The sequence below is a fragment of the Ruminococcus sp. AM43-6 genome (genome assembly GCF_003461785.1).
Lineage (GTDB): Bacteria > Bacillota > Clostridia > Oscillospirales > Ruminococcaceae > Hominimerdicola > Hominimerdicola aceti.
On record NZ_QTXU01000010.1, the window covers coordinates 1 to 88,815 of the forward strand.

The window sequence follows — 88,815 nt, forward strand, 5'->3', positions numbered from 1 at the left end:
GTTTTCGCCTATCGAATTTCTTAATAATAGTGTCCAATATGATTGACAAACCTACAATTTGTACCAGAACAAGCCATGCACTTGACAAATTCATCAACAGGGTGTATAATCAACAGTGTTGACAATCAACCGCCTTGACATTTGGAGGAATAACAATGAACGATAAAACAGCCCAGCGTTTTGGAGAAGTTTTCAGACGATTTTTTGAAACAGGATATATGGACGACCTTGCAGAGCTTTTTCAGGGCGAAAGCAAAGTGATAGTCTATCTTAGCACAGCCGAGGGCATAGTCTACCCCTCAGACATAAGCCGTGACCTTATGATATCACGCCAGCGTGTGACCTCTGTTCTCAGCACAATGGAGAAAAAAGGCTTTGTCAGCCTTGTGCGTGACCCTGAGGATAAACGCCGTGTGCAGGTGAAACTGCTTCCAAATGGGGAAAAAACTATAGAGGAAAAGCGACAGCGTCTTGAAAAATATTTCAGCGTGTTCGTTGACGCATTGGGTGAGGAAAATCTCAAAAACCTCCTTGACAGCTCCGAAAAAGCTGTTGCGGCACTTGAACATACAATGAAAGGCAGCTCTCAGAAAGTCTGAGGTGCGGAAAGGAAACTGCTATGAACATTTATAACGAATTTAGAAAAACGGCAATAAACCGCTATAGCAAGACCGCTCTCGTGATGATGAACGACGAGGGTGAAACAAAGGAATATACATTCGGACAAACTTTGCAGCAGGCTGATGTTTTTTGCAGCCGTCTTAAAGCCATGGGTGTTGTGGCAGGGGATAGGGTCTGTATCGCCTCTGAGGGCAGACCTGAGTGGAATATCGCATTTCTCGCCTGTGCAAAGCTAAATGCCACAGCCGTCCTTCTGGATTATTCACTTCCTGCGGCAGAGCTTGTCGCACTGGTGAAAAAGTCACAGCCCGTGTGCGTTGTCGCTTCTCAAAAGGCGGCAAAGAAGCTTACAAGCGTGAAAAATATCCCCGTTCTCGATATCCAAAACCAGCTTGACAGACTTGACGGTTCAGGGGAAAATATACTCCGCCAAGGTGAAGTAGGCGACCCTGATATCGCAGTGATAATCTTTTCAAGCGGTACGACAAGGACAGCCTCAGGCATCATGCACACCCACGATTCTCAGATAAATTCCTGCAAAATGGTCTGCCAGTGCAACGGCATAACCGATAACGAACGCTATCTCGGAATCCTGCCAAACAGCCATATCTACGGACTTTTCGCACAGGTCTTAGCCCCTCTCCTCACAGGTGGAACAGTGTGCTTTATAGAGTCTCTCTCCGCAAAGGGTCTTTCCGCAGGCTTCCAAAACTTCAAGCCTACAGTTTTCCCGGGCGTGCCAAAGGTCTATGAGCTTTTGAAAACTCAGATAATGCAGCAGATCAACGGGGGCAAGGTATCTTCAGCACTTTTCAAGAAAATGTTTCCTGTTGCACTTCATCAGCGTAAGATCTACGGCATAAACAGCGGCAAAAAGATCTTCGCAAAGATACACAAAGCCTTGGGCGGCGAACTTAGATTTCTCTGCTCCGCAGGCTCGCCAATGTCAAAGGATACATTTGATTTCTTCTATGGCACAGGCTTTAATATTGTGAACAACTACGGCGCGACTGAAACGAGCATACCAACTATCGGCACATATGGCAAGCACGTCTATGCTGACACCTGCGGCAAGGCGTACCCCGATATAAAAGTGAAGATAGACCGCAGCGGCGAACTTCTTATAAAGTCACCTTACATGATGATAGGCTACTATGGTGACAAAAAGTCCACTGATGAAGCTTTCACTTCTGACGGCTGGTTCAAGTCAGGCGACCTTGCAAAGTTCGATAAGCATAAAAATATCGTTATTCTCGGCAGATGTAAAGAAAATATCGTACTATCCACAGGCAAAAAAGCCGCCCCTGACGATATCGAGCAGGTTTATAGGGGCATCGAGAGCGTTGACGAGCTTGTAGTCTGCGGAGTGCCTGCGAAAGAGGGAAGCTATGACGAGGTGCACGCCTTTGTGGTCTGTGCTGAGGATAAGCGTGAGCAGACGGAAGAAAAGCTAAAAGAGATAAGCTCCTCCGCAGGGCAGGCAATGAAACTCAGCGGCATACATTTTGTGGATTCTATACCAAGAACGGCTATCGGCAAGCCAAAGCGTTATCTGCTGAAGAAAATGGTCATGGAGGATAACCTTGACAGCCTTAATAAGCAGGCAGAAAAGAGTATCGACCCGTCGGATATCCCGTCAATGGTGAGAAACGCCGTGGCAAAAATAGCACACGTTCAGCCGAATGAAGTCAAGCTCAGTACAAAATTTTTGCAGGAGTTCACCATAGACTCCCTCTCAGCTATCGAGCTTGCATTGGAGATAGAGGAGTTCAGTGGTGTGCGTGTTGACGGCTGTATGGATAAGAACATGACAGTGGGCAAGCTTATCTCCCTCGTTCAAAACCCAAACCGTATAAAGCCGCAAACAGTGAAATCAATGCTCTATCCACTGGATAAGAAAAAGATAGACTATCGTATTTACCGCTTTTACAGAAATCTTGTGACAGCCTTCTACGAAGTCAAGGTCGCAAACGAGGAAAATCTACCTGATAAGGACGGTTATATAATCTGTGCAAATCACGTTTCAAACTTCGATTTTATCTTCCTCACCCTGAATTTCAGATACGAGCGTTTTGCAAAATTCTGCTGTATGGCGAAAAAAGAGCTTTTCAACGGCAGTTTAGCCAGCCGACTTATTGTAAGAGTAGGCGGTATGGTGCCTGTTGACAGAGGCGGAAGAGTGGACGAAACAATGGCGGCTCTGCGTAAAAAGCTTGGTCAGAAATGGGGTGTGCTGGTTCACCCGGAGGGTACAAGAAGCAAAACCGGTGAAATGGGCAAGTTCAAAAGCGGTGCAGCCGTCCTTGCTATCGAAGCCAATGTACCTATAGTACCAGCCTACATCAAAGGCGGACACGAGATATTCCCGCCAGACAGAAAGCTCCCAAGGCTTTTCAACTGGAAAAGGCTGAGCAAATATAAAGTAAAAGTCGTTTACGGTGAGCCTATTTATCCTAATGGCGAAACCCCTGAAGAGCTTATGGCGAAAGTCCGTGATTCTGTGCTTGCCTTGAAAAACAAAGAGAACTGATTTAAAGTGAGGAGTGAGGAATGACAAATGAGGAATGAGGAATGAGGAATTAGCATAGCTGTAGTTTGAGATACTCCAAGAGGTAAGTTAATAAGAATGTTGGTGAGTTAATTGTGCGAACGCAGTTCGCAATAAAAAAATCATCGCCGCAGGCGATACCTTCATTCCTCATTCCTCACTCCTCACTCCTCACTCTTTCCGTTTGACAAGTCGCAAAATATGTAGTATAATGTATTAATACGCTGATACGGTGACGTGTTATCGTAATATTTTGTTAAGGAATGAATATTTATGACTTTTGAGGAAGTAAAAAAGGTCACGGAGATCCTGCTGGAGTTCCTGCCTAATACCCTAAAGCTTTTCGCATGGACCATCGTGCTATCCATACCTGTGGGAGTGCTTGTGACAATGCTGAAAAAATGCCGCTTCAAGCCTATCTCGTGGCTGACAAATCTATATATACTTGTCATGCGTGGCACACCGCTCATGCTTCAGATAATCGCTATCTACTATGCAGTGCCGCTTATTATCGCAAGTGCTGCAAAGCAGGGCAAAACAGGCGGTGTATATGACGTGCTTACCAATATAAAAAACAACGAGAACTATATGTTTATCGCCCTTGTTACGGCATTTGTCCTTAACTATGCGGCGTATTTCGCAGAGATATTCAGAGGCGGTATCGAGGCTATCCCAAAGGGACAGTATGAAGCGGCTTCAATGCTCGGCATGACGAAAATGCAGACATTTTTTAGAATAATCCTGCCCCAGGTCACAAAGCGTGTTATCCCTGCCACATCGAATGAGGTCATCGTCCTTGTAAAGGATACCTCTCTTGCAAACGTCATCGCATTTGCCGAGATAACAATGAAAGCCAAACAGCAGATGAACCTGTATAGCTCAATAACACCGCTTTTTATCGCAGGCGCATTCTATTTTGTACTCAACGCTATCGTGACGGTGGCATTTGCCGTTATAGAAAAGAAATTCGACTATTATAAATAAGGAGAACTCATATGGCTATTCTTGAAGTGAAAAATATTTCTAAAAGCTTTGACAGCCTTAGGGTGCTCAAAGATATTTCTTTTAATGTTGAGGTGGGCGAGGTAGTCGCAATAATAGGTCCGTCAGGAAGCGGTAAATCAACGCTTCTGCGCTGTATAAACCAGCTTGAAAAAGCAGACGGCGGAGAGATAAACGTTGACGGTGTGAATATGTTCCATACAGAAAATGGCAAGGCGGTGTATGCGCCCTCTAAGACCCTCAGGGATATCCGCCTGAAAATAGGTCTTGTGTTCCAGAATTTTAATCTGTTTCCTCACTTTTCTGTAAATCAGAATATAATGGAAGCCCCTCTCCATGTCCTTAAACAGCCAAAAGCCGAGGCAAAAGCCAACTGTGAGGAGCTTCTGAAAAAAATGGGACTTGAGACTAAAGGCAAGTCTTATCCCTGCGAGCTTTCAGGCGGTCAGCAGCAGCGTGTATCTATTGCAAGAGCATTGGCTTTGAAACCGCAGATACTTTTCTTTGACGAGCCGACCTCCGCACTTGACCCTGAACTTACAGGAGAGATATTAAAGGTAATAAAAGAGCTTGCAAAAGAGAAAATGACCATGGTCATCGTCACCCATGAAATGGCATTCGCCCGTGATGTGGCAAACCATGTTATTTTTATGGACGATGGTTATATCGTGGAGGAGGGTACTCCGGAGGAAGTTTTCGGTCAGACCCAGAACGAAAGAACAAAGCAGTTCTTGCAGAGATTCAATGACAGATAGGACTGACAATTGTTGTAAAAAGCAAAAAATGATAACGTTTTCTGTGATTAATGCACAAAAGAAGTGTGACAATATTGTTAGAAATTTCAACACTTTTTGGAATAAAAAACGTGAAAACCCCTTGATTTTAGGGAGAAAGTCTGCTATAATAAGACTAGAATTGAATGACAATTCATAAAACTATATTCATATGGAGGAGATTAACGATGAAAATTTCTAAGATTCTCGCTGGTATGTCAGCAGCAGCTATCGTAGCTTCTATGGCAATGATCCCAGCATCAGCAGCAGGCACAAAGCTCAACGTAAGCGATGACCTTCTTGCAATCGGCAGACAGTCACAGGATGACCTTTTTGCAATTTTCTTCAGAGGCGATGAGTCTGAGGGCAACGTAGTTAAGGACGGTATCACTGATATCACAGCTGTTTACGGTGCATCTTTCACTATCAAGGTTGACAACAACGACTGGAACACGATCGGCGGCGGCGGATCCATCAACTTCAACGACACAAAGAACGGCTGGAACGCTAAGGATTGGGCTGGCGGCTCTTGGGTTGAAGATGATAAGCCAAAGGACACACTCTGCTACACAACAGACGAGGAAGGTACATACGTTCTTGAATACAAGGGCGATACACCTCTCTTTGACGCAGCTGACGATGAGGAAAAGGGTTATGCAGCAGTTGGTATCAACAACTGGGCAGCTGACCTCAAGGGCATCGACGTTGTAGGCGTTAAGGTTCTTGGCGCTGACGGCAATGCTATCTACGAGGCTGGTTCTAACAAGGACAAGAAGGAAGTTCAGAAGAAGCCAGTAGCTGAGGAGTCAAGCTCTAAAACTGATTCAACAGCTTCAGGCACAGATTCTAAGACTGACTCCAAGAAGGACGATTCTAAGACATCTTCTGCAGCAGCTACTTCAACAGCAGCTACATCTTCAAAGGCTGGCACAACAAGCACAGCAGCTACTTCTTCAGCAGCAGCTTCTGACAACGTAGCAGCTACAGGCGCAACAGCTGGTCTTGCACTCGCTGGCGTAGCACTTGCTGGTGCAGCTATCGTTATCTCTAAGAGAAAGTAATCTCTCACAGATAACACACTTGAATAAGTGAATTTATACAGAGCTTTCTGTCATTCGGGAAGCTCTGTTTTTTTGTTCGTTTGTGTAACCTGCACTAATTTGTAAACGATTTCTGTGCAAAACATATGAAATCATGCGCTTAAATTGTGCAAATAGTATATTGAAAATATGTGACAATTGTGTTATAATACAAAAGTAAATATAGGTCAGGCTATGTGTATAGCATGACGATTAAACGGAGGTTATTAAAATGAAAAAGTTTTTAGCTTGCGCTCTTGCACTTACACTTACAAGTGCTATGTTCGCTTCTTGCGGCAGCTCTGATGATTCTTCATCAAAGGCTGAGGCAAAAACTACTACAACAACTACAGCTGCTACAACAACAGAGGCTACTACAACAACAGCCGCTCCTGAGTCAACAGCTGATTCAACAGCCGCTTCCGGCACAGAGTCTGAGGGTGAGGCTGCAAAGGATATTTCCGAAATGCCAGCTACTCTGAAGAACTATGAGGAGGCTTCTGTATATTTCAAGAAGGATATGGACGTTGCTTCTATCGTTGAACCTTTCGCTGAGAAGGATTACGAGAACGATGAGTCTCATGTAAATCTCTCTATTGAGGAACTTGCAGGTGTTCCAATGCTCAAGGTCGAGGTTCTCGATCAGGATAATGGCAACTACAAGATCCCTAAGATCAAGTTCCACATGGAGAAGTTCTTTGAGGGTCACGAGGCTGATCTTGAGAAGATCTTCACAATTAAGGCTGACGTAGTTACAAAGGCAGTTGGCGAGTTCACTGGTGACGATGGAGTTTCTTCACTTGTTCCTGGTAACTTCATGGGCGCATTCGTTACACAGCCTACAACAGGTGAAGGCGAAAACAGCTGGAACGACCTCTATGACTTCGGCGAGGCTGAGTGGACATCTGAGTGGGGTTCCTATGAGCTTACAATGAGACCTGGTATCAAGGACGGTGCTACATTTGTAAACTCAACTGAACCACAGTATGTTTCACTTATGAGATGGGGCATTCCAAACCAGGCTGATTTCTACATTGCTGACCTCAGATTTGAGGACGAAGACGGTAACGTTATCGCTTGCGCAAACTTTGGTAAATAATTCATTTCCATACATAAGAAAGGTGCAGATTTTCTCTGCACCTTTTTTTATGTGAATTTTACGCTTACCTCCCCTGATATCTCCAAGCTTTTTACCTTTCCGCCATTGATTTTAGCCGAAAAATCCTGCCCTTTTATCTGACCCGTGGCGGTGATTTCTCCCTTGTCATTTTTGAGATACGTCACGCCTTTCTGCGAAATAAGCTTGTCAAGCACAGCGGCAGTCATTGTGACAGCGGAGCTTTCGGGTATGTTCCCTCGGTCAGTTTCGTAGGTCAAACCCTTGTATTCAAGCCGTGCGCTTTCTCCTGAGCAGGTTATCACCATACCGCTGACAGTTTCTGGCGCAGTTATCTCACACTCCCACATATCTGCGCCCCCACGGGTGAAGCTTGCGACGTATTCCGTGCCGTCAATGGTGAACTCAGCCGGGGTCTTGTAATCCTCTGCCAGCTTTACGGGTTTGACTTCGCTGCTTTCACCACATGAGCATAAGCCCATTACCGCCAAAATCGTTAGAAAAAATGCCTTTGTTCTTTTCATTTTGCCCTCCATTAAAAAAGACCCTCTTCATAAGAAGAAGGTCTTTGTTTTTAGTACAGCCTAGTCGGCATTTTCAAGGTCATACAAAAATCGTGGCAAAGCGTCAATAACATCTCTTGCAATGATTCCACGCTCAGATTTTTTGTATCCTGCAAGTAGTGCCGTCGAGCCAAGTGTGAACGACCCAAGTGCCGCCGCATCGAGAGCGTTGCACCCCTGAGCTACATAGGATGAAACAATGCCTGCAAGCATATCCCCTGAGCCACCCTTTGCAAGAGCAGTTGTGCCTTCGGTGCAAAGATAAACTTTTCCACAGCCCACCGCAAAGGTGTCAGCTGACTTCGCAAGCATCGTCACTCCATATTTTTCCGACAGCCTATATGCAAACCCAAGTCTGTCCGACATGACCTCGCCCACAGTCACGCCACAAAGCCTTGCAAGCTCCGCAGGGTGAGGGGTGAGGATAACTGTACTTTTCTTCTTCAACAGTACATCTATATTCGGACAAAGTGAATTTATTCCGTCAGCGTCCAAAACTATGGGTACCTCCGCTTTTTCAATAAGCTCCGCCACAAGCTTCTCTGTCTGAGCCGTATGACCAAGCCCACAGCCTATCAGCAAACAGCTTGCCTTTTCACACTTTTTCAGTATCGTCTCCGCATTTTCAGCCACCATAAAGCCGTCCTTGTCGGTTTTCATTGCCGAGTATGTACATTCATACATACCAGCCGACAGGGAGTTGACTACGCTTTTTGCAGTGCAAAGCTCAAAAAGCCCCACGCCTGTTCGCATTGCCGCCATTGCTGAAAGCCCTGCCGCACCTATATAGCTCTCCGAGCCTGCCACGCTCACCACCTTGCCGAACGTCCCCTTGTGTCCGTCAGCAGGTCTAAAAGGCAGTGCCGCCCTTGCTTTTACCACGTCAAAAGGCGTTATAACAGGGTATAAGGTATTCTCGCAACGCTCGTCAATACCAATATCTTTTACCAGAATTTCACCGCAAAAGTCCACCGCAGGCTGTAAATAAAGACCCAGCTTGCCACGATGAAAGGTCACTGTCACGTCAGCCTTGAACGACAGCTTGTCAGCCTGACCGTTTCGTGCATTGACTCCCGACGGCAGGTCGCAGGCTATCTTCATGCCTTCACATTTTTCACAAGCTCTGAACACTGGCAGGATATTTTCACGCAAACTGCCATGAAAACCCGTTCCGAAAATGCAGTCCACAAGCACGTCTGCACCCTCGATAAAATCCAGCGCATTTTCAGCTTTCAGCACCTCTACGCTCTTATCAAGCCTAGCAAACGCCGCCGAGGAGAGGTCAGTGTCAGGCTCACCGCAGCATAGGACCACTGCAGGCTTGAGGCCTTGTTCCGCAAGTAAATTTGCCGCCACAAGTCCGTCACCGCCATTGTTTCCCTTGCCAATAAGAAGCACTATCTTTGATGACGCAGACGAGTTGCTCGCAATGACCTCCGCAAGCTGTGCCGCCGCATTGTCCATGAGCTGAGCAAGGCTCACGCCATATTTTTCAGCCTCATGCTCGCAAAATGTCATTTGCTCCACTGTCAATATCCTATCCATTTTTATCCTCCTTTTCATAAGCTATCACCACTGCCGAAGCGATATCCTTGATGTGAGAAAGTGACACCGCAAAGGTCAGCCCCCTCTTTTCAGCCGCCAAAAGCGCATTCCCTGTAAGCTCCAGATAAGGACAACCAAGCTCGTCACGCAAGCATGACACCTCGTTCAAGGCGAAGCCCTCCACCCCAGTGCCTAAAGCCTTTGCGAAGCTTTCCTTAGCCGCCCAATTCGCCGCCATGGATTCGTATGGGTTTTTCTTCTGTGAAAAAAGGGTCAGCTCCTTTTCGGAGTAAACCCTTTCACAGAAACGTCGGCTCTGACAGCTTTTTTTTATGCGTTCGATCTCAATAAGATCAGTTCCGACAAATATTCTCATTTTTATTTCCTCAGTGTTCTCGGAAGCACAGGCTTTATAAGTGCCAGCATATCGTCATCAGGTGTGAAGATAACAGTTGTAAGCCCGAGATTTTTGTGGTTGAATGTTATGTAGTAGTCTGTAAGGCTATCGTCACAAGCGCAGGCAAGGACCTGTGTTGCGCCCTCTGGCACAGAGAAATTCTCGTCAGCAATGCCGAAATCTGTCGCACTGCCGCAACGGAATGTGATAAGGCGCTTTCTTGAACGCTGAGCCGTTATCTTGTCAACGTCTATTTCTCCGTTTGTGAAAATGTATTCATACTCCACATCGAGTTTTGTTGTAAGATAATAACCGCCATAAAGTGCGGCGGCGGCAAGAAAAATGCCTATTACAGAAAACTGCGTGCCGAAAGGGAAGATAAAGCACAGTGCGGCAAGTGCCACACTTGCTATCATGATGAAAATTTTCTGTATCTTATCGTTCTTTGTGGGGATCTTGCGAACTATCTGTTCCTTGAAGCTGTCCATTATTTGTCCTCCGTTTATTCAGTGCCGCTGAGAAGCTCTTTCATTACCCAGCCGCTTTTATTGTTATATTTTACATATACCCATATGTTTCCGTCACCGTCTGTTCTCTCGCCATAGCCGTTTATAGTCTTGCCGTCAGGTATCTTTTCTATCACGTCATATTTCTTTGACGGACCGTATCTGAGATTAAGATAAGAGGTGTCTGACTTTACAAGAAATGGGATAGAATCAGGGTATTTCACATCATCGCCCAAAGGGAAAAGTGCGTCCTTTTTGAACTTTGTGGTGGTGGTCTTTTTAGTCGCCTTTGTTTCAGCGGCAGTGGTTGTGGTCGTGGTGGTCGTTCTCTTTGTTGCCGTTGCGATTATGTCAGGGTCGTAGCCCTCGTCAATGCTCACGTCGGGGTTTTCAAGTGTACCTGCCGTCACAGAAGTGGTGGTGGTGTAGCCCTCGTAATCCTCATCGTCCTCATCATAATCGTCGCCCATTGTGGCGGTCTTTGTGGTCTCTATAACTCTCTGGGCGGCAGTACCCGTGGTGGTCTCCGTTTCGGAGGAGCTTTCTGGAAGCATTGCCCCACATGACGCAAGCCCGAAAACCGCAGAACAAGCCAGCACAGCCGCAAGCAGTTTTGATCTCATTTTTTATATCCTCTTTTCAGAATTTACACAATTTTATTTTAAGCCAAGAAGTCTTTCTGCGTTGCCGCCGAGAATTTTATCTTTGTTATCCTCGGAAATGTTCAAGCGCAGTATCTTTTCTTTTATAAGGTAGGAACTGTCCCAAGGGCAGTCGCTTGCAAAAAGTATCCTGTCAGCCCCATGCTTTTCAACGATAGCCTGCATAAGCTCGTCAGGACACATACTTGTGAAAGCGGTGTCAAAATAAACTTCACCGTCAACTCCTGCCAAAACGTCACGCACCTGCTCCCACATCATGTTTGCACCAAGATGTGCAAGAATGACCTTGAGCTTAGGGTGCTTTTTTATCATGTTCAGCGCCCTCTCAGGTGTGGAGTGGATAAGGTCAGGGGAAACGCAGTCATAGCCCGAATGGAAAATAACAGGCAGGTCAGCTTTCTCAATGGCGTCATATATCTTGTCCATGCGCTCATCATCTATCATAAAGCCCTGATAATCAGGGTGAAGCTTTATGCCGTGAAGTCCAAGCTCCTTTATGTGGGCTATCTCCTGCTCATAGTCCTCAGCGTCAGGGTGTATTCCACCGAAGCTTATAAATCTTCCGCCGTCCTGTTGGGCACACCAATCGTTTATAACTCTCTGCTGAGCAGGCTTTGTCGCCACTGACAGCAGCACGCCCTTGTCAATGCCCCATTCGTCAAAACGCTGTATGGTTTCCTCTGCAGTGCCTCTTGTGAAAGGGGTTATGCCGCTTTGAGCCTGAAGCTTTTCAACAGCCTTTTCCGCTACCTTTGGATTAAAGGCATGAACGTGAAAATCAATTACCATTTAAAACATCTCTTTCTGAAAATACTTTTCCATATGGTATTATACCACAAATTCAAGCCTCTTTCAACGAATATCGGCAATTTTCACAGTATTTTCATCTAGGGCTATTCCCAGCTTTTCCACACCTCGGGGCAGAAGCCTACTGTGGCTTTCTTGCCGTTTCTTACGATAGGTGCGGCAAAAAGCTCGGGATAGTCAAGAAGCTTTTCTATCTTTTCCTCGGTGCTTCCAAGATATTTTATGAGCATTGCCTGCTCTCCCTTTGCCTTTGGGTCGATAAGCTTGTCAATATCCCCAACAGCCGCAAGCACTGAGTTAAGTTCGCCCTTGCTAAGACCCTTTGTAGGCAGGTCAACAGATTGGAACTTTATTCCACGCTCTTTGAAATAACGCTCAGCCTTTTTTGTGTCAAAGGATTTTGACTTGCCGAATATCTGTATGTTCATGGGATTATCTCTCCGTTTCTGCATTCAAGAATGATAGTGAAAGGACCGTCATTGAGCAGTGAAACTTTCATGTCTGCACCGAAAACGCCCTTTTCTACCTTACCCGAAATTTTATCGTTACAGACCTTGCAGAAGTATTCATAAAGTCTGTTGGCTTCATCAGGCTTGCCTGCATAGATAAATGACGGGCGGTTGCCGTGGTGACAATCTGCATAAAGGGTGAACTGTGAAACGCAAAGAATATCTCCGCCAACATCATTTATAGAAAGATTTGTCTTGTCGTTCTCGTCAGCGAAAATGCGAAGCTTTGATATCTTGTCTGCAAGCTTGTCGCAGTCAGCCTCAGTGTCCTCCTGACCTACTCCGAAAAGTATCAGAAAGCCCTTTCCTATCTCGCCTGTGACCTTGCCCTCGACCTCAACTTTTGCACTTGTGACCCTCTGTATTACCGCTCTCATCAGCCCACCTCCACGGTGTAGCTGTAGGTGTAAACAGCTTCAGGTGCAAGCTTGATAGCGTGAGGCTTGTTTTCGATATCCTCAAAAGCGTCGTCCTCGTAAACAGGCACGCTAGTCCAAGGCTCAAGGCAGATAAACTGAGCGTCAGGGTTGCCTGTGGAAGTCCATACGGCAATGCAGTCAGAGTGTGGGAATGACAGCTTTACGAAACCGCCGTCAGACTTTTTCAGGGTGACAGCCTTTGAAGCAGGGTGGTCTTTCATGATAACGTCATAGTCGAAAAGCTCTCTTGTGAGAGTGATAGTCTTTTCACCGTCAAGGATAGTCCTCTCGCCGTTTGGGATAGGCTGAACGATATGCTCGTTTTTCTCGTACTCAACTGTGCATTTGCCACCTTGAATATCGCAGATAAAAGCAGGGTGACCGCCGAGATAGAAGTACATAGCCTTTTCATCAGTGTTTTTTACTGTGTTTGTGACGGTGACTTTTGAACCTTTTATGGAGTAGGTGACTTCAAGCTCGAAGTGATATGGGTATTGAGCAAGTGTCACGTCATTGTCTTTGAGGGTAAAGCTCAGTGAATTTTTTGTGCTGCCAGCGTATGTAAATTCGCTGTCACGGGCGAAGCCGTGGTTTGCAGCCATGTGATATTCCTGACCGCCTGCCTTGTAGGTGCGGTCTTTAGGGGAACAGATGAACGGGAAGAGAATAGGAGCGTAGCGTTTCCAAGCGTCACCACATTGCCAGAGATATTCTTTGCCGTTCATTTTGATAGAGTGAAGCTCAGCACCGAAAGTGTCGGCTGAGATAGATAGTTTATCATTTTTTATTTCATAAAGCATAGATCAGACCTCCGAGAGAAAAATTTTATACCTTATTATTATAGCACATTGTTTGGGAGATGTCAAAACCAAGTGAGCAGTGAGGTTATGAGGTCGGCTGGGGCATGGGCGAAAACGTTTGAAAAAAACTTAAAAGTCTGTTGAAAATTCTGTTCTGATATCAATATTTTAACAGTTAAATTTTATGACTTTGATACAGAATAACTAAAATATTTTCAATTGTTTGTGTAAGCTGACAAAACTTGTGATGACTATTGACTTTAATTTGGAGATAGTCTATAATAAAATGGTAAGATTATTTAATTGTGCAGTGCTTTTTGTTCACAGCTTCAGACTGCACTGAGGAGAAATGACTATGAATATTAAAGACGCAAAACAACAGATACTTAATGCAATACAAGCCTATCTCATTAAAGACGAATTTGGCGATTACCGAATCAGCATAGAACATCAGAGACCTGTGTTCCTGCTTGGCGCACCTGGTATCGGTAAGACCGCTATCATGGAGCAGATAGCTCAGGAAACTGGCGTAAACCTTGTTACCTACTCGATGTCCCACCACACAAGAGAGTCTGCCCTCGGTCTGCCTGTTATTGTACATAGAAACTACACCGGTGCTGACGTGCAGATATCCGAGTACACGATGAGTGAGATCGTGGCTACTCTTTATGACACTATCGAAGCCACTGGCATCAAAGAGGGTATTCTCTTCCTCGATGAGATAAACTGCGTTTCCGAGTCCCTTGCTCCTGCAATGCTCCAGTTCTTGCAGTATAAGGTTTTCGGACTTCATCAGGTTCCTGCAGGTTGGGTAGTTGTTACAGCAGGTAACCCGCCTGAGTTCAACAAGTCTGTTTCTGAGTTCGATATCGTTACTCTCGACCGTGTTAAGAGGGTCGAGTGTCAGCCTGATTTCGGCGTTTGGAAAGAATATGCTTACTATGCAGGCGTTCACCCTGCTATCATATCATATCTTGAGCTTCACCCTGACCATTATTATATGGTGGACGCAAGCGATAAGAACAACTACCGCTTTGTTACTGCCCGTGGCTGGGAGGACCTTTCTGAAATGATGCAGCTTTATGAGGAGAGCGGTATCCTTGTTGACCACGCTCTGGCTGCTCAGTATGTACAGAACCCAGAGTTCTCAAAGGGCTTTGCTGAATATTATGACAGATTCAACTACTATCGTGAGAAATATGACGTTGACGCTATCCTCGAGGGCGGCATAACTGCTCAGAACATTGCTGACGCAAGAGCGGCAGGCACTGAGGAAGCTGTGGCTCTTATGAATCTGCTTATGGACGGCATCACATACACAATGAGAAGCTGTATCCAAATGGAGAAGATGATAAGACTTATCCACCCAAGAATGGAAGATATTCTTGTGAAGATAAACAATGGTCTTTCATGCCGTCAGATAATCAGTGAACACATCATGGACTGCAACAAGAGCCTTGACAAGGCGGTAAGAGCAAGAAACATCTCGCCGTCTAACAAGAAGATCCAGCACTGGATACTCCACAATCTGGAAGCTTATCTTGATAAGTGTACGAACGAGGGAAGAGATAACAAAAACCGCTGTACTGTTATTTTGCAGAACTCCTTCAACAATCTGCTCCATGGCGCAAACAACGTTACACAGCAGTCTATGAATGGTCTGAAATACGCTTTTGACTTTCTTGAGAATGCTTATGGCGCTGACAGCAATGTTATGAAGAAGTTTATCGAGGAGCTGAAAATAAATTGCCACACCACAAACTTCATCAAGAAGTACGGCTCAGAGCAGTTCTACAGACTTGCAGGTGAGCCTGTTCAGCAGCCTACCTACAACAATCTCTATGAACTTAATCTTACTGATTGCCTTTTAGAGCAGGAATAAGCATAGATAAAAAATGAATATTTACGGGCGAACGCATTTTGCCATACATTGTAATAGTTGCATTGTAGGGGCGAACAGTGTTCGCCCGTTTTAGCTTTATAGGTAGTTTTCAGATACATATTTGTTAATATAAAAAGCTTGTAATTTGCGAAAAAGTGTGATATAATAACTAAGAGTGTACAAACGAGAATCAGTGAGGTTTTTACTATGGGCAAGATTTATGATTTAGGCATAGACGTAGGTTCGACCACGGTCAAGACGGTAATTCTTGACGATGGCGAGTTTATTTATAACAAATATGAAAGACATTTTTCAAAGGTAAGGGAAACGGTGGCTGAGCAGCTGCGTGCTATCAGAGAGCTTTATCCTGAGGACAAGTTCAGGATAGCCATAACAGGCTCGGCAGGTCTTGGCATCGCTGAGGCAAGCGGTATCTCTTTCGTGCAGGAGGTCTTTTCTGCTTTTATCGCTGTAAACAAGAAGTATCCAAAGGCTGACGTTGTGGTTGAGCTTGGCGGTGAGGACGCTAAGATAATCTTCCTCACAGGGGGCGTTGAACAGCGTATGAACGGCTCCTGCGCAGGTGGCACAGGTGCTTTTATCGACCAGATGGCAGGACTTTTAGGCGTTACCCCTGACGAGATGAACGACCTTGCTCTTAAGGCTGAAAAGACTTATCCTATCGCTTCAAGATGTGGTGTTTTCGCAAAGTCTGATATTCAGCCGCTTCTTAATCAGGGCGCGAGAAAAGAGGACATATCTGCGTCTATCTTTCAGGCTGTTGTTGACCAGACAGTTTCGGGTCTGGCACAGGGCAGAAAGATCGGCGGTCAGGTGCTTTTCCTTGGCGGTCCGCTTACATATCTCAGTGCACTGAGAAAGGCTTTCAGGACTACTCTGAACCTTGACGAGGAACACGCTATACTTCCTGAAAATTCTTCATGCTATATGGCTTTCGGTGCGGCACTTCATGCTGACACGCTGGCGGAGGAAATGACTATAGATGAGGCTATCGACAAGATAGTGAACGCAAAGGCTACTGACAATATCGTGGTAGGCAAGCCACTGTTTGCAAGCCGTGAGGAATATAATGCTTTCGTGGAAAGACACAAGAAGTCTGATCTTAAATATGAAGACATCAGAACTTACAGGGGCGACGCTTATCTTGGCATAGACGCAGGCTCGACAACCACAAAGCTTGTGCTTATCACACCTGACGGAAAGCTTCTTTATCAGCACTACTGCTCAAACAAGGGTCAGCCGCTGGATATAATCGCTTCAAAGCTTGAGGAGATCTACAGCCTTGCTACCCCTGAGCTTAACATAAAAGCTTCTGCGGTAACAGGCTACGGTGAGGATCTTATAAAGGCAGGTCTGGGCGTTGACTATGGTATAGTTGAAACTGTTGCGCACTATAAGGCGGCGGCTTATTTCTGTCCCGACGTTGATTTTATCATCGACATCGGCGGACAGGATATAAAGTGCTTTAAGATAAAAAACAACGCTATCGACAGCATTATGCTCAACGAGGCTTGTTCATCAGGCTGTGGCTCGTTCATTCAGACTTTTGCAGGTGCAATGGGATATGACATTGCGGAGTTTGCAAGGCTCGGTCTGTTTGCAAAAGCACCTGTGGAGCTTGGTTCGAGATGTACAGTGTTCATGAACTCATCTGTAAAGCAGGCGCAAAAGGACGGAGCTTCCGTTGAGGATATCTCTGCAGGACTTTCTTCGTCTATCATCAAGAACGCAGTTTACAAGGTAATAAGAGCAAAGTCTATTGACGAGCTTGGCAAGAATATAGTCGTTCAGGGCGGAACGTTCCTTAACGACGCTGTGCTCAGGTCATTTGAAATGGAGCTTGGCAGAAACGTTATAAGACCTGCCATTGCGGGACTTATGGGTGCGTTCGGCTGTGCGCTTTTCGCAAAAGAAAAATCTCAGGGCAGGGACGGCAAGTCAGGCGTTCTTACAAAGGCACAGCTTGAAGAATTTGCTTACAATTCAAGAGCCGTTCAGTGCGGTGGCTGTGGTGCACACTGTAACCTTACTATAATAAGATTTAATGACGGCAGAAGATTTACTTCCGGAAACCGCTGTGAAAAGGGTGCAGGCATAAAGATAACCGACAGAACGGAAAACATGATAGAGTATAAGTATAACAAGATACTCTCTTATGCTGACAACAAGCCTGCAAAGCCTATTGCAAAGGTAGGTCTGCCACTTGCGCTGTCTTATTATGACCTTATGCCGTTTTTCTCAACACTGCTCACAAGCCTTGGCTTTGAGGTGGTGCTGTCTGAGGAGTCAACGAGAGATACATATTATAAGGGTCAGCAGACTATCCCGTCTGATACGGTATGTTATCCTGCAAAGCTTTGTCACGGACATATAGAGAGCCTGCTTGAAAAGGGCGTGGACTTTATATTCTATCCTTGCATGAGCTACAATGCTGACGAGGGTCAGTCGGACAATCACTATAACTGTCCTGTTGTTGCTTATTATCCTGAGCTTCTAAAGGCTAACAATGACAAGCTGAATGATGATAATTTCATCATGCCTTATCTTGATATAAACATCAAAAAGCACGTTGCAAAGGCAATGGCAAGAGCGCTTTCAAAGTATAACATCACTGCAAAGCAGGTGCTTGGAGTGCTTAACAAGGCTTATTCTGAGCAGGTGAGATACCATAGGGATATCGAGGCTAAGGCGCAGGAGATAATCGCTGAGGCAAGGGCAAAGGGTCAGAAAATAATCGTTCTGGCAGGCAGACCTTACCACATCGACCCTGAGATAAACCACGGAATACATAAACTTATCGCTTCTCTTGGCTTTGCTGTTATTACCGAGGACAGCGTGGCGATGAAAGTGGATACACCCGCACTTGACGTACTCAATCAGTGGACTTATCATTCAAGGCTTTACAGAGCGGCAGAGTATGTATGCGAGAATGATGATATGCAGCTCGTTCAGCTTGTATCCTTCGGCTGTGGTATCGACGCTGTTACAACAGACGAGGTAAGAGCTATACTTGAAGAAAAGGGCAAGCTTTACACTCAGCTAAAGATAGACGAGATAACGAATCTCGGTGCGGCTAAGATAAGACTCAGGTCTTTGGCGGCGGCACTGGAGGAAAAAGAAGCCAGCGCAAATGCTGAGAAGAAAATGGACAAGGAGGCAATGTAATGGCTGAAAAGGAGATAAAACACGCAGGCTCGGACAGAGTAAAAAGGTCTTATTTTGACAAGTCAAGACGTGAGGAATACACTATACTTATACCTGATATGCTTCCTATACACTTCAAGCTTATCATGGCGATATACAAAAAATACGGCTATAACATGGAGCTTTTGCAAAACTGCTCACGAAACGTTATAGACGAGGGACTTAAAAACACACATAATGACGCTTGCTATCCTGCACTTCTTGTTATCGGACAGTTTATGGACGCACTCAAAAGCGGCAAGTACGACCTTGAACACACGGCTCTGCTTATGTCACAGACGGGCGGCGGCTGTCGTGCTTCAAACTATATCCACCTTATAAGAAAGGCGCTGTCAACGCAGTTCCCTGAAGTGCCTGTTCTGTCGCTGAATTTCAGCGGACTTGAAAAGGACGCCTCCATAGATATCACCCCTGCAATTGCAATGAAGCTTATTTATGCTGTGCTTTACGGCGATATGCTCATGCTTTTGTACAATCAGTGCAAGCCTTACGAGATAGAGAAAAATTCTACGGACGAGCTTTTGGCAAGGTGGCAGCACAGACTTGGGAAGCTGTTTGCTACCCCGAGCAGATATATGCACACAAAGAGCATTTACAACGCTATGCTGAAAGATTTTGCGGCGCTTCCAAGGACAAAGGAGAAGAAGCCTAAGGTGGGTATCGTGGGAGAGATATACGTTAAGTATTCACCTCTTGCGAACAATCACCTTAACGACTTCCTGCTGTCTGAGGGCTGTGAGCCTAACGTGCCAGGACTGTTGGACTTCGTGCTTTACTGTGCGTCGGACGCTATCAATGACGAGAAGCTTTATGACAAGAAAACCAGCCGCACTCTTATGTACGGCATTGGTTATGATGTGCTTTACAAGTTCCAGAAGCAGCAGATAAAGGTCATCAACGAGCAGGGCATTTTCCAGCCGCCTCATGATTTTGAGCACCTTAGAAAGTGTGCTGACAAGTACATCAGTCAGGGCGTAAAAATGGGCGAGGGCTGGCTCATCACTGCCGAAATGGCGGCTCTTGCAGAAACAGGCACAAAGAACATAATCTGCACTCAGCCATTCGGCTGTCTGCCTAACCATATTGTTGCAAAGGGTATGTCAAGAACTATCAAGCAGGCTTATCCGGACGCTAATATAGTTGCAATCGACTATGACCCGGGTGCGACAAAGGTCAATCAGGAGAACCGTATCAAGCTTATGCTTGCTAATGCGGTCATGGATTAATAGAAAAGTTTACCCCCTCGGAGCTTGGCTCGGAGGGGGTTGTTTTGTGCAAAAAGCAGGCTTAATAATTGTAGCTTTTCTGTCCATGTATCTGTTCGGGTGCGATAAAGCTCAGGGCTTTAAGTTTCTCGGTGACTTTATCCGCCTCGGCTTTTGATACGTTGAAATCAAAGTCGATATAGTCGATATCATCGTTGTTATATATATCGTCTGTATCGTAAGTCCTTATTATTATGCTTACTATATTTACTTGGTTCTGTGTTCTTTTAAAGTGGTGTATATAGTCGCTGATACTCTTTTTGCGGCTGTCAAAGGCGCTGTTGTAGATATCTATTATCTGCATGGTCTCGTCTTTTGTGAGGGTGTTTTTGTCCTGCGGATTTTGGTGGCTTGAAATATAGGAAGCTGTTATGTCATCTGTTGTTGTGTTCAACGCCCACACATGATTGTATTCAGTAAGCTTTGCTCCATCTATCTTGCCTGTAAAGCCATTGCAGAAGTATGCCAGAATGTTCACTCCGAAAATGATTACCATATACACTGCGAAAATGCCTACCCATTTCACAAAGTGGATTATTGTAAGCTTGCTGTTTGATGATAGTATTCTCACAAGGAGATAGCCCAAGAGAAGTGCTGGAATAAGTATCAGGTTGCTTGTGTCGGAGAGGACGTAGGTCGTTACAGTGACTACGGCTAGGATAAGGATAATTTCACGATAGGCACTGAATACGAACGGCTTGCCCGTATCCTTGCCGTCACGCTTTTTGTAGAGGAAATACAAAGGCGTGATAAGCAGTGCCGAGAAAATTGTGCTTCCAATGAGAAGAAGCAGAACTTTTGTGGAGTATCCAAATTCCATAAGGTGGGCAGGGAATGCGCTCCATGCAGGACAATAGGTAACGAAATTTTCAATATCGTATGGGTACTGTACTGTAAATGGACTAATTGTGGAATAGTATATGCAAGCAGGGAGAGCCGCTTCGCAGGCTATTATTATCACGGCTGTGTATATCATCTCCGCCAATCTGCCACAGCATATCATGCACAAAAGCACTGCAAGTATCACAAATAGGCTTGTGGAAAGCTGTGTGAACATCAGCACTGCGGAATATCTTGCTACCATGTACAAGGTGATATCCGTTGTGAGGAATATGGCAATAAACTGAATGATGTTCCAGAATATGACCGGCAGGATATGCAGTTTCAGCAGGGTGAGGAGCTTTGAGAAGAAGCGTTCTTTTGCACTGGCTGGGAGAGAATACGCAAGGTCTGCGTGGGGCTTGCTGTAAAGCTCATGGAAAAGGGTAAAAACTGTGAACACTGCACACAACGCTATCGCCACAGAGCCTGCCTGGGCAAGACCATAGCCTGTGTAACTGTTCGTCACGCTTTCGCTATAGTAGGTGATGAACTTTCGCATCGACATCTGCATGATGAAGTTTATGAACAGCACAAGGTTTGTGATGACAAAAAGCAGCTTGTTTACCTTGAAATCACGGCTTGATGCGGCAATTATCCTATTCTTCGCTGTTTGCATATCCATGCACCTCCATTTCGTATATGAAGATCTCCTCGAGGGTGAGGGGGACAAGCTCCAGAACGGCAGGTGAGAGAGCAGAAAGCTTTGCGGTGATATCCGCTTTTTCGCCCTTTGCCACCACGGTGGAAACTCTTCCGAGGTTTCTGAAACTGAGCACTTCGACGCCTGCGTTTTCTATGGCGGAGCGGTCAAGCTCGCCCTCAGGCAAGGCTATCTGCACCTTTTCAAAGCCCTCTCTTACATCATCGATATCCTTGGCAAAAATGACTTCGCCTTTGTGCAGGAGCATTGCTTTGTCGCAAAGCTCGCCTATCTCGGTGATATTGTGGGAGGACACCACAAGGGTCGCACCACGGTCGAAAATATCGTCAACTATCATTGTGCGGATAAGCTTTCGCATGGCAGGGTCAAGGCCGTCAAAAGCCTCGTCAAGGAGGATATACTTTGTTCGGCAGGCAAGTGCAGCCGCAACGATAGCCTGTCTTTTCATGCCCTTTGAAAACTGGGACAGCGGTTTCTTCCGTGGCAGGTCAAGTTTTGAGATAAGGTCATCGAACACCTTGTCGTCAAAGGTCGGGTAGCTGCTTTGGTAAAAGCTTTTCAGGTCATTCACTGTCAGTCTTGAAAACTGCACCGTTTCGTCGCTCACAAAGAAGATGTTCTCTTTAGCCTGCGGCCGGTCATAGACCTCTGTTTTGTTAATGGTGACGCTGCCGCTGTCGGGGCGGTAGATCCCGCTTATAACACGCAGCAGGGTGGATTTGCCTGCTCCGTTCGAGCCTACAAAGCCGTATATGCAGCCCTCGGGGATATCCAGGGTGACGGCTTTCAGTGCCTCGTGATCTTCGTCTGCGTTTTTGAATGTAAGTGACAGGTCTTTTATTTCTATCATTCTTTGTCACTCCTTTCTTTCTGTTCCTCCGCCAGTTCTTCAAGGACGGAGGTAAGCGATCCAAGGCTTATGCCTGCCTGCATTGCGGCGGCGGCATGGAGCTTAAATTCCTCCAGTAATTTTTTCTCTATAGAGCCTTTCTGCTTTGCCACAAAGCAGCCTTTTCCTGCCACGGAATAGATTATTTCGTCATGCTCAAGTCTGCTATAGGCTTTGGCGACTGTGTTTGGATTCAGACCCAGTTCCTTTGCCAACATTCTTGAGCTTGGCAGCTTATCGTTTTCTTTCAGCACGCCTTTTGATATAAGGCTTGAGAACTGGCTGCATATCTGTTCGTAGATAGGTGCTCTTCCTGTAAGATCAAGCGTTATCACCTTGAATACCTCCTTTCGATTTTGTTGTTTCGTTTCATTTGTTCTGCTGTACTAACTGTATTATCTGTTGTAGTACACTTAGAGTATACAACTATAAGTCTGATTTGTCAAGGAGCGTGGATATTTTTCAGTACTTATCACAATACTGCGTCGTTTTGATAGTTGGAAATGTACAAAAGTTCAGGCTTTGGGGAGAGAAATATTATTAAAATGTAAAAAATGTGTTTAAAGGGCTTTGGGACTATTGACAGGGATGAAAAATAGTGCTATACTTTAATACATAAAAGCTTAAAAGCATAAAATCTTTAAAGCGATGAACTTATACAGACATGGTAAGGGTCTGCTTTTGGAAAGGAAGTAATCACAATGGCAAATCAGGCAAAGACAATAAATCAGAAAGGTGACCTTATGTCATATCGTCCTGATATAAAGCTTCTGGACGCAACTATCCGTGACGGAGGACTTGTAAATAATTTTGGATTTTCAGACGAGTTTGTAAAAGAACTCTATAAAACTAACATAAAATCAGGCGTTGAATACATGGAGTTCGGTTACAAGGCTTCCGAGGAGCTTTTTGACGTCAAGGGGTTTGGCAAGTGGAAGTTCTGCGACGAGGAGGATATCAGAGCTATCGTTGGCGAGAATGACAGCCCGCTGAAGCTTTCTGTTATGGCTGATGTTGGCAGATGTGACTTCAAGAAGGATATCCTGCCAAAGAGCGAGAGCGTTATCGACATGATAAGGATCGCAACGTATACTCATCAGATGCCTGGTGCGCTGGAGATGATAAACTACTGCCACGATATGGGCTATGAAACTACTATCAACATCATGGCTGTTTCTGCGAGCCGTGAGGACGATATCGCACAGGCTCTTGACCTTGTGGCAAAAAGCCCTGTTGACGTTATCTATCTTGTTGACAGCTACGGCTCACTTTTCCCTGAGCAGGTGAGAAGACTTACTGCGCAGTATTGCGAGGTGGCTGAGGCTAGTGGCAAAAAGGTGGGCGTTCATATGCACAACAACCAACAGCTCGCTTTTGCAAACACTATCGAGAGCATTTCTCACGGCGCAAGCTTTGCGGACGCTACAATGAGCGGAATGGGCAGAGGTGCAGGAAACTGCTTCATGGAGCAGATGCTCAGCTTCCTGAGAAACCCTAACTACAAGCTTACTCCTACACTGAAATTTGTTGAAAAGTACGTTGCTGAGGAGAGGGCAAAGGGTTCACAGTGGGGCTATGACGTGCCTTATATGCTCACAGGTGCGCTCAACCGCCACCCTCGTGCGGCTATCGCTTTCCTGAAAGACAACAGAACAGACTACAACGAATTGTACATGGATCTTCTTAACGAGTTGTCATAAAATCATTCTTCATATAAACGGCGTTTCCATAGTGATGTGGGACGTCGTTTTTGTGTTGCAAAATTTTTTATCTTATGTTATAATTATTTTGCGTTTTCATAAAACCTTTCGGCGGATATCTCGTCATTATAGGTGAAAGGACTTTCAATGAAGTATATTGTATAGGGGGGCGGAAAATGGAGGACAGCAAGATAATCGAGCTTTATGAAAACAGAGATCAGCAGGCTATCTCACAATCGGATATAAAATACGGCGGATACTGTTATTCTGTGGGCTACAATATTCTTGGAGTCAGGGAGGACACGGAGGAGTGCGTGAACGAAACTTGGCTCAGGGCATGGAACTCCATTCCGCCACAGAAACCCAGAATGCTGTCGGCATTTTTTGGGCGGATAACAAGAAATATCGCATTTGACAGATATCGTGCGTCAAAGGCCGCAAAGCGTGGAAAAGGTGAGATAGCGGCGGTCCTGGAGGAGCTTGACGAGTGCATACCTGACAATGACACCACCGAGAGTCTTTGCGACGGCAGACATCTTGAGGGGCTTATAAACGAATTTCTTGGCGAGTTGCAGGAGAGAGACAGAAATATATTTCTCCAGCGATATTGGTTTGCAACGCCTATAAAAGAGATATCAAAAAAGTATGCTATGAACCTGAACACAGTTAAGGCGAGCCTTTTCAGAAGCAGAAATAAGTTAAAGGCTTTGCTTGAAAAGGAGGGAGTTCTTTTATGAAAACAACAGGAGAGGATATTTTCAAGGCTTTGGAAAATGCTGACGAGCATTACATTGAAGAATGCAGACAGAGCGGCAGCGGCATAAAGATAAAAACCATATGGACAAAGTGGGCGGCAGTTGCAGCCTGCGGTGTTTTCGCTGCAGCGACGGGTGTTATGATGTTTGCAGGCAGGTCGGACAGAGAGATAAAAGTAAGTTCGGCATCGGGAAATGAGCAGGCACAGGACTATGCCGATGATGATGGAACTGATCTTGCAACAACGGAGATCGGGTTGGTGACGCCGTGGGAGTATCTGTCTATGGGTGCAAAGTATGATTTTGTGGAATATAACGGCGTGAAGTACAGCTCAATGGGCGTTATAGATGAAAGCTATCTTGATGAAAAGCTTACAGCCCAGACCCTTGAAACAACAAATTATGAAACAAACAAAAAGGAAACAACAAAAGCGGATATTTATTCAATAAAAGATTTGTCATCAAGTTTTTATCTGGCAGTAAAATTTGATGACGGCACTTTGGCGTGGTATGGGGTGTTCAACGATACGCCGTCTGATTTTGACGCTATAGTGAAGAATATGAACCTTTGCAAGACCGCAAAGATCAGGACAGTATATAATGATATTGGACTGGGCAAGCTGAGAACATATTCTGATGTTGACATTGCAGGACTTCTTGACCTGCTCAAGGACGAAAACGGCGTTTTCACTGCCGAGCCTGTTGATGACGGATCGGAAACCTCTGAGGGGGAAACACCAATTGATTTTTCCACCACTGAAGATGATGAGTGGTATGTTTCAAACGGCATAACAGCGTATTTCAATATTGATATGCTTGGCACAGAAGGTCAGATATACTTCACTCACGATGGCAGGATGTATTTTGATGCAAATCTAGGATATACAGAAAAATACAATATTAGCAGTGAAAAGGTCACAGAGATAGAAAAATGGCTCAATGAGAACTGCGAATACACTGACGAAAAGAAAAACGCTGAGGTCGCTGGCGATGTTGATCCTAGTGAGAAAGCTGTGACTTCTGTCGCCAAGGACGATCCTGATATGGCTGACAAAGTTGATATTGGATATATCGACTATTTTGAGGACGTTGGGGACAATACCTTTACAACAAAGGACGGCAGGCTCACGGCGAAATACTCCTATGAGGTAAGCGGAGGCGAGTTCATAAGCCATATTACCTACACAAACAACTGGGACAAGGACATGGCGCTTGACTTCACGACTGACCAGTATATCACCACAGAGGACAGTAAGGGCAATTCCACGAGCTATGGCGAAAATGGCGACAGAAACACCATGAACACTTTGCTCAAAGCCGGAGAGAGCTACACGTATGACTACAAGACGGATATTGGTGCCGACTATGTGAAAGGCACAGCAAAGATAACGCTTATCGCAAACACTGCAAGCGATAAAAACTGCAATGGAGTAAACTATGTGACGCTAAAAGATATAGAGATAGATTTTCAGTAATGAAATAGTTTAATGTGTAGTGGAGAACTGAGTTTTTTCGATAAAAAGATAAAAGCCTGTCGTATCGGACTGATACGGCAGGCTTGATTTTATTTGTGCTTGTAGACCACACGCTCTCTTACGTCTATCTGTTTGTAGGATATTTTGAAGCCTATCCATGTGGCAAATGGATAGAGTAGAGGGAATATGGCGGTCATGATGAAAACAAATGGGGACATATCTTTCACGTCGGCAGAGTGAGCAGCCCAATCTATAAGAGGATAGAAGCAGGCGTCAAGAAGCTTGTAGGCAGGCATGAAATTGAACGAACCGCTGAATTTTGATATCATCAGCAGTATCATTGTGATATAGCATGGTATGCTTGCAATAAGACCAAGTGTGAAGCCATAGTTAGGGCAATCCTTTTCACCGTGGAATGTGACCTTATTTCTGGCTTCCTCTCCCTGTTTCAGACCAAAGTCAGCCATAAGGCAGACCACTGTGAGAAGTCCTGTAAGACCGAAAATTATATTTGCCAATGCACCGAAAGGCTTTGCAACTGCGATAAAAAAAAGGAATACGAAAATTCCGAAGAACTCTGTTTCCACCCATTTCAGCAGTGCGGTGAGTGTAGCTTTTTGTTTGTTGTATTTTTCCATTTTAATACTCCCGATAAAAATAGTATAAGATGATTATACCACGTTATCGTGATATTTTCAACTGTTATGCAGATTTTTCATCTGATAATCACAAAAGCTTCGGGCAGGATAATAACATAAAAAGGAGAGTGATAGCCATGAAAAAGCGTGACAAGAGCCGTTTCCCGCAGGCTTCAGACGGCACAAAGGTATACAAGCCCCATGACGTTATCTCGGCAGGTCAGGAATATGTTGTGACGGACAACTACACTGCGCCAAACGGCAGAGTATACAATCGTCAGGAGCAGAACGCAGGCTGGGCGAGAAAATGGGTAGACGAGAACGAAAAGTAGCCGTTGAAAAACCTCCGCAGGTGTGATATAATTACAGTATATCATGATCTGCGGGGGGTATTTTTATGAAAAAGACGGCATTGGTAACAGGTGGCTCTGGTGGGATAGGCTCAGAGATATGCAGAGTGCTTGCTGAGGACGGCTGGCAGGTGGCTGTATGCTACAAGAATGGCAGAGCTGCGGCGGAAGCTTTGGTATCTGAGCTTAAAGAGCGTGGCTTATGTGCAGAGGTTTTTTACTGCGACATTGGTGACAAGGATAGTATAGATAAATGCGTGGCGGAAGTCAGGGACAGTTTTGGTATGGTGACGCTTCTTGTAAACAACGCAGGCATAGCGGATATAGAGCTTTTCACTGACATGACTGACGAGAAGCTATGGGAGATGATAAGCGTGAATCTGCTTGGCGCAATGCGTATGAGCAGGGCGGTGCTTCCTGAGATGATAAGGGAACACAGTGGAAATGTGATAAATATAACCTCCGTATGGGGCGAAAAGGGAGCTTCCTGCGAGGTTGCATACTCGGCGGCAAAGGCTGGGCTTATAGGATTTACGAAGGCGTTGGCGAGGGAAGTTGCTATAAGCGGTATAAGGGTGAACTGCGTATCCTGCGGAATGATAGACACGAAAATGAACGGCGAGCTGACGGATGAAGATGTTCGTGTGATAGTTGATGACATACCGGCAGGCAGGATAGGCAAGCCGAGAGATGTGGCGAATGTTGTGCGTTTTCTCAGTGGAAAGGGAGCAGATTACATTCACGGGCAGGTCGTCAGAGTGGACGGGTGCTGGATATAGGTCACTGGCCGTGACGGGCATTTTGTGATATGATGTAATTTTGCACCGCTTTTTGAAATGTGTAGGGGAGCGATGCTGTGCTTGCCATATCCTTGATGCCAAATTAATTTAGGGTGACATTGTGCGATATTTTTCAACAATTCAACAGGCGAGAAATATCGGGCTGTCGCATTTCGGTGAAACCGAAATTGAGCCAAGCCACTACAATGCTGAAATTATGCAAATTCTGAATACGAGCGGATATTCGGGAGAGTTTGCAATGCCGCAAAATCGCTACGCTTGGTGCTTGTGCACAACTTTGGTCAGCTATGCTAATTCCTCATTCCTCACTCCTCACTCCTCACTCCTCACTCCTCACTCCTCATTTAGCTTCGCCGTGTATACTCTCCACACACATCTGCATATACTAAGTTAAAACATTTCTCCCCATCAGGACAAGGAGGTCAGTATATGGATTATCTTATGCTTGTGGATAAATTCAATCCCATAGATATGGGATTTTGCGATCGTGTGGAGTTGACAGAGGTGAACGGCAAGTTTATGGAATCTCAGGCAGGAAACAGGCTCAGGCTTCTGCTCAAAAAGGCGGAAGCTGACGGCATAAAGCTGAAAATTATTTCCGCCTATCGCTCTTTTGAATATCAGCAGATGCTTTGGGAGCGTGAAGTATCTCACGAAATGTGGGGCGGTCTGAGTTATGAAAAGGCTGTGGAAAAGGTGGGCAGAACTCTCGCGCTCCCCGGGTCAAGCGAACACAACACCGGGCTTGCTGTGGATCTCGGCAGAGAGGGTGACAATGATGTGAGCGAGGATTTTTACAAGACGCCTGAATCACGGTGGCTTTGTGCAAATGCCGCAGATTTCGGCTTTATCCTTCGCTATCCTCGCCTTAAAGAGCAGATGACCGGCATTGATTTTGAGCCGTGGCATTATCGTTATGTGGGCGTTGAAGCCGCTCGTATCATTGCCGCAGGCGGGCTTTGCCTTGAGGAATTTCTGCACTTTTACTCGGAAAAATATATCTGAAAATCCTGTGAAAATAATTGACAGAAAGAGCATTGTGTAGTATAATTATAACAAAGCTATGAGCGATAGCCGCAAGTTTTTGTATGCTATTGCGAAAGAAAGGAAGTTTTGTTATGTCAAACTATTCAAGAAAAAAGTCGTTCTGGACTTTAATGGGTGCGATGATACTTGTTGTTGCGTCAACTGCGCTTTTTGTATACAAATATTTTGAGGATAAGGAGCACGCCGAAAAGTGGAAAGACTATGACGAGTGCGGTATACAGTAAATAACAGACAGCTTTAAAGGCACTGCTTTTTTGTGAGCAGTGCCTTTGTATATCAACACAATTCATTGATGTAAAGTTTATCAAAATCGCTGAAAAAGCGTGCTTGCACTTGAAATGCGGCTTGAAATGTGATATAATAGTCGTAATGACCTGATGACAAACTTGTTCTAGGGAGGGACGTTATAATGCAGATAAGAGAATCAGCTGAAAATTATCTCGAAACGATACTTATTCTCAGCCAGCGCAAGGGCAAAGACGAGGTAAGAAGCATAGATATAGTAAACGAACTTGAGTTTTCAAAGCCGAGCGTAAGTGTGGCAATGAAAAATCTCCGTGAGAACGGCTATATAACTGTTGACAAGGACGGTTATATTCGTTTGACAGACAAGGGTTTGGAGATAGCCGAGAAAATGTATGAACGTCATACGTTGCTTTCACAGTGGCTCATAAAGCTTGGTGTTGACGAGAAAGTTGCAGTAGAGGACGCTTGCCGTATGGAACACGTTATCAGTGCGGAGTCCTTTGCGGCTATCAAAAAGCACACAGGTATGGCTTGATAAGATGATAATTGCCGTGGGTCTTCCTGCGGCATTTTTTATTGCAAACAAAAAGGGAGAACAGCTTTGTGCCGTTCTCCTTTTTGTTATTTGAATTTGTCTTTGAGCTTGTCAAAGAATGTTTTGCGCTTTGCGTAGTTCTTTTCACCGAGGGACTTTTCGTAGTCACGGAGCTTTTCTTTTTGCTCTTTGGTCAGATTGCGTGGAACTTCAACTGTTACACGAACGTAGTGGTCGCCGTGGTCGTTTCTGTTTACCTTCTTTATGCCCTTGCCTCTCAGGCGGAACACTGTGCCTGTCTGTGTACCCTCTGGCACTGTGTATTTTACCTTGCCGTCAACTGTAGGAACTGTTATCTCGTCACCGAGAGTAGCCTGTGCATAAGTAAGCGGTATCTCTGTCCACACGTCATAGCCGTCACGCTCGAAAATAGGGTCAGGTCGAACTGTAATGTTGATGTGCAGGTCGCCGTTAGGACCTCCGTTTATACCGCAGTTGCCCTCACCGCCTACTCTAAGTGTCTGACCATCGTCGATGCCGGCAGGAACGTTTATCTCCTTTTCAGATACCTTCTTTACTCTGCCCTGACCATTGCAGGTATGGCAAGGGTTGTCGATTATCTGACCCTTACCGCCACAGCGACTGCAAGTCGTGGTCTGAGCGATGTTTCCGAAAGGCGTTCTCTGTGTTATCCTTACTGTACCAGTGCCGTGGCAGTCAGGACAGGTCTTAGGCGAAGAACCTGCGGCTGCGCCTGTGCCGTGACAGTCAGGACATTTTTCGGCTCTGTTTATGCGAATTTTCACAGTCTTGCCCTTGCAGGCTTCCATGAAGTCAAGAACAACGTTCGCTCTTATATCCTCGCCGCGTCTTGGTGCGTTAGGGTTAGCAGAACGTCCGCCACCGAAGCCTCCGCCAAATCCACCGAAAATGGAATCGAAAATATCGCCCATATCGCCAAATCCGCCGAAGCCTCCTGCACCTGCTCCACCGCCTGCACCGTAGTTCGGGTCTACGCCTGCGTGACCAAACTGGTCATATCTTGCTCTTTTATCTTTATCTGAAAGCACTTCATAAGCTTCATTTACTTCCTTGAACTTTTCCTCGCACGCTTTGTCGCCAGGGTGAAGGTCAGGGTGATACTGCTTTGCAAGCTTACGGAATGCCTTTTTTAATTCATCGTCTGTGGCAGTTTTAGAAACGCCAAGCACTTCATAGTAATCTCTTTTTTCAGCCATATAAACGCCCATGCTCTGTAAGCTGCAGATCGTGAAAGTCTTGGGGCATGGGCTTGCCTCCTTTTTGTAAGTATAGTCCTTTCACGCTTTTCACACAGCCTTTTAATACGGCAATAGCCCCTGCTCGAAAAATCGGAGCAGAGGCAGCCGTTATGATTTATTCTGCGTCAGTAAATTCAGCGTCTATAACGTCGTCGCCACCGTTGTTTGAAGCGCCGCCGTTGCTGCCGCCATTTGCTCCGCCCATGTTGTTAGGGTCAAAGCCTGCGGCACCGCCTGCTGCCTGCTGTGCCTGTGCAGCCTGCTGATATACCTTAGTTGCAACGCCCTGGAATGTTTCCTCAAGCTCCTTGTGCTTAGCCTTGATAGTCTCGATATCAGTACCCTTGAGGGCTTCCTTAAGAGCGTCTATCTTAGCCTGACAAGCTGACTTGTCAGCAGCGTCTATCTTGTCGCCGAACTCGCCCAGTGACTTTTCAGCCTGGAAGCAAAGCTGGTCAGCAGCGTTTCTTGCGTCAACGTCCTCTTTCTTCTTAGCGTCCTCTGCTGCGAATGCCTCAGCTTCCTTGACAGCCTTATCTATATCGTCCTTAGACATATTTGTTGAAGAAGTGATCGTGATGTTCTGCTCCTTGCCTGTGCCAAGATCCTTAGCGGAAACGTGTACGATACCATTAGCGTCGATATCGAATGTTACCTCGATCTGTGGAACACCTCTTGGAGCAGGAGCGATGCCGTCAAGTCTGAACATACCGAGCTGTTTGTTGTCCTTTGCGAACTCACGCTCACCCTGAAGTACGTTGATATCAACGGCTGACTGATTATCAGCGGCAGTTGAGAATATCTGTGACTTCTTTGTAGGTATAGTTGTGTTTCTCTCGATGATCTTTGTGCAGATACCGCCCATTGTTTCAAGACCAAGTGACAGTGGAGTTACATCGAGGAGGAGCAGACCGTCCTTAACGTCGCCTGCGAGAACGCCGCCCTGATATGCAGCGCCAAGTGCTACGCACTCATCTGGGTTGATGCCCTTGAACGGCTCTTTGCCAAGGAATTTCTTAACAGCTTCCTGAACGGCTGGTATTCTTGAAGAACCGCCGACCATAAGGACTTTCTGGAGGTCGTTAGCTGACAGACCAGAGTCTGAAAGTGCCTGACGAACTGGTCCCATTGTTGACTCAACAAGGTCTGCTGTCATTTCGTTGAACTTAGCCTGTGTAAGTGTCATTTCAAGATGCTTTGGACCTGTAGCGTCTGCTGTGATGAATGGGAGAGAGATAGTTGATGATGCTGTAGATGAAAGCTCTATCTTAGCCTTCTCAGCAGCTTCCTTAAGTCTCTGCATTGCCATTTTATCACCTGAAAGGTCAACACCCTCAGTCTTCTTGAACTCTGCGATCATCCAGTCGATAATTCTCTGGTCGAAGTCGTCGCCGCCCAGGTGGTTGTTACCTGCTGTAGCAAGAACTTCTGTAACGCCGTCGCCCATTTCGATGATAGATACATCGAATGTACCGCCGCCAAGGTCGTAAACCATGACCTTCTGATCCTCTTCCTTATCAATACCGTAAGAAAGTGCAGCGGCTGTTGGCTCATTGATGATTCTCTTTACTGTCAGACCTGCGATCTGACCTGCGTCCTTAGTAGCCTGTCTTTGTGCGTCTGTGAAGTAAGCAGGAACTGTGATAACAGCCTCTGTTACCTTTTCGCCCAGATAAGCCTCAGCGTCAGCCTTCAGCTTCTGAAGTATCATAGCTGAAATTTCCTGTGGAGTGTAATCCTTGCCGCCCATGTGAGCCTTGTAGTCAGAGCCCATATGTCTCTTGATAGAAATTACAGTGTTGTCATAGTTTGTAACAGCCTGTCTTTTTGCTACCTGACCGATAAGTCTGTCGCCGTTCTTTGAAACGCCAACTACTGACGGAGTTGTTCTTGCACCCTCGCTGTTAGGGATAACAACGGCTTCGCCGCCCTCCATAACTGCTACACAAGAGTTTGTTGTACCTAAATCTATACCGATGATTTTGCTCATAAGATCAAGTCCTTTCAAAATTTACTTAATTTATATCAAGACCTTAAGTCCCGATGTCTTTGTTTATGGGTTTGCTACTATTACCATTGCGTGTCTTATGACCTTGCCGCCTATGGTGTAGCCGTTTTGAAGCACCTGCGCCACAATATTTTCACCGAGGTCAGGGTCGTCAACTGTGCTTACAGCCGTTGCAACGTTCGGGTCAAATTCCTTGCCCGCAAGCTCCATTACCTCAACGTTGAGCTTTTTAAGTGCGTCGCTGAACTGATTGAATATCATTTCAACACCCTGTTTATAAACTGCGTCCTGAGTTTCTGTGCCTAACGCTCTTTCAAAGTTGTCAAACACCGGCAGGAAGCCGTTTATCACATTTCCCTTTGCTGTGTCTGTAAGCTCCAGTCTTTCTTTTGCGCTTCTTTTTCTGAAGTTATCATATTCAGCCATAAGTCTGAGATACTTGTCATTTGCTTCGGCAAGCTCTTTTTTCAGCTTTTCTGTTTCGCTCTCCTCCGCCTTCTTCTCTGTATCCTCAGTGGCATTTTCTGCGGTATCCGCCGCTTCTTTTACTTCTTCGCTTTCAGCAGAGGTGTTTTCCTCTTTTTCAAGCTCGGTGTCCTTTTCAGTTTCCTTACTCAATTTACGCCGCCTGCCTTCCTTTTTATTCATTTTCGTCGTCTTCTTTGTTTTGCTCTTGTGGCTTTTCGGATATCATTTCCGATATCTTTCCTGTGAAATACTCGAGATATGGGATAAACTTCGCATAGTCGAGCCTCATAGGACCTATAAGCCCCAGCGCACCTGCTGTCTTGCCGTCCTTTGAGAACGGAGCTGTTATAATAGAGGAGTTGTGGATAACAAATCCGTCACGCTCAGGGGAGAACATAACGTGAAGCCCTGAGAACGTTTCGTCAATAAATCCTTTAAGCTCCTTCTGATTATCGAGAAAGCTTATTATCTCATTTTGGTTGAAGTCCTTGCAGGTGAGAAGATTGCTTTGACCTTTGATAGACACGCTGCTCATTTCCTTTGTCATCTTCATGATCTCGGAAACAAGCGGTGAAAGGGTCATCATGTACGTTCCCATTGCTTCTGTGAGCTTTTCAAGATAAGCGTCCGAAAGACTGTCGATAGGCACGCCGTTGAGATTTTCCTTTACGAAGTTATCAAAAAACTCAAGCTGATCCTGACTGAGGTCGAACTCCAATCGGCAAACCTTATTCTTAATAGAGCCGTTGGACGTTATCATCAAAATAACGTACATTCTCTTTCCTGTAGGTATTACCTCTACCTTTGAGATAAGCGAGAACTTTGGCGTTGCGTTTGCGACCACCGCCGCACATTTCGTAAGATCCGCCAATGCCATTGAAGCCTTGTTCACAAGGTCTTCCTCTGTGACATATTCCTGCGGTATCATTGAATCCAGCATCTTCTTTTCATTTGCTGTAAGCTGGTTTTGCTCCATAAGCTGGTCAACATAAAGCCTGTAGCCCTTATATGTTGGTATTCTGCCTGCGGAGGTGTGTGGCTGTTCGAGATAGCCTTGCTTCTCAAGCTCTGCCATTTCATTTCTTATGGTCGCTGAGGACGCTTTGACGTGAGCCATTATCGCCTTTGAGCCTACAGGCTCGCCTGTTACGATATATTCATTGACTACCGCTGAAAGTATTTTCAGCTTGCGGTCGTCCATTTGCTCACCACCCGTTCTTCTTGTTAGCACTTATTGTATTTAAGTGTTAGCACTCTTTCTTCTCGAGTGCTAAGTATAGTTTATACCCTTTTGACGATTTTGTCAAGGGGTTTAAGACTATTTTTCTCACAAATTTCAAAAATATTTAAACTTCTTTTCCGTCATATTGCACAACGCTTTGCTGAAAATGCAAAAAAAGCGGGCAGACCGCAGTGGTCTGTCCGCCCGATGTTGGAAAAAGATCAGATAAAATTATTCTTTTGTATAAGCAGAAAGATCAGGAACAGCAAGCAGGCTGTCGTCTGCTTCGCCTATGGAATCTACAGTGAAGTAAACTGCGCTTGATTCGTCAGCACCCTCTGGGAGCAGAACTACCTGCTTAAGGTCATATGTAGCGCCGTCAAAGCCGTAAACTATCTGACCCTCAGCACCTGCAACGGCACTGTCGAGCTTATAGTATTCGTGAACGACGTTTGTTGTTTCGTCAATATATGCGTGGTCAAAATCGAGGGTCGCGCCGAAAAGAATGTCGGCTGACTTCCACTGATTTCCGTCGTCGTCCTCAATGCTGTAGGTGGTCGTGCCTTCTGAAACGTTGTAAAGCTTTCCGTCGCCAGGGCAAACTGTGTATGACTTCATGCCCTGAACTGTGAGTGCCTGATAAGCCTTGCCGTCCTTTACGCAGATAGTATACTTTGTGCCGTTGTTTGACATCTGACCTGTAAGGTTCGCAAGATAGTTGCCCTCATACTTGTCTTTCATCTGCTCGAAAGCTCTGAAATCGCCGTCAACGTCATAATCCGTTGTGCCTGCGTTTGTGGAAGTGCTGTCAGCGGAGCTTTCGTCTGCTGTGCTTTCAGCAGGAGCGGCAGACTCTGCGGCAGCCGTTGTTGTAGTAGTTGTTTCAGCCTTTGAAGAGCTTGCAGTATCGCTCTCCGAGCAGCCTGCCATTGCTGTACACATTGCCAAAGCTGCAATAATAGTTACCATTTTCTTGTTCATAATATTTTGCCTCCGAAAAATGACAAGAATTACTCGGCTGACTCAGCGCCTGACTCAACATCGAGTTCAGCGTCATAAGGGATATCGTCAGTGCTCATATCGAAAGACTGCTCTGTCCAACTGTCAAAATCGTCAGGGAGTTTGACTTCAACGTTTTCAGTTGTGAATGAGTTTACTGTAACAGTAGTCGTTGAGCCGTCAGAGATAGTTTCTATTTTAACAATATCCTTTGTGTCAGCATTGAAGTAATACTTGAATGTTGTTGTGAAAGAATGATCGTCAGAATCGCTTGTGTCGAGAGTTACGCCTGATTCAAGCTCGATGCCAGGATCTTCTGTGTTTTCAAAAGTTTCGCAGATAAGACCGTCGTCAGTTGTTTCAGAGCTTATGAACTTGTAGCTGTCGTTAATGCCGTAGCCTATTTCGCTCTTGAAGTCGTCGATAGATTCTTCCATATCAACAGTGTAATACGTTTTTGACTCGCTGTCAAGTGTGTACATAACTCCGTCGATACTATAGATATCCATATCCACGCCCATAAAGTTCATTTTCATGTGCATATTGCCGCCTGCTATCTCAACAACGGCTGATGAATTGTCATATTCGCTTGCCACTGTCATGTCGATAGCAAGGCTCTCGCCCTGTATCTTCTTTGTATACTGCGCTGTGAGAGTATCCTCGAGATCTGTGGCTGTGCCTGCTTCTGAAGCAGTTGACTCGTCAGCGGCTGCGCTTGTTTCTGCCTTTGATGTGCTGTCTGCTTTTGATGAGCTTGAAGAACTGCTGTCCGAACAGCCTGCCATTACTGCGCATGACATTATAAGTGAAACGAGAAGTGCAGTTATTTTTTTCATTATAAATACCTCTTTCTAAAATTTTAATAAATTATTATTGTTATATAACCTATACTCAAAACTATAACATATTTCACAAATAACGTCAATAGATTTTGTGAAATATTTTTCCCTTTTTGTATCGAACCACAAATCAGCAAAGCTAAGAATGCATGATTTAGGTATTTATAATCAAACATATTTGTGGTATAATGTGAATAGTAAGAATAAAAGGAGCGAATTATGAGATACGATAATATACATAAAGGCAAATTTCTATCAAGACCGAACAGGTTTATCGCCAACGTTGAGATAGACGGCAAAGCCGAGGTCTGCCATGTGAAAAATACGGGCAGATGCAAAGAGCTTTTGGTGGAGGGGTGTACTGTTTGGCTTGAACATTCAGACAGCGAATCGAGAAAGACCGCTTTTGACCTTGTGGCTGTGGAAAAAGGTGACAGACTCATAAACATGGACAGCCAAGCCCCGAACAAGGCGGTAGGGGAGTGGCTGAGAGAGAACAGACCCTTTGGCGAGGGCTTCTCGGTCTACCCCGAAAAGAAATACGGCAATTCACGCTTTGATTTTTACTTAGAGTCGCAGGATAGGAAGATTTTCATGGAGGTAAAGGGCTGTACGCTGGAGAAAGACGGCGTTGTGCTTTTCCCTGACGCTCCTACCCTCCGTGGGGTGAAGCATATAGAGGAGCTTTCCAACTGTCTTGACGAGGGGTATGAAGCTTATATAATGATACTCGTTCAGATGAGCGATGTGAAATATTTCACGCCCAATTATGACACTCACCCTGAGTTCGGAGAGGCTTTGGAGAAAGCTTCCCGAAAGGGCGTGAAGATACTATGCTATGACTGCAACGTGACCCATGACTCTATGACAGTGGGCAAGCCTGTTAAGGTGAAGCTGGGCAGGTAATATGACGGCTCGTCCTGCATATACATTATAATACTAAGATGTATATGGGAGTGACAGCATTGGATATAAAGAAAGTCTGCCTGCGTTGTGTTGCAGTTATAATTGTGGCGTTCGTTATGCCCACGGGTATATGGCTTTATGCAAGATCTGCAAGCAGGTTCGGCAGGGTGGCGGCTGTGGCGGCAGGGGTGGCTATGGGAGAATACAAGCCGTATTTTGCTATGGAAAGTGAAACGGACACGGCATCAAAGCCTGTGGTATCAAACAAGCTTGAAGCGGCGGTGGTGTCAAAGCACAGCATATGGGATATGGATATGGCACCACAGGAGAAGCAAACACCCTCAAAAAGCTCAGAAGTGCCAAGCCCTTTGCCTGCTCAGGACGTGACGGACAAGATACCATATCCTGCAAGCATGGAGGGAAATGACGGTGTTATAGAAAAATACACCTATGGCAGATATGACGGCGAGCAGTATTTCGACCTTGACGGCGGCGGTCAGGTGAGAAACTGCACTGAGCTTTCAAATGATGAGCTTTATGAGGAAAGCTCAAAGCCGTATGATTTTCAAATAGACGGAAATTCCTCTGAGCCGCAGATACTTATTTATCACACCCACGCCACGGAAAGCTTTGAGCCCACAGACAAAGACCATTATGACAGCTCCTTTTCCTGCAAGACCACCGACCCTGAAATGAATATGCTGTCGGTAGGGGACAAGATATGTGAACAGCTTGACAAAGCAGGCGTTGCGTATATCCACGATACACTTGTGCATGATTATCCCAGCTATGACGGCTCTTACGATTCAAGCCGTATGGCGGTAAAGCAGATATTGGAGGAGTACCCCTCTATAAAGGTATGCCTTGACGTTCACCGTGACGGCATAGAGCGTGAGGACGGCACAAGGCTCGCACCTGTGGCGGAGATAGAGGGCAGGGAAGCGGCTCAGCTTATGATAATATCAGGGTGTGATGACGGCATTATGGGTATGCCTGACTATATGAAGAATTTTCACTTTGCCTGTGCCTTGCAGTCGGCTTTGGAGAGCGATTGGCAGGGGCTTACAAGGCCTGTACTTTTCGACTATCGCCACTATAATCAGGATTTGACCACCGGCTCGCTTCTTATAGAGGTGGGAAGTCACGGCAATTCTATCGCTCAGGCACAGTATACAGGCGAGCTTATAGGAAAGACCTTGGGTGAGATGTTCGGGGAAGAATAGGTGCAATAACGCACAAAATATGTGTGGCGAATTGTCTTAAAATGCCGAAAATACGGCTTTTAGCGGTTGGTTTCTTGACAAGAACGGGGTTTTGCGTTATAATAAAAGGGACTACATAAACGTTACAGCGTGAAAAATATATAATACGCTTATATTTTGGAGAACTGATATTATGAAAAAAATTTACCCCATGAAAAGAATAGCCGCAGGCTGTATGGCTCTGTGCATAGCTTTTGCCGCCTTTGGTTTTTCTGACAACAGTGTGAAAGATGTCGTAATGGCGGATAACGATACATACAGCAGTCAGCTTGAAGAACTAAAAAAGCAACAGCAGGAGCTTGATAAGCAGATAGCCGACGCTGACAAAAAGCTTGCCGACGAGCAGGACAACCTTGAGGCTATAAAGAAAAAATATAAATCCATACAGAAAAAAATAGCAAATTCAGAGAAATATTCCTCTGAGCTTGAAGATCAAATGGCAGAGCTTGACGGCAAACAGCTTGACACTCAGCACAGCCTTGACTTGCAGGAAACTGCAATAAACGAGGGCAAGGACGATTTTATGGAGCGTATTCGTGCAATGTATGTTGCAGGCGGAGCAAATTCGTACACAAACGTGCTGATAAATTCATCTGATTTTTATGACGTTCTTATGAGGATAGAGCTTGTGACGAGAGTTGCAAAGCACGATAATGACGAGCTTAACGAGCTTTTGGATCAGTATAAAAAGCTTGAAAAGACCAAGGCAGAGCTTGATGAGCAGATAAAACAGCTCAAAGCAAAGGCTGAGGAATATGCCAAGGAGCAGAAAACTTTGGCGGGCGAGCAGGCGGAGCTTCTGAAAATGGAGCAGGAGTCGGGCAAGCTTATCGAGCAGATAAAGAACGATAAGAGCGACCTTGAAGATAAGTCACAGCAGGTGGACGATAAGTATTCGAAGGTGTCTTCAAAGGCGGAAACCACCACCACAACTGCGACCACCACAAAGAAAAAGACTACCACCACCAAAAAGAGTGGTAACAGCGGTGAAAAGACCACTACCACAAAGAAGCCGGCTCAAACGGAAAAGCCTGACGAAACTACGGTTCAGACCACCACAACTCCGCAGGAAACAGCTAAGCCAAAGCCTGAAACAAGCAAAAAGACCACTACCACAACAACAGCAGCCCCTGCACCTAAGCCTGATTATTCAAGCAGTTCTAAGATAGACACTGTTGTTTCATATGCCAAAAGCATGGTGGGCGGAGCGTATGTATGGGGCGGTTCACAGTTTGGTGCAACGGATTGTTCGGGTCTTGTGATGCTCTCGTTCGCACAGGTGGGAATAAATCTTCCGCACTATGCGGCTTCGCAGGCTTTATACGGCACTACAGTTTCATATAACAACATGAAGAAGGGCGACGTTATCTTCTTTGGCGGAGCGTCGATCTCGAGCATTTACCACGTTGCTATCTATATCGGCGACGGCAAAATGGTACACGCCCAGAACACTGCCACTGGCATCGTTATTTCAAATGTTGAGTATTTTTCAAGATACAACAACATCACTATTATCAAAAGACTTATATAACGCAAAAACGCAGTCTGCAAGGGCTGCGTTTTTTTTATATCTATTATAATGATACAACATAAAACGTCCCGAAAATACATACAAAATTACTTAAATGTGAACATTCATTTTCAAACCTATTGACAAAGCTAAGTATTTGTGATATAATTAAATCAAATAAAGATTGTAGGCTTTGATAACAATTGCTGTACAAAACAGCAGTAAGGCAGGGGGAAGAAAAATGGATAGTCTGAAAACGTGTTTTTTTGGCGGCTATGATAAGCTTGATACATTAAAATATATCGACACCATAACCAGCGAGATCTATATGCTGGAGTCGGCTATCGAAAAGAAAAAGAACGGTGATAACTTTGTTATCCCCGGAGAAACAGGTCAGCGAAAGCTTAAAGGCTCAGCGCTTGGTGGATTTGCAAAGCCTGATGTGGACAGCTACATCTGTGCGCTTCTTGGAAAGGCGGCTGAGCTTCGTGAAAAGCTTTGCAGCTAACGGCTAATAAAGGCAAAAAAATATCCGCAGAGGTCATTTTATATGGCTTCTGCGGTTTTTTTGTCGTATCTTGTCTTAAAAGAGCAATAAAAAATTAATACCCACTTCCATCGGCTGAAATGAGCATTAATTTTTATAGAATTATGAAAGGGATTCTTTGGTATTTGGTAAAACCTAAAGACGAGGAAATGTATCAGCGACTTGGGGAATCGCAGAGGGAAAGAAGATAAAAACCTGACTTTAAGTTTTACCAATTACCAAAGCTTTTTTTGTTTCTTCTGCTGTGATTATATAATACCAGTTCTGTGTGAACCGAATATGAATTTTCAGGGGATTTCGGAGAGTTTTTTGAAAAAAATAAATGTTAATCACCAGTTCACAATTATAAGCTATAATGTCACTATTGGGGAATTTTTTTACGAGGGAGGATATTTTATGTTTCAGATACTTGTGGTGGAGGACGACGCAAGCCTTAGAAAGCTCATGTCTGCCGCACTTAAACAGCATGGCTATGTGACTTTTCTTGCAAATGACGGCCTGGAGGCTTTGGACGTTCTTGAAAAAACGAATATAGACCTTATAATTTCAGATATAATGATGCCGAATATGGACGGCTATGAGCTTACAAGACAGCTCAGAAAGGCTGATTTCAATCTGCCTATACTAATGGTCACCGCAAAGGAGACCTTCGAGGACAAGCAGGAGGGCTTTTCTGCCGGCACAGACGATTATATGGTAAAGCCTATTGATATAAATGAGATGATACTCCGTGTGGGTGCGCTTTTAAGGCGTTCAAAAATGGCGTCGGAACATTCTCTTACTGTGGGAAACTGCGTGCTTGATTATGACGCTATGAGCGTGGCGGTTGACGGCGGAGCGGCGGAAACTATACCGCAAATGGAGTTCAAACTGCTTTTTAAACTGCTCAGCTACCCTGACAAGATATTCACACGCCGCCAGCTCCTTGACGAGCTTTGGGGCATGGATAAGGACGTTGATGAGCGTACTGTTGACGTTCACGTTAAAAGGCTGAGAGAGCGTTACGGAAGCTGTGAGTCATTCGATATTGTCACGGTTCGTGGACTTGGCTATAAGGCTGTGAAAAAGCAGTGAGGGATAAGCTTGAGGGGTGAGGGGTTTGGATAAGAAAAAGACCAAAAATAAAACAAGTTTGCAGTTCAAGCTGACTCTTATGTTTTTCTTTGTGATGCTGGTGTCGGCTTCTATATCGGTGTCAGTGCTTGTAATGGTGTGCAGTCCTGTAATGAAAAGCAATGCCGAACAGCAGTTAGTGGAGCTTTCCATGGCAATGGATCAGCTTGAAGAAAAGGGCGGTTTTACTGTGGACGAGATAGTTTCCATTGTGAACAATTCAGCCTATAGTCTATCAGTGGTGGATAAAAACGATTCAAGAGTACACGACCATTTTGCAGATATCGTGCATAAGGGATATTATGTGTCCTCAGAGGGTGTTGTGCCTAACGCAACTATAATCTCCCAGGTCTATGATAAGTTCGTTATCATAGACAGCTTTTCAAGCGACAGCGTTTACTGGGTAGTAAACCTTGTTGTCATCATAGCTTTTATGGTCTGTATCGTTATCGGTACTATTATAACAGCGTTCATGAGTCGAAGCATTATACAGCCTATACGAGATCTTAGTGCGGCGGCGGCTGAGATAGCAAAGGGCAATTTTAAGGTAAGAGTAAGAGAGCCGTCTGATCCTGAATACAGCATACTTGCACAGAACTTTAACAAAATGGCTGAGGAGCTTGCAGGTACGGAAACGCTGAGAGGCGATTTTATCTCAAACGTTTCCCACGAGTTCAAAACGCCCCTGGCTTCCATACAGGGCTTTGCAAAGCTTCTGCAATCTGACGATATAACCGAGCAGGAACGTGAGGAATACACGCAGATAATAATCGACGAAACATCACGGCTTTCAAAGCTTTCGTCAAATATTTTGAGGCTCACAAAGCTTGAAAATCAGAAAACAGTGGGCAAAAAGACAAGATTTTCTCTTGACGAGCAGATAAGAAAAATACTTCTTGTGCTTGAACCTGAGTGGTCGAAGAAAAAAATCGACCTTGATATCGACCTTGAGGATATCATGTATGTGGGCAGTGAGGAGCTTATGGCGCAGATATGGCAGAATATCATCAACAACGCTATCAAGTTCACCCCGGAGGGCGGAAAGATAAGCGTGAAGCTTTTCCGCAACGAGAAGAATATTTCGGCGGAGATATGGGACAACGGTCCGTCTATAGCCCCTGACGTAAAGGCGAAGATATTTGATAAGTTTTATCAGGGCGACCGCTCCCGTGCAACAGAGGGCAACGGTCTTGGACTTGCACTTGTAAAAAGGATAATCGAGCTTTCCGAGGGCAGCATAGAGGTAGAAAACGATATGAAAAAAGGCGGCGTTTGCTTCCGCATAAGCCTGCCTTATCTTATTGAGGATATGATGTAGTGTAGGGGCAACCCGTTATACATACGAAGATTTTTTTGCAAACAAAAAGGAGCAGTTCATTGCGAATTGCTCCTTTTATCTGTCTATCATATTTTAGAACAGACTTGCCACAAAGCCTGCTGCCACACCGAAAACATAAAGTATTCCCATTATGGCGAAATTCTCTTTCATGTTGTGCTTGTTGGTCTTGAAAAGCACCAGAAGTCCCACTCCTGCTCCTGTGCAAAGTCCTGCGATAAGCGAGCCGAAGCTCACAACGCCCTCGATATAAAGCTGAGTGAGAACAACAGAAGCCGCACAGTTCGGGATAAAGCCTATTATGCCTGCTATGAACGGCTGAACTATGCTGTCAGACATAAGCAGGGTCTTTACTGTGTCCTCTCCTGCAAACTCCATTACCGCACCGAGAATAAGGTTTACCGCAAATATAAAAAGTATTATGCTTACAGTGTGGTGAAGTGCCGAGTGCAAAATACTGTGGTGTTCACAGTCGCAGTCCTCACAAATCTCCTTGAAAGGCTCTTCGTCCTGTTTTTTGCCCATAAGCTTTAAGATAAGGTCAACAAGCACACCTGCTATTATAGCCACCGCTACCTTTATAAGAATAAGCTGCCAAAGCTTGCCGGCAAATGCAGGGTTTGCTATCATCATTGGTATTGCCTCGTCGCTTGTGGCAAGGTATACCGAAATGAGAGTTCCCATTGTGATCAGCCTGCCTGAGTAAAGGTTGGAAGCCACAACGGAAAATCCGCACTGGGGCACTGCTCCTAGTATGCTTCCTCCTATCGCACCAAAAGGTCCCATTTTTCTAAGAGCCTTTCCAAGCTTGTCGGCAGAACGATGCTCTATATACTCTATAAGCAGATAAACTCCGAACAGAAAAGGCAGGATCTTAAGGCTGTCTATTAATGCATCAAGAAAAACGTCAACTAAAGTTTCAAACATATATCTATCTCCTGTAAAATATCCATTAAAACGATCTCTGTATCAACTCGACTATTATACAATATTTATTCACCCTTGTCAATCTTATGTTTATATGATAATCTGTTCATTTGTTTACTCTTTTCAGCAACAAAAAAACGAGCGAAATTTCTTCGCCCGTTTGATGTTTTTATTCTGTTTTATACAGAACGCTTTGTAAAGCCGTCCCATGCGGTGAGCAGGAACACCACCATGTGTGCTATAAGAACGCCTACGGCAAAGGTCAGGCTGTGCTGGGCAAATATTGAGTAGCCCTTTGAGATAGAAGCAAGGTCTGTGTTTGCGAATACAAGGAATCTTGCCCAATCCTGTCCAAGCTGACCCAAAAGCTGTGTGACCGTTGAGCCTATGCACATTGTGAATACGCTGACGCCGATAGCAAGGGCTGTGCTTCTTACAAGTGACGAGATAGCAAACGCCAGTGTTGACATTACCACCATTTCAACGCTTTTCATCAGATATTGCTCTGCCGCATAAAGCAGTGTAGGCATTTCCTTTACCTCGCCGCCGCTTACATAGATATAAGGCGTTGAGAAGCCGTCAAAGCCGAGCATAAGCCCTGTAATAGGTATCATCACCACGAAAAGTATGCAAAGCATTATGTAACCCACTGTGATGACAGTGAAGTATTTTGACATGAGTATCTTCCAGCGTTTAACAGGGTTTATAAGCAGGAACTTGACAGTTCCCTGTGAAAATTCAGAGGATACAATGCCGCCTGCGATAACGATAGCAAGCAGTGCGACTACTGTCACAAGGGAAGTGCTTGTGAGAAACACTGTCCAGAATGTTATCTGCTCAGGCTCGCTTGTTTCAAACAGCGACATCTGGTTTGCCGTGTTGTCGAGCTTATCATTGTCAAGCTGATAGAGTGCAAGTTTTATATTATCCTCCAGCTTTGCTCTGCTGTTCTGTCCGTCAGACTTTGCGTCGCCCATGGTCGCAATGGTGTTTTTTGCGTTTGCAACTGTCATGATAAGATCGTTTTTCTTCTCGTTTGACTTGTCAAAGGAAATATCCTTGTCCAACCTGTATTGATATTCCCACTTTTCGCCTTCCGAGAGTATTTCATTATCCAGCCTGTATTGACAGAAGCCACGCCAATCGTTGTCGTCAAGATACTTCTTTATCCCTGACATATCACCGGTGCCGTCTGCGAATATGGCTGACAGTACATCATATCTCCAATCATCGCTGTCGATATCGTTGTCGATTAGATACTGCCACATTGCGATCTCGTTAGGGTCGCCGTTTGTGTCTTTGAGCCAATCTATGTTTTGCTGATAATCACCAGTTGCGTCATAGCTTGAATAGTTATTGCTCTCCATGTTGTGCTTTGCAAAAAGTGCAATGCCTGAAAGTCCAAGCGCACATATTATTATAAGCACGATCATTATTTTTGTGGATAACTTTTTGAAAACCTTTATGTACTCGTTTTTCACAAGTCTGAAAAATCTAGCCAATCTGTACGCCCCCTTCCTTTCCTCCTGTAAGCTCGATGAATACGTCCTCAAGCTTCTTGTTCTCTCTGCGGTGAACAGTGTAAAGTGAAACTCCGCCCTCGATAAGCGTCTTGTTCACCGAGGCTATCTTTTTCTTCTCTATCTCCACAGGGATAGAAAGAACAACTGCACTTGTTTCCTTGTCGATACGCTTGCCCTCGTCTGCGAGATTTATAAGACCCATAGCCTTTTGCGGGTCGTCAACTTCAAGTACATATTCAGCAATTGAGCTGTCAGACTGTGAGATAAGCTCCTCCATTGTGTATGAGCCTATCATTTTTCCGTTTGCGATAATGCCCACTCTGTCGCACATCATTTCCATTTCGCTCATGAGATGTGACGATACCACAACGCAAGTGCCTTCCTTGTGGGCAAGCTCTTTGAGTATGTCACGAAGTTCTTTTATACCCTGCGGGTCAAGACCGTTTGTAGGCTCGTCAAGGATAAGAAGCTTTGGTCTGTGCAGGATAGCCTGCGCAACGCCAAGACGCTGACGCATACCCAGAGAGTATTTCGACACCTTGTCATCAATGCGGTTTGAAAGCCTTACAAGCTCCACCACCTCTTTGATACGCTCCTCAGTTACTCCCTCTCTCATTCTTGCATACTGACGTAGGTTTTCAAGTCCCGAGAGATATTTATACATTTCAGGGTTCTCAACAATGCCGCCCACGTTCGCCATTGCTCCCTCAAAGTCTTTTCTTATATCCTTTCCGTCAATGGATATCTCACCCTCGTCAAGCTGTAAAAGCCCTACGGCTATCTTTATAGTCGTGGTCTTTCCTGCGCCGTTAGGACCGAGAAAGCCGTAGACCTCGCCACTGTAACACTCCATATCTATGCTGTGAAGTATCTGCTTTTTGCCAAGGGTCTTGTTAAGCCCCTTTATCTTTAGAATAGTATCACTCAACGCTGTCTGCCCCCTCGCTGTCGGTATTTTCTGCACTGCTGTCCGGAACTATCTCAGACTCAGCCTTGCTTTCATCAGCCACGCTGTCACTGTTGTTATCATCAAAGTTGTAATCCTCGCCATATCCGTAGTCGCTGGACGTTGCTATCTTCCAGCCGTCAGAGGTACGCAAAAGATAAAATTCAGCATTTTCATAACTGAAAATCGCCTTGTATGAAGATGTGCTAGGCTCATAGTTGTCGGAATTTGTGTAGTTACCGCTTGTCATGGTGCTTATGCCGTTGGTTGTGAGAAAAGTTGGGTCGCCCTTTGATACGTCATAGCACACATTGTATATCATAGTGACCTTTGCTCCGTCAGCTCCACTCTTGTTTATTGACATCTCTTTTATGTCATACTCAGCCGAGGTGATATCTCCCCCCTGCGCTGCAACTTCAGCCTGGTTTATTTCCTCCAGAAGTCCTGACTTTGACGAAGCGTACTCATTGTCAGATGTGGTGTAGTCAGCATAATGCTTATTCACAAAATCTGTCAGCTGACTTTTTAACTTATCACTGCTTCCAACGTTTGCACTTGTCAAGTCTGCGATATAATCCCTCATGGTCTGTTCTATCTCAGGCTTGGAAGTCTTGAACTGGTTGTTATCATACACTGTGTAGCATACAACGCCCAGCGCAAGCACACCGCCAAGAACCAGACCTCTGTTTATGTTTCTTAGTTTCACTGTTTCTCCTCCTTGTGTTTTACCTTTTTCAGACGTATTATTGGTGTCGTATATAAGTTTATCATAGCCCTTTCCAACTGTCAACCGCTTTAAGAAACGCTTAAGATTTTCATAAGACAACCATACAGACCATAAGATAAAATACGTTCTTTGTTTAAATATCTGTAGTGGCGAACAGTTCGCTCTCCTTATTAGCGTATTTGCAAGCAAAGCAAAAAGGTGGTGGAACACGCACGATAACGTATCCCACCGCCTGTATGAAATGAGGAAAATTATCCTTTTTATAAAAACAGCTTCAGGTCATTCTCTGCCTTTTTCGGGTCTTTAAGACTTATGCTCCTTACCGCCTTTCTCAGTGGCAGTATCCTTGACGGAACTACCGACAGCATATCCACATCAAGCTCCAGAAATATCTCTGTGAGCGTTGGGTCGCCTGCTATCTCACCGCAAATGCCTGCTTTTATGCTGTTTGCATGGGCGTTGTCGCACACCATTTTTATCATTCTCAGCAGTGCCCTGTGATTTTTCGGGGACACCCTGTCATAACATGGGTTCTGCCTGTCAAGACCGAAAGCGAACTGTTCAAGGTCGTTGGTGCCAATGTTGAAAAAATCCACCTCTTTGGCTATGATATCGCTTGTCATCACCGCCGCAGGGGTCTCTATCATTGCCCCGAGCTTAACATTGTCGGCAAATTTCTTGCCCTCTTTTATAAGCTCTGCCTTGACCTGCACGATAAGCTCTTTCACCCTCAGTATCTCGCTCACGTCTATGACCATAGGCAGAAGTATTGAAAGCTGTCCGTAAACAGACGCTCTGTATAACGCCCTTAGCTGTGTTTTGAATATGCTTTCTCTTTCAAGACAAAATCGTATGCCTCTACAGCCCATAGAGGGATTTCTCTCAGCAATCATGTCTGCACAATCAGGTATCTTGTCTGCACCAATATCATAAGTGCCTATTATGACCTCTTTACCCTCCATTGCCTCCAATGCCTTGCGGTAGGTGTAAAACTGAAAATCCTCGTCAGGGAAAGCAGGTCTGTCAAAGCACATAAACTCCGTTCTGAAAAGACCTATCCCACCTGCGTCGTTTTTTACCGCCGATTCAAGCTCCTCAGAGTTGAGTATATTCGCATATATCTTTATCTCATGTCCGTCACGAGTGATGTTTTTTCTGCCTTTGAGCCTTGTGAGAAGTTCCTTTTTCCTGCCCTCAACGGCTTCCTTGTATTCAAGTTGTCTGAGCGTATGCTCGTCAGGCTCTATGTAAAGCGTTCCGCTGTAGCCGTCAAGGACGGCTTCCTTGCCCTCGTATTCGTCAGAAAGCTCCGTTCCAACGTTCACAATGGCAGGTATGCCAAGATTTTTCGCAAGTATCGCAGTATGAGAGTTCACAGAACCGGACCTTGTGCAGAAGCCCTTTATCTTCGTCTTGTCCATGAGCAGGGTTTCTGAGGGCATAAGGTCACCGGTGCAGATAATGGCGTTCTCTCTGAGTATGGGAAGCTTGTCGGCGCAGTTTAATATGTGTCTTAAAAGTCTGTTTGAAACGTCCTTGACGTCAGCCGCTCTGCTTTGCATATATTCGCTGTCCATTTGTGCCAGCATCTCCGCAAAGCTTCTTGAAGTGCTTGCAACTGCATAATCGGCATTGAAATGCTCGTCAAGTATCTTTGTGCGAATACTGCTGTCGTATTGCTCGTCGGTGATAAGCATTTGGTGTATCACAAATATTTGAGCGTCGCTTTCCCCAACGCTTAACCTTGCACGGTCATAAAGCTCCCCAAGCTCCACAAGAGCAGCGTTTTTAGCCTTGACATATTTTTTGTATTCAAGTTCAGGGTCGGACACTTTTATCTTGTTGATGATAAATTCGTCACGATGATAAAAGGTCAGCTTTCCTCTTGCAATGCTTCCGAATACCGATCGTCCTTTTATGCTTGTCATGAGCGCTCACCCCCAAAAAACATACCTATCTGATATAATTATATCATCATTTGATTAACGATAAAAGTAAAATGCCGTCTGTTTACAAAATATTAATAATATTCGTGATTTTAGCAAACAAGACAATCAATATTTCAGCAAATTTAACAAATCAGAAACATTTTGCGACCTTATGTCAAAATCAGAATAGTACAATCCCTGAAGCACATATGATTAAAAAGCGTATGAGCGATACTTTATATAAGGAGGGACAAATATGTTTTCAGCACTGTTTGATCTGCTTACGGGAAATTTTCTATTTTTCGCACTGCATTTTGACAGCCGCAGCGTGTTTCCAAAACCGCTTTCGGCGAAGGAGGAGCGTGAGTGTTTTGAGAGAATGGCGCAGGGTGACAAGGCGGCAAAGGATAAGCTTATCGAACACAATCTCCGTCTTGTGGCACACATTATAAAAAAGTATTATTCAAATTCCACAGATCAGGAGGACCTTATCTCTATCGGCACTATCGGTCTAATAAAAGCTGTGTCAACATTTGACCACAAGAAAGGCTGCCGCTTCGCCACCTATGGGAGCAGGTGCGTGGAGAACGCAACACTAACATAAAGTCGTATTTTTATCACGATGTTGCAAAGGATAGTCCATCTGGGCGGCATTGGCGAATTTATAAGGCATTCAGCAACAACTTCTTCGTCTTTTATTCAAATGACAAAATACCCCTGTTCACTCCTGTATACATTCACACCATCTCTATTCATAACCCTTTTCCTAAGCACAAGAATGTTGACTATGTGCATAAGATGCAGAGTTCTGAAAGCCCAGAAACGGTTTCGGACAAGCTTAAATTTTACCGCTGCAAAAACGGCTATCTTCAAAGCGAAATTGCCGATTACATTAATGTTGACAGAACAACCTATATAAGATATGAGGAGAACGTATTAAGTGTATATCCTATCGATAAGATCATTTTACTTGCAAAATTATATGAGGTGGACGTTTGCGACTTGCTGGACGATTATAACAAATTCTTATATAACGATCAAGGCAAGCAAATAAAAAAGCTGCGTAAACGATTATCGCTTACGCAGCTCAAAATGGCTGAATTATTGAACGTGGGTCACTCGACCCTTAAACAATGGGAGTACAATAAAGCCAATATGACCCAAGAAAACTACCTCAAAATAAAAAGCTATTTAGACTGAGGTGACATTGGTCTGTAATGCTGAAATTACTGCCTGCAAAACATCTTCACGTTTCTTGGCTTCGGGAACATTTCTCGTTATGTAATTCTTGATGATGTGTCCGTGTAGATTTGTGACACGCTTTTGCAGCTCAAGAACTCCCGACTCGGTTTCTGGTTCGTGTACAACAATTCTCATTTAGATTACCTCTCCTATAAACATATTTATACGAAAAGCTCGTCCGATATGCATACTTCTGCCGATTTCGTACACCAGAAATATTTCATCTCAGGTTTCATCACGTTGTACACTTTTCATCTCGATTTATTATTTCATCTCAGCGTTTTTATCGGCGTTCTTAAGCTTATAGAACGATGTCTTCTTTAATCTCAGCTTTTTCATCGCCTCAACAGCTGTTATCTCACCCCGATCAAGAGCAATTATCACACTATTCCAGTTGGAAGGTTTGTTTACCTTAGGTCTGCCAAATTTTTTGCCTTGCTTTTTGGCAATGGCGATACCCTCTGCTTGTCGCTTTCTGATTTTTAGCCGCTCCTGCTCTGCCATACTGGAAAGCACCTCGATCAGCACGGCGGTTATCATATCGCCTACCCATTTATTCTCATTTTCGTATGTTATTTTAGTGGTGGGAATATCAAGTATTACTACCTTAATTTTCATTTGCTGATAGTATTCAAGCTCGGCTTTTATGTCAGACTTATTTCTCGACAGGCGATCTAACTCCTTGATTACCAGCGTATCGTCCTCACGGAGAATAGCGTTTCTCAAAATCTGATACTGTTCACGCTGGAGATTTTTCCCCGACTCCTTATCAATGTAAATGCAGCTATCGGCAACGCCGTACTCTTTCAAGGCGGCAAGCTGCCTGTCTTCGTTCTGCTGCTTAGTTGATACCCTCGCATACCCAAACACCATAAAAATTGTCCTCCTGTTCGTAAAAGTTCACTTTATATACGAACGTCCGCAAAGTCAAAAACACAGACTTTGCGGACGTTTTCTTTGTAGTTCGTAAATGTATAGTTTTTCAAACTTACTTCTTGCCAATGTTTTTGTTCTGAAGTCGGAAAATGAGATTTACCACATCTTCCTTTGTGTAGCCGCTGCCCTTGGTGGAAGTACCCGACAGGATCTCTAGCAGAAACGTGAGCTTGTCGGGATTGACCCTTGAACACTTTAGCGACATTCGCACAAGATCGTACCTTGCGAGAAACTCAAGTTCACGCAGGCATTGACTCAGGTTGTACACCTGAGTAGATGTTCTCCCGTTCTTCAGAAACATCTCCATAACCTTTTCAGGTATCCAGTTGCTGGCTGTCTCGTACCCGTAAAGATGGTAATGGAGTTTGCAGCACAGCTTGAAAAGATCATTGGAATTTCCGTTGCGGATAACAGCAATGCAGTCCTTGCCAATAATTGAATAGATCTTTCTGCTGGCATAGCTACGCAGACTTCTTACGGTGCTAGGTGAAATACTCAGCACCGTTGCCGCCTGAGAGTCAGACATTCTCGCCACATTAACGAGATCTCTCGCTCTCTTGCTCTGACACCACTTGCAGCTGCTTATATACTGCCAAAGCTTATTTGCGGCAATGACTCGCTCTTGGGTAAAGTACCCTGCTTGCCTTGTCTGCAAGGCTAACTTTTTGTCGTAATTAATGTCTTTGAGCAGGGTTAAGCACTCTGCAAAAATCGACCTTTGTTTCACAGGCATATTAATCGCCTCCCTATAAAATTTTGCCCCAGAGAATCCAGAGCGGACAGCCGTGAATTTCAGGTTATTGATTTTAAATTCAACGCATCCGTTCACTCTGGAGCTACTAATATAATCGCAGCTTAGCATCTTCAAAATTAATATCAAAATATTTTTAAAATTTCTTGATCGGAAATTTGATCTGTATTTTCATCAATCTCAGCTCTTTTATTTGCAAAAGTGGCATTTAGCGTTTATCGCAAACAGGTCTTGGCTAATGGCGAAACAGCTTGCAAATTTCCACTTGGCTTGGCTGCAAAAAGTTTTGCTTAAAACGATAAAAGATTAACTGATTTCGTTGTTGCTTGCAGACGATCTACTGTCCCAAACGGTCGCAAGATACCCCCACCCACGCCGTAAGCCGCTGAGTGCCGCCGTGTCGAGCTGCAGCAATGCCGTAGGGTAAACATACCCAAGCAGCGGAGCAAAAGCCGTGTACGCCGCCGTGTGCGGCTGTGGCGGCAAAAGGAAAAAAGCACAGCCAGACCGCAGGAAAAATGCCGTCAAGCCGTGCTCTTTTTATTTAGTAGTACCCATAGATAGTGAATTTTTTAGTTTAGATGCAATTCAAATCTCCAAAATTACGAATAAATCTCACCCGAAAATCTACCCGGATTTTGCAGGGCGGCTAATAATGCAAAATAGCTGCTGAAAACCACCCTAAAATCGGTCTGCGGCGATAAATGCACTCCCTTGATACCCCATATTGCTAAAATCCAATGGTGCAAGAGTTTTCGCCAACAGGACTTGATTTGATGCTGTTTATCTGCTAATTTTGTATCAAAGAAGAGGTGTGATACCCAAACCTAATGGTACTCGTGCCATTATTAAGTAGGTGTTGTCGAGGTCTTGAGATATGTGCTCGACTACTTCAGCACTCAACATATCAGCTCTATCTATTATAATCAATTTATCTGACAGGGAAGTTAAATCCCTCACTGAGTTTACGCCTCTTTCAAATACGACTACATCTGGGTGAGGATTTCCGTTTCTTATAAGATTGCACATATATGTCTTACCTGTTGCGGCTGCACCTCTAACTACATTTATTCTACCCCTGAACTGTATATCAAAGGTCACTACTTCTCCTGATGATACTACCAGATGCCTCGTTTTCTTATCGTAACTTATCATACTTTCAATCCTCTCTTTAAAGAAAAGAGAGCGAACTCTCTGAAAGAAATCGCTCTCGTTTTCAATATATCTAAACTGGAGTAGATATGACTAACTCAAAGGTAGACTAAATAGTGGTTATCTCGCCGTTAGGATATACAACATACCAATAATCGTATCCCCAACCAAACGGGTCGCCGTACTGTCTAGTACCTGTTCCTTCAGTATTTCCACCTGGAGTCGTGCCATCATCTATTGTGCCCCTGTGATGCCCGTCATCATCATCCCATGTCCAAACCTGACCACCACCGCCAGAACCTGAGTTGCCTCCACCATTGTTATTGGAGCTACCCCCGCCGTTGTTATTGCTTGAGCCACCACCGTTATTCTGAGAGCCACCGTTACCGTTGCCTCCGTTATTATTGGAGCTGCCTCCGCCGTTGCCGTTATTACTGCCGTTACCGCCGTTGTTATTGGAGCTACCTCCGCCATTGTTATCCAAGTTGCCATTGTTATTGTTGTCAGAGGTCTCCTCCGACTTCTCATCGTCCTTCTTCTCTTCCTCTGGCTTTTCCTTGATGATGAGCTTTGAAGTGGCGGTCACTTCGTTTCCACTGCTGTCCTTAGCCTTGTAGGTGATAGTGTATTCGCCTGCCTTGTAATCGGATTTCTTTGCCTTGCCGTCGAGCTCAGCGGTGAACTCTACACTCTCATCGTAGTTATCCTTCACCGATACCCCTTTCTTGAAATCAGGGAGCTTGTCACCCTCCGTAATTTCATACTTATCCTTGATACCCGTGAATTTAGGCTTCTCACTGTCTACTACCGTTACTGTGATGTTCCAGAGTTCCTCCTCACCTGTGGCAAGCTTGATGTTAAGTGAAATGCTCTGTACGCCCAACTTGTCAAGTGCGATCTTTTCTTCGCCGCTGGCAAATTCAGCTGTGTCGATTTTATCACTGCTCAGCTTTGCAGCAAGTTCAGCTGCGGTCATTTCGCTGCCTGCCTCAAGCTCACATTCAAACACCTTAGGCTCTTTCACCTCAGCCTCAGAGCTGCTTTCCTCAGCTGCGGAAGATACCGAACTTGTGTCCGCAAGGCTGCTTGTTGTGTCTTTCTTGCCCTCGTCATTTCCGCAAGCGGTAAGAAATACCCCTCCTGCTATCGCCAAAGCTGCTGCCGCAACAATAATGTTTCTCGCCATTTTTGATACCCCTCTTTTAATAGATTTTCCAAATAATTTTACTTCAAGTGCCTTAGGCACGTCAGTTTCATTCTCCATACCCTCAAGACCAGCTCTGAGCCAGAAGAACGGAATGATACATCTGAACTTCTTGTTCTCTTCCTTCTCAAGGCGTTCTATCTCGTCACGCATTTTCTTAGACGCTCTGCTGAGCCTGCTTTTCACAGTACCCAAAGAAACTTCAAGCGTGTCTGCTATCTCCTGCAAACTCATTTCATCGTAATACCTGAGTATCACACACATACGCTGCTCCTCAGGCAGGCTTTCAACTACCCTGCGTACACATTCGATAACGTCCTTGTTTTCAAGCAGCTCGTCAGGTATCTCGCCGTCAATGTCCTCAAGCTCGAACTCCTCGCCGTCCTCTGTCATATCTGACAGATATAAAGGTTTTTTCTTTCTAAGATAATTCTTACATCTGTTTGCTACTGTTGTTCTCAGATAAGACTTAAAGCCAGCTGCGTTCTTGATATTGTCTAACTTCTGAAATACACATATGTAGCTGTCGTGAATAATGTCCATTGCTTCCTCATCGCTTTTGACAATGCTCTTAGCAAGGAAAAACATATGCTGACAAGTTTCTGTGTACAGCACTTCTTTAGCCTGCTGATCACCTTGCTTCGCTTTCTCCACCGCTTCGGTGTAATCCACTTCTTCCTTCATTTTCTAAACTACTCCCATCTTCAATGATTTTCCTAAACAATGCCTTTTGCTGATCTTGGGTCAGCTGATACCCATCAGCAAGTTTCCCAAAGATCTTGCAGAGAACTTCTTCATTCATCTGACCACCTCTTGCCCTCTGTGTATATAGACAAATGAGATGCAGAAAAAGTTCCACATTTCTAAAAAAATTTTTCTTCTTTTCCAGTATAACATATTTCTCACTCAAAATCAACACTTTCTTAATAATTAATTTCTTATATGAGTAATATTATTTGAATTATACAACTCATATTTACATCTTCAATTATCTGTCTTATTTCTTTAAAATAATAATATAAAGCAAAGTTAAAGAAACTGACAGGAGAGATACCCAAATGATCAATGAAAACTGGATACTCGTAAAACTTCGTAAGTACCTCACTGACTACGGCTGGAGCATTTATAAGCTTGCCAAAGAGTCTGACATACCATACTCAAGTCTGAATAATATCTTCGTAAGAAATACAATGCCAACTGTGAGTACCCTAATGAAACTCTGTAATGGTCTCGGCGTATCTATGTCGGACTTCTTCAAAGACGATACCCTAGATCAGCCTGTCTCCCACGTTGTCAAGCTCTCTGATGAACAAGCTGAGATACTCACCAAGTACGATAGGCTTTCTGCTAGTGATAAGAAACTCTTAGCTGCGTACCTGTCAGGCTTGGCTAAGGAGTAGGTCTTTTCTTATACCCACCCAACCACCCCTTGATGTGATACTGGAGTTAGCTGACGGTAGAAACTTACTTTGTAAACTGCACCTCGATGGATATTAGCTGTTTAGGGTGCACTCCGTCATATTCTTTAGGGGTTCTCATATCCGTCATACTGTGTTCCTGCAAACATCATTGTACTATATTTTATCTTAGTATTGTTCTTATGCGATTTACAAAACTCGATTTGTAGAAACAGTCCTTGAACATTACTTTAGCTAAAATAAAAAATTATGGAGCCAAAGCCCATGTTTATGGGCTTTCTTACAGCTATTTAGTGATATCATAAGGCAGGTTCAGATGTCAAGCCGCCACCTGAACTAATCCTTACTTACACTTAGCTATTTACATAAATATCCTTAAATATATGGCGTTTCTCGAGCGAAAAATAGAGTATATACTAAAATCTCGCTATAAATTTAAGTCAGATTTCACGCAAAAATCCACCTCAACAAATTATTATTTGCACTAACAAATTTACATATATCACCATGAAAATATGGCTGAACTCGCAAGAAAATATAACAAATCAGGAATTATTATACATATTCACATGAAAGTATGTGTTCTTAACCATATAAGTATTACCTACAATAAATAAGTATGACCTACGAAAAAATAGTTCATACCTCAGCAAAAGGTAAGCCGAACTAATCGGTAGAATAAAATATTAGCCAAAACAAGCCACTTCTTAGGTAGTTGACTCAGATTGCAAATCAAGACAGCCAATGCCGAAAAATGAGGATGACAGTATCAATGCAGCAAACTTATAGGTTAAACTAGCATCTCTATGGTTTCCAAGCAGATATCATATTCACACTTCGGTCAACTCAAGGCTAAACACCATTGGCTTTAAGAATGTATACAAATTAGAATTAAAACAGGGGAGCTTAATATAATGGCAAAAAAGTATTCTGTAAACATCTCAGACAGGTTGCTGGCTGAGATTATAAAAATGCAAAAGGACAAGCAGGCTGACAAAAGTCAAAGCTGCAATGATAATTCTCAAGAAACTCAATTTGACAAATTTACGCCTAGCACAATGAAACACATTATAGAACATTATTTGACGTACTGCCCACACGACTTTATGCCTCGCTTTTTCTTTGATAAAAAAGGAGATACAATTTTTTCAGATCTAGCGTTAAACAATAAATATATTAACCATTTTCAACAGAAACAGAAAAAAGCATCAGGTATTGGCACAGACTTTATAGATATAAATTATTTTTTGACAAAGGGTATTCCCACTCACAAGATCACTTTCTCTGTTCCAGACTATTTGTTGGAAACTCTTTTGTATGTATGCACACCTAAGAGCGAAAATAATAAGCTGCTCACAAGCCAAGCAAAAGCTCTAACATATGCTATTGTATTTTACATTTATGACGGCTACAAACCATTTTCTCGCACACATAAGGGAATGGATATTCACTTATTAAACCTTCTGGGTACAAAGTGGAAAAAGAATATGATATCGACAAATCGCTCCTTGATGTTTGCGAATAAATACACCTATATCATTGATCTATTCGGCGGCGGTCTTGGCTTAACTATGAATGTAACTTCTCAATTCAAGCACTTGATTATTAATGACTTTGATGTTCGTAAGGCAAATTTATTTCTTTGCCTTAAAAATGATCCGATAAGACTTATATGCGAAATTTTAAGGTTTCAATATACAGAAGAAAACTTCAACATAATGAAAGATCAAAAGTATACCGTTGATAAAGATGCTATTGATAGTAATAAGTACAATATTTTTGAGGCGGTGCGATTTCTTTTTCTTAGTGCATTCAGTTATATGTCTGATTGTAAATCTTTTTATAAAAGAAAATCGGTTTTTTCAGAATTAAAACTAATAAAACGAGTTAGTTGTATCCCTATCTATAATGAACGACTGCAAAAGGCTACAATACTGAATGAAGATGCACTTACAATTCTTCACAACCTCGGCGAATATATTCCTCCAAAGAATCAAGCAAGTTCCTTGATCATAGCAGATCCACCTTATTACGAAACAGTACAATATCCAAAAGGAAATGATACTAAACCGACAACATTCAAGCTCGATTTACATAAGGAACTCATCAACCTACTTTTCAGATTTGAAGGCAAATATGTCTATTATTATAGGAATAACGATACTATAAACAAAATCTTCTTTGAAAAAGCAAAACAACTTAAGAATAACGAAATAAGACCTTGTAACAAATGTAAAGACGTATACTACATTAATGTCGATATACCAATGAGGAAAAAACCTGATAAAGACAGCAATGACGAATCCGAAAACAATGCTGAGCTTAACGCCAACGAAGTTGACCCAACTAAAACTAAACTTAATCCCAACACAGAAAGAATAATCACAAATATCGACAATCCATTAAAAGCCGATGTGCTTGGAGCTATATTTGACAAATTCCAAACCAGAGGAAAGACATCAACTCTCAGCTTAAAACCATATACTGAAAATATAAAAGATATATTTAGCGGCAACTTATTCTATGCCATCAGCAAAAAGCACAACAGCAACCTAAGTGATGAACCACTTGAAATTCTCGGCGATTTTTGTAATTTCTTAGAAAAGCAAATAAATCCAGATAAGTCTGGTGTGATTAAGCGTATTCGAAAAGAAGGAAAACAAAATGGCTTATCTGATAGTGAGATTGATAAGCAATGTGAAAATGCAATGAGTGATCTTATAGTATTCTACCATTATTTAAGGTGGATTGAAACACATTTCAAAACTATAAAAAATAAAAGAAAGCTGATTGAAAACAGCGATTGACTTACACCACTTATTGTGGTATGCTGTATGATACCCAATAAAATAAAAAAGGAGAACCTCATATGAGTACAAGCAATACTGACTGCGATAATCGGAAGTACGCCATATATGCCCGTAAATCGAAGTTTACAGCAAAAGGCGAAAGTATAAATCAGCAGATCGACCGCTGTAAACTTCATCTTAGCAGTATGAACGTCGATGAGGAAGATATTATCATATTCGAGGACGAGGGCTATTCTGGCGGCAATACCGACAGACCTCAGTTTAAAGAGATGATGGATATGTGCGAGGATAACAAAATCCAATGCGTAATATGCTATAAGCTCGATAGAATAAGCCGATCTGTGTCAGATTTTACAAATACATTCAACAACTTAGAAAAACACAATATTCGCTTTATCTCCGTCAGCGATGGTCTCAACGGAACTAACAGCCCTATGGATAAGGCAATGATACAGCTTGTAGCCGTGTTTGCCGAACTGGAGCGAAATATAATTGCTGAACGTATTATTGATAATATGACCGAGCTAGCACAGAAAGGTCGGTGGCTCGGCGGCACAACTCCAACGGGTTACAAAAGCGTTGAAACCTTCGGCAGTACTAATAAAGAGGGCAAAGTGCACTACGCCCGAAAGCTCGAGATAGTACCCGAAGAAATGGAACTTGTCAAGAGAATTTATAAGCTTTATCTCAAAACAGAATCCCTCACGGCTGTTCAGGCAATCTTACTTAATGATAACATCAAAACAAAAATGGATAATGAGTACTCACGTTTTGCAGTAAAGGTTATTCTAAGAAATCCCGTATACGCTAAGGCTGATAACGCTGTCCTTAAATTTTTCGAGAATAAAGGTTCAACAATATATGCAGATGACGATGCATTTGACGGAACTAAAGGAATGATGGTTTATAATAAAACCAAGCAAGAAAAGAATACCAGCCATAAAGTTAAACCTTACAATGAATGGATCGTAGCTATTGGCGAACATGATGGTGTTATAGATGGGGCAGACTGGGTAAGGGTTCAAAATATTCTGGATAAAAATAAGGATAAGAACTACAATCGTCCACGCAGCCATTGTGCATTGCTTTCTGGATTGCTCAGATGCAAATGCGGTTCTATAATGTACCCTCGTGTGGCAAAGACTTATAATGAACGAGGAGAAAGAAACTTTGCGTATGCGTGTAAGATGATGCTTAACTCAAATCGACAAAGATGCAATGTGAAACGCATAAACGGCAACTTTCTCGATGATCTTGTCTGGGAGCAAATCAAAGCTCTTACATCGGATAAATCTGAATTGGCAGAGCAGCTAAAAAAGGCACAGGGCAATTTTGAAAGCGACGAACAGCCTGTACTTAAAGAACTGGAGCAGATGAAAAGAAGGCTTAACGACAATAAACAAAAACAAAAGAACCTTATAAATTTTATTGCCAATAATGGAAGTAAAATGTCACCTGAAATGTCCAATGACGCTAATGAGCAATACCGAAAGCTTGAAAACAGCAACAAAGAGATCAGCTCAAAAATAATAAAGCTTGAAGAAGTTGTCGCACAAAGCGAGCAAGCATTTGCTAATTTCAAAGATCTTGCAACTCGCCTAGCTGAATTTTCAGCAGCCTTAGATACCCAAAGCACCTTTGAGGACAAACGATACGCTGTGCGGCAAGTTATAGAACACGCTGAATGGGATGGCGAAAATGTAAAATTATTCTTTGTTGGTAACAAAACAGTAGAACTTCAGGATATAAAGGACGAACTCGCAGACTATAAAAAAGCCCACAGAAAGCGGGCAAAGACAAGCTCTGATGAAAATACGACATTAGGTGAGGATAGCGAACGAGATACTAATGCACTTCCGCTCCCAGAAAAAGTCTGCCAACGATATCCACTTTGACGAGCCTGTTGACTCCGATAAGGACGGCAATCAGCTTTGCCTTATCGACATAATCGCAGACGGAGAGGACGTTGCCGACAAAATAGAGCTTTCCATTCGCAGTGAACAGCTCTACCGCTATATCGAAAGCTCTCTTGATGAGCGTGAAAGACAGATAGTCACTCTGCGCTATGGTCTTTTCGGTCAGCCGCAACTGCCGCAGCGAGAAGTCGCAAAACGCCTTGGTATCTCACGTTCCTATGTTTCAAGGATAGAAAAGAAAGCCTTGAAGCTTCTTAAAGACCGCTTCGATAAGCAGTGATAGGCGTTGACGCAGTAGGGGCGAACAGCGTTCGCCCGCTGATTATCATATCATGTCATGACGTTGTTTTAGCACTCATGAAACTAATATGCTAGCACTCGCATAGCGAGAGTGCTAAAATTCAGCTAATGTTCACAATATCTTCACACAATGAACACATAGCAGGGGTATCATAAAGACAATGAAGAAAGGAAATGATACCAATGGAAGAGCAGAATAAATTATAAAAGCTTACAAGATAAATTAAGATATAACACATCAAGGAGGAATTTATATGTTTGGACTTACACCATTTGAAAGAAAGAGCTACGACCTGTTTAACGCATTCCATGATTTTGAGAATGATTTCTTTGGAGAAAATGCACTCCAGAGCTTCAAGACCGATATCAAGGACGAGGGCGACAAATATGTAATGGAAGCAGAGCTTCCGGGCTTTGATAAGGACGATATCAAGCTTGACATCTCAGGCAACGATCTTGTTCTTACCGCTGAGCATAAGGCAGAGACAGAGGATAAGAAAGACAAGTATATCCGCCGTGAGAGGACATACGGTTCTTATCAGAGAAGCTTTGACCTTACAGGCATTGATACGGGCAATATCTCCGCAGAGTACAAGAATGGTATCCTGACCCTTGACCTGCCAAAGATGCAGGAGGTAAAGCCTGAAACCAAAAGACTTGAGATAAAGTGATTTAGGTAAAGCCAAGGCTTTGAATGAGGCGATACCAATGGGTCACGATATGATTTGCAATAGGTTTTGCTAGAATAAAATATCCGTGAGAGCGAAATGCCCCCACGGATATTTTTTGTTATCACGATTTTTTCTCACGGCTTTTGAGCCATATTTTTCGTATTAGAATGGCAAGTAAAATTCCTGCCACTGCACCGCTTGTGTCGATAAGAACATCACGCACCTGCCCTGCACGCCCCGGCACGAAAAGCTGATGTATTTCATCGCTTGAAGCGTAGATGCAAGAGAACACCGCCGCAAAAAGCCCTCTGTATACAAGCTTTTTCACCTTTGAAAGATTGATAAACGCCAGTATTCCAAGCAAGGCGTATTCGCTGAAATGCGCAAGCTTTCTTATGATGAACGTGGCGGTGTCCTTGTATTCCGCCTGCGCTGTAGCGTCAAGGCTGTCATATACAGGGTTGACAAATTCTATCACTGCGTTAAACACCGCATTTGATTGCTTGTTGGACTCGTCAGCATTGTTTGCCGAGAACATGAATATCACCACGCACCACAGCACAAGTGCCGACCCTTTAAGTATTATCTTTATCCTGCCTTTTGAAGTTGCTTTCAATGTAGCCTTTCAGCTCCTCTTTTTTGTTTTCCACCTTTTCGTCTATAACACCATTCAATGCAAGCTCCAGCCCAATGCCGATATCCTTTCCGCCAAAGCCCATTTGTAAAAGATCCTTGCCGTTTATGTCAAGGTCGCAAATGTGGATACACTCGTTGTCCTCATTTATCTCCATTGCAAGCTCTGCGATATGGTCAAGTTCTGCAAGCTTTTCCTGCCGTTTGTAGTCCGACTGGGCATATGTGTCAGCCCTGCGCACTTCCAGATAATCCATAACAAAGTCAAAGTCATGCTGAGCCATAAATCTCCGAACCGACTTTTTCGTGGCAGGTATCCTGTTGTCATGCTCCCATATAAGCTCATAAATATATTTCGCCGAAGCGTTGTCTATCCTGAGCCTTTTGAGTATCTGCTCCGCCATGTAAGCACCCTCAAACTGGTGCTTTTTAAAGTGGGAAATGCCGTTCTCGTCAACAGTGTGCATTCTCGGCTTGCCGATATCGTGAAGAAGCATAGTAAGCCTCATCTGCCACTGTGGTCTGACGTTCTCAACGCTCAGACAAATGTGACCGTAAACATCAAGAAAATGGTGGGGATTGTTCTGCCTGAAATCAAAGCTTTCCCGAAGCTCAGGTATGAACACCGCTATGACCTCACGATAGTCAAGCAATATTTTCCTTGCATCCTTTCCACAGAGAAGCTTTTTAAGCTCCGACGCAATGCGTTCGGCAGAAATGCTTTTTAAAAGCTCACGTTGTTCAAGTATAGCCTTTGAGGTCTTTTCCTCGATCTCAAACCCAAGGCATGAAGAAAATCTCAGCCCTCTTAATATCCTCAAAGCGTCCTCGTCAAAACGCTTTTCAGGCTCGCCAACGCATTTTATAATGCCTTTTTCAAGGTCGCCTTGTCCGCCGTAAAGGTCAATAAGCCCCTCTTTCGGTGAGTATGCCATAGCGTTCACCGTAAAGTCACGACGTTTTAAGTCCTCCTCCAGCGAGCTTTCAAATGTGACCTGAGCAGGCTTTCTATGCCCTATATACTCTCCGTCACTGCGATAACAGGTTATCTCCACCGGCTCGCTCTCTATCAAAACAGTGAGCGTGCCATGCTTCAGCCCAGTTTCAATAGTGCGGAAATTTGCGAAAACTTCGAGCATTTTGTCAGGGGTGCAGTTTGTGCAGACATCGTAATCATGAGGCTTTTTGCTAAGCAAACTATCTCTTACACAGCCACCGACTATATAACCCTCGTAGCCGCACTCATTCAGCCTGTCAAGAGCCGTCCTGACAAACTGCGGAATAAAGATCTCCAATTTACTGCCTCCCTTTATAGTTTTGTGAATTATGTGCGACTTTCGGGTCATAATATTTACATGAATATCTCGAAAATAATTGACCCCAAAATCTCACGGAGAGCGTTCCTCGCCCTCACGGGTATAGTGAGCGCACTTATGCAATCTATCTTGAATTTGCCGTGGCTTGCGTTTTTTATCTTTGCGCCAATGGTGCATTGCCTGTCAGTCTGCCATGAAAAAAGGGCTTTTAGGCTTGATTTTCTGTGCTTTTTTGTACCATATTATCTTTTTCAGCTCACTTTTATGCTCACCATATGGAAAATATGTCCTCTGCCGTCCTTTGCCTCTATACCTCTTGCTACTTTAGCGTGGTTAGGTCTGACCTTGTGGGAGTGTATCCTTATGTATCTTCCACTGAGCCTTTTCCTGCCCCTGCGACCGCATCTCAAACACCGTTTGTCTGAGATAGTTTTGCTCTGCCTGCTTTTGACAGCAGGGGAGTGGCTTCAAGAGAAAGTTCCGATTTTGGCGTTTCCGTGGTCTGCGGCATGGCTAGCTGTAACAAGTTCGCCACTGCTTTTGCAATCCGCAACGCTCATAAGCTGCCGTCTTACAAGCTTTATAATTTTCCTGCTCAACGGTCTGCATGGGGAGATATATACTAGCAAAAAGCGTTTTGCCTGCACCGCCTTTGCACTGCTTTTGCAGGGGGCAAATTTAAGCTACGGACTTTATTCCATAAACCTCGACAAAAAGCTTGATAACATTTACCCTCAGATAGACGTTATCTGCGCACAGGATAGTCTGGAGGGCAGGGAAAAATCACACCGCAAAGCCCTCGACTCAGCACGCTCCTATCTTTCTATAATGGAAAGCTGTTGGCGGTGGGGTACCGACCTTGTTTTGCTTCCTGAAACTGCCGTGCCGAAAGACTATGACGAACAGCTAAAAGAATTTTCCCTTATATCAGACTTTGCCGCCACCCATGGGTGTACCCTTGTGACAGGCTCGTTCTATCTTGAAAACGGCAAGGATTACAATGCCCTTTTCGCCTATGATAAAAACGGCATTGCGTCTTCGCCCTACCTGAAACAAGTGCTTGTGCCTTTCGGTGAAAAGACACCTTTTGCAGGCATTTTTCACCTTGACACTATGAGCGAATGTGCAGACGAAAGACACACCAAACCCCTCGCCTCAGACGGCATGACCATAGGCTCTGTTATCTGCATAGAGTCCATTTTTCCAAGCCTTGTGAGCCGACAGAAAGAGCAGGGCGCACAGATAATTTGCGTTTCCACCAACGATTCATGGTTTGGCAAAAGCTCCGCCCGTGAACAGCATTACCGCCACTGCATAATGCGAGCCGTTGAGAACAGAAGATATGTCCTCCGTGCAGGAAACTGCGGAATATCGGCGATAATATCTCCCACAGGCGAGCAACTGTCCGTAAAATCGGACAAATCAAAAGGCGCGGTGTGTGGAAAAGTTACCCTTATTGGCAGGTAACTTTGAGCAACACAATCTTATTAGGTGTATCAGACAACTCCGATATCCGACGGGCGAACAGTGTTCGCCCCTACCGCCCTTTGTCGGGTTTCAGGGTTTGTGCGATAAATTATAAGGCGAAACCTCGAGGAGCGGGACGTCGTATTTCTGTGAGCTTGCGAACAGAAATTGCGCCGCTCCCCTACAAGATCGTGCCAAAGCACAAATTCATATGTAGGGGCGAACATTGTTCGCCCGCATTTTTTTGCACAAACTACAGAAACCCTACCAAGCTCGTATTTTTACCACTCTATCTCAAAAAGTCTAGCCATATAAGGTTTGTCAAACTTAACGGAAACATTGCCCGTCGCCTTTGAAAACTCCACAGGGGTTTCGCTGAAATCAGGATAAATGCACTTCACCCTTGCGTCAACACCCTTGAGGAAGTCGATAGGCAGAGCGCAGGTGTCGCTCTTGCCCTCTCTCCTCCATACGGCAAGATAAGCCTTGTTGCCGTTTCTCAGACCGAGAGATACCCAGTCGTCCGAAAATTTGGACAGACCCAAGCTCCAGAACGGCACTGCTTCCTTTATGTCCGCCCTTATCTTCTTGTAAACGCTGATTGCTTCCTTTACAAGTGCCTTGCGTTCAGGGTCGATGTTGCCAAGATGACCGCTCTGATGTATTCTCAAAAGCATTGCGTTAATCATGTTGAAAACAACTTCTTCTCTGTCACCTGATGTGATAGGATAAGCCCAGATAGCCGATTGCTCAGGGCAAAGGGCAGTAGGGGAGTTCGCCGCAATGGTGCAGTATTTTTTGTAATCGTCCTGATCTGATGTGGACTGAATGGAGTATCTTGAAAGCATCGCATAGTCCATTCTGAGCCCACCGCTGGAGCAGTTTTCTATAATAAGGTCAGGGTGACGAGCAAAAACACCGTCAAGCCATTCAAGGTAAGCCTTTTCATGACCCCACAGACCCTCGCCAACGCTGTCGCAGTTCTGTTCAGTGCCTATACCTGGCTCTATGTTGTAATCCATTTTTATATAGCCTATGCCGTATTCAGAAACGAGCCTGTCTATTACCTCGTCAGCGTGGGAACGGACTTTAGGATTCCTGAAATCAAGCTGATAACGGCTTCTGTCATAGACTCTCTTGCCGTGACGTGTGAAGAACCAACTGTCATCGCAAACGCTGTCCACAAGCGGACACTTTATTCCCATGACCTCTATTTCAAGCCAAAGTCCGGGTATCATGCCCTTTTTGCGGATATAGTCGGCAACTTCCTTTACGCCGTTAGGGAAACGCTTTCTGCTCTCTTTCCATTCGCCGACCTCGTCCCACCAAAAGCCGTCAGCATACCAGCCTGCGTCAATGCAGAAATATTCACAGCCTGCCTCTGCCGCAGCGTCCACAAGGGGAAACTCCTTTTCAGCCGTAGGGTCGCCCCACAGACAGTTCATGTAGTCGTTGAATATTACCGCAAGCCTCTGATTATCCTTGTTGCGACGGCGTATTTTTCTGCGGTATTTCGTCAGCTCGCCCATAGCCTTGTCAAAGCTTCCTGTCACCGAGCCTACTGCACATTTCACGCTTTCTATGCTCTCATTAGGCACAAGGTTTTTATACCAGTGGGACTCTATCTCCGACGGGCCAGAAAGCTGTAAATAGAAGTGTCCGCCCACGTCTGAAAGCTCCCAGTGCCAAGAGCCGTTTTGCTCTATCTGCCAAAACAGCACCGAGCCTGCTTCTGTGTTTTCAAGCACACCCATTGGTATGTATTCCTTTGCCGACCAGTTTCCAACGTTTGTGCAGGCAAATACCTTTGATGAACGCTGTTCCGTAGGCTTTGCGGATGAAGCAAGCCCCACCTGTTCAAGGGTGTAGTCCTGCCACTGCAATTCACGCTGCCATGAGTTGTGGCATACCCATATCTTCATCTTGTACTCAGGCTTTTTAAGCCCCTCTTTTTCTACGCCCGTCAGCGCAAAGGAGGACATATATTCAATGGTCTGTACCTCGCTGCCCTTGTTTGTAAGGGTAGTCCAACAGCGTACAACAGACGTGCCGGTGTAAAACTGATAGTGGGACACAGCCTCAAGACCTGTGCCCTCATCAAAGGTCACAAGTTCAAGCTTTCTGCCAAGATCATTGTTCACATCACGGAAATCCTTGAACTTCATTCTCCAGCCCGGAGCGGTCACGATATATTTGTTGCCGTGACGCTCGTCAGGGCGGTCGATACCGCTCGCCTGTATCTCTACAGGTCTGAAAGTTTTCAGCCCCATGTATGAAGCCGTCTTGGCTTCATCAAAAGGCAGAGCAGAGAAGTGCAGAAGCTTTGCCTCGTTCTCGTCTGTTATCTCAAATACTATATTAATGCCGTTTTCATATATCTCAATACGTTTCATATGGCGTATTTCCCTTCGTGATCTGTTTATCTGTACATATTATCATACACTTATATCATTTTCGCAAGCTCGTCAAGTATCCTGTGAGCGGCTTGCTCTTTGGTCATAATAGGCAGCTCCACAGCACCGCCCTCAGTGATAAGGGTGATAACGTTAGTGTCCGTCTTGAAGCCTGCGCCAGCGGTCTTTAGTGAGTTTGCACATATCATATCGCAGTTTTTGTTGGTGAGCTTTTTCTCAGAGTTCTTGATAACGTCCTGCGTTTCCATGGAAAAACCGCATATGACCTGACCGTCACGTTTGTGCTGACCTAGATAGCCAAGGATATCCTTCGTGCGTTTTAGCTCTATCTTCATATCATCGTCAGACTTCTTTATCTTGTTGTCAGCCACCGCAACAGGCGTGTAGTCAGCCACAGCCGCCGCCTTTACGATAATATCCTGCTCAGGAGCAAGCTTTGTGACAGCTTCAAACATATCCGCCGCAGACTTTACGTTCACAACGTCCACGAACATAGGCGGCAAAACCTCCATGTGACCTGCCACCAACGTCACCTTTGCACCTCTTTGCATAGCCGCCTTAGCCACCGCACAGCCCATTTTTCCGCTTGAATGATTAGTGATGTACCTCACAGGGTCGATAGCCTCCATGGTCGCACCAGCCGTAACAAGCACATTTTTGCCTGCAAGATCCTTCTCAAAAGCAAGCTCCCGAAGAATGTATTCAAACAACACCTCAGGCTCAGGCATTCTGCCGTCGCCGTCATCACCGTTTGCAAGCATACCTCTGTCAGGAGCGATCATCTCGTAGCCGAAACGCTCAAGCTTCCGGATATTGTCCTGCACAATAGGATTGTGATACATATTGTGGTTCATGGCAGGGGATATCATTTTTTTGCAAGGGCAAGCCATGACAGTGGTGGTGAGCATATCGTCAGCAATGCCGTATGCTATCTTGCCGATAACATTAGCGGAAGCAGGAGCGACCATAACAAGGTCAGCCTGCTTTGCGAGAGCAACGTGTTCAACACTGTATTGAAAATTTCTGTCAAAAGTATCTATAAGGCACTTGTTGCCTGTGAGGGATTCAAAAGTGATAGGGTTTATAAATTGAGTGGCGTTCTGTGTCATGAGTACCTGAACATTGCAGCCTTGCTTTTTAAGCAGCCTTGCTAAAGTTGGGATCTTGTAAGCCGCAATACTGCCGCTGACGCCGAGAACGACCGTCTTACCTGAAAGAAGCATAGAAATGACCTCCTTAGTGGAATGTATAAGGCAACACCGCACAAAGCCCGCCTGATGGCTTTGCACGCCATCTGCCTGCGGAATTTTTATGCGATCTGACAAAAAATCTGACTACGCATCTGACGCACGATCTTTGTGCGGTATTACCTTAAATATAGTATAACACAGATCATGGTGAAATGCAATATTTCAAGTGATAAGTGAGCATGGAGAATAACAAAAGACCGCTGTTCACAGATGCCCGTGAACAGCGGTCTGAACCATATGTCAATCCTTGTATTGCGAAGTTATCCCGAAGTATTCTTCAAGAGAAAGTCCGCTGTTGGTTATGTTTTGCGCTAAAGGCGTGCCTACATATCTTATGTGCCAAGACTCATACTGATAACCGGTGTAAGCCTCTTTGCCCTTTGGATAACGAATTATAAAACCATATTTTGCACAGTTGTTTGCAAGCCACTTGGCTTCTCTTGTGCCGCTAAATGAGTCGCTGGCGTTGTTTACGTCTATTGCCATGCCCGTCTGATGGTCGCTGTAGCCGGGTCTTGCGGAGTATGTGTCTGCCGCAGCCTTGCCGTCACGGTTGCAGTACATATTATAAAGGTACCTCTGATCGTAATAAGAGCGGTAGCCTGAGCATACCCACAGGCTTATGCCGTCTTTATATGCAGCGGTCTGCATCTTTTTGAACGCCGCTGACGTTTCTTTGGTCAGACCCTTTGGGTCGTAGCTTGCAGGGAGGGAATATGTTTTGTTCGCCAAAAGCACTCCGTCAACATAGCTCATGCCGTTTATGACCTCGACAGTGTGGTCTGGGGTCTTGACGGTTATCTCCTCGGAATATGCTCCATAGTGATTTGAACCTTTATCGTCCGTCTTGCAGGCTCTTACCTTGAATCTGTATGTATTCTTTGCGTAAAGTCCGTTTATTGCGCAGGAATTTACCGTAGATGAAGCTATGTTCTTCCACTTGCCGTTTGTGTAGATAAACACCTTGTAGCTTGTGCAGCCTACAGACTTCCAGTTAAGGTCAAGGGTCGAAGCGGTGATGTCAGAAGCTTTTACTCCTGTTACCTTCCTTGGATTTGTGGCGGAATTGTAGTTTTCACAATAGTCGCTGTATATCTTAACTCCGTCTACTATCTTATATGCTCTTACCTTGAAATTCTCTCTTGTTGCCGCAGGCAGACCCTTAACAGTGTATGTCGTGCCTTTCACGTCAGCTATCTCAGGATATTTACCCTTTGAACGCATTCCAACAGAATAGCCGTCCGCACCGCTCACAGCGTTCCAGCTAAGCTTTATAGAGCTTGTGTTAGGTGTCTTAGATGTCAGACCGGTGACCTTGTTCACCATGACAGCCTGTGCCGTTATCTCCTGCGAATATTTGCCGTAGTGATTTGCACCCTTATCGTCACGCTTGCAGGCTCTTACTTTAAATTTATAGCTTCCTGCGTCAAGTCCTTTGACAGTGTAGCTGTTTGTATCCGTCTGCGCTATCTGCTTCCACTTGCCGTTTTTCAGCATAAAGACACGATAGTTTGAACAGCCTACTTTTTTCCATGAAAGGCTAACGGACGCATTGCCCGTCTGAGCTTTAAGACCGCTTATAGGGCGTGGATTTGTTGCGGAATTGTAGTTCACTGAATAGTCGCCATAGACCTTTTGACCGTTCACTATCTTATATGCTCTTACCTTGAAATTTTCCCTTGTTGCCGCAGGCAGACCTGTAACAAGATATGTAGTGTCCGTAACGTCTGCTATCTCAGGATACTGACCCTTTGAACGCATTCCAACAGAATAGCCGTCCGCACCATTCACGGCGTTCCAGCTAAGTCTTATTGAGCTTATATCAGGAGTTTTAGATGTCAGCCCTGTGACCTGAGGCAGACTTGTCTGCACCGCAGCTTCAGCCGCCTGCACAGGCATACTCACACTTAGCACGCTGTCAGGCACAGCACCTGCCGCACATATCATCATAGCGGCGCAAGCCAATGCCGCTGCATTTTTTCTGTTTATTATCTTTTTCATTTTTCAGACCTCCTTTGATGAAATTCTTTTGCACTTTAAGTATAACACATTTTTACCAGTTTGTAAACACGCAACCCCAAATTATTTTTGTTCACATTTTGTTTTTTATGTTTACTTATACTCAGTTGCAAAACCTCTCTTTTGGTTGCTGAAAGAATGTATAAAAAACAAAGACCGCAGAAAAAATCTACGGTCTTTTGTGTGCTACTGGAACAAAAAAGATGACATTAAATTCACCTGATTTTGCGGCTTATGAGATATCTTTTAAAATCACATAACCTGTCATTAAATTTATTATATCATATGCATCAAAAAATGTCAAGAGATTTTTTAATATGTACGGGGCTGTACTCGATTATACAACCCATATCTAAAAGAATTATCTCATATCTCTTGGTATAAAATTTAATAATGCTCCCGCTGCCTGTTCCAGCAAATATTCATATAATTCTTCTGAGCTCGTTATGAGGTAAATCTCAATAACACCGTTTCGCTGCGGAATGCCAAAGAATAATTCGCCGTTCTCATCGCGCTTATAAATAAAATCACGGATAATACCGTAGCGATCGAGCATAACCGTTTCAAGCATTTTCAGCAAATCATTCTGCAAATTACCGCCGTGTATGAACTCATTTGTTTCTTCTAAAGATAAATTATTAACCTCGCAGAATTGCCTGCATTTGCAAATACCGAAATCCAAAGCATTAACTATTGTCATAAAAGTCTTTTTTGTGATCATCATTTACTTCCACGTTAATTTTTATTAAACTCGTCAATCATCCTGCAATACTCTTTTTCCTCGCAGTCGATATAATCCATAGCAAACTGCTCCGCTTCTTCAAGACTGTCTTTCAGCAGTTCAAAATCAACTGCCACTGAAAAAACATCGATTTCGAGTTTTTCGGATTCATCCGCAAAAACTTCAATAGTGAAGCCCTCACAGCGAATATCATTTCCGTCCTTGTCCTCCCGATGCAGATCAGTATCGGGAGTAATCTTCACATAAAATCCTTTGTATTTCATTCAACCACTCTCCTTAAAATCTCATCTGCATATCGTCGTCAAGGTCGTAATCTTCAAATTCGTCCTCATACAACTCGTCATTTACGGAATGTTCAAGGAACAGCGAATTTTCCAAAGCTGTTTGAAGATATTTTTCATCCAGACCGTTCTCTCTGTAACCCTGTAAAATCGTATTGTAGTACTGCTGACTTGGCGGAGAAAGTTCCCCATAATTCATCAGATATGCCATGCCTAAGACTTCTTTGCCATCCAAATCAAAAGACATTTTTTCCTGTCTGTAAAGCCTCGGATAGCCCTCATAACGGTTTAGGGTAGGCAAATCTCTTTCATCAAGCTCCCAGATAAGAACAGGAACACTTGTACCCTTGCTAGGCACAATAGTCGCAACGCCTCTGAACTCCAATTCATAATCCTTGATCTCCGATGTTCCCACAACCTTTGAATGCGGACACCGATATGCCATTTGTTTAAGATTGATGTTGCTGCCATAGGCAATGTATAGCTGTTTATTTTTCATTTTTACCTCTGATCACATAGACATTTCCATGCCCATTTCTTCATCTTCTTCAAAGTCCTCACATTCGCTCTCTGACGGCTCGAAATTTTCATCGGGTACATTTTCGTTTAACTGCTGAACCTCGCTTACAGGCTCGACACGCTGCTCACGGGCGGCTTGTCGTTCTGCTTTCAGCCTTTCACGTTGTTTAACGGCATCTTCGGGATGAAGCCACGCAATATTACCCTCAAGATGTGAAAGCAAGTGCTTGCGGCAGTTTTTAAACTCCTGCCCGTTCAGACCTATTCGGATAAGCCATGTACGGAACGTATAGCGAGGATTTTCACTCTGTGTCACACGGGAACTTGCTGATTTCTGAGTCAGAGCCTGATTGCTGACTGCCAGAACCAGTGAAATATATGCCCTGAGAACTCCTGCATTCAGGCAACCGTTGAACGCTCTTACCTCGATATTGTTATCTGTAAACACTGGGTGTAAATTCAGGCAACGATACCGTGACGGATCGTAATGTGAGTGATACTCACGGTCATCGCCGTACCATAGCCTTTTTATCGTCTGCAAGTCAGTTGGTTTTCTTCGGTTAAGTTCTTCAAGAAAACGCTTGTCCACTTTTCTGCAATAATGCTGCTCACGATCCGAATTTACTTGCAAAGCCTGATAGAGCATATCCTCTTTACTTGCAAAAATGTTTACTAAATTACGAAGCTTTTGCGCGTTATATGGAGCAAAATCAATATGAATATGGATTCCTGTTGTTTCGTTGCAAACGCCTCCGCTTCGGCGAATAGAACGAACCACTTCCTGAAGCGTCGCCATATCCTCGTATTCCAGAATAGGAGTTACAAGCTCGACGGAATACAGCTTGGAAGCCGGATTCCCGTTTTTATTCGTACATCTGATACTTGCGTCGGACATGATTTTCCAACGCCTATTTTTACCGTCGTAAACATCGTATCTGTCATAACTGCCGCCGTAATGCTCGGTCAAGCCGCCTAAAACCTTTGCGACCGCTTTTGCCGCTGCCGACCTTGTTAAGCCTGTGCATTCTACTTCCACACCGAAACGCTGAGTTTTTATCCCCTCAAAATTACCTGCCAAATAACCAGCTCCCAACAAAAACAGCTTGCAGATTTTCTCCGCAAGCCGTAAATTTTAATCGTTATTCAATTTCCGTTCTGACCTCGTAACCGCCTTTGAAAATAACCAGTATTTCGGTCTTGCTCAGTATTTTTACGCACTCGATCAGCTTTCTTATCAGTACATTATCAAAGGTTTCCAACTCAAATTTCTCATGCTCTATCATATCCATAATTTTATCAAGCTTTGCCTGAGTTTCTTCTGAAGTCTTGTTCTGTGATTTCAGCATTGTAAGCCGCTCACTTAAGCCTTGTTCTTCAGCATACAGTTTTGCAAACTCGCTGTCAAGCTTGTCCTCGTCGCAGCCGCCCGAAGCTATTAAGTTGACTAAATCAGTCCTTGCTTGATCGATCTCTTTCAGCCGCTTTTCTACGGAAAGGATTTCTTCCTGTCCCTGACATTCCAAAACCGAACCGATATTTGCTTTCAAAATCCTCACAATATCGTTACGGCAGGAATAGTAATTGTTGATCGCCCTGAGTATTCCTCTATGCAGCTGTTCTTCCTTTATAGTGGGTGAATCTGGACAATATTTTTTGCCATGCTCCAATCGGCTCAGACATCTCCAAACGATTTGCTTTTTTCCTCGAGCCGCCCAAGTGGTTCTTCTGTAAGGCGTACCGCAGTGTCCGCAGATAAGAAGCTCAGACAAGGCATATTTGCTGCTGTACTTGCCTTGTTCCGTAACCGTTTTATCCGAAATCTTCCGTTTGGAATTGCGTCTTGCAAGCTCCTGCTGGACTCGGTTGTAGGTGTCTCGGTCAATTATCGGATCGTGATGGTTGGTCACAAGATACATCGGACGTTCGCCGTGATTTTTCACAACTTTGTGAGTGATACAGTCGGAGGTAAACGTTTTTTGAAGGAGCGCGTCGCCTACATACTTTTCGTTCTGTAAAATCCTCGTTATTGTATTGGTCCGCCATTCCGTGCTGCCTGTTTTGGTATGTATGCCTTTGACGTGCAATATCAATGCGATATTTTTCATCGAATGACCGTCCAGAAACATGGTGTAGATCAGTTTTACCGTTTCGGCTTCTTCGGGGATTATTTCCGGCTTGCCGTCCGCTCCTTTTTTGTAGCCAAGCAAATGCTTGTACTGAAATTGTACCTTACCCTCACGATAAGCTTTTTCTTTTCCCCAGCTTACATTTTTACTTATCGATTCACTCTCAGCCTGAGCAAAACTTCCGTACAGAGCAATCATAAATTCTGAGGTCATTGTCAGCGTGTTTATGTTCTCTTTTTCAAAAATAACTCCGATTCCCAAGTCTTTAAGCTGTCTGACATATTCAAGGCAATCCACGGTATTTCTTGCGAATCGGCTTATGGATTTTGTGATCACAAGGTCGATTTTCTTGTTTCTGCACATACGGATCATGCGGTTAAACTCGGTACGCTTTTTTGTCTGGGTGCCAGAAATTCCTTCGTCGGCAAAAATTCCTGCCAGAGTCCATTCTTTCTTTTTGTTAATAAGATCTGTGTAGTATGCAATCTGAACCTGATAGCTGTTCTGCTGTTCCTCCAGTTCGGTTGACACTCGGCAGTATGCGGCAACTCTTAATTGGTGGTATTTATCACGACTTTCCGCTGTCTGCACTTTCGCAGGAATTACTGTTACATTCGGCGCTGTGCTCATTTTCGATCTTCCTTTCCGTTATATTTTTAATTCTCACTCCGTTGATAAGCTCAACCTCTACGGTACAAAAATGGCTTATACAAATTCGTGAAACACACGCTTTGAATAAGCCAATATCCAACGTATTTAATTGTTCGTGATTTTCAAGCAGAGCCTTGATTTTATCTGTTTTCTGAGGGCTGTCATTGTAAGTGCAGCAGTCGTATTTCATCTCAGCAAGTTTATAAATCTCTGCTTTAGCTCTGTCAAAATCTACTTGGATTGAATCGGTCATACGGTTGATTTCATTTTGCTGACGGACTATATCGGCAGTAGGTGAATAAATGCTGATCTCGCCGCCGGACTCCAATAAACTTGGATTAGCTATTGCAGAATTCAGAACAGTCAGCACTGCTCCGATTATCATCTGATCAGTCAGCTGATATTCAAATTTGCAGCAATCGGGATTTCTGCAATCCCAATGTTCATATTTCGAATTGCCGCCAATTCTTGAAAGTCTGTGACCACATTCGGCACAGTATGTACGATTTCTGATTTCCTGTAAATCATCGGATATCAGATTAAACGTAGTTGCTTTCCGTATCCGCTTTTCATTTGCTCGTCTGAAAATATCCTCGGCGATCAACTGCGGATATTTGTCGGTACCGAGATACTTCTCATTTTCGATTATCCGCTTGACCATATTTTTGTTCCACTTATCTGAATCTGTATTGTAGCGAATTTTCTCACTTTCCATTAGCTTGGCAATTTGCAGTAGGCTTTTGCCTGAAAGATATTCACTGAAAATCGTCGCAACAGCGCATACCTCTTTGGGATCAGTTGTTATCACTCCGTTCTTCATGCAGTAACCAAACGGTATTACTCTGTTTTTTGCCATATTAATGTCACCTCCGCTTATAACAATACCACAAAGCCTTTGAAATAGCTATATCCAAAGGCACTAAATCTATGATAATGAATTTGTCTATTTTATCTTTTCTTTAAATTTCAATCCGCCGATCAAGTGAAATTCCAACTCATGTTGATTGATTACAACGATCCTCTCAACTATACTCTCAAATGCCGATTCTTCAAACTTGGTTATTGGCTTATCGCGCATTTCAAAAAAGTCGATTAACATTTCGATCTGATTCAGAGTTTCGTCCTCGTCATCGGAGCGTGTAAGCTTTTTCAGATCTGTTTGCAGCTTATTGATTTTTGCCGTAAGCTCCGTAGTCTGCTCAATGTATTTAGCCTCGTCCAGAAATCCTTTTGTTTTCAGCCTTGCGAGGACGTGAGTTTGTTCACGAAGCTTGGCGATTTCTTTGTGAATGTCCATCACCTGAGTTTTGCCGCTGAATTTTCTGAGCTTCAAATCCTGCAATGCTGTTTGCAGCGGTATAAGAACAGTTTTGTAATTGTACAGCAGTTTATTGCATAATCTCACAAATGCTGCATAAATTTTGATATCGGCGATTCGTCCATTGGAACAATCGCTTGCTTTGTTATTATGGGTCCGGCATGTCCAAAATACAGAGTTTTTACTGCTAACACATTTATATGTTGCACCGCATTTACTGCATAAAATTCTTTTAGATAAAAAATGATTGTTATTGATATACTCTCTGTGTCTTTTATTCAACAACTCCTGTACTGAATAAAATATATCTTTATCAATGATTGGCGTATTTACGGACTGAACATAATACTTGGGCTTTTCTCCACGATTACGTTTTTGCATGGTTGGAAGCGTCTCAGTTCTGTATTTTTTCTGAAAAAGCGCATCACCAATATATCTTTCATTAGAAAGAACATACTTTACACTTGATGCGTGCCACCGTTCAGCTGTTTGACTGCTCGGAACAGCCATGCTATTAAGCGTATCAGCAATTGCTTGCAAACCATAGCCCTCATTGTACCAGTTAAAAATTTGTTTTACAATTTTAGCCTGTTCCTCATTTACAACAAGCGTGTCATTTTGAACGGTATATCCAAATGGGGGACATGAGTTTCTATATGTTCCATTTTGCATTCTCTTTTTAATACTCCACCGCATATTCTGTGAAATCGAAGTGGATTCCTCCTGCGCCAGACCGCCCATAATGGTGATCATCATTTCATCGGTCAGATTAGCGGTATCGATATTTTCTTTCTCGAAAAATATTGTAATGCCAAGCGATTTAAGCTCTCTGACGCTTTTCAGACAATCCCTTGTATTTCGGGAAAATCGGCTGATGGACTTAGTGTAAATCCTATCGATCTTACCTCTGCGGCAATCCTTTAGCATACGCTGAAACTCGTCGCGCTTGTCCTCTCGGGTTCCGGTGATACCCTCGTCGGCATATATGTCGATCAGTTCTTCAGTTTCTGAGTTCTCAAAAACTTGGCTGTAGTACCTTGTTTGTGCCATAAAGGAATTAAGCTGATCGTTGGAATCGCTTGATACTCGGCAATAGGCGGCACAACGGATTTTTATATTTTGTTCTTCTGTTATTGTCGGCTGTATCACCGTTACTGTAGGCATTTCCTCACACTCCTTTACTTTTTACCAACAAGGATACCACAAATCTTTTTAGAATGGTATCACCAAACCCAACGAAATTATTCGTCCGAACCTGTGCAGTTTTCATGCTTATCCGCTTGTCCGGCTGCTGTGCAGAGACACATTGTGATTACTCCACCTGTACCGCCTACAAGCAAGCCAATTAAAAATCCTACTAACATCCCAATCCCTCCTACGCTGCATCCCTTGAAGACGGGAACTGACTGTATATATCTTCAGTATTCTTGTTATTGAAATTCTGTTTTTCGGCAGTTTCAAGAATTTCATCAAGCTTATCTGCAAATACTTTTGCCATAAAATCGCTGTATTCTGCCTGTCCGAATTTAGTCATCAAAATCAACTCCAATACTTATTTTCATCGCTTTTTCTACTTTTTCCATAAGTTCAAAATCAACTGAACCCATGTAACTTTTCAGTCGGTACCTGTCTATCGTCCTTATCTGTTCCGCAAGAACCACCGAGTCTTTTGGCAATGTTTTTGAACCGCAGATATGAATATGAGTGGGAAGATAGTGCTTTTTAGCCGTTGAAATCGGCAGAACTACCAGAGTAGGACTATACTTATTTCCCACATTATTCTGTACGACCAGCACAGGACGAATGCCGCCTTGCTCCGAACCGACAACGGGATTTAGGTCTGCGTAAAATATATCGCCACGTTTAATCAGCATTTTCATTCACCTTTTTCTTTGGGACTTCAAAGCCTTTCTTATTCCTCACGCAGTTATGAAGCGGACAGAACAGCACGTCTGTATCCCTGACATACCACACACAGCCGTAGCATGGATGGTATGTAGGCAGAATGCATATAGCAGGAGGGACCTTGACTCCGTAATATCCTTTTATATGCCTTGGTTTTTCTTTTATATTTTCCATTGTTTTTTCACCTCAAAAATTAGTTTAAGTATTATGTAAAACGGCGGTCTGCATTTTACGCAAACCGCCGTAATAATTCGTTTTGCCTTTGCGTGATATTTATCCCCGATACCCGTCACGCACGGAACTCTGCAAGCTGCGGTCAGCTTAACCGCATCATGGGACTCTCACCCGCTCTATCAGCCCTCACTGGGAAGTATCATTATCCTCACACGTTTCATTGCCGACTTTGAAAGCTATTCAAAGGTCTGAACGTCATAGTTATCGCTCACTCGTTTGAGGTCTTGGCGTATGGTTCATATGGCTGCCGAGATTTCATACCGACCGTGTAATTAACGTACTTGCAGAGTTGATATTCTATTGTCAAGATTCTGTCGGGCAAGTTCATCGAACTATTTGTATCGATTTTTCCCTTCACTATTTACTGGCAACGAAATCGCAAAACTACAGGGATTTATTTCTCATTTTTCATTATTTTCAGCATTTTCACTAAAATTCTATTGCATTTTTCGTTCATTGTTTGTTGTGATATGCCATACTCTCTGGCAAGTTTGCTCTGACTTTTCCTTTTCCAAAATATTTGATAGATAATTTTCTGTTCATATGGCTTAAGCTTTTCCATAGCCCTTCTGAGCTTTTCCAAATCATGTTCCAAGCTTAACTGCTCCAATACACGTTCCTCAAGCGGAACAACCGTACTGTCCTTGAGAATTTTCTGCTCGGAATTTCCGCCGTATGTATACTGCTCCAACGAGACAGGTATAACTTTCTTCCAGTTTTTATCCTTTTGCGTATACTCATCGTGATCCTTTTTGGAAAAGTGATCCGTATACTGGCTTTCCTCGCATTCCAGAACGCTGTCGCCGAAGCTGATAAACCAGCGGTTTTCATCTTCCTTGGCTTTGAGGTATTCTTCCTCTGTAAATTCGGAATATTTTTCGCTTCTGCCGTTTCTGTTGTATTCAAAATATTTTGTTTTCATTGTAAGTCCTCCGTTTTGATTTTTCTTGTTTGAATCAAAACGAAGGCTTACGGATATTTAGCGGTTATACACAGCCACTTTACTGTATAAAACATAATTGTCCTTTCTCCCGATACTTCGGTATAAGGACACAAAAAACGGAGTCTGCATTCAGCACACAGACTCCATTTTGCCTGAAAAAAGGCGCACTAAAGAAAGGGTACTGAATATGCTGCTTTGCATTTTGCAAAACGACCATATTTTGTATCCTCAGCCCTAATGCATATCAGGCGTTGAATATTGATCTAATAAAAAAAGCCGTCGACAAGACAAACTCCTTTCGGAATCTATCCTGCCGACGGCCTCTCATGTTAATTGACATTAGTCAATAGGTTTGGATAAACCAATCGGTGATCAAAGTATGTGACCCTGATAAAGGATTTACACGCAGCGCTGTTTCAGCCCGACCTTACCGTCTACACACCGTATTTTGTTTTAATATTCGCTGATATTTTCAAATATCTCGATAATATCGTGATGCCTGCCTTTTTGCTTTCTCAGCATTGTTATATGACAGCGTTTGCATTCAACTCTGGTAATATTGCTTTTGTTAGGATATCCCGCTGCTATTTCTCCGCAGTTCGGACAATGCCAGCGTTGAAGACGAGCGAATACGTTCATACCGCCCGGTTCATCTTCCCCTGCAGTTTTATATATTTTCATTCTTATCTCCATATTCTTATTAAAGATTTTTTATGACATTTACAGCGACGCCCTGAATGATACAGTTATCCACGTAGATATCATCCATTTCGCTGTTTTCGGGATGAAGACGTATTCTGTGATTTTCCGGGTAAAAACGCTTAAGCGTAGCTTCATCATCAATAAGAGCGACCACTATATCGCCGGGTTCAGCACAGTTCTGCTGTCGGATAAGCACCAGATCACCGTAATCTATCCCTGCCTCAATCATGGAATCGCCGTTGGCTCTGAGAAGAAAAAAGTCGCCTCTGCCAAACAAAGAAACCGGAAGTCTTACGTATTCTTCGATATTTTCTTCTGCGAACTTCGGAAGGCCGCAGGAGATTGAACCAAGAACAGGAATTTCTACAGTTTCGGAAAGCGTTTGCTTCCGGCGTTTTGTAACAATACTGCGATGGCCGCCATAGTCCAGTTCTCCGTTTGCTTTCATTTCCTGCATATAGCGGCAAATGGTAGCGTCAGACAGTTCTGTACCGACTGATATTTCCTTTATGCTTGGCGATGAGCCGTAATTTGCCGTATAATCGTCTATAAAAGCTATAATTCTTTTGAAATATTCGGGATTCTTGTGACGCATTTTTATATGCCTCTCTAACTGTAATATTCATTTCGTTATGCATATATTATAACTCCTATTGAATTTGATGTCAATAGATAAAAAAAGAGGTGCACAATTACTTATGCACCTTGAACACACTTTCTCCCATTTGCACAAATCGGTCAACTGCTTCTTGTGGAGATTGTATACATATTTCACCCCGATACTGAAATACCCAAGCATAAAACGTAGGACTCAGCTCGACATTTATCTTTACAGTGAAAAAATGTTTATCGCAGCTATGTGTTTCTATATCATCGCCGAACTTATCTATTATTGCTTTCATATGTTTGTTTTTACATTTCAGCGTAACGGTCTCAAGTTCTCCGCTGAACATTTTAAAGGTTTGAGCTATAAAGTCTTTCAGCACAAAATCTTTCGGACACGGTATTGCAATGCTTTCCATAATGGATATATTCGCTAATCTGTCTATTCGGAAAACCGTTATATCCTTATGCTTTTCACAATACCCCACCAAATAATACCTGTCATCATTCCACACGGCGGCATAAGGACTGACCGTATATGTATATCCGTTATGCTTTAAAACCTTTTCTCTTTTTTCGTTATATTCGTAATATTGAAACCGGATTTTCCTGCACTGTGTAATAGCTGTATTTATAGCGTCGGCATAATATATGCTTTTATTGTCCGCTTTATTTTCGTTCGGCTGCTGAATTAAACTCTTTATCTCATTCTTTTGATAAACACTTAACTGTGAAAACAGCTTGTCTATAAGCTCTGCTGATTTTTCTTCCGAAATAAACTGTGCTGCGTTTGCGGCGTCGCAGAGCATTTTTATTTCTGCGGACTCCAATCCTCTGCTTCCGATAAAATATTTATTCTGTGTACTTTTATCGCAGATAACATCATAGCCTGCGTTTCTTAACCTTTCGATATCCGCAGGAATAGTATTTCTGTGAGCTGCCACGCCTTGCTCTGCAAGTTTTTCAATAAGCTGATTTGTTGTCAACTTATGATTTTCGTCTGTTTGTTTTATGAGGATTTGGAGCAAAGCCAGAAGCTTATTCATATTTCACCTACTCAAAAGTATTCCGTAAATGTCGTCGATATTAATTCTTTTTCCGCTGACAAACACTATCGTGCGTTCATATTCGTCAATTATTCTGACCCTGTCGTTCAGAGTCACATAAGCGCCTCCGGATTTCTTTTCGTCCGAAATAAAATATTCTACCGTGATTTCGGGCTTAACGTCAATATTATCTTTTATATATTGAAGTTTTGCGTTAATATCATATATTCTATCTTCATCAAGTTCAATCTTTTCATCTGTAAGCCTTGCAGTTTCCTTGATCTCGGAATCATAGCCTGTAAGAGCCGCAAACGGGGAGAACTGGGATGCACGGTTTTCCCGAGACATTCTCGGATGTTTGCTTGAGGTATGGTGAGGAAGATTGATTATATCCGCATAGCGGCTATCTTTTTCATTATTATCATGCATATTTTTCATCTCTAAAATCAGATTTTGATGTTCTTTTTAAGCCCTTGTTTTAATAATTCATCTTGAAATTATATATGTCTTTTTGACTATCTTTTTATATCTCCTTAAATGTCCGCAAAGCCTTATTTTATAGGCTCTACGGGCATTTTGCTTTTGTGGTAAACCTCACATATCTAGGTCTATCTTCTTATATTTTCGCTATCAAGCGTGGTTAAAATCGTGGTAAATACTTCTATGCGATTAGACGCTGAACCTCTGATTTTGCGGTATCTATGGACGCATGAGCGTACCAGTTCATTGTGATACTAATGTTTGAATGTCCCATGATATACTGTAAATCTTTTGGGTTCATGTTCTTGCTTGCCAGTCTTGTGCAGAATGTATGGCGTAGCGTATGCGGTGTGATATGTGGCAAGGGATTGTCCTTGTGGTGCTTGTTATATTTCTTTACCATACGGACAAATAAGGCGTTGTAATCAATCGCAACTTTGGGCTTGCCTTTATGATTGACAAATAAGAAATTGCTCTGTCCGTCTATCACAAATGGTTCTGCCTTTGGGCGTTTCTTCATAACCCGTTGAAATGCCTGTATTGTTTCTCTACTTAATGGCACTTGTCTTATTCCGCTTTTCGTCTTAGGCGTTTCAATATAATAGCCCTGTTCCTTGCTCTTTAGTAACTGGTGGTCGATAATTACAACTTCATTCTTGAAATCAATATCAGCTACTGTCAGTCCGCACAGTTCCGAGATACGAAGTCCAGTCTTTAACAGTATCAGCACATCATCATAATGCTTGTGATACACATTGTCTGTCTTGATAAATGAGAGTAAGGCTTGTTCCTGTTCCTCTGTCAATGCGACTTTCTCTTTGGTATCATTTTCTAGGACTTCACTTAACTTAAAATCAAAAGGGTTCTTCCTTACACAATCGTCTTGTATGGCGATATAGAATGACGCTTTTAACGAGCGTTTATGGTTGTTAATGGTGTTATAGGAAAAGCCTTTATCTTTCATGCGTAACGCCCATTCCTTAGCGTCAGAGGGTTTTATCGCATCAATGCTCCTAGCACCCAACTTGTCCTCTTTCAATAACCGCATGAGTTGTTCCCGTTGTTTTTGTGTGCTTTTCTTCACATTCGCCCTCTGTAAGTTCTGTTTGGCATAGAGTTGGCAAAGCGTCATTTTCTTGCCTGTGCTGTCGATACCGTCCTCAATATCCCGTCTTATCTGCTGTTCCAGTTCACGAAGTGAGGGTTTTTCCCGTTTTTCCTTTGGTGTCGGGTCTGTGGGTGTCAATCTCCAAGCATACACATATTTTGTGTTTCCAAATGCGTCTACATATTTATATAAGTATTTCCCGTCTGTTCGTTGGCTCTCTCCAGTATGCAGGATACGTCCTTTACTATCCCGTCTTTTTTCTTTCATGGTGTCTGCTCCTTTCCTTGTTGGAAAGAGCCTTGATATGACTTGTGTTCATCATAACACATACAAGGCTCATTTGCATTAGATTGCGTCCAATTTGTCAATAACCTGTTCAAACTGTCGGCGTTTAATCTGTATGCGGTTGCCATTCATAATGAGCCAGCCAGCGTCCTTGTTTTCCTCTGCTAAGCGTCTTAACTTGTTTTCTCCGATACGGAAATACTTTGACGCTTCTTCAATGGTAAGGGTATATTTTTCCCATACGGGAATATCCTGTGCATTACTCATAAAACACCCCCTCACTTTCGATTACATCTGCTATATCCGTACACATCTGTTCTACAAGCATTTCCTGTTTTTCGGAAAGGTTGGTACATTCATCAATCATTTTCATGTAGTTTGAGCCTGTCAGCCTGTCGATTTCCTCTATCATCACGATTGACGGCATGACCTGTCTTTCCAGCCATTGCAGAGTGCGTTCCATATTGACAGGTACGGGGTTCATTTCAAAAGGTAAACTGTCATGGGAAATGAATATCTCCCACAGCGGATAATCGGGAAATTGCACAAAATCAGTAATAAGGTAAAACACCAACCCATGAGGGTTATATGTCAATAACAATTCCTCAACTGCCTGTACTGCCTTTTTATCACGCAGACGAATTTCAAAACGGTTGATAATATCCGTATGTTTCTTTTTGGTTGCCTGTTCCTTTTGTTTTTCATACAGGCAGAAATATTTTGTGCTTGCCTTTGAGCCGATATAAAGGGTACTTGCTAAATTACGGTTTTTTCCGCTTAGTTTTCCACCTTGTACATTTTCATAGTTTTTACAGCGACAATCCGCACCGCCATTTTTGTATTTTTCAGACAAAACGGGAATATCCAGCAGACCGCACATATCATTGATTGCCAAGTCAAAACGTCGGATAACACCGCCACAGTCAAGACAGCGGTTTAAAAATGAATACCAATCCCTGTTCTGTGCCTGTAAGACATATTCCATGTTGCGTGAGCCTGCCCCTTTTAATTCTAAAAATACACCCATGTGTTCATCATCAGAAGCCATGACCTTGATTTCCCCGTAGGCATAATGCTCCTTATAGCCATAATACCCATAGTCATAATGGATAAAATAGTCCGCTTTCATGCCAAGCACCTTTCGGATAACTTCTAATGCGTCAGTCGTTGGAAAACGGACAGACAGATAATCAACGAGCAGATAAAAAGGCTTATCACAGACATAGTAATTCAGACAACGCAGGATAATGTTCTGTGTTTCTTTACTTGCGTTGGCTTTTCCGTTCTCAAAGCGGTTGATACTATATCTTGATACATGGGTAAGACTTGCAAGTTCTCCTTGTGAAAGACCGCTTGCAAGACGTTTGTTCTTCATTTCAAGTGCAAATTCTAAATTGTTCATTGTATTCCTCCAATCCCACAACAGCCTTGAAATACCTGTAAACCACTATTCAAAAGAATGTGAAATTACTATCTTCTTAAAACTTCTCATTACTACTCACAGGTTTGGGGTTGTATGGTTTTTGACTTGTCTTTTGTGAAATAGTGCCCCCCTGTTAGATAACGGGGGCACAGTCAAGGCTCGCAGGCTCGCCAGCCGACAAAGCATTTCTTCCCCTTGACACAAGGTGTCATGGCGGTAAGCCTGAGAGGCTTCCGCCACCGTGTCAGAAATACTTTGTCAGCAAGTCCTGTTTTGCCTTTTCTAACAAGTTCCATTTCAACCAATATTCATATCTACGGGTTTAATCAGATGGGTATTTCTTTTTGAATGTTTTTGTATTTCATGCTATTGTGCTTATTCACTCACAATAGCATAGTAATTCTTATATGCTTATTTGTCAATATCTTTTTTTGTCTTTACAAATCATATTAAGCATGATAGACTTATAACAGTGAAGATATAACGAGATATGGAGGGTTGTGCAATGAAAATAAGCCATTTAGGAAATAATATACAGACCATAAGAAAATTTAGGGGAATGAAACAACAGGAACTTGCGGACAAAATCGGTATCAATATGCAGAGCCTTTCCAAGATTGAAAGAGGGTTGAACTATCCTGCTTATGAAACGCTGGAAAAGATAATGGAAGTGCTGGACGTAACGCCGAATGAATTATTATCGGGAGAATGGAAGTATGTCAATCAGTCTGAAAAAGAAGTCTGTCAGTTTTTAAGAACAGAAGAACGTCTAAATGCAGAACTGAAACACGGACACTATGATAACTTCTTTGACAGCGAGGAAGAATGGCTGGAATATGAGTTGGAAAAGTTACGGGAATACATTACAGACTATATCAACGGGAAAAGCATTGAAGCGTCCGACCTTTACCCAATCAAAGAATTTATCCAGCATTTGAAGTTTCAAAAATTACTAGACCGCTATGATGATTTATACAGTATGGATATGTTTGGGGAAAGCATAGAGGGACATAAATATAGGACACCTTATCAAGTCGTGAAAATGATAAATCCGAACTCAAAAGAGGATATGGAACTGTTACGGGAAGTATTAAGGAATAACCATTTTGATGATGAGGACGAGTAATCTTTTTCCTCTTGCGAGAAGATACAGCAAACAAAAAGCCCGATCAAGAGTGCAAAGCACCACCAATGGTGGCAAGCTCTTGACAGGGCTTTTTCTTTTCTGTTGTGGGTACTCAAGAGGAAAAAAGGAAAAGTGTGATGTCTCAATTTTTTTATCTTGCACGCATAAAAAGATTGAAAGAGGTGTTTGTTTCCAGTATAATGTTTTTTGTATAGAAGCAAGGATTGAATTTTTTTGAAAGAAAGGGTTGACAGTCATGTTCACACATTGTTACGCTTGCGACAGACAGACAGACAGACAGACAGACAGACAGACAGACAGACAAGTAAATTCTGCCCTTTTTTCAATTCTATCAATAATAAACAGAACGCACAGATTATCCAGTTATAAGGGGGAGTTTGTGCGTTTTTCTATGCAAAGAATTTATGAAAAATAAGGAGTGAACAAACTATGAAGAAAAAACAAGTCCTTGCAGTAAGTTCCGCATTGATGATTGGAACAACAACTGCACTTACAGGGCTTCCTACTCCTGTCATGGCACAGGAAAACACAGAAGTTGTGCAGGAAGCCGTTGTAGAAGAAAACAAGACAGAGCAAGTTCCTGTGGAACAGAAAACAGAAAACGCAGAAGTACAAGAGAATATAACAGACAAGGAACAGGAAGAAACTGCTGAAAATGCAGAAACTTTAAAAGAAGAAAGTACAAAACAGGAAACACCTGCAACACCAGAAAAAGAAGTGGTTACCGAAGATAAGACCGTTGAAGCAAGCAAAAATACAGAAGTAAAAGCTGGAAGCATTGCTATTGATGAAGCACATTTTCCAGACAAAGTATTTAGAGAACAAATCATTGCAGAATTTGATAAAGACGGCGATAGTGTGTTATCTGTTGATGAAATATCAAAAGCCCAATTCTTAAACTTGCATGATATGAAAACGATATCTTCATTAGAGGGTATTCAATATCTAACAAATTTGCAGTCTTTAGATGTTTCTACGACTTCTGTTTCAGACTTAAGTCCGGTTAAAAACTCATCTTTAAAAAGATTAGATTGTCGTTCTTCAAAAGTAAGAAGCGTTGATTTAACACGTTATCCGAATTTGGAAGCTTTCGTTTGCGATAATACATCAATTAACAGTCTTGATGTATCTAAGAATGAAAAATTGAATACGTTATTTGCAGATAGTACCTCTATTTCCAATTTAGATGTAACAAACAATCCTAACTTAGAACAACTATCTTGTAGCAATACAGGATTAATGGAACTTGATGTCACACATAATCCGCAATTAGTCACTTTAGATATAGGAGATACAAAAGTAAAAACACTTGATATAAGTAAGAACCCTAATTTGAAACAACTATCATGTTATATGACAAATATAGCTGAATTAGATGTAACAAAAAACACAAAACTGACACGCCTTTTTTGTCATGATACAACTATTAAAAAATTAGATTTAAGCAATAATTTAGAACTTGAAATGCTACGTTGCGGTGAAATTTTTGAACAAGGGATAAGAGGTCTTGATATAAGTAAAAACACAAAAATTAAAAAATTAATTTGCGATGATTTATACTGGTTAAATGTCGGAGAGAATAAAGTTCTTGAAAATAATCATGCTTTTGTAGGCAACGGTTATATTGATATTAAAGGGAATAAAATCGACTTAAAAAAAGATGTTGAACAAGGAATAGATATTTCAAAAGTAAAAGTTACTGCAAATGGAACTTTAGATAAAGATACAGGAATTATAACGGTAGATGATGTAAAAAAACCAGTTACTTATGAGTATGATTGCGGTACTTATAAAGACGGAAACGTTGTTTTAAAAGTAGAATTATCGTTAAACTCACAAGGAGAAGATAATACAGCACCAACTATTTCTGCAAATGATGTTACATTGAATGTAGGCGATACTTTCGACCCATTGGCAAATGTAACAGCAACAGATAAAGAGGACGGAACTATCACTTTGACAAAAGATAATATTGTTGCAAATGATGTAGATACTTCTAAGGCTGGTACTTACCATGTGACTTATAAAGTAACAGATAAAAACGGAGCTTCTGCTAAAAAAACGATTACTGTAACTGTGAAACAAAATACAGGCGACCTTAACTCTGCTCCAATCATTTCAGCAAATGATGTTACATTGAATGTAGGCGATACGTTCGACCCATTGGCAAATGTGACAGCAACAGATAAAGAGGACGGAACGATTATTTTAACAAAAGATAACATTATTGCAAATGATGTAGATACTTCTAAGGCTGGCACTTATCATGTAACTTTCCGTGTAGTAGATAAAAATGGTGCAATTACTGAAAAAACAATTACAGTTACCGTAAAAGAAAAAGTAACAAATAAACCTGTAAGTCCACAACAGCCACAGAAACCGAGCAAGCCAACTACTCCAACAAAGCCTAGCGGACAAAAGAACCCTGTAAAAACAGGTGATATGACAAACGTAGGATTGTTTACTTCTATGTTTGCTGGTTCAACCGGTGTATTAGCTGTTTTATTAACGACAAAAACATACCCAGGAGGACTTTTACATGACCCAAGTACATTTTACACTGA

The 88,815-nt window shown here is 43.4% G+C and carries 88 protein-coding genes; 33 read left to right on the forward strand and 55 right to left on the reverse strand.

Annotated features, from left to right (window positions below; translation table 11 throughout):
• Positions 1 to 155: 155 nt before the first annotated feature.
• The 6 genes from DW938_RS07135 to DW938_RS07160 all read left to right on the forward strand — a co-directional run bounded on the left by DW938_RS07135 (position 156) and on the right by DW938_RS07160 (position 7,122).
• A complete protein-coding gene (locus tag DW938_RS07135) occupies positions 156 to 599 on the forward strand; it encodes a MarR family transcriptional regulator (protein WP_118124338.1) in 444 nt (147 codons plus the stop codon).
• 20 nt (positions 600 to 619) lie between these two features.
• A complete protein-coding gene (locus DW938_RS07140; protein WP_118124339.1) occupies positions 620 to 3,151 on the forward strand; it encodes an AMP-binding protein in 2,532 nt (843 codons plus the stop codon).
• A gap of 291 nt (positions 3,152 to 3,442) precedes the next feature.
• Complete coding sequence (locus DW938_RS07145; protein WP_041337372.1) at positions 3,443 to 4,153, forward strand: amino acid ABC transporter permease; 711 nt, start codon at positions 3,443 to 3,445, stop codon at positions 4,151 to 4,153.
• Between the two features lie 11 nt (positions 4,154 to 4,164).
• The gene (locus DW938_RS07150) at positions 4,165 to 4,926 is read left to right on the forward strand and encodes an amino acid ABC transporter ATP-binding protein (RefSeq protein WP_046439464.1); all 762 of its coding nucleotides are present in this window, start codon (positions 4,165 to 4,167) and stop codon (positions 4,924 to 4,926) included.
• A gap of 206 nt (positions 4,927 to 5,132) precedes the next feature.
• Positions 5,133 to 6,005, forward strand: coding sequence for an NPXTG-anchored protein (locus DW938_RS07155; RefSeq protein ID WP_118124340.1), 873 nt, complete (start codon positions 5,133 to 5,135; stop codon positions 6,003 to 6,005).
• Between the two features lie 250 nt (positions 6,006 to 6,255).
• On the forward strand, positions 6,256 to 7,122 hold the full coding sequence (locus tag DW938_RS07160; RefSeq protein WP_118124341.1) for a hypothetical protein: 867 nt from the start codon (positions 6,256 to 6,258) through the stop codon (positions 7,120 to 7,122).
• 47 nt (positions 7,123 to 7,169) lie between these two features.
• On the opposite strand, the gene DW938_RS07165 is transcribed toward DW938_RS07160, so the two are convergent.
• From DW938_RS07165 to DW938_RS07205, 9 genes are all read right to left on the reverse strand, one after another.
• On the reverse strand, positions 7,170 to 7,664 hold the full coding sequence (locus DW938_RS07165; protein WP_147342366.1) for a hypothetical protein: 495 nt from the start codon (positions 7,662 to 7,664) through the stop codon (positions 7,170 to 7,172).
• A gap of 60 nt (positions 7,665 to 7,724) precedes the next feature.
• Entirely contained in the window at positions 7,725 to 9,248 is a 1,524-nt protein-coding gene (locus tag DW938_RS07170) for an NAD(P)H-hydrate dehydratase (protein WP_242992437.1), read from the reverse strand.
• A complete protein-coding gene (gene acpS, locus DW938_RS07175) occupies positions 9,241 to 9,624 on the reverse strand; it encodes a holo-ACP synthase (RefSeq protein WP_118124343.1) in 384 nt (127 codons plus the stop codon). Before acpS ends, DW938_RS07170 begins: the two co-directional genes overlap by 8 nt.
• Before the next feature lie 2 nt (positions 9,625 to 9,626).
• A complete protein-coding gene (locus DW938_RS07180) occupies positions 9,627 to 10,133 on the reverse strand; it encodes a DUF6106 family protein (RefSeq protein WP_118124344.1) in 507 nt (168 codons plus the stop codon).
• Between the two features lie 14 nt (positions 10,134 to 10,147).
• Positions 10,148 to 10,774, reverse strand: a complete 627-nt coding sequence (locus tag DW938_RS07185; protein ID WP_118124345.1) for an SH3 domain-containing protein — start codon at positions 10,772 to 10,774, stop codon at positions 10,148 to 10,150.
• Positions 10,775 to 10,807: 33 nt separating this feature from the next.
• Positions 10,808 to 11,602, reverse strand: coding sequence for an amidohydrolase family protein (locus tag DW938_RS07190; protein ID WP_117938890.1), 795 nt, complete (start codon positions 11,600 to 11,602; stop codon positions 10,808 to 10,810).
• 104 nt (positions 11,603 to 11,706) lie between these two features.
• Positions 11,707 to 12,048 carry an ArsC/Spx/MgsR family protein gene (locus DW938_RS07195; RefSeq protein ID WP_022287732.1) on the reverse strand — a complete coding sequence of 114 codons (342 nt, stop codon included), beginning with the start codon at positions 12,046 to 12,048 and terminating at the stop codon, positions 11,707 to 11,709.
• Positions 12,045 to 12,506: a D-aminoacyl-tRNA deacylase gene (gene dtd / locus DW938_RS07200; RefSeq protein ID WP_118124346.1), complete on the reverse strand. Its 462-nt coding sequence runs from the start codon at positions 12,504 to 12,506 to the stop codon at positions 12,045 to 12,047. Before dtd ends, DW938_RS07195 begins: the two co-directional genes overlap by 4 nt.
• Complete coding sequence (locus tag DW938_RS07205; RefSeq protein WP_117938887.1) at positions 12,506 to 13,348, reverse strand: aldose 1-epimerase family protein; 843 nt, start codon at positions 13,346 to 13,348, stop codon at positions 12,506 to 12,508. The genes dtd and DW938_RS07205 overlap by 1 nt, the downstream gene beginning before the upstream one ends.
• 355 nt (positions 13,349 to 13,703) lie before the next feature.
• Here DW938_RS07205 and DW938_RS07210 point away from each other — a divergent pair, with 355 nt between their 5' ends.
• From DW938_RS07210 to DW938_RS07220, 3 genes are all read left to right on the forward strand, one after another.
• Positions 13,704 to 15,230, forward strand: a complete 1,527-nt coding sequence (locus tag DW938_RS07210) for a MoxR family ATPase (RefSeq protein WP_118124347.1) — start codon at positions 13,704 to 13,706, stop codon at positions 15,228 to 15,230.
• A 207-nt stretch (positions 15,231 to 15,437) separates the two neighbouring features.
• Positions 15,438 to 18,416, forward strand: coding sequence for an acyl-CoA dehydratase activase-related protein (locus DW938_RS07215; RefSeq protein WP_118124348.1), 2,979 nt, complete (start codon positions 15,438 to 15,440; stop codon positions 18,414 to 18,416).
• Positions 18,416 to 19,681, forward strand: a complete 1,266-nt coding sequence (locus tag DW938_RS07220) for a 2-hydroxyacyl-CoA dehydratase (RefSeq protein ID WP_022287727.1) — start codon at positions 18,416 to 18,418, stop codon at positions 19,679 to 19,681. Before DW938_RS07215 ends, DW938_RS07220 begins: the two co-directional genes overlap by 1 nt.
• A 61-nt stretch (positions 19,682 to 19,742) precedes the next feature.
• On the opposite strand, the gene DW938_RS07225 is transcribed toward DW938_RS07220, so the two are convergent.
• Genes DW938_RS07225 through DW938_RS07235 form a run of 3 tightly spaced genes read right to left on the reverse strand, consistent with a single transcriptional unit; the run spans position 19,743 to position 22,487 of the window.
• Positions 19,743 to 21,218, reverse strand: a complete 1,476-nt coding sequence (locus tag DW938_RS07225; RefSeq protein ID WP_118124349.1) for a hypothetical protein — start codon at positions 21,216 to 21,218, stop codon at positions 19,743 to 19,745.
• Positions 21,199 to 22,113, reverse strand: coding sequence for an ABC transporter ATP-binding protein (locus DW938_RS07230; RefSeq protein WP_118124350.1), 915 nt, complete (start codon positions 22,111 to 22,113; stop codon positions 21,199 to 21,201). The genes DW938_RS07225 and DW938_RS07230 overlap by 20 nt, the downstream gene beginning before the upstream one ends.
• Complete coding sequence (locus DW938_RS07235) at positions 22,110 to 22,487, reverse strand: GntR family transcriptional regulator (RefSeq protein ID WP_046439432.1); 378 nt, start codon at positions 22,485 to 22,487, stop codon at positions 22,110 to 22,112. Before DW938_RS07235 ends, DW938_RS07230 begins: the two co-directional genes overlap by 4 nt.
• Before the next feature lie 366 nt (positions 22,488 to 22,853).
• On the opposite strand from DW938_RS07235, the gene DW938_RS07240 reads away from it, so the two are divergent.
• From DW938_RS07240 to DW938_RS07250, 3 genes are all read left to right on the forward strand, one after another.
• Complete coding sequence (locus DW938_RS07240; RefSeq protein ID WP_181984387.1) at positions 22,854 to 23,852, forward strand: aldolase catalytic domain-containing protein; 999 nt, start codon at positions 22,854 to 22,856, stop codon at positions 23,850 to 23,852.
• Positions 23,853 to 24,028: 176 nt separating this feature from the next.
• Positions 24,029 to 24,589 carry an RNA polymerase sigma factor gene (locus DW938_RS07245; protein ID WP_118124351.1) on the forward strand — a complete coding sequence of 187 codons (561 nt, stop codon included), beginning with the start codon at positions 24,029 to 24,031 and terminating at the stop codon, positions 24,587 to 24,589.
• On the forward strand, positions 24,586 to 26,082 hold the full coding sequence (locus DW938_RS07250; protein WP_118124352.1) for a hypothetical protein: 1,497 nt from the start codon (positions 24,586 to 24,588) through the stop codon (positions 26,080 to 26,082). The genes DW938_RS07245 and DW938_RS07250 overlap by 4 nt, the downstream gene beginning before the upstream one ends.
• Positions 26,083 to 26,171: 89 nt before the next feature.
• On the opposite strand, the gene DW938_RS07255 is transcribed toward DW938_RS07250, so the two are convergent.
• Positions 26,172 to 26,720, reverse strand: a complete 549-nt coding sequence (locus DW938_RS07255) for a hypothetical protein (protein WP_118124353.1) — start codon at positions 26,718 to 26,720, stop codon at positions 26,172 to 26,174.
• A 137-nt stretch (positions 26,721 to 26,857) separates the two neighbouring features.
• On the opposite strand from DW938_RS07255, the gene DW938_RS07260 reads away from it, so the two are divergent.
• From DW938_RS07260 to DW938_RS07280, 5 genes are all read left to right on the forward strand, one after another.
• Positions 26,858 to 27,052, forward strand: a complete 195-nt coding sequence (locus DW938_RS07260) for a hypothetical protein (RefSeq protein ID WP_022287722.1) — start codon at positions 26,858 to 26,860, stop codon at positions 27,050 to 27,052.
• 65 nt (positions 27,053 to 27,117) lie between these two features.
• Entirely contained in the window at positions 27,118 to 27,849 is a 732-nt protein-coding gene (fabG, locus tag DW938_RS07265) for a 3-oxoacyl-ACP reductase FabG (protein ID WP_118124354.1), read from the forward strand.
• A gap of 450 nt (positions 27,850 to 28,299) precedes the next feature.
• Positions 28,300 to 28,875 (forward strand): M15 family metallopeptidase, encoded by a 576-nt coding sequence (locus DW938_RS07270; protein ID WP_118124355.1) that lies wholly within the window; start codon positions 28,300 to 28,302, stop codon positions 28,873 to 28,875.
• A gap of 113 nt (positions 28,876 to 28,988) precedes the next feature.
• Positions 28,989 to 29,141, forward strand: coding sequence for a hypothetical protein (locus DW938_RS07275; protein ID WP_242989409.1), 153 nt, complete (start codon positions 28,989 to 28,991; stop codon positions 29,139 to 29,141).
• A gap of 185 nt (positions 29,142 to 29,326) precedes the next feature.
• Positions 29,327 to 29,698: a metal-dependent transcriptional regulator gene (locus tag DW938_RS07280; protein ID WP_118124356.1), complete on the forward strand. Its 372-nt coding sequence runs from the start codon at positions 29,327 to 29,329 to the stop codon at positions 29,696 to 29,698.
• Positions 29,699 to 29,784: 86 nt separating this feature from the next.
• Here DW938_RS07280 and dnaJ read toward each other — a convergent pair whose 3' ends face one another.
• From dnaJ to DW938_RS07310, 6 genes are all read right to left on the reverse strand, one after another.
• Positions 29,785 to 30,936, reverse strand: coding sequence for a molecular chaperone DnaJ (gene dnaJ / locus DW938_RS07285; protein WP_117897356.1), 1,152 nt, complete (start codon positions 30,934 to 30,936; stop codon positions 29,785 to 29,787).
• Positions 30,937 to 31,093: 157 nt separating this feature from the next.
• Positions 31,094 to 32,968 carry a molecular chaperone DnaK gene (gene dnaK, locus DW938_RS07290; RefSeq protein ID WP_118124357.1) on the reverse strand — a complete coding sequence of 625 codons (1,875 nt, stop codon included), beginning with the start codon at positions 32,966 to 32,968 and terminating at the stop codon, positions 31,094 to 31,096.
• A gap of 63 nt (positions 32,969 to 33,031) precedes the next feature.
• Complete coding sequence (gene grpE / locus DW938_RS07295) at positions 33,032 to 33,634, reverse strand: nucleotide exchange factor GrpE (RefSeq protein ID WP_117897317.1); 603 nt, start codon at positions 33,632 to 33,634, stop codon at positions 33,032 to 33,034.
• Complete coding sequence (hrcA, locus tag DW938_RS07300; protein WP_022287714.1) at positions 33,627 to 34,655, reverse strand: heat-inducible transcriptional repressor HrcA; 1,029 nt, start codon at positions 34,653 to 34,655, stop codon at positions 33,627 to 33,629. The genes grpE and hrcA overlap by 8 nt, the downstream gene beginning before the upstream one ends.
• Before the next feature lie 252 nt (positions 34,656 to 34,907).
• On the reverse strand, positions 34,908 to 35,657 hold the full coding sequence (locus DW938_RS07305) for a hypothetical protein (protein ID WP_118124358.1): 750 nt from the start codon (positions 35,655 to 35,657) through the stop codon (positions 34,908 to 34,910).
• Between the two features lie 29 nt (positions 35,658 to 35,686).
• Positions 35,687 to 36,511 (reverse strand): hypothetical protein, encoded by an 825-nt coding sequence (locus tag DW938_RS07310; RefSeq protein ID WP_117857904.1) that lies wholly within the window; start codon positions 36,509 to 36,511, stop codon positions 35,687 to 35,689.
• 222 nt (positions 36,512 to 36,733) lie between these two features.
• On the opposite strand from DW938_RS07310, the gene sfsA reads away from it, so the two are divergent.
• The 6 genes from sfsA (at position 36,734) to DW938_RS07340 (ending at position 43,170) form a co-directional block, all read left to right on the forward strand.
• Entirely contained in the window at positions 36,734 to 37,420 is a 687-nt protein-coding gene (gene sfsA, locus DW938_RS07315; protein WP_118124359.1) for a DNA/RNA nuclease SfsA, read from the forward strand.
• A 59-nt stretch (positions 37,421 to 37,479) separates the two neighbouring features.
• A complete protein-coding gene (gene spoIIP, locus DW938_RS07320; protein WP_118124360.1) occupies positions 37,480 to 38,643 on the forward strand; it encodes a stage II sporulation protein P in 1,164 nt (387 codons plus the stop codon).
• A gap of 172 nt (positions 38,644 to 38,815) precedes the next feature.
• Entirely contained in the window at positions 38,816 to 40,213 is a 1,398-nt protein-coding gene (locus tag DW938_RS07325) for a C40 family peptidase (protein WP_117956716.1), read from the forward strand.
• 220 nt (positions 40,214 to 40,433) lie between these two features.
• Positions 40,434 to 40,700: a hypothetical protein gene (locus DW938_RS07330; protein WP_022287708.1), complete on the forward strand. Its 267-nt coding sequence runs from the start codon at positions 40,434 to 40,436 to the stop codon at positions 40,698 to 40,700.
• Between the two features lie 435 nt (positions 40,701 to 41,135).
• Positions 41,136 to 41,813, forward strand: a complete 678-nt coding sequence (locus tag DW938_RS07335; RefSeq protein WP_022287707.1) for a response regulator transcription factor — start codon at positions 41,136 to 41,138, stop codon at positions 41,811 to 41,813.
• A gap of 25 nt (positions 41,814 to 41,838) precedes the next feature.
• Entirely contained in the window at positions 41,839 to 43,170 is a 1,332-nt protein-coding gene (locus DW938_RS07340; protein WP_022287706.1) for a sensor histidine kinase, read from the forward strand.
• Positions 43,171 to 43,263: 93 nt separating this feature from the next.
• Here DW938_RS07340 and DW938_RS07345 read toward each other — a convergent pair whose 3' ends face one another.
• The 5 genes from DW938_RS07345 to ptsP all read right to left on the reverse strand — a co-directional run bounded on the left by DW938_RS07345 (position 43,264) and on the right by ptsP (position 49,239).
• On the reverse strand, positions 43,264 to 44,115 hold the full coding sequence (locus DW938_RS07345) for a putative manganese transporter (RefSeq protein WP_022287705.1): 852 nt from the start codon (positions 44,113 to 44,115) through the stop codon (positions 43,264 to 43,266).
• A 179-nt stretch (positions 44,116 to 44,294) separates the two neighbouring features.
• On the reverse strand, positions 44,295 to 45,617 hold the full coding sequence (locus tag DW938_RS07350) for an ABC transporter permease (RefSeq protein ID WP_118124361.1): 1,323 nt from the start codon (positions 45,615 to 45,617) through the stop codon (positions 44,295 to 44,297).
• Positions 45,610 to 46,566 (reverse strand): ABC transporter ATP-binding protein, encoded by a 957-nt coding sequence (locus DW938_RS07355; protein WP_242992439.1) that lies wholly within the window; start codon positions 46,564 to 46,566, stop codon positions 45,610 to 45,612. Before DW938_RS07355 ends, DW938_RS07350 begins: the two co-directional genes overlap by 8 nt.
• Positions 46,559 to 47,290: a hypothetical protein gene (locus tag DW938_RS07360; protein ID WP_118124362.1), complete on the reverse strand. Its 732-nt coding sequence runs from the start codon at positions 47,288 to 47,290 to the stop codon at positions 46,559 to 46,561. Before DW938_RS07360 ends, DW938_RS07355 begins: the two co-directional genes overlap by 8 nt.
• Positions 47,291 to 47,571: 281 nt before the next feature.
• Positions 47,572 to 49,239: a phosphoenolpyruvate--protein phosphotransferase gene (gene ptsP / locus DW938_RS07365; RefSeq protein WP_118124363.1), complete on the reverse strand. Its 1,668-nt coding sequence runs from the start codon at positions 49,237 to 49,239 to the stop codon at positions 47,572 to 47,574.
• 256 nt (positions 49,240 to 49,495) lie between these two features.
• On the opposite strand from ptsP, the gene DW938_RS07370 reads away from it, so the two are divergent.
• Together DW938_RS07370 and DW938_RS07375 are read left to right on the forward strand one after the other, a co-directional pair.
• Complete coding sequence (locus DW938_RS07370) at positions 49,496 to 49,843, forward strand: sigma-70 family RNA polymerase sigma factor (RefSeq protein WP_118124364.1); 348 nt, start codon at positions 49,496 to 49,498, stop codon at positions 49,841 to 49,843.
• A 194-nt stretch (positions 49,844 to 50,037) separates the two neighbouring features.
• Entirely contained in the window at positions 50,038 to 50,439 is a 402-nt protein-coding gene (locus DW938_RS07375; RefSeq protein ID WP_242992442.1) for a helix-turn-helix transcriptional regulator, read from the forward strand.
• Here DW938_RS07375 and DW938_RS07380 read toward each other — a convergent pair.
• The 6 genes from DW938_RS07380 to DW938_RS14760 all read right to left on the reverse strand — a co-directional run bounded on the left by DW938_RS07380 (position 50,431) and on the right by DW938_RS14760 (position 55,326).
• The gene (locus DW938_RS07380) at positions 50,431 to 50,616 is read right to left on the reverse strand and encodes a hypothetical protein (RefSeq protein WP_118124366.1); all 186 of its coding nucleotides are present in this window, start codon (positions 50,614 to 50,616) and stop codon (positions 50,431 to 50,433) included. The two genes, DW938_RS07375 and DW938_RS07380, sit on opposite strands and share 9 nt — an antisense overlap.
• A 129-nt stretch (positions 50,617 to 50,745) precedes the next feature.
• Positions 50,746 to 51,354, reverse strand: coding sequence for a recombinase family protein (locus tag DW938_RS07385; protein ID WP_118124367.1), 609 nt, complete (start codon positions 51,352 to 51,354; stop codon positions 50,746 to 50,748).
• Positions 51,355 to 51,469: 115 nt separating this feature from the next.
• Positions 51,470 to 52,150, reverse strand: a complete 681-nt coding sequence (locus tag DW938_RS07390; RefSeq protein ID WP_118124368.1) for a hypothetical protein — start codon at positions 52,148 to 52,150, stop codon at positions 51,470 to 51,472.
• Between the two features lie 819 nt (positions 52,151 to 52,969).
• Positions 52,970 to 53,323 carry a hypothetical protein gene (locus DW938_RS07395; RefSeq protein WP_118124369.1) on the reverse strand — a complete coding sequence of 118 codons (354 nt, stop codon included), beginning with the start codon at positions 53,321 to 53,323 and terminating at the stop codon, positions 52,970 to 52,972.
• 106 nt (positions 53,324 to 53,429) lie between these two features.
• Positions 53,430 to 55,208, reverse strand: coding sequence for a sigma-70 family RNA polymerase sigma factor (locus tag DW938_RS07400; RefSeq protein ID WP_118124370.1), 1,779 nt, complete (start codon positions 55,206 to 55,208; stop codon positions 53,430 to 53,432).
• Positions 55,156 to 55,326 carry a hypothetical protein gene (locus DW938_RS14760; protein WP_181984388.1) on the reverse strand — a complete coding sequence of 57 codons (171 nt, stop codon included), beginning with the start codon at positions 55,324 to 55,326 and terminating at the stop codon, positions 55,156 to 55,158. The genes DW938_RS07400 and DW938_RS14760 overlap by 53 nt, the downstream gene beginning before the upstream one ends.
• A gap of 256 nt (positions 55,327 to 55,582) precedes the next feature.
• Between DW938_RS14760 and DW938_RS07410 the strand changes: the two genes are divergently transcribed.
• The 5 genes from DW938_RS07410 to DW938_RS07430 all read left to right on the forward strand — a co-directional run bounded on the left by DW938_RS07410 (position 55,583) and on the right by DW938_RS07430 (position 61,639).
• The gene (locus DW938_RS07410) at positions 55,583 to 55,924 is read left to right on the forward strand and encodes a helix-turn-helix transcriptional regulator (RefSeq protein ID WP_118124372.1); all 342 of its coding nucleotides are present in this window, start codon (positions 55,583 to 55,585) and stop codon (positions 55,922 to 55,924) included.
• A 932-nt stretch (positions 55,925 to 56,856) separates the two neighbouring features.
• Positions 56,857 to 58,749 (forward strand): DNA adenine methylase, encoded by a 1,893-nt coding sequence (locus DW938_RS07415; protein ID WP_118124373.1) that lies wholly within the window; start codon positions 56,857 to 56,859, stop codon positions 58,747 to 58,749.
• Between the two features lie 62 nt (positions 58,750 to 58,811).
• Positions 58,812 to 60,647, forward strand: coding sequence for a recombinase family protein (locus DW938_RS07420; protein WP_118124374.1), 1,836 nt, complete (start codon positions 58,812 to 58,814; stop codon positions 60,645 to 60,647).
• Complete coding sequence (locus tag DW938_RS07425) at positions 60,601 to 60,948, forward strand: sigma-70 family RNA polymerase sigma factor (protein ID WP_022287558.1); 348 nt, start codon at positions 60,601 to 60,603, stop codon at positions 60,946 to 60,948. The genes DW938_RS07420 and DW938_RS07425 overlap by 47 nt, the downstream gene beginning before the upstream one ends.
• Before the next feature lie 274 nt (positions 60,949 to 61,222).
• Positions 61,223 to 61,639, forward strand: coding sequence for an Hsp20/alpha crystallin family protein (locus DW938_RS07430; RefSeq protein ID WP_117897306.1), 417 nt, complete (start codon positions 61,223 to 61,225; stop codon positions 61,637 to 61,639).
• 121 nt (positions 61,640 to 61,760) lie between these two features.
• On the opposite strand, the gene DW938_RS07435 is transcribed toward DW938_RS07430, so the two are convergent.
• Together DW938_RS07435 and DW938_RS07440 are read right to left on the reverse strand one after the other, a co-directional pair.
• Positions 61,761 to 62,255, reverse strand: coding sequence for a VanZ family protein (locus tag DW938_RS07435; RefSeq protein ID WP_118124375.1), 495 nt, complete (start codon positions 62,253 to 62,255; stop codon positions 61,761 to 61,763).
• Positions 62,215 to 63,567, reverse strand: coding sequence for an HD domain-containing protein (locus DW938_RS07440; protein ID WP_118124376.1), 1,353 nt, complete (start codon positions 63,565 to 63,567; stop codon positions 62,215 to 62,217). The genes DW938_RS07435 and DW938_RS07440 overlap by 41 nt, the downstream gene beginning before the upstream one ends.
• 60 nt (positions 63,568 to 63,627) lie before the next feature.
• On the opposite strand from DW938_RS07440, the gene lnt reads away from it, so the two are divergent.
• Positions 63,628 to 65,055 carry an apolipoprotein N-acyltransferase gene (gene lnt / locus DW938_RS07445; protein ID WP_278278283.1) on the forward strand — a complete coding sequence of 476 codons (1,428 nt, stop codon included), beginning with the start codon at positions 63,628 to 63,630 and terminating at the stop codon, positions 65,053 to 65,055.
• Between the two features lie 281 nt (positions 65,056 to 65,336).
• Here the strand turns inward: lnt and DW938_RS07450 are convergent, their stop codons facing one another.
• The 23 genes from DW938_RS07450 to DW938_RS14775 all read right to left on the reverse strand — a co-directional run bounded on the left by DW938_RS07450 (position 65,337) and on the right by DW938_RS14775 (position 85,400).
• A complete protein-coding gene (locus DW938_RS07450) occupies positions 65,337 to 67,448 on the reverse strand; it encodes a glycoside hydrolase family 36 protein (protein WP_118124378.1) in 2,112 nt (703 codons plus the stop codon).
• 50 nt (positions 67,449 to 67,498) lie between these two features.
• Entirely contained in the window at positions 67,499 to 68,692 is a 1,194-nt protein-coding gene (coaBC, locus tag DW938_RS07455) for a bifunctional phosphopantothenoylcysteine decarboxylase/phosphopantothenate--cysteine ligase CoaBC (RefSeq protein WP_118124379.1), read from the reverse strand.
• A gap of 267 nt (positions 68,693 to 68,959) precedes the next feature.
• On the reverse strand, positions 68,960 to 70,720 hold the full coding sequence (locus tag DW938_RS15125; RefSeq protein WP_118124380.1) for a D-alanyl-D-alanine carboxypeptidase family protein: 1,761 nt from the start codon (positions 70,718 to 70,720) through the stop codon (positions 68,960 to 68,962).
• Between the two features lie 379 nt (positions 70,721 to 71,099).
• On the reverse strand, positions 71,100 to 71,462 hold the full coding sequence (locus tag DW938_RS07465; protein ID WP_207660691.1) for a hypothetical protein: 363 nt from the start codon (positions 71,460 to 71,462) through the stop codon (positions 71,100 to 71,102).
• Positions 71,463 to 71,473: 11 nt separating this feature from the next.
• Positions 71,474 to 71,743, reverse strand: coding sequence for a hypothetical protein (locus tag DW938_RS07470; protein WP_118053002.1), 270 nt, complete (start codon positions 71,741 to 71,743; stop codon positions 71,474 to 71,476).
• Positions 71,744 to 71,756: 13 nt separating this feature from the next.
• Positions 71,757 to 72,260 (reverse strand): gamma-glutamylcyclotransferase family protein, encoded by a 504-nt coding sequence (locus DW938_RS07475; RefSeq protein ID WP_118052999.1) that lies wholly within the window; start codon positions 72,258 to 72,260, stop codon positions 71,757 to 71,759.
• A 12-nt stretch (positions 72,261 to 72,272) separates the two neighbouring features.
• On the reverse strand, positions 72,273 to 73,358 hold the full coding sequence (locus DW938_RS07480) for an amidoligase family protein (RefSeq protein WP_207722549.1): 1,086 nt from the start codon (positions 73,356 to 73,358) through the stop codon (positions 72,273 to 72,275).
• Positions 73,359 to 73,419: 61 nt separating this feature from the next.
• Positions 73,420 to 75,036, reverse strand: a complete 1,617-nt coding sequence (locus DW938_RS07485) for a recombinase family protein (RefSeq protein WP_118052997.1) — start codon at positions 75,034 to 75,036, stop codon at positions 73,420 to 73,422.
• A complete protein-coding gene (locus DW938_RS07490; RefSeq protein WP_117865058.1) occupies positions 74,975 to 75,913 on the reverse strand; it encodes a recombinase family protein in 939 nt (312 codons plus the stop codon). Before DW938_RS07490 ends, DW938_RS07485 begins: the two co-directional genes overlap by 62 nt.
• Positions 75,914 to 76,000: 87 nt before the next feature.
• On the reverse strand, positions 76,001 to 77,539 hold the full coding sequence (locus DW938_RS07495) for a recombinase family protein (protein ID WP_117865056.1): 1,539 nt from the start codon (positions 77,537 to 77,539) through the stop codon (positions 76,001 to 76,003).
• A gap of 77 nt (positions 77,540 to 77,616) precedes the next feature.
• Entirely contained in the window at positions 77,617 to 77,739 is a 123-nt protein-coding gene (locus tag DW938_RS07500) for a DUF3789 domain-containing protein (protein WP_117865054.1), read from the reverse strand.
• Between the two features lie 11 nt (positions 77,740 to 77,750).
• A complete protein-coding gene (locus tag DW938_RS14770; protein ID WP_181984390.1) occupies positions 77,751 to 77,909 on the reverse strand; it encodes a hypothetical protein in 159 nt (52 codons plus the stop codon).
• The gene (locus DW938_RS07505; protein WP_117865052.1) at positions 77,902 to 78,249 is read right to left on the reverse strand and encodes a type II toxin-antitoxin system PemK/MazF family toxin; all 348 of its coding nucleotides are present in this window, start codon (positions 78,247 to 78,249) and stop codon (positions 77,902 to 77,904) included. Before DW938_RS07505 ends, DW938_RS14770 begins: the two co-directional genes overlap by 8 nt.
• Complete coding sequence (locus DW938_RS07510; protein ID WP_117938850.1) at positions 78,239 to 78,454, reverse strand: hypothetical protein; 216 nt, start codon at positions 78,452 to 78,454, stop codon at positions 78,239 to 78,241. Before DW938_RS07510 ends, DW938_RS07505 begins: the two co-directional genes overlap by 11 nt.
• A 454-nt stretch (positions 78,455 to 78,908) precedes the next feature.
• On the reverse strand, positions 78,909 to 79,436 hold the full coding sequence (locus tag DW938_RS07515; protein WP_118052991.1) for a sigma factor-like helix-turn-helix DNA-binding protein: 528 nt from the start codon (positions 79,434 to 79,436) through the stop codon (positions 78,909 to 78,911).
• Between the two features lie 474 nt (positions 79,437 to 79,910).
• Complete coding sequence (locus tag DW938_RS07520) at positions 79,911 to 80,138, reverse strand: hypothetical protein (protein WP_242991976.1); 228 nt, start codon at positions 80,136 to 80,138, stop codon at positions 79,911 to 79,913.
• 19 nt (positions 80,139 to 80,157) lie between these two features.
• Positions 80,158 to 80,754: a transcriptional repressor LexA gene (lexA, locus tag DW938_RS07525; RefSeq protein WP_117865045.1), complete on the reverse strand. Its 597-nt coding sequence runs from the start codon at positions 80,752 to 80,754 to the stop codon at positions 80,158 to 80,160.
• A gap of 97 nt (positions 80,755 to 80,851) precedes the next feature.
• Entirely contained in the window at positions 80,852 to 81,808 is a 957-nt protein-coding gene (locus DW938_RS07530) for a WYL domain-containing protein (protein WP_117865043.1), read from the reverse strand.
• Positions 81,809 to 81,811: 3 nt separating this feature from the next.
• On the reverse strand, positions 81,812 to 82,237 hold the full coding sequence (locus DW938_RS07535; RefSeq protein ID WP_117865041.1) for a hypothetical protein: 426 nt from the start codon (positions 82,235 to 82,237) through the stop codon (positions 81,812 to 81,814).
• 232 nt (positions 82,238 to 82,469) lie between these two features.
• Positions 82,470 to 83,663 carry a site-specific integrase gene (locus DW938_RS07545; protein ID WP_021361840.1) on the reverse strand — a complete coding sequence of 398 codons (1,194 nt, stop codon included), beginning with the start codon at positions 83,661 to 83,663 and terminating at the stop codon, positions 82,470 to 82,472.
• 78 nt (positions 83,664 to 83,741) lie between these two features.
• Positions 83,742 to 83,948, reverse strand: coding sequence for an excisionase (locus tag DW938_RS07550; RefSeq protein ID WP_002341493.1), 207 nt, complete (start codon positions 83,946 to 83,948; stop codon positions 83,742 to 83,744).
• Positions 83,941 to 85,083: an XRE family transcriptional regulator gene (locus DW938_RS07555; protein ID WP_021361841.1), complete on the reverse strand. Its 1,143-nt coding sequence runs from the start codon at positions 85,081 to 85,083 to the stop codon at positions 83,941 to 83,943. Before DW938_RS07555 ends, DW938_RS07550 begins: the two co-directional genes overlap by 8 nt.
• Before the next feature lie 173 nt (positions 85,084 to 85,256).
• Positions 85,257 to 85,400 carry a hypothetical protein gene (locus DW938_RS14775; RefSeq protein WP_181979568.1) on the reverse strand — a complete coding sequence of 48 codons (144 nt, stop codon included), beginning with the start codon at positions 85,398 to 85,400 and terminating at the stop codon, positions 85,257 to 85,259.
• Positions 85,401 to 85,609: 209 nt separating this feature from the next.
• On the opposite strand from DW938_RS14775, the gene DW938_RS07560 reads away from it, so the two are divergent.
• Both DW938_RS07560 and DW938_RS07570 read left to right on the forward strand, forming a co-directional pair.
• Complete coding sequence (locus DW938_RS07560) at positions 85,610 to 86,230, forward strand: helix-turn-helix transcriptional regulator (RefSeq protein WP_009242236.1); 621 nt, start codon at positions 85,610 to 85,612, stop codon at positions 86,228 to 86,230.
• A gap of 450 nt (positions 86,231 to 86,680) precedes the next feature.
• Positions 86,681 to 88,815: immunoglobulin-like domain-containing protein (locus tag DW938_RS07570; protein WP_117561675.1), on the forward strand; the 2,135-nt coding region annotated here is incomplete at its 3' end.

Coding starts and splice junctions, on each gene's coding strand:
- DW938_RS07135 (WP_118124338.1), top strand. CDS start 156: ATGAACGATAAAACAGCCCAGCGTTTTGGAGAAGTTTTCAGACGATTT.
- DW938_RS07140 (WP_118124339.1), top strand. CDS start 620: ATGAACATTTATAACGAATTTAGAAAAACGGCAATAAACCGCTATAGC.
- DW938_RS07145 (WP_041337372.1), top strand. CDS start 3,443: ATGACTTTTGAGGAAGTAAAAAAGGTCACGGAGATCCTGCTGGAGTTC.
- DW938_RS07150 (WP_046439464.1), top strand. CDS start 4,165: ATGGCTATTCTTGAAGTGAAAAATATTTCTAAAAGCTTTGACAGCCTT.
- DW938_RS07155 (WP_118124340.1), top strand. CDS start 5,133: ATGAAAATTTCTAAGATTCTCGCTGGTATGTCAGCAGCAGCTATCGTA.
- DW938_RS07160 (WP_118124341.1), top strand. CDS start 6,256: ATGAAAAAGTTTTTAGCTTGCGCTCTTGCACTTACACTTACAAGTGCT.
- DW938_RS07165 (WP_147342366.1), bottom strand. CDS start 7,664: ATGAAAAGAACAAAGGCATTTTTTCTAACGATTTTGGCGGTAATGGGC.
- DW938_RS07170 (WP_242992437.1), bottom strand. CDS start 9,248: ATGGATAGGATATTGACAGTGGAGCAAATGACATTTTGCGAGCATGAG.
- acpS (WP_118124343.1), bottom strand. CDS start 9,624: ATGAGAATATTTGTCGGAACTGATCTTATTGAGATCGAACGCATAAAA.
- DW938_RS07180 (WP_118124344.1), bottom strand. CDS start 10,133: ATGGACAGCTTCAAGGAACAGATAGTTCGCAAGATCCCCACAAAGAAC.
- DW938_RS07185 (WP_118124345.1), bottom strand. CDS start 10,774: ATGAGATCAAAACTGCTTGCGGCTGTGCTGGCTTGTTCTGCGGTTTTC.
- DW938_RS07190 (WP_117938890.1), bottom strand. CDS start 11,602: ATGGTAATTGATTTTCACGTTCATGCCTTTAATCCAAAGGTAGCGGAA.
- DW938_RS07195 (WP_022287732.1), bottom strand. CDS start 12,048: ATGAACATACAGATATTCGGCAAGTCAAAATCCTTTGACACAAAAAAG.
- dtd (WP_118124346.1), bottom strand. CDS start 12,506: ATGAGAGCGGTAATACAGAGGGTCACAAGTGCAAAAGTTGAGGTCGAG.
- DW938_RS07205 (WP_117938887.1), bottom strand. CDS start 13,348: ATGCTTTATGAAATAAAAAATGATAAACTATCTATCTCAGCCGACACT.
- DW938_RS07210 (WP_118124347.1), top strand. CDS start 13,704: ATGAATATTAAAGACGCAAAACAACAGATACTTAATGCAATACAAGCC.
- DW938_RS07215 (WP_118124348.1), top strand. CDS start 15,438: ATGGGCAAGATTTATGATTTAGGCATAGACGTAGGTTCGACCACGGTC.
- DW938_RS07220 (WP_022287727.1), top strand. CDS start 18,416: ATGGCTGAAAAGGAGATAAAACACGCAGGCTCGGACAGAGTAAAAAGG.
- DW938_RS07225 (WP_118124349.1), bottom strand. CDS start 21,218: ATGCAAACAGCGAAGAATAGGATAATTGCCGCATCAAGCCGTGATTTC.
- DW938_RS07230 (WP_118124350.1), bottom strand. CDS start 22,113: ATGATAGAAATAAAAGACCTGTCACTTACATTCAAAAACGCAGACGAA.
- DW938_RS07240 (WP_181984387.1), top strand. CDS start 22,854: ATGGCAAATCAGGCAAAGACAATAAATCAGAAAGGTGACCTTATGTCA.
- DW938_RS07245 (WP_118124351.1), top strand. CDS start 24,029: ATGGAGGACAGCAAGATAATCGAGCTTTATGAAAACAGAGATCAGCAG.
- DW938_RS07250 (WP_118124352.1), top strand. CDS start 24,586: ATGAAAACAACAGGAGAGGATATTTTCAAGGCTTTGGAAAATGCTGAC.
- DW938_RS07255 (WP_118124353.1), bottom strand. CDS start 26,720: ATGGAAAAATACAACAAACAAAAAGCTACACTCACCGCACTGCTGAAA.
- DW938_RS07260 (WP_022287722.1), top strand. CDS start 26,858: ATGAAAAAGCGTGACAAGAGCCGTTTCCCGCAGGCTTCAGACGGCACA.
- fabG (WP_118124354.1), top strand. CDS start 27,118: ATGAAAAAGACGGCATTGGTAACAGGTGGCTCTGGTGGGATAGGCTCA.
- DW938_RS07270 (WP_118124355.1), top strand. CDS start 28,300: ATGGATTATCTTATGCTTGTGGATAAATTCAATCCCATAGATATGGGA.
- DW938_RS07275 (WP_242989409.1), top strand. CDS start 28,989: ATGTCAAACTATTCAAGAAAAAAGTCGTTCTGGACTTTAATGGGTGCG.
- DW938_RS07280 (WP_118124356.1), top strand. CDS start 29,327: ATGCAGATAAGAGAATCAGCTGAAAATTATCTCGAAACGATACTTATT.
- dnaJ (WP_117897356.1), bottom strand. CDS start 30,936: ATGGCTGAAAAAAGAGATTACTATGAAGTGCTTGGCGTTTCTAAAACT.
- dnaK (WP_118124357.1), bottom strand. CDS start 32,968: ATGAGCAAAATCATCGGTATAGATTTAGGTACAACAAACTCTTGTGTA.
- grpE (WP_117897317.1), bottom strand. CDS start 33,634: ATGAATAAAAAGGAAGGCAGGCGGCGTAAATTGAGTAAGGAAACTGAA.
- hrcA (WP_022287714.1), bottom strand. CDS start 34,655: ATGGACGACCGCAAGCTGAAAATACTTTCAGCGGTAGTCAATGAATAT.
- DW938_RS07305 (WP_118124358.1), bottom strand. CDS start 35,657: ATGAACAAGAAAATGGTAACTATTATTGCAGCTTTGGCAATGTGTACA.
- DW938_RS07310 (WP_117857904.1), bottom strand. CDS start 36,511: ATGAAAAAAATAACTGCACTTCTCGTTTCACTTATAATGTCATGCGCA.
- sfsA (WP_118124359.1), top strand. CDS start 36,734: ATGAGATACGATAATATACATAAAGGCAAATTTCTATCAAGACCGAAC.
- DW938_RS07325 (WP_117956716.1), top strand. CDS start 38,816: ATGAAAAAAATTTACCCCATGAAAAGAATAGCCGCAGGCTGTATGGCT.
- DW938_RS07330 (WP_022287708.1), top strand. CDS start 40,434: ATGGATAGTCTGAAAACGTGTTTTTTTGGCGGCTATGATAAGCTTGAT.
- DW938_RS07335 (WP_022287707.1), top strand. CDS start 41,136: ATGTTTCAGATACTTGTGGTGGAGGACGACGCAAGCCTTAGAAAGCTC.
- DW938_RS07345 (WP_022287705.1), bottom strand. CDS start 44,115: ATGTTTGAAACTTTAGTTGACGTTTTTCTTGATGCATTAATAGACAGC.
- ptsP (WP_118124363.1), bottom strand. CDS start 49,239: ATGACAAGCATAAAAGGACGATCGGTATTCGGAAGCATTGCAAGAGGA.
- DW938_RS07370 (WP_118124364.1), top strand. CDS start 49,496: ATGTTTTCAGCACTGTTTGATCTGCTTACGGGAAATTTTCTATTTTTC.
- DW938_RS07375 (WP_242992442.1), top strand. CDS start 50,038: ATGCAGAGTTCTGAAAGCCCAGAAACGGTTTCGGACAAGCTTAAATTT.
- DW938_RS07380 (WP_118124366.1), bottom strand. CDS start 50,616: ATGAGAATTGTTGTACACGAACCAGAAACCGAGTCGGGAGTTCTTGAG.
- DW938_RS07385 (WP_118124367.1), bottom strand. CDS start 51,354: ATGGTGTTTGGGTATGCGAGGGTATCAACTAAGCAGCAGAACGAAGAC.
- DW938_RS07390 (WP_118124368.1), bottom strand. CDS start 52,150: ATGCCTGTGAAACAAAGGTCGATTTTTGCAGAGTGCTTAACCCTGCTC.
- DW938_RS07395 (WP_118124369.1), bottom strand. CDS start 53,323: ATGATAAGTTACGATAAGAAAACGAGGCATCTGGTAGTATCATCAGGA.
- DW938_RS07400 (WP_118124370.1), bottom strand. CDS start 55,208: ATGAAGGAAGAAGTGGATTACACCGAAGCGGTGGAGAAAGCGAAGCAA.
- DW938_RS14760 (WP_181984388.1), bottom strand. CDS start 55,326: ATGAATGAAGAAGTTCTCTGCAAGATCTTTGGGAAACTTGCTGATGGG.
- DW938_RS07410 (WP_118124372.1), top strand. CDS start 55,583: ATGATCAATGAAAACTGGATACTCGTAAAACTTCGTAAGTACCTCACT.
- DW938_RS07415 (WP_118124373.1), top strand. CDS start 56,857: ATGGCAAAAAAGTATTCTGTAAACATCTCAGACAGGTTGCTGGCTGAG.
- DW938_RS07420 (WP_118124374.1), top strand. CDS start 58,812: ATGAGTACAAGCAATACTGACTGCGATAATCGGAAGTACGCCATATAT.
- DW938_RS07425 (WP_022287558.1), top strand. CDS start 60,601: ATGCACTTCCGCTCCCAGAAAAAGTCTGCCAACGATATCCACTTTGAC.
- DW938_RS07430 (WP_117897306.1), top strand. CDS start 61,223: ATGTTTGGACTTACACCATTTGAAAGAAAGAGCTACGACCTGTTTAAC.
- lnt (WP_278278283.1), top strand. CDS start 63,628: ATGAATATCTCGAAAATAATTGACCCCAAAATCTCACGGAGAGCGTTC.
- DW938_RS07450 (WP_118124378.1), bottom strand. CDS start 67,448: ATGAAACGTATTGAGATATATGAAAACGGCATTAATATAGTATTTGAG.
- coaBC (WP_118124379.1), bottom strand. CDS start 68,692: ATGCTTCTTTCAGGTAAGACGGTCGTTCTCGGCGTCAGCGGCAGTATT.
- DW938_RS15125 (WP_118124380.1), bottom strand. CDS start 70,720: ATGAAAAAGATAATAAACAGAAAAAATGCAGCGGCATTGGCTTGCGCC.
- DW938_RS07465 (WP_207660691.1), bottom strand. CDS start 71,462: ATGATGATCACAAAAAAGACTTTTATGACAATAGTTAATGCTTTGGAT.
- DW938_RS07470 (WP_118053002.1), bottom strand. CDS start 71,743: ATGAAATACAAAGGATTTTATGTGAAGATTACTCCCGATACTGATCTG.
- DW938_RS07475 (WP_118052999.1), bottom strand. CDS start 72,260: ATGAAAAATAAACAGCTATACATTGCCTATGGCAGCAACATCAATCTT.
- DW938_RS07485 (WP_118052997.1), bottom strand. CDS start 75,036: ATGAGCACAGCGCCGAATGTAACAGTAATTCCTGCGAAAGTGCAGACA.
- DW938_RS07490 (WP_117865058.1), bottom strand. CDS start 75,913: ATGGCAAAAAACAGAGTAATACCGTTTGGTTACTGCATGAAGAACGGA.
- DW938_RS07495 (WP_117865056.1), bottom strand. CDS start 77,539: ATGCCTACAGTAACGGTGATACAGCCGACAATAACAGAAGAACAAAAT.
- DW938_RS07500 (WP_117865054.1), bottom strand. CDS start 77,739: ATGTTAGTAGGATTTTTAATTGGCTTGCTTGTAGGCGGTACAGGTGGA.
- DW938_RS14770 (WP_181984390.1), bottom strand. CDS start 77,909: ATGACTAAATTCGGACAGGCAGAATACAGCGATTTTATGGCAAAAGTA.
- DW938_RS07505 (WP_117865052.1), bottom strand. CDS start 78,249: ATGCTGATTAAACGTGGCGATATATTTTACGCAGACCTAAATCCCGTT.
- DW938_RS07510 (WP_117938850.1), bottom strand. CDS start 78,454: ATGGAAAATATAAAAGAAAAACCAAGGCATATAAAAGGATATTACGGA.
- DW938_RS07515 (WP_118052991.1), bottom strand. CDS start 79,436: ATGAAAACAAAATATTTTGAATACAACAGAAACGGCAGAAGCGAAAAA.
- DW938_RS07520 (WP_242991976.1), bottom strand. CDS start 80,138: ATGAAAATATATAAAACTGCAGGGGAAGATGAACCGGGCGGTATGAAC.
- lexA (WP_117865045.1), bottom strand. CDS start 80,754: ATGCGTCACAAGAATCCCGAATATTTCAAAAGAATTATAGCTTTTATA.
- DW938_RS07530 (WP_117865043.1), bottom strand. CDS start 81,808: ATGAATAAGCTTCTGGCTTTGCTCCAAATCCTCATAAAACAAACAGAC.
- DW938_RS07535 (WP_117865041.1), bottom strand. CDS start 82,237: ATGCATGATAATAATGAAAAAGATAGCCGCTATGCGGATATAATCAAT.
- DW938_RS07545 (WP_021361840.1), bottom strand. CDS start 83,663: ATGAAAGAAAAAAGACGGGATAGTAAAGGACGTATCCTGCATACTGGA.
- DW938_RS07550 (WP_002341493.1), bottom strand. CDS start 83,948: ATGAGTAATGCACAGGATATTCCCGTATGGGAAAAATATACCCTTACC.
- DW938_RS07555 (WP_021361841.1), bottom strand. CDS start 85,083: ATGAACAATTTAGAATTTGCACTTGAAATGAAGAACAAACGTCTTGCA.
- DW938_RS14775 (WP_181979568.1), bottom strand. CDS start 85,400: ATGGAACTTGTTAGAAAAGGCAAAACAGGACTTGCTGACAAAGTATTT.
- DW938_RS07560 (WP_009242236.1), top strand. CDS start 85,610: ATGAAAATAAGCCATTTAGGAAATAATATACAGACCATAAGAAAATTT.